At 65.6% G+C, this 114,315-nt stretch carries 104 protein-coding genes (2 of these 104 cut by a window edge); 31 read left to right on the top strand and 73 right to left on the bottom strand.

Annotation, left to right across the window (positions count from 1 at the left end; translation table 11 throughout):
* Window positions 1-696, top strand: the end of a protein-coding gene (locus WKB88_RS05295; RefSeq protein ID WP_445818871.1) for an aminopeptidase P family protein. The gene continues 903 nt to the left of window position 1, outside the view; only the last 696 of its 1,599 coding nucleotides appear in the window; the start codon falls outside the window, past its left edge; its stop codon occupies window positions 694-696.
* Window positions 697-840: 144 nt separating this feature from the next.
* On the opposite strand, the gene WKB88_RS05290 is transcribed toward WKB88_RS05295, so the two are convergent.
* Window positions 841-1,821 (bottom strand): general stress protein, encoded by a 981-nt coding sequence (locus WKB88_RS05290; RefSeq protein WP_341393490.1) that lies wholly within the window; start codon window positions 1,819-1,821, stop codon window positions 841-843.
* Between the two features lie 161 nt (window positions 1,822-1,982).
* Here WKB88_RS05290 and WKB88_RS05285 point away from each other — a divergent pair, with 161 nt between their 5' ends.
* The 3 genes from WKB88_RS05285 to WKB88_RS05275 are packed head-to-tail and all read left to right on the top strand — an operon-like array spanning window position 1,983 to window position 5,012.
* Window positions 1,983-3,266, top strand: coding sequence for a magnesium transporter (locus WKB88_RS05285; protein ID WP_341393489.1), 1,284 nt, complete (start codon window positions 1,983-1,985; stop codon window positions 3,264-3,266).
* Window positions 3,259-3,867: a DUF1003 domain-containing protein gene (locus WKB88_RS05280; RefSeq protein ID WP_341393488.1), complete on the top strand. Its 609-nt coding sequence runs from the start codon at window positions 3,259-3,261 to the stop codon at window positions 3,865-3,867. The genes WKB88_RS05285 and WKB88_RS05280 overlap by 8 nt, the downstream gene beginning before the upstream one ends.
* 2 nt (window positions 3,868-3,869) lie before the next feature.
* The gene (locus tag WKB88_RS05275; protein ID WP_341393487.1) at window positions 3,870-5,012 is read left to right on the top strand and encodes an Mrp/NBP35 family ATP-binding protein; all 1,143 of its coding nucleotides are present in this window, start codon (window positions 3,870-3,872) and stop codon (window positions 5,010-5,012) included.
* 20 nt (window positions 5,013-5,032) lie between these two features.
* On the opposite strand, the gene WKB88_RS05270 is transcribed toward WKB88_RS05275, so the two are convergent.
* From WKB88_RS05270 to sigE, 3 genes are all read right to left on the bottom strand, one after another.
* Window positions 5,033-5,458: a sec-independent translocase gene (locus WKB88_RS05270; RefSeq protein ID WP_341393486.1), complete on the bottom strand. Its 426-nt coding sequence runs from the start codon at window positions 5,456-5,458 to the stop codon at window positions 5,033-5,035.
* A 70-nt stretch (window positions 5,459-5,528) separates the two neighbouring features.
* Window positions 5,529-6,464, bottom strand: coding sequence for a zf-HC2 domain-containing protein (locus tag WKB88_RS05265; RefSeq protein WP_341393485.1), 936 nt, complete (start codon window positions 6,462-6,464; stop codon window positions 5,529-5,531).
* 4 nt (window positions 6,465-6,468) lie between these two features.
* The gene (gene sigE, locus WKB88_RS05260) at window positions 6,469-7,083 is read right to left on the bottom strand and encodes an RNA polymerase sigma factor SigE (RefSeq protein ID WP_341393484.1); all 615 of its coding nucleotides are present in this window, start codon (window positions 7,081-7,083) and stop codon (window positions 6,469-6,471) included.
* A gap of 238 nt (window positions 7,084-7,321) precedes the next feature.
* Here sigE and WKB88_RS05255 point away from each other — a divergent pair, with 238 nt between their 5' ends.
* A complete protein-coding gene (locus tag WKB88_RS05255) occupies window positions 7,322-7,960 on the top strand; it encodes an O-methyltransferase (protein ID WP_341393483.1) in 639 nt (212 codons plus the stop codon).
* Window positions 7,961-7,964: 4 nt separating this feature from the next.
* On the opposite strand, the gene WKB88_RS05250 is transcribed toward WKB88_RS05255, so the two are convergent.
* From WKB88_RS05250 to WKB88_RS05225, 6 genes are all read right to left on the bottom strand, one after another.
* Window positions 7,965-9,536 carry a leucyl aminopeptidase family protein gene (locus tag WKB88_RS05250; protein WP_341393482.1) on the bottom strand — a complete coding sequence of 524 codons (1,572 nt, stop codon included), beginning with the start codon at window positions 9,534-9,536 and terminating at the stop codon, window positions 7,965-7,967.
* A 90-nt stretch (window positions 9,537-9,626) separates the two neighbouring features.
* The gene (locus WKB88_RS05245) at window positions 9,627-9,794 is read right to left on the bottom strand and encodes a DUF3117 domain-containing protein (RefSeq protein ID WP_152219550.1); all 168 of its coding nucleotides are present in this window, start codon (window positions 9,792-9,794) and stop codon (window positions 9,627-9,629) included.
* A gap of 155 nt (window positions 9,795-9,949) precedes the next feature.
* The gene (locus WKB88_RS05240; protein WP_341393481.1) at window positions 9,950-11,206 is read right to left on the bottom strand and encodes a hypothetical protein; all 1,257 of its coding nucleotides are present in this window, start codon (window positions 11,204-11,206) and stop codon (window positions 9,950-9,952) included.
* On the bottom strand, window positions 11,196-11,774 hold the full coding sequence (locus tag WKB88_RS05235) for a DNA-3-methyladenine glycosylase I (protein ID WP_341393480.1): 579 nt from the start codon (window positions 11,772-11,774) through the stop codon (window positions 11,196-11,198). The genes WKB88_RS05240 and WKB88_RS05235 overlap by 11 nt, the downstream gene beginning before the upstream one ends.
* Window positions 11,771-12,157 carry a DivIVA domain-containing protein gene (locus tag WKB88_RS05230; RefSeq protein ID WP_341393479.1) on the bottom strand — a complete coding sequence of 129 codons (387 nt, stop codon included), beginning with the start codon at window positions 12,155-12,157 and terminating at the stop codon, window positions 11,771-11,773. Before WKB88_RS05230 ends, WKB88_RS05235 begins: the two co-directional genes overlap by 4 nt.
* A 38-nt stretch (window positions 12,158-12,195) precedes the next feature.
* Window positions 12,196-12,966, bottom strand: a complete 771-nt coding sequence (locus WKB88_RS05225; RefSeq protein ID WP_341393478.1) for an LOG family protein — start codon at window positions 12,964-12,966, stop codon at window positions 12,196-12,198.
* Between the two features lie 136 nt (window positions 12,967-13,102).
* On the opposite strand from WKB88_RS05225, the gene WKB88_RS05220 reads away from it, so the two are divergent.
* The 4 genes from WKB88_RS05220 (at window position 13,103) to WKB88_RS05205 (ending at window position 16,521) form a co-directional block, all read left to right on the top strand.
* A complete protein-coding gene (locus tag WKB88_RS05220; RefSeq protein WP_341393477.1) occupies window positions 13,103-13,894 on the top strand; it encodes an amino acid ABC transporter ATP-binding protein in 792 nt (263 codons plus the stop codon).
* Between the two features lie 124 nt (window positions 13,895-14,018).
* The gene (locus WKB88_RS05215; RefSeq protein ID WP_341393476.1) at window positions 14,019-14,870 is read left to right on the top strand and encodes a glutamate ABC transporter substrate-binding protein; all 852 of its coding nucleotides are present in this window, start codon (window positions 14,019-14,021) and stop codon (window positions 14,868-14,870) included.
* Between the two features lie 104 nt (window positions 14,871-14,974).
* Window positions 14,975-15,649, top strand: coding sequence for an amino acid ABC transporter permease (locus WKB88_RS05210; RefSeq protein WP_341393475.1), 675 nt, complete (start codon window positions 14,975-14,977; stop codon window positions 15,647-15,649).
* The gene (locus WKB88_RS05205) at window positions 15,646-16,521 is read left to right on the top strand and encodes an amino acid ABC transporter permease (RefSeq protein WP_341393474.1); all 876 of its coding nucleotides are present in this window, start codon (window positions 15,646-15,648) and stop codon (window positions 16,519-16,521) included. Before WKB88_RS05210 ends, WKB88_RS05205 begins: the two co-directional genes overlap by 4 nt.
* 109 nt (window positions 16,522-16,630) lie before the next feature.
* Here WKB88_RS05205 and dapE read toward each other — a convergent pair whose 3' ends face one another.
* The gene (dapE, locus tag WKB88_RS05200; protein ID WP_341393473.1) at window positions 16,631-17,722 is read right to left on the bottom strand and encodes a succinyl-diaminopimelate desuccinylase; all 1,092 of its coding nucleotides are present in this window, start codon (window positions 17,720-17,722) and stop codon (window positions 16,631-16,633) included.
* A gap of 87 nt (window positions 17,723-17,809) precedes the next feature.
* On the opposite strand from dapE, the gene dapD reads away from it, so the two are divergent.
* From dapD to galE, 3 genes are read left to right on the top strand one after another with little or no spacing between them, the layout of a single operon-like run.
* Window positions 17,810-18,790: a 2,3,4,5-tetrahydropyridine-2,6-dicarboxylate N-succinyltransferase gene (gene dapD, locus WKB88_RS05195; RefSeq protein WP_341393472.1), complete on the top strand. Its 981-nt coding sequence runs from the start codon at window positions 17,810-17,812 to the stop codon at window positions 18,788-18,790.
* 18 nt (window positions 18,791-18,808) lie between these two features.
* A complete protein-coding gene (locus tag WKB88_RS05190; RefSeq protein ID WP_341393471.1) occupies window positions 18,809-19,684 on the top strand; it encodes a hypothetical protein in 876 nt (291 codons plus the stop codon).
* Window positions 19,685-19,719: 35 nt separating this feature from the next.
* Entirely contained in the window at window positions 19,720-20,736 is a 1,017-nt protein-coding gene (gene galE / locus WKB88_RS05185) for a UDP-glucose 4-epimerase GalE (RefSeq protein ID WP_341393470.1), read from the top strand.
* Window positions 20,737-20,827: 91 nt separating this feature from the next.
* On the opposite strand, the gene WKB88_RS05180 is transcribed toward galE, so the two are convergent.
* From WKB88_RS05180 to fdxA, 3 genes are all read right to left on the bottom strand, one after another.
* Window positions 20,828-22,120 carry a citrate synthase gene (locus tag WKB88_RS05180; RefSeq protein WP_341393469.1) on the bottom strand — a complete coding sequence of 431 codons (1,293 nt, stop codon included), beginning with the start codon at window positions 22,118-22,120 and terminating at the stop codon, window positions 20,828-20,830.
* A 218-nt stretch (window positions 22,121-22,338) separates the two neighbouring features.
* A complete protein-coding gene (dapC, locus tag WKB88_RS05175) occupies window positions 22,339-23,493 on the bottom strand; it encodes a succinyldiaminopimelate transaminase (protein ID WP_341393468.1) in 1,155 nt (384 codons plus the stop codon).
* Window positions 23,490-23,816: a ferredoxin gene (gene fdxA / locus WKB88_RS05170; RefSeq protein WP_229964965.1), complete on the bottom strand. Its 327-nt coding sequence runs from the start codon at window positions 23,814-23,816 to the stop codon at window positions 23,490-23,492. The genes dapC and fdxA overlap by 4 nt, the downstream gene beginning before the upstream one ends.
* Before the next feature lie 122 nt (window positions 23,817-23,938).
* On the opposite strand from fdxA, the gene WKB88_RS05165 reads away from it, so the two are divergent.
* Entirely contained in the window at window positions 23,939-24,172 is a 234-nt protein-coding gene (locus WKB88_RS05165; RefSeq protein WP_341393467.1) for a putative acetyltransferase, read from the top strand.
* A 219-nt stretch (window positions 24,173-24,391) separates the two neighbouring features.
* Here WKB88_RS05165 and WKB88_RS05160 read toward each other — a convergent pair whose 3' ends face one another.
* The 7 genes from WKB88_RS05160 to WKB88_RS05130 all read right to left on the bottom strand — a co-directional run bounded on the left by WKB88_RS05160 (window position 24,392) and on the right by WKB88_RS05130 (window position 34,669).
* Entirely contained in the window at window positions 24,392-24,817 is a 426-nt protein-coding gene (locus WKB88_RS05160) for a hypothetical protein (protein ID WP_341393466.1), read from the bottom strand.
* 64 nt (window positions 24,818-24,881) lie between these two features.
* Window positions 24,882-26,804, bottom strand: coding sequence for a translational GTPase TypA (typA, locus tag WKB88_RS05155; RefSeq protein ID WP_341393465.1), 1,923 nt, complete (start codon window positions 26,802-26,804; stop codon window positions 24,882-24,884).
* A 325-nt stretch (window positions 26,805-27,129) separates the two neighbouring features.
* Complete coding sequence (locus WKB88_RS05150; protein WP_341393464.1) at window positions 27,130-28,848, bottom strand: ABC transporter ATP-binding protein; 1,719 nt, start codon at window positions 28,846-28,848, stop codon at window positions 27,130-27,132.
* Between the two features lie 14 nt (window positions 28,849-28,862).
* Complete coding sequence (locus tag WKB88_RS05145; RefSeq protein ID WP_341393742.1) at window positions 28,863-29,834, bottom strand: ABC transporter permease; 972 nt, start codon at window positions 29,832-29,834, stop codon at window positions 28,863-28,865.
* A gap of 13 nt (window positions 29,835-29,847) precedes the next feature.
* The gene (locus WKB88_RS05140; RefSeq protein ID WP_341393463.1) at window positions 29,848-30,774 is read right to left on the bottom strand and encodes an ABC transporter permease; all 927 of its coding nucleotides are present in this window, start codon (window positions 30,772-30,774) and stop codon (window positions 29,848-29,850) included.
* A 131-nt stretch (window positions 30,775-30,905) separates the two neighbouring features.
* Entirely contained in the window at window positions 30,906-32,549 is a 1,644-nt protein-coding gene (locus WKB88_RS05135) for a peptide ABC transporter substrate-binding protein (RefSeq protein ID WP_341393462.1), read from the bottom strand.
* Window positions 32,550-32,860: 311 nt separating this feature from the next.
* On the bottom strand, window positions 32,861-34,669 hold the full coding sequence (locus WKB88_RS05130; RefSeq protein ID WP_341393461.1) for an ABC transporter family substrate-binding protein: 1,809 nt from the start codon (window positions 34,667-34,669) through the stop codon (window positions 32,861-32,863).
* A 183-nt stretch (window positions 34,670-34,852) separates the two neighbouring features.
* Between WKB88_RS05130 and WKB88_RS05125 the strand changes: the two genes are divergently transcribed.
* Together WKB88_RS05125 and WKB88_RS05120 are read left to right on the top strand one after the other, a co-directional pair.
* Window positions 34,853-35,464 (top strand): NAD(P)-dependent oxidoreductase, encoded by a 612-nt coding sequence (locus WKB88_RS05125; RefSeq protein ID WP_341393460.1) that lies wholly within the window; start codon window positions 34,853-34,855, stop codon window positions 35,462-35,464.
* Between the two features lie 81 nt (window positions 35,465-35,545).
* Window positions 35,546-35,710 carry a hypothetical protein gene (locus WKB88_RS05120; protein ID WP_341393459.1) on the top strand — a complete coding sequence of 55 codons (165 nt, stop codon included), beginning with the start codon at window positions 35,546-35,548 and terminating at the stop codon, window positions 35,708-35,710.
* A gap of 47 nt (window positions 35,711-35,757) precedes the next feature.
* On the opposite strand, the gene WKB88_RS05115 is transcribed toward WKB88_RS05120, so the two are convergent.
* Window positions 35,758-36,771 (bottom strand): hypothetical protein, encoded by a 1,014-nt coding sequence (locus WKB88_RS05115; protein ID WP_341393458.1) that lies wholly within the window; start codon window positions 36,769-36,771, stop codon window positions 35,758-35,760.
* A 91-nt stretch (window positions 36,772-36,862) separates the two neighbouring features.
* On the opposite strand from WKB88_RS05115, the gene WKB88_RS05110 reads away from it, so the two are divergent.
* Window positions 36,863-37,438 (top strand): TetR/AcrR family transcriptional regulator, encoded by a 576-nt coding sequence (locus WKB88_RS05110; RefSeq protein ID WP_341393457.1) that lies wholly within the window; start codon window positions 36,863-36,865, stop codon window positions 37,436-37,438.
* 59 nt (window positions 37,439-37,497) lie between these two features.
* On the top strand, window positions 37,498-39,747 hold the full coding sequence (locus tag WKB88_RS05105; RefSeq protein WP_341393456.1) for a beta-glucosidase: 2,250 nt from the start codon (window positions 37,498-37,500) through the stop codon (window positions 39,745-39,747).
* Window positions 39,748-39,960: 213 nt separating this feature from the next.
* On the opposite strand, the gene WKB88_RS05100 is transcribed toward WKB88_RS05105, so the two are convergent.
* The 9 genes from WKB88_RS05100 to WKB88_RS05060 all read right to left on the bottom strand — a co-directional run bounded on the left by WKB88_RS05100 (window position 39,961) and on the right by WKB88_RS05060 (window position 52,214).
* Window positions 39,961-41,103: an MGDG synthase family glycosyltransferase gene (locus WKB88_RS05100; protein WP_341393455.1), complete on the bottom strand. Its 1,143-nt coding sequence runs from the start codon at window positions 41,101-41,103 to the stop codon at window positions 39,961-39,963.
* A 64-nt stretch (window positions 41,104-41,167) separates the two neighbouring features.
* Window positions 41,168-41,725, bottom strand: coding sequence for a dihydrofolate reductase family protein (locus WKB88_RS05095; protein WP_341393454.1), 558 nt, complete (start codon window positions 41,723-41,725; stop codon window positions 41,168-41,170).
* A 453-nt stretch (window positions 41,726-42,178) separates the two neighbouring features.
* Window positions 42,179-44,026, bottom strand: coding sequence for a DUF262 domain-containing protein (locus WKB88_RS05090; protein ID WP_341393453.1), 1,848 nt, complete (start codon window positions 44,024-44,026; stop codon window positions 42,179-42,181).
* A gap of 513 nt (window positions 44,027-44,539) precedes the next feature.
* Window positions 44,540-45,943 (bottom strand): hypothetical protein, encoded by a 1,404-nt coding sequence (locus tag WKB88_RS05085; protein WP_341393452.1) that lies wholly within the window; start codon window positions 45,941-45,943, stop codon window positions 44,540-44,542.
* Window positions 45,943-46,821, bottom strand: coding sequence for a GHKL domain-containing protein (locus WKB88_RS05080; protein WP_341393451.1), 879 nt, complete (start codon window positions 46,819-46,821; stop codon window positions 45,943-45,945). Before WKB88_RS05080 ends, WKB88_RS05085 begins: the two co-directional genes overlap by 1 nt.
* Window positions 46,814-48,565, bottom strand: a complete 1,752-nt coding sequence (locus tag WKB88_RS05075) for a hypothetical protein (protein WP_341393450.1) — start codon at window positions 48,563-48,565, stop codon at window positions 46,814-46,816. The genes WKB88_RS05080 and WKB88_RS05075 overlap by 8 nt, the downstream gene beginning before the upstream one ends.
* Window positions 48,566-49,085: 520 nt before the next feature.
* Complete coding sequence (gene ychF / locus WKB88_RS05070) at window positions 49,086-50,171, bottom strand: redox-regulated ATPase YchF (RefSeq protein WP_341393449.1); 1,086 nt, start codon at window positions 50,169-50,171, stop codon at window positions 49,086-49,088.
* 26 nt (window positions 50,172-50,197) lie between these two features.
* Window positions 50,198-51,277: a 4-hydroxy-3-methylbut-2-enyl diphosphate reductase gene (locus WKB88_RS05065; RefSeq protein WP_341393448.1), complete on the bottom strand. Its 1,080-nt coding sequence runs from the start codon at window positions 51,275-51,277 to the stop codon at window positions 50,198-50,200.
* Window positions 51,278-51,389: 112 nt separating this feature from the next.
* On the bottom strand, window positions 51,390-52,214 hold the full coding sequence (locus tag WKB88_RS05060) for a hypothetical protein (protein WP_341393447.1): 825 nt from the start codon (window positions 52,212-52,214) through the stop codon (window positions 51,390-51,392).
* 118 nt (window positions 52,215-52,332) lie between these two features.
* On the opposite strand from WKB88_RS05060, the gene xseA reads away from it, so the two are divergent.
* Window positions 52,333-53,631 carry an exodeoxyribonuclease VII large subunit gene (xseA, locus tag WKB88_RS05055; protein ID WP_341393446.1) on the top strand — a complete coding sequence of 433 codons (1,299 nt, stop codon included), beginning with the start codon at window positions 52,333-52,335 and terminating at the stop codon, window positions 53,629-53,631.
* 47 nt (window positions 53,632-53,678) lie between these two features.
* Entirely contained in the window at window positions 53,679-53,918 is a 240-nt protein-coding gene (locus WKB88_RS05050; protein WP_152219660.1) for an exodeoxyribonuclease VII small subunit, read from the top strand.
* Between the two features lie 16 nt (window positions 53,919-53,934).
* Here the strand turns inward: WKB88_RS05050 and WKB88_RS05045 are convergent, their stop codons facing one another.
* From WKB88_RS05045 to WKB88_RS05010, 8 genes are all read right to left on the bottom strand, one after another.
* On the bottom strand, window positions 53,935-55,152 hold the full coding sequence (locus tag WKB88_RS05045; protein WP_341393445.1) for a pyridoxal phosphate-dependent aminotransferase: 1,218 nt from the start codon (window positions 55,150-55,152) through the stop codon (window positions 53,935-53,937).
* Between the two features lie 79 nt (window positions 55,153-55,231).
* Window positions 55,232-56,206 (bottom strand): ABC transporter substrate-binding protein, encoded by a 975-nt coding sequence (locus WKB88_RS05040; RefSeq protein ID WP_445818870.1) that lies wholly within the window; start codon window positions 56,204-56,206, stop codon window positions 55,232-55,234.
* Window positions 56,203-56,949 (bottom strand): ABC transporter permease, encoded by a 747-nt coding sequence (locus WKB88_RS05035; protein ID WP_341393740.1) that lies wholly within the window; start codon window positions 56,947-56,949, stop codon window positions 56,203-56,205. Before WKB88_RS05035 ends, WKB88_RS05040 begins: the two co-directional genes overlap by 4 nt.
* Before the next feature lie 48 nt (window positions 56,950-56,997).
* Window positions 56,998-57,777 (bottom strand): ABC transporter permease, encoded by a 780-nt coding sequence (locus WKB88_RS05030; RefSeq protein ID WP_341393444.1) that lies wholly within the window; start codon window positions 57,775-57,777, stop codon window positions 56,998-57,000.
* 1 nt (window position 57,778) lies between these two features.
* Entirely contained in the window at window positions 57,779-58,882 is a 1,104-nt protein-coding gene (locus WKB88_RS05025) for an ABC transporter ATP-binding protein (RefSeq protein WP_341393739.1), read from the bottom strand.
* A 136-nt stretch (window positions 58,883-59,018) separates the two neighbouring features.
* The gene (locus tag WKB88_RS05020; protein ID WP_341393443.1) at window positions 59,019-59,468 is read right to left on the bottom strand and encodes an NUDIX hydrolase; all 450 of its coding nucleotides are present in this window, start codon (window positions 59,466-59,468) and stop codon (window positions 59,019-59,021) included.
* Window positions 59,461-60,387 carry an N-acetylglucosamine kinase gene (locus tag WKB88_RS05015; protein WP_341393442.1) on the bottom strand — a complete coding sequence of 309 codons (927 nt, stop codon included), beginning with the start codon at window positions 60,385-60,387 and terminating at the stop codon, window positions 59,461-59,463. The genes WKB88_RS05020 and WKB88_RS05015 overlap by 8 nt, the downstream gene beginning before the upstream one ends.
* A gap of 63 nt (window positions 60,388-60,450) precedes the next feature.
* Window positions 60,451-61,695: an MFS transporter gene (locus tag WKB88_RS05010; protein WP_341393441.1), complete on the bottom strand. Its 1,245-nt coding sequence runs from the start codon at window positions 61,693-61,695 to the stop codon at window positions 60,451-60,453.
* A 205-nt stretch (window positions 61,696-61,900) separates the two neighbouring features.
* On the opposite strand from WKB88_RS05010, the gene WKB88_RS05005 reads away from it, so the two are divergent.
* Window positions 61,901-62,374, top strand: a complete 474-nt coding sequence (locus WKB88_RS05005) for an Lrp/AsnC family transcriptional regulator (protein ID WP_341393440.1) — start codon at window positions 61,901-61,903, stop codon at window positions 62,372-62,374.
* A 10-nt stretch (window positions 62,375-62,384) separates the two neighbouring features.
* Here WKB88_RS05005 and WKB88_RS05000 read toward each other — a convergent pair whose 3' ends face one another.
* From WKB88_RS05000 to galU, 4 genes are all read right to left on the bottom strand, one after another.
* Entirely contained in the window at window positions 62,385-63,644 is a 1,260-nt protein-coding gene (locus tag WKB88_RS05000) for a phosphotransferase family protein (RefSeq protein WP_341393439.1), read from the bottom strand.
* A gap of 12 nt (window positions 63,645-63,656) precedes the next feature.
* The gene (locus WKB88_RS04995; RefSeq protein WP_341393438.1) at window positions 63,657-64,700 is read right to left on the bottom strand and encodes a hypothetical protein; all 1,044 of its coding nucleotides are present in this window, start codon (window positions 64,698-64,700) and stop codon (window positions 63,657-63,659) included.
* A gap of 98 nt (window positions 64,701-64,798) precedes the next feature.
* A complete protein-coding gene (locus tag WKB88_RS04990; protein ID WP_341393437.1) occupies window positions 64,799-65,416 on the bottom strand; it encodes a GNAT family N-acetyltransferase in 618 nt (205 codons plus the stop codon).
* A 4-nt stretch (window positions 65,417-65,420) separates the two neighbouring features.
* Window positions 65,421-66,326, bottom strand: a complete 906-nt coding sequence (gene galU / locus WKB88_RS04985) for a UTP--glucose-1-phosphate uridylyltransferase GalU (RefSeq protein ID WP_341393436.1) — start codon at window positions 66,324-66,326, stop codon at window positions 65,421-65,423.
* A gap of 102 nt (window positions 66,327-66,428) precedes the next feature.
* Here galU and WKB88_RS04980 point away from each other — a divergent pair, with 102 nt between their 5' ends.
* The 3 genes from WKB88_RS04980 (at window position 66,429) to cpaB (ending at window position 68,255) form a co-directional block, all read left to right on the top strand.
* Window positions 66,429-67,070 carry a 5-formyltetrahydrofolate cyclo-ligase gene (locus WKB88_RS04980; protein WP_341393435.1) on the top strand — a complete coding sequence of 214 codons (642 nt, stop codon included), beginning with the start codon at window positions 66,429-66,431 and terminating at the stop codon, window positions 67,068-67,070.
* A 96-nt stretch (window positions 67,071-67,166) separates the two neighbouring features.
* Window positions 67,167-67,478, top strand: coding sequence for an FmdB family zinc ribbon protein (locus WKB88_RS04975; RefSeq protein WP_341393434.1), 312 nt, complete (start codon window positions 67,167-67,169; stop codon window positions 67,476-67,478).
* Window positions 67,479-67,577: 99 nt separating this feature from the next.
* Entirely contained in the window at window positions 67,578-68,255 is a 678-nt protein-coding gene (cpaB, locus tag WKB88_RS04970) for a Flp pilus assembly protein CpaB (protein ID WP_341393433.1), read from the top strand.
* Window positions 68,256-68,266: 11 nt separating this feature from the next.
* On the opposite strand, the gene WKB88_RS04965 is transcribed toward cpaB, so the two are convergent.
* From WKB88_RS04965 to groES, 12 genes are all read right to left on the bottom strand, one after another.
* The gene (locus WKB88_RS04965; RefSeq protein ID WP_341393432.1) at window positions 68,267-68,521 is read right to left on the bottom strand and encodes a hypothetical protein; all 255 of its coding nucleotides are present in this window, start codon (window positions 68,519-68,521) and stop codon (window positions 68,267-68,269) included.
* A complete protein-coding gene (locus tag WKB88_RS04960; RefSeq protein ID WP_341393431.1) occupies window positions 68,518-72,456 on the bottom strand; it encodes a DUF4011 domain-containing protein in 3,939 nt (1,312 codons plus the stop codon). The genes WKB88_RS04965 and WKB88_RS04960 overlap by 4 nt, the downstream gene beginning before the upstream one ends.
* 135 nt (window positions 72,457-72,591) lie before the next feature.
* Window positions 72,592-74,181 (bottom strand): glutamine-hydrolyzing GMP synthase, encoded by a 1,590-nt coding sequence (gene guaA / locus WKB88_RS04955; protein ID WP_341393430.1) that lies wholly within the window; start codon window positions 74,179-74,181, stop codon window positions 72,592-72,594.
* A gap of 71 nt (window positions 74,182-74,252) precedes the next feature.
* Window positions 74,253-74,690: a DUF3817 domain-containing protein gene (locus WKB88_RS04950; protein WP_341393738.1), complete on the bottom strand. Its 438-nt coding sequence runs from the start codon at window positions 74,688-74,690 to the stop codon at window positions 74,253-74,255.
* 71 nt (window positions 74,691-74,761) lie between these two features.
* Window positions 74,762-75,601, bottom strand: coding sequence for an SURF1 family protein (locus tag WKB88_RS04945; protein WP_341393429.1), 840 nt, complete (start codon window positions 75,599-75,601; stop codon window positions 74,762-74,764).
* A gap of 70 nt (window positions 75,602-75,671) precedes the next feature.
* Window positions 75,672-76,112: a PTS sugar transporter subunit IIA gene (locus WKB88_RS04940; protein ID WP_341393737.1), complete on the bottom strand. Its 441-nt coding sequence runs from the start codon at window positions 76,110-76,112 to the stop codon at window positions 75,672-75,674.
* Between the two features lie 55 nt (window positions 76,113-76,167).
* Window positions 76,168-77,892 carry a glycerol-3-phosphate dehydrogenase/oxidase gene (locus WKB88_RS04935; protein WP_445818869.1) on the bottom strand — a complete coding sequence of 575 codons (1,725 nt, stop codon included), beginning with the start codon at window positions 77,890-77,892 and terminating at the stop codon, window positions 76,168-76,170.
* 69 nt (window positions 77,893-77,961) lie between these two features.
* Window positions 77,962-79,101: a GuaB3 family IMP dehydrogenase-related protein gene (locus WKB88_RS04930; RefSeq protein WP_341393427.1), complete on the bottom strand. Its 1,140-nt coding sequence runs from the start codon at window positions 79,099-79,101 to the stop codon at window positions 77,962-77,964.
* A 109-nt stretch (window positions 79,102-79,210) separates the two neighbouring features.
* Window positions 79,211-80,731, bottom strand: coding sequence for an IMP dehydrogenase (gene guaB, locus WKB88_RS04925; RefSeq protein WP_341393426.1), 1,521 nt, complete (start codon window positions 80,729-80,731; stop codon window positions 79,211-79,213).
* 96 nt (window positions 80,732-80,827) lie between these two features.
* On the bottom strand, window positions 80,828-82,888 hold the full coding sequence (locus WKB88_RS04920) for an acyltransferase family protein (protein WP_341393425.1): 2,061 nt from the start codon (window positions 82,886-82,888) through the stop codon (window positions 80,828-80,830).
* A 166-nt stretch (window positions 82,889-83,054) separates the two neighbouring features.
* Entirely contained in the window at window positions 83,055-84,665 is a 1,611-nt protein-coding gene (groL, locus tag WKB88_RS04915) for a chaperonin GroEL (RefSeq protein ID WP_341393424.1), read from the bottom strand.
* A gap of 80 nt (window positions 84,666-84,745) precedes the next feature.
* The gene (gene groES, locus WKB88_RS04910) at window positions 84,746-85,042 is read right to left on the bottom strand and encodes a co-chaperone GroES (protein WP_152219702.1); all 297 of its coding nucleotides are present in this window, start codon (window positions 85,040-85,042) and stop codon (window positions 84,746-84,748) included.
* A gap of 356 nt (window positions 85,043-85,398) precedes the next feature.
* Here groES and WKB88_RS04905 point away from each other — a divergent pair, with 356 nt between their 5' ends.
* From WKB88_RS04905 to WKB88_RS04885, 5 genes are all read left to right on the top strand, one after another.
* Window positions 85,399-86,349: a siderophore ABC transporter substrate-binding protein gene (locus WKB88_RS04905; protein ID WP_445818868.1), complete on the top strand. Its 951-nt coding sequence runs from the start codon at window positions 85,399-85,401 to the stop codon at window positions 86,347-86,349.
* A 65-nt stretch (window positions 86,350-86,414) separates the two neighbouring features.
* A complete protein-coding gene (locus WKB88_RS04900; protein WP_341393422.1) occupies window positions 86,415-87,479 on the top strand; it encodes an ABC transporter permease in 1,065 nt (354 codons plus the stop codon).
* Window positions 87,472-88,560 (top strand): iron chelate uptake ABC transporter family permease subunit, encoded by a 1,089-nt coding sequence (locus WKB88_RS04895; protein WP_341393421.1) that lies wholly within the window; start codon window positions 87,472-87,474, stop codon window positions 88,558-88,560. Before WKB88_RS04900 ends, WKB88_RS04895 begins: the two co-directional genes overlap by 8 nt.
* On the top strand, window positions 88,557-89,315 hold the full coding sequence (locus WKB88_RS04890) for an iron ABC transporter ATP-binding protein (RefSeq protein WP_341393420.1): 759 nt from the start codon (window positions 88,557-88,559) through the stop codon (window positions 89,313-89,315). Before WKB88_RS04895 ends, WKB88_RS04890 begins: the two co-directional genes overlap by 4 nt.
* 117 nt (window positions 89,316-89,432) lie before the next feature.
* Window positions 89,433-89,732 (top strand): hypothetical protein, encoded by a 300-nt coding sequence (locus WKB88_RS04885; protein ID WP_341393419.1) that lies wholly within the window; start codon window positions 89,433-89,435, stop codon window positions 89,730-89,732.
* A gap of 28 nt (window positions 89,733-89,760) precedes the next feature.
* Here the strand turns inward: WKB88_RS04885 and WKB88_RS04880 are convergent, their stop codons facing one another.
* Complete coding sequence (locus WKB88_RS04880) at window positions 89,761-90,909, bottom strand: MalY/PatB family protein (RefSeq protein ID WP_341393418.1); 1,149 nt, start codon at window positions 90,907-90,909, stop codon at window positions 89,761-89,763.
* A gap of 54 nt (window positions 90,910-90,963) precedes the next feature.
* On the opposite strand from WKB88_RS04880, the gene WKB88_RS04875 reads away from it, so the two are divergent.
* Window positions 90,964-92,184: a class I SAM-dependent methyltransferase gene (locus tag WKB88_RS04875; RefSeq protein ID WP_341393417.1), complete on the top strand. Its 1,221-nt coding sequence runs from the start codon at window positions 90,964-90,966 to the stop codon at window positions 92,182-92,184.
* A gap of 6 nt (window positions 92,185-92,190) precedes the next feature.
* On the opposite strand, the gene WKB88_RS04870 is transcribed toward WKB88_RS04875, so the two are convergent.
* Window positions 92,191-93,003 (bottom strand): shikimate 5-dehydrogenase, encoded by an 813-nt coding sequence (locus tag WKB88_RS04870; protein WP_341393416.1) that lies wholly within the window; start codon window positions 93,001-93,003, stop codon window positions 92,191-92,193.
* 152 nt (window positions 93,004-93,155) lie between these two features.
* Between WKB88_RS04870 and WKB88_RS04865 the strand changes: the two genes are divergently transcribed.
* Window positions 93,156-94,304 (top strand): glutamate--cysteine ligase, encoded by a 1,149-nt coding sequence (locus WKB88_RS04865; protein ID WP_341393415.1) that lies wholly within the window; start codon window positions 93,156-93,158, stop codon window positions 94,302-94,304.
* Between the two features lie 414 nt (window positions 94,305-94,718).
* Here WKB88_RS04865 and tsaD read toward each other — a convergent pair whose 3' ends face one another.
* The 12 genes from tsaD to glmS form a co-directional block, all read right to left on the bottom strand.
* A complete protein-coding gene (gene tsaD, locus WKB88_RS04860; protein ID WP_341393414.1) occupies window positions 94,719-95,786 on the bottom strand; it encodes a tRNA (adenosine(37)-N6)-threonylcarbamoyltransferase complex transferase subunit TsaD in 1,068 nt (355 codons plus the stop codon).
* Window positions 95,783-96,253, bottom strand: a complete 471-nt coding sequence (gene rimI / locus WKB88_RS04855) for a ribosomal protein S18-alanine N-acetyltransferase (protein WP_341393413.1) — start codon at window positions 96,251-96,253, stop codon at window positions 95,783-95,785. The genes tsaD and rimI overlap by 4 nt, the downstream gene beginning before the upstream one ends.
* A gap of 20 nt (window positions 96,254-96,273) precedes the next feature.
* On the bottom strand, window positions 96,274-96,942 hold the full coding sequence (gene tsaB, locus WKB88_RS04850; protein WP_341393412.1) for a tRNA (adenosine(37)-N6)-threonylcarbamoyltransferase complex dimerization subunit type 1 TsaB: 669 nt from the start codon (window positions 96,940-96,942) through the stop codon (window positions 96,274-96,276).
* Window positions 96,943-96,952: 10 nt separating this feature from the next.
* Window positions 96,953-97,549 (bottom strand): tRNA (adenosine(37)-N6)-threonylcarbamoyltransferase complex ATPase subunit type 1 TsaE, encoded by a 597-nt coding sequence (gene tsaE / locus WKB88_RS04845; RefSeq protein WP_341393411.1) that lies wholly within the window; start codon window positions 97,547-97,549, stop codon window positions 96,953-96,955.
* The gene (gene alr / locus WKB88_RS04840; protein WP_341393410.1) at window positions 97,546-98,721 is read right to left on the bottom strand and encodes an alanine racemase; all 1,176 of its coding nucleotides are present in this window, start codon (window positions 98,719-98,721) and stop codon (window positions 97,546-97,548) included. Before alr ends, tsaE begins: the two co-directional genes overlap by 4 nt.
* Window positions 98,722-98,811: 90 nt before the next feature.
* On the bottom strand, window positions 98,812-99,858 hold the full coding sequence (mgrA, locus tag WKB88_RS04835; RefSeq protein WP_341393409.1) for an L-glyceraldehyde 3-phosphate reductase: 1,047 nt from the start codon (window positions 99,856-99,858) through the stop codon (window positions 98,812-98,814).
* Window positions 99,859-99,895: 37 nt separating this feature from the next.
* Entirely contained in the window at window positions 99,896-101,641 is a 1,746-nt protein-coding gene (treZ, locus tag WKB88_RS04830) for a malto-oligosyltrehalose trehalohydrolase (RefSeq protein WP_341393408.1), read from the bottom strand.
* Window positions 101,638-103,998 carry a malto-oligosyltrehalose synthase gene (treY, locus tag WKB88_RS04825; RefSeq protein ID WP_341393407.1) on the bottom strand — a complete coding sequence of 787 codons (2,361 nt, stop codon included), beginning with the start codon at window positions 103,996-103,998 and terminating at the stop codon, window positions 101,638-101,640. Before treY ends, treZ begins: the two co-directional genes overlap by 4 nt.
* Window positions 103,995-106,184, bottom strand: a complete 2,190-nt coding sequence (gene glgX / locus WKB88_RS04820; protein WP_341393406.1) for a glycogen debranching protein GlgX — start codon at window positions 106,182-106,184, stop codon at window positions 103,995-103,997. The genes treY and glgX overlap by 4 nt, the downstream gene beginning before the upstream one ends.
* Window positions 106,185-106,261: 77 nt before the next feature.
* Window positions 106,262-107,830, bottom strand: coding sequence for an NAD(P)H-hydrate epimerase (locus WKB88_RS04815; protein WP_341393405.1), 1,569 nt, complete (start codon window positions 107,828-107,830; stop codon window positions 106,262-106,264).
* 9 nt (window positions 107,831-107,839) lie between these two features.
* Window positions 107,840-108,190 carry a holo-ACP synthase gene (locus tag WKB88_RS04810; RefSeq protein WP_341393404.1) on the bottom strand — a complete coding sequence of 117 codons (351 nt, stop codon included), beginning with the start codon at window positions 108,188-108,190 and terminating at the stop codon, window positions 107,840-107,842.
* Window positions 108,191-108,193: 3 nt separating this feature from the next.
* A complete protein-coding gene (glmS, locus tag WKB88_RS04805) occupies window positions 108,194-110,089 on the bottom strand; it encodes a glutamine--fructose-6-phosphate transaminase (isomerizing) (protein WP_341393403.1) in 1,896 nt (631 codons plus the stop codon).
* 123 nt (window positions 110,090-110,212) lie between these two features.
* Between glmS and coaA the strand changes: the two genes are divergently transcribed.
* Window positions 110,213-111,214 carry a type I pantothenate kinase gene (coaA, locus tag WKB88_RS04800; protein WP_341393402.1) on the top strand — a complete coding sequence of 334 codons (1,002 nt, stop codon included), beginning with the start codon at window positions 110,213-110,215 and terminating at the stop codon, window positions 111,212-111,214.
* Between the two features lie 24 nt (window positions 111,215-111,238).
* Here the strand turns inward: coaA and glmM are convergent, their stop codons facing one another.
* The 4 genes from glmM to WKB88_RS04780 all read right to left on the bottom strand — a co-directional run.
* Window positions 111,239-112,600, bottom strand: coding sequence for a phosphoglucosamine mutase (glmM, locus tag WKB88_RS04795; RefSeq protein WP_341393401.1), 1,362 nt, complete (start codon window positions 112,598-112,600; stop codon window positions 111,239-111,241).
* A 392-nt stretch (window positions 112,601-112,992) separates the two neighbouring features.
* On the bottom strand, window positions 112,993-113,490 hold the full coding sequence (gene rpsI / locus WKB88_RS04790) for a 30S ribosomal protein S9 (protein ID WP_341393400.1): 498 nt from the start codon (window positions 113,488-113,490) through the stop codon (window positions 112,993-112,995).
* A 39-nt stretch (window positions 113,491-113,529) separates the two neighbouring features.
* On the bottom strand, window positions 113,530-113,973 hold the full coding sequence (gene rplM / locus WKB88_RS04785; RefSeq protein WP_104052711.1) for a 50S ribosomal protein L13: 444 nt from the start codon (window positions 113,971-113,973) through the stop codon (window positions 113,530-113,532).
* Between the two features lie 242 nt (window positions 113,974-114,215).
* Window positions 114,216-114,315, bottom strand: the final stretch of a protein-coding gene (locus WKB88_RS04780; protein WP_341393399.1) for a tRNA pseudouridine synthase A. The gene runs 842 nt beyond the window's last position; only the last 100 of its 942 coding nucleotides appear in the window; the start codon falls outside the window, past its right edge — the gene reads right to left on this strand; it ends in the stop codon at window positions 114,216-114,218.

The raw sequence follows: 114,315 nt of genomic DNA, 5'->3' as shown, positions 1-114,315 counted from the left end.
TTTGCGCGTGCCCGCGAAGAAGGCAACGACCTCGGCTACGACACCATCGCCGCGGCCGGCAACAACGCCACCGTCCTGCACTGGATCCGCAACAACGGCACCGTCAACGCCGGCGAGCTCCTGCTCCTGGACGCCGGTGTGGAAGCAGACAGCCTCTACACCGCCGACATCACCCGCACAGTGCCGGTCAACGGCAGCTACTCCCCCGTTCAGCGCAAGATCTACCAGGCTGTCCTGGATGCTGCCGATGCAGGCTTCGCCGCTGCCAAGCCGGGCGCCAAGTTCCGTGACGTCCACGCCGCAGCCGTCCGGGTCCTGGCCGAACGGCTCGACAGCTGGGGGCTGCTTCCCGTGCCGCTGGAGGAAGCACTCTCCGACGAGGGCCAGCAGCACCGCCGCTGGATGCCGCACGGCACCAGCCACCACCTCGGCATGGATGTCCACGACTGCGCGCAGGCCCGCAAGGACCTGTACCTGGACGGCGTCATCACCGAGGGCATGGTCTTCACCATTGAACCGGGCCTGTACTTCAAGAACGAGGACATGACCGTTCCGGAGGAGTACCGCGGCATTGGTGTCCGGATTGAGGATGACATCCTCATCACGGCCGACGGACCCGTCAACCTCAGCTCAGCGCTGCCGCGCAACCCGGAGGACGTCGAGAACTGGATGGCCGGCCTGTACGCAGCCGAATAGACTGCCCGCTCCCCCGCCCGTAGAAGCTGCGAGCGGCCGCATAACAAAAGCAGTACATGAAAGAGGCTCCGCACCCTTGGGGTGCGGAGCCTCTTTCATGCTTTTCGGCGGTGGTTCCTGCTGCTAGCGCTTATCGTTGCTCTGCTAGCGCTTGTCGTTGCTGCTGGCACTGCCGGCGGTGTCGTCCCGGGTTCCGGCGCCGGTGTCCTGCTCCGGGGCGGTTCCGGGTGCATGCGCTCCGGCGGATTCAGAGCCGCGCTCCCCGGCAGCGGTGTCTTCAGCGGCCTGCGGAGCCGGAGCCGGAGGAAGCCGCACGCCGTACTGCGGCCGGCCGTCCGGGAGATCGGGGAACTGGCCCCGGGGCACCGTTCCGGTCTGGGCCGGCGATGCCGGGGCACCCTGCGGGCTGCCGGCGGCGTCCTGCCCGGCTCCGTCCTGGCCTGCCGGGGCGGGCTGCTGCGGATTGGTTGCCTGCCCATAGGGGTTGGCCCAGCTTGCCGGACGCTCCGGAGCGGCACCCTGCTGCGGACCCTGCTGCGGGTTCTGTCCCTGGTACGGCCCCTGGCCGCTCTGGTAGGGCGGCGCGCCCTGGTACGGGGGGCGGTTCTGCGGGGGCTGCGGGTGGCCGTGCTGTCCGATCATCGGCAGCTGCTGCAGCAGCCGGCGGGCATCATTGGCGGCCTGCGGCGCAACAATGACGTCGTAGCTGGTGGCGACCACCTGGCTGATGGAGGTGAAATCGCGCCGGCCGCGCTGCAGGGCATAGGCCAGCACCCCGAAGAGCAGCCAGAAAACCGCACCCAGCGCCATGGAGGGAAGCAGGGAGATATAGGACTCTCCGCCGGCAAACAGCATCAGGGCCAGACCGACAAACAATCCGAACCAGGCGCCGGTCGCCGCCGAGGACAGCGCTACCTTCGGGTAGGACAACCTGCCGGTCACCCGCTCCACCGATTTCAGTTCGTTGCCGATGATCGAGACCATCTGAACCGGGAACTTGCTGTCTGCCAGATAGTCCACCGCTTTCTGGGCGTCGAGGTAGGCGGTGTAGCGGCCCACCGTCTCACCCTGGGGCAGGCTGCGGCCTTCATCGCGTGGCGGCTTTGAACCGAAGAGGTTAGACATTCTTCCATTCTGTCCCACTTCCCGCCCCGGCGGTGGCTGTATCGCTTGAAGTGAACGGTCTCCGCGGCAGTTCCCGCAGGCCGGTGGTTCCCTGAACCGTGCTGCCTCCGCTGCCCAGGCCAAATACGGCGGAAGCGCCGGGCACCACGTAGCCTAAGAATGTGAGCAAAAATCCTACCCGTGTCTTCATTGCACGCCTGCTCGGCCTCGACGTCTTTGACCCTTTGGGCGACCGCCTGGGCCGGCTGCGCGACGCCGTCGTGCTGGACCGCGGTCCCGGCCGCCCGCCGCAGGCCGTGGGCATTGTGGTGGAAGTACCCGGGAAGAAACGGGTTTTTGTTCCGATTACGCGCATCACCTCCATGGATCCCAGCCAGATCATCTGCACCGGGCTGGTGAATCTGCGCCGTTTTGAACAGCGCGGGGCGGAGATGCTCGTCGTGGCCGAGCTCTTCGACCGCAAGGTCCTCCTCCGTGACGGGAGCGGCGAAGCAACCATCGAAGACATTGCCATCGAGCAGAACCGTGCCGGCGACTGGCACGTATCCAACCTGTTTGTCCGCCGCGGCGGTTCCCCCTCCCGGCTGCGGTCCCTTCGCCGGCGCGGGGAACCGATCATCATCGACTGGGCGGACATCTTCCACTGGGACGTCAGCGGCCCGCAGGCAGCAACCCAGTTCGTCGCGCAGAATGATGACCTGAAGGCCGCTGACTTCGCCGAGGCCCTGCATGAGATGAGCGGCAAGCGCCGGATCGAAGTGGCCAGCGAGCTCCAGGATGAACGGCTTGCCGACGTGCTGCAGGAACTTCCGGACGATGACCAGGTGCAGATCCTGCAGTCGCTGAACGTGGAGCGTGCCGCTGACGTTCTCGAGGAAATGGATCCCGACGACGCCGCCGACCTCCTGAACGAGCTTCCCGAGGAGCAGAAGGAAGAGCTGCTGCAGCTCATGGAGCCCGAAGACGCCCGCGATGTGCGGCGCCTGATGCAGTATGAGGAGGATACCGCCGGTTCGCTGATGACTCCGGTCCCGGTGATCCTGCCGCCGGAGGCAACCGTGGCGGAAGCACTCGCGCATGTCCGCAGGGAGGAGCTGACACCGGCCCTGGCCTCCTCGATCTATGTGTGCCGGCCGCCGCTGGAGACGCCCACGGGACGGTACCTCGGCGTCGTGCATATCCAGCAGCTGCTGCGGTCGGCTCCGCCCGAAGCGCTGGGCAATATCCTTGATACAGATTTGGAGCCGGTGCGGGACTACGCGAGTATCAGCGAAGTGTCCCGCATGCTGGCCACCTACAACCTCAATTCGCTGCCGGTCGTGAACGACGGCGGCCGCCTTGTGGGAGCAGTGACAGTGGACGATGTCCTTGACCACCTGCTTCCCGACGACTGGCGTGCCTCTGACGATGCACCAACCGCAAAGCAGGGAAGGACACATGGCTGAAAGAGTAAAGTCCCAGACCAGCGGCCTGGACACCCCCCGGACCGCCCGCACGCGCTGGCTGCCCCGGCTCTCTCCCAACCCCGATGCCTTCGGTCATGCCACCGAGAACTTCGCTCGGTTCATGGGAACGCCAACGTTCCTCGTGTACATGACGGTCTTCTGCGCCGTCTGGCTGATCTGGAACACCTGGGGTCCGGAGCCGCTGCGTTTCGACAACGTGGCCCTGGGCTTCACCCTGCTGACCCTGATGCTCTCCCTGCAGGCGTCCTACGCGGCGCCGCTGCTGCTGCTTGCCCAGAACCGGCAGGACGACCGTGACCGGGTCTCGGTGCGCCAGGACCGGGAACGCGCCGAGCGCAACCTGATGGACACCGAATACCTGACGCGGGAGATCGCCGAACTGCGGATTGCCCTGCGCGAGGTTGCCACCCGTGACTACGTGCGCTCCGAGCTCCGAAGCCTGCTCGAGGAACTGCTGGAGGCCAACGAGGCAAACGACGACGGACAGGGGCAGGGACGGCGGACAACACGCCGGCGCCACTCCGAGTCCGGGGCCACGGACAGCATGCCCAAACTCAACCCCGGCGGGAGGGAAGGCTAAGGATGGCGGCAGTACAGCAGACCGCTGACCGGGCCCTCGCCGCGTTGGGCTCCGTCCTGGACCCGGAGCTTCGGCGCCCGATCACTGAGCTGGGCATGGTCACCGGGGTGTCGGTGGACGACGACGGCGCCGCCTCCGTGGGCATCCTGCTGACCATCGCCGGTTGCCCTCTCCACGAGACCATCACCGCCGACGTCGAGCGCGCCCTGGCCGCGGTCGACGGGGTCAGCAGCGTCCGGGTGGACCTGGGCGTGATGAACGCCGAACAGCGTGCGGCGCTGAAGGAAATGCTGCGCGGACCCGGCGGAACAAAGGACATTCCCTTCAACCGCCCGGGTTCCCTGACCCGGGTGTACGCGGTGGCCAGCGGCAAGGGCGGGGTGGGCAAGTCCAGTGTCACGGTCAATCTCGCCGCTGCCATGGCAGCTTCGGGGCTGCGCGTGGGGATTGTCGACGCCGATGTCCACGGGTTCTCCATTCCGGGGCTGCTGGGCATCACCCAGCCGCCCACGCGGGTGGATGAAATGATCCTTCCGCCCGTGGCGTACGGGATCAAGACCATTTCCATCGGCATGTTCGTGTCCGGCAACGCCCCGGTCGCCTGGCGCGGACCCATGCTGCACCGGGCCCTGGAGCAGTTCCTGACGGATGTCTACTTCGGGGACCTGGACGTGCTGTTCCTTGACCTGCCGCCGGGAACCGGGGATATTGCCATTTCGGTGGCGCAGCTCCTGCCGCAGTCGGAGATCCTCGTGATCACGACGCCCCAGGCCGCAGCCGCCGACGTCGCTGAACGCGCCGGATCCGTCGCTTCGCAGACCGGGCAAAGCGTGGCCGGAGTCATTGAAAACATGTCCTGGCTGCAGCTGCCCACCGGGGAGAGGATGGAGCTGTTCGGTTCAGGCGGCGGCAGTATTGTCGCCAAACGCCTCACCGAAGCCCTGGGCAAGGAGATTCCCCTGCTCGGCAGCATCCCGCTGGATGTGGAGCTGCGGACGGGAGGGGATGCCGGATTGCCGGTGGTGCTCACGGAGTCCGCGTCAGCCGAGGGATCGGCGGGGGCTGAACTCCGCCGCATCGCCGCGGCCCTGGCCCGGCGTCCGCGCGGACTGTCCGGCCTGAAGCTGGACGTCACCCCGCGCTGACAGCCGGAGGCCGGGCTGGCCTAGGTGGCTTCGGAATCGAAGGGTGCCCGGTCTCCGGACTTCAGCCGCATCAGCGGTTTGACGGCCGGCGGGGAGGTGGGGGCTGCAGCGCTTTCCGCTCCCGGTGCCCGGGTGCTTCCGCGGGGGGCCGCCGGGGCAGGGCGGGCGCTGACAGGTTTGACGGCGTCCTCGATGTCGTCAAGCAGCGCTTCCTTGATGATTCGGCGCGGATCGTATTGCCGCGGGTCCAGCTTCCGCCAGTCCACTTCGTCGATCTCGGGGCCCACTTCTTCGCGGAGCTGTTCCCTGGCTCCGGTGGCCATCCGCCGCAGTTCACGGATTAGCCGGGCCAGCTGGGAAGCGTACTCGGGCAGGCGTTCCGGCCCCAGCACCACGACAGCGAGAATTCCCAGGACGAGCAGCTCATATCCGTTGATTCCGATCACCTGTGAAGACTACCTTTCCCGCAGTCCTGCAGGCCACTCGCCGGGCGGGGGCATCCGCGGAGCGGCCCGCTCAAGACCCGGTCCCGGTCATGACGGACAGTCCGCGCTGAACCCGGTCCCAGAGGCCCTGCGCGGTGTCGGGGATATGGCGGACCAGCCGGGACGACTCGGTGAGGGAGATCTCGCTGACCGCGTCGTCCAGGACTTTCTCCGCCGGAGTGGCGGCAACGGAGTACGTGACCCGCTGTGAATCCACGACAGCCTGGTGGGGACGCTGCGGATGGAGCCAGACCTTCGGGCGCCCCGGGTAGGTTCCGTCCTTGCGGAGGACAAAGCCCTCCTCCGTGACGGTGTGTCCGCTGATCCCGTCCAGGGCAGGTTCCGGAGTTCCGGTGTCGGACCTTGTTTCGTACACCGTTACCGTGCTTCCGTTCCCCTCAAGGGTCATGATCACGGCAGGTTGCCCGCCAACGCGTCCCGAATGTGCTGCAACCAGCGACATTCCCACCGTCTGCAGTTCCGGACAGGTCCAGCCGTGGCTCCTCAGAACCTCTATCTGATCGGGTGTCAGCAGGTGACCCTCACCGCCGGTGACTTCGCTCCAACCGGCAGCCAGGCTCGGAGCCGAGGCTCTGAGCGCAGTTGCCTGGGACCATCCGCCCAGCAGGTACGCAGTGGACAGGACCAGGCCGACGGCGGCGAGGGCGCCGGCGGCGAATTTGAGGCCCCGGGAACGGCGGCGCTTGCCGGCGGCCGGGGTCGGCACCTCCGCGTACCCCTGGGCTCCGGCACTTTCCGGACGTGCAGTGCGTTCGATATGCTCCCGCAGATCGGGGCCGGGTACCGGAATTTCCGCTGACCGCAGGCGGCTGCGAAGCCGGCGCTCCCGTGCAGCCTCGGCACGGCACGCGCTGCATCGGGACAGGTGAGCCTCAACTGCAGCGGCTCGGGCAGGACTGGCCTCGTTGTCCAGGAACTCCTGCAGCAGACGTTTGGGATGTCGCATGGAATCAGCTGGCGCCCGCCACGCGTGGAAGGGCCAGCCGCGGTCCGGCACCGCGCCGCTGCTGAGGGTCGCGGTGTGCCAGCTTCTCTTTCAGCATGGTCCGGCCCCGGTGAATCCGGGAACGCACAGTGCCGAGTTTCACTCCGAGGGCGCGCGCAACCTCGTCATAGGAGAGCCCCTCAAGGTCACAAAGGACAACGGCGGCACGGAAGTCAGGCGGGAGTTCGTCCAGCGCCCGGGTGATATCGACGTCGAGATTGTTGAATTCAAAGCTGCGCTCGGGCCCGGGCCCGTTGCTGGGCAGGCGGCTCTCGGCTTCCTCGCTCATGCCGTCAAAGCGGATCCGGCTCCGGCGGCGCGCCTGGTCCAGGAAAAGGTTGGTGGTGATGCGGTGCAGCCAGCCGTCGAGGGTGCCGGGCTGGAACTTGTCCAGGGATCGGAAGACCCGCACAAAAACCTCCTGGGTGAGGTCCTCGGCGTCGTGCCGGTTTCCGGTGAGCCGGTAGGCCAGACGGTAGACTTTCGCTGAATGCGCCGTCACGACCTCCTCCCAGGTGGGCCTGACCCACTCGGAGTCTGCCGCTTCGGCTGGCGCTTGGGGCGTCGTCGTCATGGTCATCCCTCCTTCCCTGGTTCCGGCCGTACGCCCGCAGGGCGTACGAATTCCCGGTGCTGTTTCCTGCATAATTATGTTGACGCATCAATCTGGGAATTGCCTGTTAGCACGCACCGCGCGGCCGCACAAGAGCGGTTACCGTCCCGTTTGAGTCGGCGCGCTCCCTCCGGAAGACGGGCGGACAGCCGCGTGGCCCTAAGCTTGACTAAGCATGCTTCCCCTTCCAATGAAAGTGACACGAATGAGCGCCGACAAGCAGACCAGCTGGTCCTACACGGAGGGACTGCCCTTCGAGGACGAAGTTCTGCTGCGCGCGCGGGAGCGCTCCTATGAACTTGGCGTTTCCCCGATCTCCACCGGTGTCGGGGCTGCCCTGACGGTCCTGTCGGCCGCTTCCAAGGCCCAGACCGTGGTGGAAGTGGGAACCGGAGCAGGCGTTTCCGGTGTCTGCCTGCTGCGCGGCCTCGGACCGCAGTCCGTGCTGACGACTATCGATTCCGACGTCGACCATCTGCGGGCCGCGCGCGAAGCCTACCGGGAAGCCGGAGTGCCGGGAAACCGGACCAGGACCATCTCGGGGCGCGCCGCCGAGGTCCTCCCCCGGCTCACCGACAGCGCCTACGACATGGTCTTTATCGACGCGGACAAGCCGTCGTTCCCGCTGTATGTGGGCCAGGCCGTGCGCCTGCTCAAGCGCGGCGGGCTGCTGGTGGTCAACGATGCGCTGGACCACGGCAAGGTGTCCGATCCCGCGGTGCGGGAGGCAACCACCAACACCATGCGCAAGGTGGGCAAAGCCATCCGCGAGAACGAGTCCCTCGTTTCCTCGCTGCTGCCCACCGGCGACGGCCTGCTGCTGGCCGTGAAGACCGGCAGCTAGGCTCTCAGCTGCCCTGCGGAATGTCCCTGAGATAGGAAATCAGCAGGCGGGTACCGAATCCGGTGGCACCCTTGGAAACTTCATGGGTATCTGATCCGGCACGCATGGGGCCGGCAATGTCGATATGGGCCCATGCCGTGCCGTCGACAAACTTCTCCAGGAACAGCGCGGCCACGATCGCACCGGCACCGAACTTGAGCGCGGGCGGCGCCACATGCGCCAGGTCCGCGGTGGCTGAATCCAGTGCGTAGTCATACTCGTGAACCAGCGGCAGCTGCCAGACCCGGTCTCCGGAAGCGCTTCCGGCCTTTTCCAGTGCAGCGAGGAGCTGCGGAGAATTAGCAAACAGTGCTCCGTACTGCTGGCCCAGTCCCAGCGCGGCCGCCCCGGTCAGGGTAGCCACGTCCACCAGGACATCCGGTGCCAGTTCCGCCGCCGCATAGGCAAGTGCGTCGGCCAGGACCATGCGGCCCTCGGCGTCCGTGTTGCCGATTTCCACGGTCGTGCCGTTGTAGGTCTTCACCACGTCTCCCGGGCGGTACGCGGATGCGCCTATCGCGTTTTCGGCCAGCGCCAGCACCGCGGTTACCCGGTGGGGAAGCTTCAGCGCAGCCGCGGCCTCAACCGCGGCCAGCACAACGGCGGCACCGGCCATGTCCATTTTCATGGCCATCATGGCGTCGCGGGGCTTCAGCGAGATTCCCCCCGAGTCAAAGGTGATGCCCTTGCCCGCCAGGACGATGTGCTGGCCTTCTCCGGACTCCGGCCGGTAGGAAAGCTGCACCAGCCGCGGAGGATGGGCGGATCCTGAGCCGACCGCCAGCAGCCCGCCAAAACCCTGCCTGCGGAGTTCATCCTGGTCCAGCACGGACACTTCCAGTCCGGCGCGGGTTGCGGCGGCACTGCTCTGTGCTGCCATCCACTCGGGGGTTGCCCGGTCAGGCGGGAGGTTTGTCAGATCCCGTGCCAGCCAGACGGCGCGGGCGGTGATCTCGGCGATCTTCAGGGCCTCCGGGTCCAGCCCGGTCACTTCCATTTCCTTCGCCACGGGAGGGCCGGCAGGAGTTTTGCCCTCCCGGGGAGCCCGGTACCCGCCCAGGAGGAAGCCCTCCACGAAGGCCTGCTGGGCGGCAGCGTCCAGACCGTCAGCAACAGCGGTGCGGATCCGCCGGGCGCCCCGGGTGGCCCGGGCAAGGGCGGCACCGGCACGGCGCATGCTCAGCACCGATTCATCACCGACGCCAAGGAAAATCAGTTTGGCCGGCACCTGGCCGGTCTTGCCTGCGGGCGGTCCCACCAGGAGAGACTCACCGGCTTTGCCGGTGACTCCCTCAGCGGCGGCACGGGCAGCCACGTCCACCTCGTACCAGAGCGCCGTTTCCACGGCGCCCCGGCGCGGCTGGGGCGTGGGATGCAGCGCCTCCTCCGAATCCTCCCGGAGCGTTGTCTGCGGAGCGGCCGCCATGGCAACAGCCAGGACGTCGACTCCTTCGTCAGGCTCCGGCCGCAGCCCGGAACCGGCGGCGGGAATGCCGGCCCCCGGCTGCAGCGGTTCCGCCGCGGACACAGCGGTCATTGCCGTGCCCTGCGGCTCAAGCCCTGCGGCTGCCCCTGCCGGGGTGGCCCTGGAGGATCCTCTGGGAGGTCGCTGCATCTGTTTGCGTTCCTAGCTCGTGGCGCCCAGCAGGCAGTCTTTCAGCTTGCCGGCTTCCTCTGCGTTCAGCTCAACAACGAGACGGCCGCCGCCGTCGATCGGCACTCGCAGGATGAGGCTCCGCCCTTCCTTGGTGACCTCCATTGGTCCGTCCCCAGTGCGCGGTTTCATTGCAGCCATGTTCCAGTTCCCCTTTCACAGTGCACTGCGGGCAATCCCCCAGTCACATGTAACCCTCTGTCGCACGGCCTCAAACCAGCTCCGGCGGCAATTGTCCTTCATTATTCCGCACAAAGGTGACGCAAACGAAATTTCGTGTGTTCCCCGCCACAGGATCAGGGTGGATAATCCCCTCCGCCGGGAAGCGGTGTCCATCTCCACAGCCACGCCACCCAGACAATCTGGAGAACCAGGAACCCCGCGGCCACCGTCCAGCGGTAGGCACGGGAGGTGCTCAGAAACGCCAGCGCCAGGCCCAGCGGAAACAGCGGCAGCAGCAGCCGAAACGTGCTGGTCAGCGGGTTCAGGAAGGCAAACAGGTACATCAGGTACGCCGCGCACCATACCTGCAGCTCAACGCCCAGCCGGCGCACGGAGCCGGAATTCAGGTACAGGGCAGTCAGGAGCACCAGGAGCAGAAGCGCTGCCGGACCGAGAACCGGGCCGAACAGCCGCTCCGCCTCGTCGAACCAGGGCTTGAACAGCAGCAGGTGATCACCGCGCCAGGCAGTCTCCGTGTCCGTGTAGGCACGCAGATCCCCGGTGACGGCCCAGGCGAGCGCGGGCCACGCGAGGGCGCCGACGCCGGAGGCCAGGCCCAGCACGATCATCCGCCAGGTGTCGGCCAGGGAAAACGGTTCGGTCCGGCGCCGGATCCAGCGGCGGATAAAGAGCACCAGCATCATCAGCGCGAAGGCCACCCCCACCGGGCGGGACAGGCACATCACCAGCACCACCGGCACCGCGGCCAGATAACGGCGCTGCACCAGCAGGTACAGGGCCGCGGCGAGCAGCAGCAGGTTCAGTGACTCCGCATAGGGCACCTGCAGGATCGGCGATACCGGATTGACCGCCACGAACACAACGCCCCAGAGTGCGGTTCCGGCCGAAGCCTTCATTGCAAAGAGCCGGTACACCATCAGAGCCGCACCGAAACCGGCGGCCGTGGCAACCACCGGCCCCAGGACTTCCCATCCCAGTCCCGTTACGGCCGCGAGCGCCCGCACCAGTCCCGGAAAAAGTGCGTAGAACGCCCATTCATTCTCGAGCGCCCGCCCGGTTGCGTCCCGCGGTATTTCGGCGGGGTAACCGCCGCTGAAGATCTTTCCGTACCATTCGCTGTCCCAGGCTCCGATGAACTGCAGGTACGACGGCGTGCCCTCCCACCCCCAGGGGTTCAGCTCCTGCCGGGCGGCCACAGCCAGGAACAGGCCGAAGGAGAACAGGCGGGCAAGGGCCCAGACTGCGAGGACCTTCGCGTACCAGGGCCAGCGGCCAAAGGCCCCGGCCGCCGCAGCGGCTGCGCCGGCCAGGACGCGGTTGGGCCCTGACGCCCGCTGCTGGTCATTGTCCGGGGCAGCCCTACCCTCCATGGCGCACCCAGCAGCTTTCCAAATGATCGTTGACGAAACCGGTGGCCTGCAGCATGGCATAGGCCGTGGTGGGCCCTACAAAGCGGAATCCCCGCTGTTTCAACGCCTTGGCCAGTGCGGTGGATTCGGCGGTTACCGCGGGAACATCCGCAAGGGTTCGCGGTGCCGGACGCGACGGGTCCGGGCGGTGCTCCTGAAGCAGCTTTTCCAGGCTCTCGCCTACGGGCAGCTGCAGCAGTGCCCGGGCATTGGAGATGACGGCGTCGATCTTCGCGCGGTTCCGCACAATTCCGGCGTCGGCCATCAGCCGTTCACGGTCAGCGTCGGTATAGCCGGCGACGACGGCCGGATCGAAACCGGCGAAGGCTGCCCGGAAGGCAGGACGTTTGCGCAGGATCGTGATCCAGCTCAGGCCCGATTGGAAGGCTTCCAGGCTCAACCGTTCAAAAAGGGCATCTTCCCCGGTCACCGGACGGCCCCATTCCTCGTCGTGGTACCGCTGGTAGTCGGGGCTGCTGACGGCCCAGGGGCAGCGCAGCAGTCCGTCGGTGCCGGCTGCAGTACTCAAGGACGCACTTCCGGCTCTTCGGGCCCGCCCGGTTTTTCCGCTTCTTCCGGACCGGAGCTGCGCTGAGGCTTCCGCAGGGCGTCCAGAGCTGCATCCCGCTCGGCGAGCGCAGCCGCCAGCCGGGACAGGACCTCGTCAACCTGGTCCATGCGATAGCCCCGCAGTGCCACGGAGAACCGCAGCCGGCCGATATCGGACGCCTGCACCTTCTCGGGCAGCAGGACCGGGGGCAGCCTGGGATCCGGTTCGGCCAGCCCGGGGTCGCCGCCCGTCCCCGGAGCGCCGGGTCCGGCTGCGGATTTGCGGTGCAGCGGAAGCCCTGTGGCAAGGAGGGCAACGGCTCCTGCGGCAAAGACTGCCAGGAAGACCAGGATTGTTGTCACAGAACCATCGTGCCAGATGAGGCGGCTGCCCCGGGCCGCTACGGGGAGACGTGCCCGGCGCTGTCGGTGATCATCAGCCGTACAGCCTCCGCCGGATCATCCACCACGTGGATCAGGTCGAGGTCTTTGGCCGAGATCATGCCCTCACCCAGCAGGGTTCCCCGGACCCAGTCCATGAGCGGGCTCCAGAATTCGGTGCCGATGAGGACGATCGGGAAGGACGTGACCTTTTGGGTCTGCACCAGGGTCATGGCTTCGAAGAGTTCATCCATGGTGCCGAAGCCTCCCGGAAGGACGATGAATCCCTGGGCGTACTTGACGAACATGGTCTTGCGGACGAAGAAGTACCGGAAGTTGATGCCCAGGTCCACCCAGTCATTCAGCCCGGTTTCAAACGGGAGCTCAATGCCCAGGCCCACCGACAAACCCTCAGCTTCAACCGCACCCCGGTTTGCGGCCTCCATGGAGCCCGGTCCGCCGCCGGTGATGACCGCCAGCCCTTCCTCCGCGAGCAGCCGCCCCACTTCTTCACCGAGTTTGTAATAAGGCGAGCCGGGGAGGCTGCGGGCGGAGCCGAACACGCTGACTGCAGGACCGAGCTCGGACAAAGTGCCGAAGCCCTCCACGAACTCGCTCTGGATGCGCAGCACGCGCCAGGGATCGGTATGCGTGAAATGCGTCTGGTCGCTGCCGTCCAGCAGGTAGCGGTCCGACTGCGGTGCAGCAGCCTGCGCCCGGCGCAGTTCAACGGGTCCCCGCTTCCGGGGAGTGCCGATACGGGGACGGGACGTGTTGTCGCTGAGTTCCATGCTTCAAGGGTAAGCACATGTGTGGCAGCGGTCTCACGCCGGCCGCGGGCCGTGTTTGGTTGCTCTTGCGTCACGATTGCGGAGAAATTGTGGACTATGACACATTGCGGACACAATCATTGGCTATCTTCTTCTTATGACCCGTGACACATCCGAAGGCGCTACGCCTGATTCTGCATTGCCTGATTCTGCTGCTCCTCTTGTCTCGCTCAAGAACGTCAACAAGCACTTTGGGGACCTGCACGTCCTGCAGAACATCAACCTCGACGTAGCCCGCGGCGAAGTGGTCGTGGTGATCGGACCGTCAGGTTCCGGAAAGTCCACGCTCTGCCGTGCCATCAACCGGCTGGAGACCATCGACGACGGCGAAATCGCCGTTGACGGAAAAGTCCTGCCTGCCGAGGGCAAGGCCCTTGCCAAGCTGCGCGCCGACGTCGGCATGGTTTTCCAGTCCTTCAATCTCTTTGCCCACAAGACCATCCTCGACAACGTGTCGCTGGGCCCGGTCAAGGTCAAAGGCATGAAGTCCGCCGAAGCGAAGAAGCTCTCGATGGACCTGCTGGAACGGGTGGGAGTGGCCAACCAGGCGAACAAGCTTCCCGCCCAGCTCTCCGGCGGCCAGCAGCAGCGCGTGGCGATTGCCCGGGCGCTGGCCATGAAACCCAAGGTCATGCTGTTCGACGAACCCACCTCGGCGCTGGACCCCGAGATGATCAACGAAGTCCTGGACACCATGGTCGGTCTGGCCAAGGAGGGCATGACCATGATCGTGGTGACCCACGAGATGGGATTTGCCCGCAAAGCCGCCGACCGCGTGGTGTTCATGGCCGACGGACAGATCGTCGAAGAGGCCACGCCGGAGGAATTCTTCACCAATCCCAAGAGCAGCCGGGCCAAGGACTTCCTGGGCAAGATCCTCGCCCACTAGCCGGGCCGGTCAGCACTTACCGATATACAGATTCACCGATAGACAAGCACAGATTCACACGTTGGGGGCAACCCCTTGAAGCAAGGCCAACCCGTCCGGTTAGGCCGCTAAACAAGGAGAAATCATGCGCAAGACCCGCTACGCAGCAGTGGCATTCGCCGCTGCCGCAGCACTGACCATGTCCGCCTGCGGAGGCGACTCCGGCACCGAAGCCGGCAGCGGCGAGACCGGCTCCGGTTCCGGCGACACCATCCGGATCGGCATTAAGTTCGACCAGCCGGGACTGGGTTTCAAGGAAGGCAACGAGTACACGGGCTTCGACGTCGACGTCGCCAAGTACGTGGCAGAGGACCTGGGCTACACCGAAGATCAGATCAAGTGGGTGGAAACCCCCTCCGCACAGCGCGAAAACGTGCTGGAAAACGGCGAAGTGGACATGATCTTCGCTACCTACTCCATCACTGACGCCCGCAAGGAGCGCGTGGGCTTCGCCGGACCGTACTTCATTGCCGGCCAGGACCTGCTGGTCAACGCCGACAACAGCGACATCAACGGCCCCGAGGACCTCAACGGCAAGACGCTGTGCTCGGTCACCGGTTCCACTTCCGCACAGAAGATCAAGGACACCCTCGCGTCCGACGTGAACCTGCTGGAGCAGGGCGGCTACGCCAACTGCGTCACCGCCATGCAGGGCGGCCAGGTTGACGCCGTCACCACCGACGACATCATCCTCGCCGGCCTCGCCTCCACCGATGCCAACTCCGGCAAGTTCAAGGTGGTCGGCAACCCGTTCACCGAAGAGCAGTACGGTGTGGGCATCTCCAAGGACAGCGACCAGTGTGAAGCCATCAACACGGCCATCCGCACCATGGTCGAAGACGGTTCCTGGGAAGAGGCCATCAAGGCCAACACCGAGGGTGCCGACTACACCTACAACGATGAGCTGAACCCGCCGGAGCCTGCAGCCTGCGCATAGGCACATCAACCGGCGGTGACCCGCCGGCGTAAACCTCGGTGCATGCGAAGGACATTGTTCCCTTCGCATGCACCGGTTTCTTTCTCTCACAGAAGAGGTACATCATGGGTGGTTTCTTCGCCCTCTTCGAGGATTACGACGTCGTCGCCGCGTTCTGGGTCAACATCCAGCTGGCGTTCTGGGCGGCCCTCGCATCCCTGGTGCTCGGCACCATCCTCGCCGTCATGCGGATCTCGCCGATCGCCAGCCTGCGCTGGTTCGGCACTGCCTACGTCAATATCTTCCGCAACACCCCGCTGACCATCATCATGGTGTTCTCGGTGCTGGGCCTGTGGGGCCAGCTCCAGGTGAACTTCGTCAAGGACTTTGACCTCAACTTCTTCCTGCTGGCGGTCCTGTCCCTGAGCATCTATCACGCAGCCTTTGTCTGCGAGGCGATCAGGTCCGGCGTGAACACCGTTCCGCTCGGCCAGGCCGAGGCGGCCCGGTCCATCGGCCTGTCCTTCCTGCCCGCCGCCTGGCTGATCATTCTGCCGCAGGCCTTCCGGGGCGCCGTCGCACCGCTGGGCAACGTGCTGATCGCCCTGGTGAAAAACACCACCGTGGCTGCCGCTGCGAGTGTGGCCGAGGCCTCCGGCCTCATGAAAACCATGATTGAGTTCCGGCCGGACGTTATGACCCAGATCTTCCTGACCTTTGCCATTGGCTTTGTTGTCATCGTGATCCCCATCGGCCTGCTCACCACCTGGGCCTCGAAGAAACTGGCGGTGGCCCGATGAGCACCCAAGCTGTCCTGTTCGACGTTCCCGGGCCCCGGGCGAAGCGCCGGATCCTGGTCTTCAACATCCTCGGCGCACTCTTGGTCCTGGGCATCCTCGCGGTAGCCGTCAACGGGCTGGCCGAAAAGGACCAGTTCGAAGCCGCTAAATGGACGCCGTTCCTGGAATGGAGTACCTGGCGCTTCACGCTGCTGCCCGGCCTGCTTGCAACCCTGAAGGCCGCCGGCGTCGCCGTCGTCACCTCCATCGCCTTTGGCCTGCTCTTCGGCTTCGGCCGGCTCTCCGGGCTGGCCCCGCTGCGCTGGGTATGCGACGTCGTGGTGGAGTTCTTCCGCGCCGTCCCGGTGCTGCTGATGATGATCTTCCTGTACCAGTTCTTCGCCAAGTCCACCCCGATGGAAGCATCCAGTGCTCCGTTCTGGGCGGTTGTGGTGGCGCTGACCCTCTACAACGGATCAGTGATCGCCGAACTGGTACGCTCGGGCGTCTTCGGGCTGCCCAAGGGCCAGCGCGAAGCAGGACTGGCCATCGGGCTGACTCCGGCCCAGTCGCTGCGCAGCATCGAGATTCCGCAGGCCCTCGTGGCTATGCTGCCGGCGCTGCTCGGCCAGTTTGTCGTGATCCTCAAGGACTCGGCACTGGGCTACATCATCGGCTACACCGACCTGCTGGCCAACGCGCAGCGCTTCGGTGCCGGAGCCGGCAACATGCTGCCGTCCCTGCTGGTGGCCGCAGCCATCTTCATTCTGATCAACATGCTGCTGACCTTCACCGCGCAGCGGCTCTCCCGCCTGCTCGGCGCACGCGCCGGCAAGCTGCTGCAGCGCGAAGATGCCATCGACCCTGAAGGCGTGGAAGCGCCGGTCAAGTAGCTTCTGCTCCAGCGGGCGAACCGTCCGCGGCAGTAAAAAAGGGGAGGCCGGCCGGCCTCCCCTTTTTTGCTGCCGCCTTGAGCTAGCTGAGCCAGCTGAACCAACTGCGCTAGCTGAGCCAGCTGCGCAGCGCCGCCAGGCAGGCCCGCACGGCGCCGGCATGCACGTGCTCGTTGTCCGTGTGCGCCAGCAGGGCGTCCCCCGGCCCGAAGTTCACGGCGGGGATTCCCATCTCGCTGAAGCGGGCGACGTCGGTCCAGCCGTACTTGGGTTTGGGTTCGGCACCGACGGCGGCCACAAAGCTGGCTGCGGCCGGCCGGTCCAGGCCGGGCCGGGCGCCCGATGCCGCGTCAGTGCGGACCAGGTCGAACCCGGCGAGCAGGTTCCGCACATAGGCCTCTGCTTCTTCGATGCTCTTGTCCGGAGCAAACCGGTAGTTGATCTCCACGGTGGCTGCATCCGGGATGACGTTTCCCGCGGTTCCGCCCCAGATCTTAACCGCGTTCAGCGACTCCCGGTAGTCCAGGCCTTCCACCGCCACCGTGGCCGGCTCGTGGTCCCGCAGCCGGGTCAGGATCTCCGCCGCCGCGTGGATGGCATTCTCCCCCATCCAGGCGCGGGCGGAATGTGCGGCTTTGCCCGTGGTGGAGGCGTGGAAACGCATGGTGCCGTTGCAGCCGCCCTCCACGGTGCCGTTGGTCGGTTCCAGGAGGACCGCGAAGTCGGCGGCCAGCCAGTCCGGATAGCTGCGCTGCAGCCGGCCCAGCCCGCTCAGCGAGGCTTCGACTTCCTCATGGTCGTAAAAAACGTAGGTCACGTCCCGGTTCGGTGCCGTGAGTTCCGCAGCCAGTGCCAGCTGCACCGCTACGCCGCCCTTCATGTCGGTGGCTCCCCGCCCGTACAGCACATCGCCGTCCCAGGACGACGGCACTGTTCCGCGGGAGCCTTCCACCGTCGGCAGCGGCACGGTGTCCAGATGTCCGGCCAGCAGGACCCGTTCCCCGCGCCCCAGGGACGTGCGCGCAATAATGGAGTCGCCGTCGCGCACCACCTCCAGGTGCGGAAGCTCACGAAGCGCCGCCTCCACGGCGTCGGCCACATTCTTTTCATTGCCGGAGACACTCTCGATGTCCATGAGGTCGGCGGTCAGCAGGGCAACGTCGCGGGTCAGGTCCAGGGTCCGGGATGGCGTGTCAGTCATGTCTCCACCCTACCGAGAGCGGCTGGACGGCCCTGCCGGGTTGCGCCGCACCGGCCGCCCGCATGAGCCGTCGGTAGACTGGAAGGCATGACTTCAAGCACCTCCTCCCCGACCGCCCGCATTGCCTCCGGCCTGGGCCTGGCCACCATCACCAGCGACGGCACCGTCCTGGATGTCTGGTACCCGCAGCCCGTGCTCGCAGCCCTTCCTTCCGCTGACGACGCCCCGGCCGATGCCCTCGAGGCCGAACTCTCAGCAGCAGCCGCCTCGATGACCGACGCCGAGCGCGGCACCCGCGGCGAAGTCCTGCGCACCGAGATCGATCTCGACGCGGCACCCGCCTCCACCGCCGACGCCTACCTGCGCCTGCACCTGCTCTCCGCCCGTCTGGCCGCCCCGAACACCCTGAACGTTGACGGAATCTTCGGGCAGCTGCCCAACGTGGTGTGGACCAACTTCGGCCCGTGCGCCGTCGAAGGCTTCGAGTCCGTCCGCCTGCGGCTGCGTGCCCGCGGCCCGGTGACCGTTTTCGGCGTGGACAAGTTCCCGCGCATGACGGATTATGTCGTCCCCTCCGGTGTCCGGATCGCCGACGCCGGCCGGGTCCGCCTGGGCGCACACCTGGCCGAGGGAACCACGGTCATGCATGAGGGCTTTGTGAACTTCAACGCCGGCACGCTGGGCGTTTCCATGGTGGAAGGCCGCATTTCAGCCGGCGTAGTGGTGGGCAACGGAACCGACGTGGGCGGCGGCGCCTCCATCATGGGCACCCTCTCCGGCGGCGGCCGCGAGAAGATCACCCTGGGCGAGCGTGTCCTTCTGGGCGCCAACTCCGGCGTGGGGATCAGCATCGGCAACGAATCAGTCGTGGAAGCCGGCCTCTACATCACCGCCGGCACACGGGTCTCGGTGCTGGTTCCGGGCGAGGAACCACAGATCGTCAAGGCGGTGGAACTCTCCGGAGTTCCCAACCTGCTGTTCCGCCGCAACTCGGTCACCGGCAGCGTGGAAGCCCTGGCCCGCAGCGGAGCATCCGTGGAGCTCAACGCCGCCCTGCACGCCAACTAGGGCAGCGGCGCTCCGCCCATGCCTGCCACAGGTCCCGCCGCCCGGCGCAGCAGCGGATTCCTTCCGGTGCTGCTGCTGGTGGTGCTCTTCCTGGTCGCCGTCACCGTCTACGCCGTCTCGGCACTCCGTGAGCCGGGCAAAGAGACGGCCGCCCCGCCGTCGTGCACTGCGACGGCCGACGGCGCCGAGTACCACCTGACGCCGGCACGGGCGGAGACGGCAGCCCTCATCGCCGGTATTTCGGTGCGCCGGGGCATGCCGGCGCGGGCCGCTTCCATTGCCGTGGCGACCGCCATCCAGGAGTCCGGGCTGCGGAACCTCGATTACGGGGACGACGCCGGCCCGGACTCCCGCGGCTTATTCCAGCAGCGCCCGTCCCAGGGCTGGGGCAGCGAGGAACAGGTCATGGACCGGGTGTACGCGGCCAATGCCTTTTACGATGCTCTGGAAAAAGTCCCGAACTACGCGGACCTTCCCCTGACCGTGGCCGCCCAAACGGTCCAGCGCAGCGCCTTCCCCGATGCGTATGCGGACCACGAGGACGAGGCCAAGGCGTTTGCGTCCGCCCTGACCGGGCACTCCCCCGCCGCCATGACATGCACGCTCGATCCGCCGTCGGCCTCGGGCAGCCCGGAGGCTGTCCTGGCCGCGCTGACCGCGGTCTACGGCCCGGTGGAAGCCACGGTCGAGGGCTCGCGCATTACCGTGGCGGGCACCGGCAGCTACGGCTGGTCGGTGGCGGAGTGGGCCGTGGCCTCCGCCGACGCGCTTTCCCTTGATTCCGTGGCCTTTGACGAACGCCGGTGGACGCGGGCCACGGGGACCTGGGACCCGGCGCCGGCGGCCGGCGGCGCGGTGGTGCTGACGGTTTTCCGGGCAGCGGAGCAATCCTGATCCGGTGCCCGTGCCGCATCCACTAGTCTGAAGTCATGCGAATACTTGTTACCGGAGGCACGGGATACATCGGTTCCCACACCACGCTGGCCCTGCTGGAAGCAGGCCACGACGTCGTCGTGCTCGACAACCTGGCCAACTCAAGCGAAGAATCCCTGAACCGGGTCCAGGACCTGGCCGGGCGCCGCGCCGAATTCGTCCGCGCGGACCTGCTGGACGAGCCGGCCGTTGACGCTGTCTTCACCGACCATGCGATCGACGCCGTCATTCACTTTGCCGGTCTGAAGGCCGTCGGGGAATCCGTGGCCAAGCCGCTGTACTATTACCACAACAATGTGGGCGGCACCCTGAACCTGCTGCGCATGATGGACAAGCATGATGTCCGCACCCTCGTCTTCAGTTCCTCGGCCACCGTGTACGGAGCCTCCGAAGAGGTTCCCCTTACGGAAAAAACGCCGATGGACGCCGTGAACCCCTACGGCCGCACCAAGGAACAGATCGAAGACATCCTGGCCGATCTGGGCGCTGCCGACGAGCGCTGGAACATTGCGCTGCTGCGCTACTTCAACCCCGCCGGCGCCCACGAATCCGGCCGGATCGGCGAAGATCCCACCGGCGTGCCGAACAACCTGCTGCCGTTTGTGGCCCAGGTGGCCGTTGGCCGCCGCGAAAAGGTCATGGTCTTCGGCGACGACTACCCCACCCCCGACGGCACCGGCGTGCGCGACTACATCCATGTCGTGGACCTCGCTGCAGGGCACCTGGCCGCCCTGGAATACATCACCGCCAAGTCCGGCGTGCACCGCTGGAACCTCGGCACCGGCAACGGCTCCTCGGTGCTGCAGGTGCTGGCTGCCTTCTCCAGGGCCGCCGGCAAGGAGATCCCGTACGAAACCACCGACCGCCGGCCCGGCGACGCCGCCGTCAGCTACGCTGATCCGTCAGCAGCGCTGGCAGAGCTTGGCTGGTCCGCCACGCGGTCGCTGGACGCCATGTGTGAAGACCACTGGCGCTGGCAGAAGAACAACCCGCAGGGCTACGCCGGATCCTGACGCACCTGATCCTGACGGACGCGAAGAAGGCCCCCGGAATCCGATGGGATTCCGGGGGCCTTCCTTTTATGCCGTTGAGCTTGGCCTGGACCTAGCGGGCCGGGTAGTTCCGCTCCGGGGCGCCCGTGTAGAGCTGGCGCGGGCGGCCAATCTTCGTCTGCGGGTCCTGCATCATTTCGCGCCACTGGGCAATCCAGCCCGGCAGGCGTCCAATGGCGAAGAGGACGGTGAACATCTTTTCCGGGAAGCCCATGGCCTTGTAGATCAGGCCGGTGTAGAAGTCCACGTTCGGGTACAGCTTGCGCTCGATGAAGTAATCATCGGCGAGGGCCTTCTCTTCCAGGCGCATGGCGATGTCCAGCAGCTCGTCGTTGCCGCCGAGCTTTGCCAGGATGTCGTGGGCGGTGGCCTTGACGATCTTGGCGCGCGGATCGTAGTTCTTGTAGACGCGGTGCCCGAAGCCCATGAGCTTCACGCCGTCTTCCTTGTTCTTGACCTTCTCCATGAAGGTTTCCGGCGCCATGCCCGTGGACTTGATGTCCCGGAGCATGTTCAGCACGGCCTCGTTGGCCCCGCCGTGCAGCGGGCCGAAGAGGGCGCTGATGCCGGCGGACACGGAAGCGAACATGTTCGCGTTCGAGGAGCCGACCAGGCGCACCGTCGAGGTGGAGCAGTTCTGCTCGTGGTCTGCATGCAGGATCAGCAGCAGGTCCAGCGCCTTGACCAGGTCGGGATCAATTTCATACGGTTCCGCCGGGAAGCCGAAGCTCAGGCGCATGAAGTTCTCCACGAGGTTCATGGAGTTGTCCGGGTACAGCATGGGCTGGCCGATGGACTTCTTGTGCGCGTAAGCGGCGATCACCGGCAGCTTTGCCATCAGACGGACGGTGGAGAGCTCCACCTGCTCTTCATCAAACGGGTCCAGGGAATCCTGGTAGAACGTCGAGAGCGCGCTGACTGCGGAGGACAGCACCGGCATCGGGTGTGCGTCCCGGGGGAAACCGCCGAAGAAGCCCTTGAGGTCTTCATGCAGCAGCGTGTGGCGGCGGATCCGCTGGTCAAAGGCTTCCAGCTCCGTGGGGGTCGGGAGGTTTCCGTAGATCAGCAGATACGAAGTCTCCAGGAAGCTGGAGTGCTTGGCGAGCTGCTCAATCGGATAACCGCGGTACCGCAGGATGCCGGCGTCGCCGTCAATGTAAGTAATGGCGGACTTGGTAGCCGCGGTATTCATAAAGCCGGGGTCAAACGTGACGGTTCCGGTCTGCTTCAGCAGCTTGGAGACGTCAAAGCCGTCGTTGCCCTCCGCCGCTGCAACGCGGGGGAGCTCGAGCCGGTCTTCGGTGTTTTCCCCATAGTGCAGCTGTGCACTGGGACGCTCAGTCATTAAGTCTCCTTCAGGAGTTTGAAGAAACCAGAGCTACGGGCGTCGCGTGGTGTGGGGGGCGCCCATAGTGTCAATTCCGCTAAATCTATTTACGCAAAACGCTACCCTTTGGGCGCCCTTTACGACTAATCGGCGGCCGGGTTGTTGTGGAAGCGAAACATGTCGCTCCTCCGCGTCCGGCGTTATAAGCACGGGCTCCCCCCGCAGGCCGTCCCCGCTTATCCGGCGGCGGCAGTCAGCCGCCGTGCCGCGGCCGCGACCCGTTCATCGGAGCCGGTGAGCGCAATGCGGACAAAGCCCGCACCTTCATTTCCGTAAATGACGCCGGGGCCGGAGACAATACCCAGCTTCGCCAGCCGTTCCACGGTCTGCCAGGTGTCCTCGCCGGCTGTGGCCCAGAGATAGAGCCCTGCCTCGGAGTGGTGGATGGTCAGCCCGAAGGCTTCCAGAGCGGGAACCAGCAGCTCCCGGCGCGCACGGTACTTCTCCTTCTGCGCCGCCACGTGGGCGTCGTCGGAGAGGGCGGCGATCATTGCGGCCTGCACCGGCGCCGGAACGATCATTCCGGCATGTTTGCGGCTGTTGACGAGGTTGGCGATGATCGCCCCGTCACCGGCGACAAACGCGGCACGGTAGCCGGCCATGTTGGACTGCTTGCTCAGCGAGTACACCGACAGCAGCAGGTCATTGCTGCCGCCGCTGACCACAGGGTCCAGGATGCTCGGCACGGGCCGGCCGCCGCGGTCGGGATCCCAGTCGCCCCATCCCAGTTCGGCATAGCATTCGTCCGAGGCGACCACGGCTCCGATTCTCTGCGCGGAGTCCACGAGGGAGCGCAGCGAGTCTGCGGAGCGCACAATGCCGGTCGGGTTTCCCGGGGAGTTGACCCAGACCAGCCGCACGCGGGCACGGACGTCGTCGTCAAGCTCTTCAAGACTGTCGGCGGCCACGGGGGTGGCGCCGGCCAGCAGGGCACCCATGTCATAGGTGGGGTAGGCAACGGTGGGGCGGACGACGACGTCGCCCTCCCCCAGCCCCAGCAGCAGCGGCAGCCACGCCACCAGTTCCTTGGAACCCACGCTGGGCATGATGTCCTCCGGATCCAGTCCCGGGACATTGCGGCGCCGGGCGTACCAGCCGCTGATGGCCTGCCGGAGAGCCGGTGTGCCGTGCGTGGTGGGATAGCCGGGCGCGTCAGCAGCCGCGCTCAGGGCCTCCCGGACAACGGCGGGCGTCGGGTCCACGGGAGTGCCGATGGAGAGGTTGACGGCACCGTCCGGGTGCTCCGCAGCCAGCTTGGCGTAGGGAGCCATGGCTTCCCACGGATACTCCGGCAGGTCCAGCCCGAAGGTGCGCGAAGGGGCGGAACTCATGCCTCTTGGTTCTGCGGGGGAAGGACGGCGATGATCGGGTGGTCCTTGTGCGTATTGCCGATCTTTGCCGCACCGCCCGGTGAACCCAGGTCGTCAAAGAATTCAACGTTGGCCTTGTAGTACTCGGCCCATTCTTCGGGGGTGTCGTCCTCGTAGTAGATCGCTTCAACGGGGCAGACCGGTTCACAGGCACCGCAGTCGACGCACTCGTCGGGGTGAATGTAGAGGGAGCGTTCACCTTCATAGATGCAGTCCACCGGGCATTCCTCAATGCATGCCTTGTCTTTTACATCTACGCATGGCTGCGCAATTACGTACGTCACGATCCCTTGCCTTCCTGATCTGCGGACCGTCCCGGACGGGGAAAATCCACGAAGTGTTGGTTCCACGTTAGTAGCCTGATCCATTATCTCCCAGTCGGAGGTTGCCCGCGTACCATGTAACGGTGAACGTTCCCCCTCCAGCAGCCGTCCTCCATGCCCTGCCCGCCGGTGCCCGCGTGGTGGTCCGCTACCGTCTCGGGGAGGGGTTCACCGATGTGCTGGGCTATCTGGTCGAGGCAGCGGACGCGGAGGTCACGGTTGCCGGCCGCCGCGGAAACGTCACGGTTCCCTACCACCTGGTGACGGCGGCCAAAGAAGTACCTCCGCCGCCGGCTCCGCGCGCGCCGCGGCGCTGAGGCCACCCGGCTCCGCTGACCGCGCCCCACGTCACCTGACTCCTGGAGTGCCGCCCGCTGCACTGGTTCCCACCCTTTGTGGCTGGTGGGGCTGGAGGGACACCTTCCGCCCCGGCAGTGCACAAAGGATGGGAACGGGTGCGCAGCGGCTCTTTGGGGCCAAGAAAAAACCCCGCTGCCGGTAATCCGGAAGCGGGGTTTTGACCAGCGGTCGGCTTTTTAGGCCCGGCCCGCCAGGGGAGGCTCAGGCAACTGCCGGCCGGCAGCACGTTCTGCGTCTGTGCGGCGGGCCTTGGCGAGCACCCGCGAGGTCAGGAACAGCGCAATGATGGTCACCAGCGCCTGCCCGAACAGCCAGATGCGGCCGGCCAGGACGATGCCGGGCTGCACCTCGAGCACGGTTCCGGTGATGATCAGCGGGGTGTCCCAGAGATCGAGCGTGAACAGGCCCAGGATCACGTACGTGACAAGCCCGGCCGCCGCAGTCCACAGTGCCGAACGCGCCCATACTCCGGCGAACACGGCAACAGCGCAGCTGAGGACCAGCGCGCCGGCCGCACCCAGCGGTACGGCGGTGTCCCCCGCGTAGAGAACCTGGGCATGAAGCCCGGTCCCCAGCACGGCGGCCAGCACTCCCCCCAGCACGGCCGCCGCCGGGCCCCGCCAAAGCGGGGCCCGGCGGACGGGGCTCAATGCTTCCGAAATGCTGTTAGCCCTTGGCGCGTGCGCGGGTTACCTTGGCACGCTCCGAAGCGTTCAGGACCAGCTTGCGGATGCGGATAGACTCCGGGGTTACTTCCACGCACTCGTCTTCGCGGGCGAATTCGAGGGACTCTTCCAGAGTCAGCTTGCGCGGCGGGGTCAGGTTCTCGAAGGTGTCCGAGGAAGCGGCACGCATATTGGTGAGCTGCTTTTCCTTCGTGATGTTCACGTCCATGTCATCGGCGCGGGAGTTCTCGCCGACGATCATGCCCTCGTACACCTCGGAGGTGGGCTCCACGAAGAAGGAGCCGCGTTCCTGCAGCTTGATCATCGCGAACGGAGTGACGACGCCGGAGCGGTCAGCGATCAGCGAGCCGTTGGTGCGGTACTCGATCGGACCAACCCAGGGCTCGTAGCCCTCGGCGATGGAGGAGGAGATGCCGGCGCCGTGGGTTTCCGTGAGGAACTTGGTGCGGAAACCGATCAGGCCTCGGGCCGGAACGATGAATTCCATGCGGACCCAGCCGGTGCCGTGGTTGGCCATGTTGACCATGCGGCCCTTGCGGACAGCCATCAGCTGCGTCACGGCGCCGAGGTATTCCTCGGGTACGTCGATGGTCATGTGCTCCATCGGCTCGCACTTCTTGCCGTCGATCTGCTTGGTAACAACCTGGGGCTTGCCCACGGTCAGTTCGAAGCCTTCGCGGCGCATCTGCTCCACGAGGATGGCCAGCGCGAGCTCGCCGCGGCCCTGGACTTCCCAGGCATCCGGACGCTCGGTCGGCAGAACCTTCAGCGAAACGTTACCGATCAGTTCCTTGTCAAGGCGGTCCTTGACCTGGCGGGCGGTAACCTTCGCGCCCTTGACCCGGCCGGCCAGCGGCGAGGTGTTGATACCGATGGTCATGGAGATGGCCGGATCGTCGACCGTGATCAGCGGCAGCGGCATCGGGTTGTCGATGTCGGTGAGGGTTTCACCGATGGTGATGTCCTCGATACCGGCAACAGCAACGATTTCACCGGGGCCGGCGGAATCGGTCGGAACGCGATCCAGGGCCTTGGTGGCCAGCAGCTCGGTGATCTTGACGGACTTCAGGGTGCCGTCGGCACGTGCCCAGGCAACGGTCTGGCCCTTGTGCAGGGTGCCGTTGAAGATGCGCAGCAGGGCCAGGCGGCCCAGGAACGGCGAGGCGTCCAGGTTGGTCACGTGGGCCTGCAGGACGCCGTCCGGGTTGTAGGTCGGCGCCGGGATGTGCTCGATGATTGTCTGGAACAGCGGCTCCAGGTTGTCATTGGCCGGAGCGGAGCCGTCTGCCGGCTGCTCCAGTGAAGCTGCACCGACCCGAGCTGCTGCGTAAACGACCGGAACGTTCAGGACGAGGTCCAGATCGAGGTCCGGAACTTCGTCCGCGAGGTCGGAGGCCAGGCCCAGGAGCAGGTCCATGGCTTCGCTGACAACCTCGTCGATGCGGGAGTCGGGGCGGTCGGTCTTGTTGACCAGCAGGATGACGGGCAGCTTGGCGGCCAGCGCCTTGCGCAGCACGAAGCGGGTCTGCGGCAGCGGGCCCTCGGAAGCGTCAACGAGGAGGACAACGCCGTCAACCATGGACAGACCGCGCTCAACCTCGCCGCCGAAGTCCGCGTGGCCGGGGGTGTCGATGACGTTGATGGTGATCGTTTCGCCCTTGGCAGCCGGGCCGTTGTAGAACACCGTGGTGTTCTTGGCCAGGATGGTGATGCCCTTTTCGCGCTCCAGGTCACCGGAGTCCATCACGCGTTCTTCCACGTTTCCGTGGGCGGCAAACGAGTTCGTCTGCTTCAGCATGGCGTCGACGAGGGTCGTCTTACCGTGGTCAACGTGGGCCACAATCGCAACGTTGCGGAGATCGCTTCGTACTGCGGTATTTACAGCCGTGTTGGTTTCTGACATGCGTGAGGACTCAATTCATAGGAGATAAGTTCGAAGGTGGTGCACGGTAGCCCGGCTAGTATTCCCGGGTCAATCCGGCCGTTCTGTACGAATCCCGCTCTACACGTATGCTCCGTAAGAATGTACCGAAGGCGCCGCCGTCAGCGGGCACGCTACCATTCTAATCCGAAGATCATAAGTTCCCTAATGGACGAACTTGGGCCGCGGCAGGCAGGTGCTCCGGGACATCGCCGATGACCCGGCAAACCGGCGCCGGCACAGCGGAAGGCAGGCAGCCGCGCGGACTGCCTGCCTTCCGAAAGCACTGCTAACGGTAACCGGAACGCTACGCCACTTCGGGCGGAAGCATCAATCCGGCGCCGGGAATGGCTGCCAGCAGGGCCCGCGTGTAGTCCTGCTGCGGGTTCCCGAACACATCATCAGTGGTTCCGGTCTCCACGATCTTGCCCTTCTGCATCACGCAGACCCGGTCGGCGATCTGCCGCACCACCGCGAGGTCATGCGTAATGAAGAGGTAGCTCAGGCCCAGTTCGGACTGCAGGTCGGCCAGGAGGTTCAGGATCTGCGCCTGGACCAGGACATCCAGGGCCGAAACGGCCTCGTCGCAGATCACCACTTCCGGATCCAGGGCAAGCGCCCGGGCAATCGCCACGCGCTGGCGCTGGCCGCCGGAGAGCTCGTTCGGGTAGCGCCGCATCATCGACGCCGGCAGGGAGACCTGCTCCAGCAGTGCGCGGACCTTTTTCTCCCGGCTCTTGGCATCGCCGATGCCGTGGACCCGCAGGGGCTCCTCGATCGTCCGGTAGATGTTGTACATCGGGTCCAGCGAGCCGTAGGGGTCCTGGAAGATGGGCTGGACACGGCGGCGGAAATCGAACATCTTCCGCCGGTTCAGCGTGGTGATGTCCACACCGTCGAACAGGATGTCGCCCTTAGTGGCTGTTTCCAGTCCCAGGACCATGCGGGCCACCGTGGACTTGCCGGAGCCCGATTCGCCCACGACGGCGGTGGTGGTGCCGCGCGGAATGGAGAAGGACACGTCGTCGACGGCGGTGAACTCCGTCGACTTGCCCAGGGCCCCGCGCAGGTTGAACACCTTGCTCAGGTGCTTGACCTCAATGACGTTGTCGGTGCGCGCGGTTTCGGGGCCGGTGGCGAGGACCTCGTCGTTTTCCACGCCGAGGGTCCTCGCTGTTTCGATCCGGCGCGAGGCCAGCGACGGCGCGGACTCCACGAGCTTGCGTGTATACGGATGCTGCGGGTTCCGCAGGATTTCCAGGGCAGGCCCGGACTCCACTACCTGGCCCTTGTACATCACCACTACCTTGTGCGCACGCTCGGCGGCGAGGCCGAGGTCGTGCGTAATCAGCAGGACGGCGGTGCCGAGTTCATCGGTCATCCGGTCCAGGTGGTCCAGGATCTGGCGCTGCACGGTCACGTCCAGGGCCGACGTCGGCTCGTCGGCGATGAGCAGGCGCGGCCGGCAGGACAGACCGATGGCGATCAGGGCCCGCTGGCGCATCCCGCCGGAGAACTCGTGCGGGTACTGGTTGGCCCGCGCCGCGGCGTCCGGCAGCCCGGCCTCGGACAGGACCTGGGCAACGTCCTTGGCATCGTGCGGCAGCCCGTTCGCCCGCAGTGTTTCCTTGACCTGAAAACCGATCTTCCACACCGGGTTCAGGTTGGACATCGGGTCCTGGGGAACCATGCCGATGGAGGAGCCGCGCAGTTCAACAATGCGCTTTTCATTGGCGTGGGTGATGTCTTCGCCGTCAAAGATGATGCTTCCGCCGGTGACTGCACCGTTTCCGGGCAGCAGGCCGATGGCGGCCAGGGCAGTCGTCGACTTGCCGGAGCCGGACTCCCCCACGATGGCCACGGTTTCGCCGGGCATGATCGTCAGGTGCGCATTCCGGACGGCCGGGACGTCTCCGTTATTGGTCTTGAAGGTAATGGCAAGATCCCGGAGTTCAAGCAGCGGTTTGGGCTGCCCGTCCCGGGCCTGTGCCGAGGCAGCGGTGTCCGCCTTGGGGGTCGTGGACATGGTCACATCCTTAGTCATCGCTTGCGCGACTTCGGGTCGAGCGCATCCCGCAGGGCATCACCAAGCATGATGAAGGACAGTACGGTCAGCGACAGCGCGAGGCCCGGCCAGAAGATCGCCGTCGGGTTGGAGCGCAGGGAAGGCTTCGCGGAGAAAATGTCGTTGCCCCAGGACATGACGTCCGGCGGCAGACCAATGCCCAGGAAGGACAGCGTGGATTCGGCCACGATGAACGTGCCGAGCGAGATGGTGGCGATCACGATGACGGGTGCCACGGCATTCGGGATGACGTGCTTGATCAGTGCCGACATGCGGGAAACGCCCAGGGAGCGTGCAGCGGTGACGAAGTCCGCGTTGCGGACTTCGAGGACGGCGCCGCGGGTAATGCGGGCGACCTGCGGCCAGCCAAACGCCACGAGGATCAGCACCATCGTCCACACGTTGCGGTTTTCGCGGAAGAACGGGAGCTGGACGACGACGATTGCGCCGAGGATCAGCGGCAGTGCAAAGAAGATGTCACCCAGGCGGGCCAGGATGGCATCGATCCAGCCGCCGAAGAAACCGGCCAGGGCACCAATGATGCCGCCGATGACGACGACGCCGAGGGTGGCCATCAGGCCGACGAGCAGCGAGGACCGGGTGCCGTAGACGACGCGGGCCAGGATGTCGCAGCCCTGCAGCGTGAAGCCGAGCGGGTGGCCCGGGGCGGGGCCGCCGTCGGAGTTGGCAAGCAGGCAGTTGTCATTGGGCTGCTGACTGGTGAACATGCCCGGGAACAGGGCCACCACAACCACAATGAGCAGAAGAAGGGAACTGATAATGAACAGCGGCTGCTTGCGCAGGCTGCGCCAGGCTTCGCTCCAGAGACTGCGGGGAGCGCCGTCGCTGGTTGCACTGTCCACGGCGGCCACCGGCGTTTCGTCCAGGTCCGCCACGAAGTGCTCAATGGGATAGGGGGAGACTTTGCCGCGGCTAGCGGGGGTCATGGTTTGGTCATTCTCAGGCATATCGAATCCTCGGGTCCAGCCACGCGTACAGCAGGTCTACCAACAGGTTGGCGAGGCAAAAAATCAGGATGAGCACGGTGACGATCGAGACGACAACCGGACCTTCACCGTTGAGCACGGCGCGGTACAGGGTGTTGCCGACGCCGTTGACGTTGAAGATTCCTTCGGTCACGATCGCGCCGCCCATCAGGGCGCCAAGATCCGCACCCAGGAAGGTGGCGACCGGAATCATGGAGTTTCGCAGAATGTGCACTGTCACGACGCGGGGGCGGCTGAGCCCCTTGGCCGTTGCCGTGCGCACATAGTCGGCGTTGGCGTTTTCAATAACGCTGGTGCGGGTCAGGCGCAGCACATAGGCGAAGGACACCAGGCCCAGCACGATCGCGGGCAGCAGCAGTTCGGTGAAGCCTGCGGCGCCGCTGACCGTTGGATTGGTCCAGGCGAGTTTGACGCCAAAGACGAACTGCATGAGGAAACCGAGCACGAAGATCGGGACGGAGATGACCACGAGGGAAACTACCAGGACCGTCGAGTCGAAGAACTTGCCCTTGCGCAGTCCGGCGAACAGGCCGAAGACAATGCCGAAGACAGCTTCGAAGACCAGGGCCATCACGGCCAGCTTGGCGGTGGTCGGGAAAACCTCACCAATGATGGTCGCGATTTCGCGGCCGGCGAAGTTGGTTCCGAGATCGAAGGTCAGCACACCCTTCAGATACAGCAGGTACTGCATAAAGAAGGGCTGGTCCAGGTTGTACTGGGCGCGCAGCGAGGCTTCGACGGCGGGCGTGCAGCCCTTTTCGCCGCAGATGGCGGCAGTGGCGTCGCCGGGAAGGCTGAAGACCAGGAAATACAGGAGCAGCGTTGCGCCGAGGAACACGGGGATTAACTGGAGGAAGCGCCTGAGGACATATCCGGTCATCAGATGTCTCCCTGCCGCGCGGGGCATGCCCGCTGAGGGGGGTTGGTGAAACTCATTCTAAAGAGCACCTTTACTTTGGAACGGCCCAAGGGCCCGGCTGCAACCGCAGCCGGGCCCTTGGGCTGTCGGAATTACTTGCCGGTGATGGCGTGGTACAGCGGCACGCCGTTCCAGCCGAATTCAACGTTGTCTACATTGGTGCTCCAGCCGCCCTGGGCGACCTGGTACCACAGCGGAATGGCGGGCAGGTCTTCCAGAAGCATCTCCTGTGCTTCGTTCATGACCTCGTTGCCTTCTTCGACGGAGGTTGCCGCGAGGCCCGTGCTGAGCAGTTCATCGAACTCGGGGTTCTCGTAACGAGCGTCGTTGGAGCCGGCTCCCGTGGCGTAGATCGGGCCGAGGAAGTTGTACAGCGACGGGTAATCCGCCTGCCAGCCCGAGCGGATGGCGCCGGTCAGGACGCCGTCGGTAGCCTCGGTGCGGGCTTCCTTGAAGGTGGCGTAGGGCTTGCCCGTGATCTCAATGCCGAGGTTGTTCTTGACATTGTTGACCACAGCTTCGACCCAGGTCTTGTGATCGCCCTTGTCAGCGTTGTACGCGATCGTCAGCGGTTCCGAAGCATCGTAGGGAGCAAGCTTCTCGGCTTCTTCCCACAGCTTCTTGGCCTCGTCCGGGTTGAACTCCAGGTTTTCGCTGCCCGGAAGATCGTCCTTGTATCCGTCCAGCACCGGAGCGGTGAAGTCCGCTGCCGGGGTCCGGCCGTTGTTGAAGATCACGCGGGTGATCTCTTCACGGTCGATGGACATGGACAGGGCCTGGCGGCGGAGCTTGCCGGCCTCGCCGCTCCAGTTCTCGAGGTAGTACGGGATGGCGAGGGTCTGGTTCCCGGCGTACGGGGACTCGATGGACCGCTCTTCGCCGAGGTCGTTCTTGAAGTTCTTCACGTCGGAGGTCGGGATGACCTTGAGGACGTCCAGGTTGTCGGAAATGAGGTCCTGGTAGGCCGTGGTGTCGTTCTGGTAGATCTTGAACGTCACGCCCGCGTTCTGGGCTTCCTGAGGGCCTTCGTATGACTCGTTCGGGACCAGCTTGATCTGCTGGTTGTGCTCCCAGGCGCCTTCGCCGTCGAACTTGTACGGGCCGTTGCCCACGGGGTTTTCGCCGTAGGTAGCCGGATCTGCCAGTGCTTCCGCCAGCATCGGGTAGAAGGCGCTGTAACCCAGGCGCAGCTGCCAGTCGGACTCCGGCTGCTTCAGGGCGACGGTGAAGGTCGTGTCATCCACTACCTTCAGGCCGGACATGGTTTCCACGGTGGAGCCTTCGGCGCTGGCTTCGTCATAGCCCTGGATGCTTTCGAAGAAGTAGCTCGAGAGCTGCGCGTTCTTCGCAGCGGCACCGTAGTTCCAGGCATCCACGAAGGTCGCCGCGGTTACGGGCTCACCGTTGCTGAAGGTCTTTCCCTCCTTCAGGGTGATGGTGTAGTTCTGGGCGTCCTCGGTCTCAATCGACTCGGCCATTTCGTTCTGCGGCTTGCCGTCAGCGTCATAGCTGATCAGGCCGGCGAAGAGCAGATCCAGTACCGCGCCGCCGCCCACCTCGTTGGTGTTGGTGGGGATCAGCGGATTCTGGGGCTCTGCGTTGTCCGCAACAATGACACGACTCGTGTCGCCTTCGGCGCCCGCCTCGTTCGAGGTGTCGCCGCCGCCGCAGGCCGTCAGTGCCAGAAGGGCCACGGCTGCAACGCTGAGTAGTTTGGGAGTGCGTGTGAAACGCATTCCGCCTCCTTAGTTTCTGGATCCGAGCGCGTAGCGCCGGCAGTGAGGCTACCTAGTGAGCCCACTCACAAATTCAAAAGCAATTGCCTTTGGCCCATACCGTACTCACTCCGGGACGGCCCAAATGACAGACGCGCCCGTCCGGAGGCCCCCAAAGTGGACAAAACGGCTTATCAGAGGCGGAAATACATAGAAACACATGAAGATGTAACGATTCGATATACGCGCATCACATTACGACGCAATTATAGGTTTGCAGGGTGACCCATGTCATACTCGGCGCCCTCAGGCCCGCGGCTACCGGCTACCGGCTACCGCAGCACTCTCCATTCCCAGACGTTCCACCACAGGCCGGTGGAGTTCGGCATGTATTCCACGCCCTCAACGGTGTCCGCCGAGGCCTGCAGGCCGGGCAGCTGGTACAGCGGCAGCCCGTAGTGCGCTTCCCAGATCAGCCGGTCAATGTCGGCCTGGAGTTCCTCCCGGCCCCGGGTGTCGGTTTCCGCCACCAGATCAGCCATCAGCTCGTCCGCCTCCGGACTGGAAAAACCGTTGTAGTTGGAGGCGGCGCCGGTGGCGAAGATCTGCGGTACACCTGCCACGCCCACGCCGCTGGCAGTCCAGCCGAAAATCACCGCGTCGTAGGTTCCGGTTCCCAGCCGGGCCGCCCACTCCCCCGCCGGCAGGCCGCCGTCGACCACGTCGAAGCCGGCCTCCGCTGCGGAGTCCCGGATCAGCCGGAAGGCTTCGGCACGGTAGGCGTTGTCACGGTCATACAGGACACGCACGGCCGGCGCCTCGCCGTCGAGCAGTTCCCGGGCGCCTTCCACGTCCACGGCGGCAAATTCTTCGGACCCGTTTTCGGCTGCGGATTCCTCGTACCCGGCCTGGTCGGTGAGGAAGATCTGGGAATCCAGGGGCTCCGCTCCCGGCTGCAGACGCTGCACGGTTGCGTCAACGATGGCCTGGCGCGGAACCGTCTTCAGGAAGGCTTCGCGTACGTCGTCGGACTCGAACACTCCGTCGAAGGTCAGGTCCAGATGGTCATAGGCCAGCTGGTTGCCCCAGTGCAGGTTGACGTTGCCCAGGGCTTCCAGAGCTTCCAGGTCCGGAAGAGTGCCGCCGTCGGGCTGCGGGGAAACGATGTCCACCGTTCCGTCCTTCAGGGCTGCGGTCTGAGCTGCGGGGTCCTGCAGAAAGCGAACACTAATTTCGTCCAGTTCCGGCTCAGCGCCCCAGGTGTAGTCCTCGTTCCGGACCAGGGTGAGGGAGACCCCGGGATCGATGGCGGAGACGATGAAGGGTCCGTTGGAGAGGTAGAGGGCGGGGTCCTCGGGAAGCGTTTGAGCGCTGAAGGCCGTGTTCCAGTAGTCGGCCACGGCCCGGAGTTCCGGGTTTACCGGTGCCGGATTCAGGGGATCCCCGCCCGGAGTCTCCCGGATCAGCTCCGTCAGCTCCTTTTCGTCGGCCAGTCCGGCCCCCTGCGCCACGATGTGGGCCGGGACCGCTATTCCGCTGCTGTCGGACAATGATCCGAAGGCTGTCTCCCAGTCGGCGTACGGCTGCGAATACGTGAAGGTGACGGACCGGTTGTCGTCGCCGATTTCGGGCAGCCCGGTCAGGCCCAGCGCTTCAGTGGAACCGGCGTAGTCGAAATAGCGGGTTCCGGAGATGGGGGTTCCGTCCGCGGCGAGGACTTCGTCGTCGAACCGTCCCGACGCCGCTGCCCAGGCCAGCATCATGTCATCGGCACCCACGGGCGCGCCGTCGGACCAGGCGACTCCCTCGTTGACCGTGTACTTGACTGTCAGCGGATCTTCGGAGACCTGCTCGTAGCTGCCAAACTGCTCCAGCGGGACAATCTCGAGGTTGTTGTCCACGTAGTTGAAGCCCGAGTGCGTGGCGTAAGCGAGCTTGCGGTTGATGTCGGTGTTTCCCGCTGCCGTCTGCGGGTTGAAGGAATCAACGACGCCGGCCTCCGCGACGGAAATTTCGCCGCCCGGCACGGGCAGGGCGCCGGCCGACTCCTCGCTGCCCTCGTCGTTTGCGGTACAGGCACCCAGGGCCAGGACGGCTGCAGCGCAGGCAGCAGCCAGCTTGGTCAGGCGGTTCAAACGCATTTCTTGCTCCCCGGGACGATATGGCGTCGATCGCACACCTTGTGATAATTGCACACCGCGCGAATTTCGGGGCGCAACAGGTTTCGGTGCCATCCCGTGCCGGGGCGTCCGCGGACCGGCCCGGATCACCTGCCCGATAAGATGCTCGAAGGCAGGAACGCCCACAACGAAGCAGAGGATTACGTGAAGATCACCATTATCGGCGGCTCGAGCGGCACCGGGGCCGAGCTGGCGTCCCTTGCCCTGGCAGCGGGGCATGACGTAACGGTTCTCTCGCGCAGCGGCCGCGCGCCCGCCGGTGCCCGCGCCGTCACCGGCAATGCGACTGATCCTGCAGCCGCCGCATCTGCAGTGGCCGGGGCGGACGCCGTCGTCGTTACCGTTGGCGGCGCCAAGGGCGTTGCCCGCCAGCGCACGGCAGTCACCCGGGCCGTCATAACCGCCATGCAGAAGGAAGGCGTGCGCCGGCTCGTGGTTCAGTCTTCCCTGGGGGCCGGAGACTCCGGCTCACAGCTGCCCGGCCCGCTGCGGGTGATCATGCGGGTGGTGCTTGCCAAGGCGCTGGCCGATCACAACGGCCAGGAGTCCGCCGTGAAAGCGTCCGGCTTGGACTGGACGATCGTCCGGCCGACCGGCCTCACGAACAAGGAACCGTCCGGCAACTGGAAGGCCCAGGAAACCGGGGACGATGGAACGCTGGGCGGATCAATTCCGCGCCGCGACCTTGCCTCCTGCCTGCTCGGGGTTCTCGCTGACGGTTCCACCATCGGCAAGGCGCTGGGGGTCAGCAGCTAGGCTGCGGGTACACGGCCGCCGTTCGTGGCAGACTCGTGGCTGACGAGTGCCGCACACCGCTAGCAGAGAAGAGTCGTTCCCTTGTCCCAGAAGCTCGTGAAGTTGATTCTGTTCCTCGTCTTTGCTGCTGGCCTGCTGGTGTCCGCGGGGCTTTATACGACGCTCATTTACACCAACTGCGAATCCGGCGGCGTCGCGGATTTGATCGGTGATTTTGGAGATTTCCACAGCCGCGAGGGATGCTGAGCCTCGCTGGGCCGGGGCAGCCCAACTGACGCACTCCAGGCGTGTTCCTAGGCAGCCGGCTGTGCTGCCTCTTTCCTGGCCTTGGCGGCTGTGATGCGCGGGCCGCTAAACCACAGCACAGCCCCCGCCAGAACCCAGACTCCCAGCGTCAGAGCCGCAGCGCCTCCGCCGGCGCCGTCGAAATAGGCCACGGCGCGGACGAGGGTGCCGGCAGCGCCCGGCGGCAGGAGCTGGCCGATCATCGCAACACCGCTTGGAAGCCATTGGGCGCTGGTGGCGATTCCGGCAAAGGGATTGCCTACAAACATCATGGACATAGCGGCGATAGTGAAGCCCTTCGCACCAAAACACTCATTGAGACCGGCCAGCGGAAGCGCAAGCGCTGCAATGCCCAGGGCAACGCTGGCCGCAACCGGGACCAGCGGACCCTCAATGCTGCCGAACAGGTACTTCAGAACCACCGCGACGACGAACCCTCCTGCCACTGCAAAGCCGGTGAGCCCGGCAAAGATCCACCAGCGTTGTCCGGACAGCATGGAACGGAACGCCACAGCCGGCACAATGCCGCCGAACACCAGCGGAAAGGCCAGGCCTCCGATGCCGACACCCGTCGGGTCGTCATCAGGAAGCGGAACCACGTCCACGATCTCCGCCGTCTGCCCCATACTGCCCGCCATTGTGGCGCCGACGTTGCTGACTGTTCCGGACACCGCCGTCGAGCCGGCACTTGCCACGTATACGTGCATGTCGTCCGGACCTGAGAAGTCGAAGCCGCCGACGATTTCCCGGTCCCGGATTCCCTGCTCCAGGTCGTCGGGACCTTCATAGGCCCGGACGATGAAAGCCCCTGGTGACTGGGACTCCAGGGTTTCCGAGACCGATGCTGCATTCTCCTGTGTTCCGACCACGCCCAGGCCCAAGTCCCGCGGCCCGGAAAGGAGGGAGGGAGAGATGAAGAGCATGAGAAGTGCAAGCAGAATGACGGAGAGCCCGATGGTCAGGCCCGCCCAGATGGCTGCGTGCTTTCGATGGGAGCCGGATGCCGGCGCTTGAGTAGTCATGGATCCTTCAAACGTATATGGAGGGATTTCCTCCGATTTACTGGATGATGTTCCTCCGGTTTAGACTGGGAGTCAACTTGAAGGAGCTGGCATGAGGGCTGACGCTGCTCAGCGAAGGGAAGCGATCATCGGTCATGCGAGGCACGTGTTTGCCGAGCGGGGCGGTGATGTGGCTTTGGAGGCAGTGGCTGCTGCGAGCGGCGTCGGTATTGCGACGCTGTACCGCAACTTTCCATCCCGCGATGACCTCATCCGAGCCGTGATCGACGATATGGTGCGGGAGATCCTGGAGCTCGTGGCTGAAGCCCGCGGCGCGGTTGATAAGGACCCGGCGGAGGCGTGGAAGGGATTGTTGGCCGGGCTGATGGACATGGAGCTCGGGGCGTTGACCGATGGTCTTGGCCTGCAGGCGGGTACAGGAACAGGAACAGGTACAGGAGAAGCGCCGCCGCTTGTTCAGGTCCAACAGCCCGCCCTCACCGCCCTGGACGAGCTGCTGACGATTCTGAAGCGCAGGAACGCCGTGCAAAGGAGCATCACGGCTCTCGGGGTTGTTGTTGCGGTGGCCACGATCACGCGCCCGCAGGTGGCGGCCATCCGCGAAGCAGCTCCGGGAGTTCCGGCACAGCTCGCCGAGGCCTACTTTCTCTGGAGCCGTGCCGGCTAGGCTTCGGCGGCTGAGGCGAAGCGCGCGCCGGTACGTACGCAGGGTACAGAATCTTATCCATGGAGATGACGACGGCGGGCGCCTACGGCGAAGCAGTCCGGGCAGTCCGGACCGGCGAGCTGGACGCGGATGAAGCAGCCGAGCAGCTGATCGCCCGGATGACGGGGAGGGAGCTCCTCGGACTGCTCGACGGCGACTCCCCAGCAGTGTTGCTCCCGTTCATCCCGATGCTGCTGCGCCGGCGGCCGTTCGTGGCCGGGGCGGTCCCGCGGCTGGGCGTCCCGGGAGTCCGGTTCAGCGACGGCGGCCGCGGCGTCGTCATCGGCGCCTCCACCGCCTTCCCCGTGACCATGGCGCGGGCCGCGACCTGGGATCCGTCTTTGGAGGAGCGGGTCGGGCTCGCCGTGGGCCTGGAGACCAGGGCGCGGGGAGCCAACTACTCCGCCTCCGTCTGCGTAAACCTGCTTCGCCACCCCGCGTGGGGCCGGGCACAGGAGTGTTACGGGGAGGATCCGGTGCTCACCGGCCGGATGGGATCGGCGATGACCCGGGGTGTGCGCATGCACGCAATGGCGTGCGTGAAGCACTTCGCGCTGAACTCGATGGAGGACGAGCGCTTCGAGGTCGATGTGTCGGTCGACGAGCATGCCCTGCACGAGGTGTACCTGCCGCATTTCAAGGCCGTTGTGGACGCCGGCGCCGACTCGGTGATGAGTTCCTACAACCGGGTGCGGGGCGAGTATATGGATGTCAATCACGCCTTGCTCACCGATGTGCTGCGGCACGAGTGGCGCTTCCCGGGGTTCGTGACAAGCGACTGGGTCTTCGGCACCCACGACGCCCTCGCCAGCCTGCAGGCGGGAATGGACGTGGAGATGCCGCTGCGGCTGCATCGTGCCCGTGATCTGCCGGCCGCACTGCGGAGCGGAAAGCTGGCCCGCGCCACCGTGCTGCAGTCCGCGCGCCGCATCCTGCGCAGCAGCGTGCTCCACGCCGCGACCCGGGAGTTGGCGGAGCCCGGCGTCGCCCTGATCGCCTCCCCGGCGCACCGGGCTCTTGCCCGCCGTGTCGCCGCGGAGTCAATCGTGCTGCTGAAGAATGAAACCCTCGGCGCGGCACCGCTCCTGCCGCTGGCACCCGCCGCCTCGCATCTCGCGGTGATCGGACGCCTGGCGGCCCGGGCAAACCTGGGCGACCACGGCTCCTCACGCGTCCGCCCTCCCTCCACGGTTTCGCCGCTGCAGGGGCTGCGCGAGGCGCTTCCAGGGGTGCGCATCACGACCGCCGCAGGCCGGAACGAGCGCGCCGCCGCCGCGCTGGCGGCCGCTGCGGACACAGCCATCGTCGTCGTCGGCCTGGACCAGCACGACGAGGGCGAGTCCGTGGTCACCGGCGGCGTCGACGTCGGTGTGCTCGGCCGGACCTTTGGCGCGGGTCCCCTCCGTCGGGTCGTCATCGGTCTGGCGCATCTGGCGTCGCGGTTCGTCCGAGGCGGCGACCGCAGCTCCCTTGATCTGCGCCCGTCCGATGTGCGTCTCATCCGCGCCGTCGTGGCCGCGAACCCGCGGACCGTCGTCGTGCTGATTGGCGGCAGCGCGATCCTCACGGAGGAATGGCGGGAGCATGTGCCCGCGCTGGTCATCGCCTGGTACGGCGGCATGGAGGGCGGCCGCGGGCTCGCGGACGTGCTGACCGGCGCTGCGGAGCCCGGCGGGCGGCTGCCGTTTGTGCTGCCGACGGACGCCGCGCATCTGCCGCAGTTTGACCGCGCGGCGAAGTCCGTCGTCTACGACAACAAGTGGGGCCAACGCCGGCTCGACAGCGACGGACACGCGCCGGCGTTCCCGTTCGGGTTCGGTCTGGGCTACACGACGATCGAGCACGGGCTTCTCGGGCATCGCTTCGACGACGCGGGCGGCACCGCGGATGTGCTCGTCACGAACACCGGTAACCGCACGGGCTCCACTGTTGTTCAGGTCTACGCTGCGGATGTATCGGTTCCCAGGCCGGTGGCTCAGCTCCTGGGGTTCCGGAAGGTGACGCTGCAGCCCGGCGCGGAGACAACGGTGCGGGTCGCCCTGGATGCGGGGCCTACACTGAAGCGCGATCCTGCTACCCGGCGCTGGTCCCCCCGCCCCGGGAACTGGGCCCTGCTTGCCGGCCAGCACAGCCCGGTCAGCTGGGCAGGTGCGGTCCGCTTACGGCGCCCTGCGGAACCGGCCGGTGCGGACGGGATCTCTCAACACGGACAGGCAGGGCGTCATCCCCCCGCAGAATGGCGCGGAGCAACCGCCGCTCCTCCCACCTGAGCGACCGCAGCGCCTGGCTGCGCCGCAGCACCAGGCCCCCCTCCGGGGTCCCGTACCGCTTCTGCAAATCCTCCAGTTCCTCGGCCTGCAGCAAAGCGACCGTGCTGCCCGTCGCCGGGTCGATCAACCGGACCAGTGCCGACGGTCCGCTCAGATCGGTCGCGACAACGCGCTCCCCACTGGCGGAGAGGATTGTCTTCTGCGCCGCGCGGGTTATGACCAGCGGACGGGACGGCCCATCCAGCAGCCCGGACAGCACGTCCGCCGCAGCGTCAGGCCGGCCGGTCCTTTGCGCCGCGTCCTGCATCCGCTGCAGGCGGCCCGGCTCGCGCAGTATCTCGTCGACTCCCAGCCGATGGTCGCGGCAGTGTTGCAGCGGACCGCCGCCCCCTGCTCCATCAGGTAGTCGCCGTTGCGGACCTCCTGGCCCGGAATGGGGTTCACCAGCACCATGGGCAGCCCGGCAGCCATGCACTCCGACACTGACAGCCCTCCCGGCTTGCCCACAAACAGGTCTGCGCGGCGCAGCAGCTGTGGCATTTCCGTCGTGAAGCCGAGCACACGGTAGCGCTCTCCTGCGGGCGCCACGAGTTGCTCGATACGCTGCCGCAGCTCATCGTTGCGTCCGCAGACGACCGTTGCTGTGAAGGGCGAGCGCATGTGCAGCGTCTGCCGCACGACCGAAACGGCGTAGTCACCGCCGCTCGCGCCCGCGGAGATCAGCAGCATCGGAGGCTCGGTTGCATTTCGCCCGGCCGGGGCCTTTAGCTGTGGAGCGATCGGGATCCCCGGGGCCGCGACGCGGTCGGAGGGCAGGCCGAGCGCCATCAGCTCTACTCGTCCCTCCTCCCTGGCCAGGAAAAGCGCGTGGAACGCGCCGGTAAGCGACAGCCCCTGGAAGTCATAGTCCGTCGTGACGACGGCGGTTCTCGCGTTGGTCACGCCGCGAAGGAGCAGTGACGCCAGCAGCTGGGCGGGCAGGAAGTGCGTGCACACGATCGCGGTCGGCCGGAATCGCTTAATCGCATCGATGACCGGAACGGAGTTCATCCGTGTCCAGGGGTCTATGGGGCCCCGGCGCCGGAAGGGAAGGTCACTGATGTCGTAGCCCCAGTCGATCAGCCACGGCAAGCCCTCGACCAGGACAAAGTAGCCCTTGTTCAGCAGCGCCCGATACAGCACGCTGCTGACCTGCAGCACGTCCAGTACCTGCACCTCGGCGACGTCGCCACGCGCGGCGCACGCCTGCTGCACCGCCGCCGCGGCACTGTTATGCCCGGAGCCCACCCCTGCGGACAGGATCAGTACGCGCTCCCCTGCAGCGGCCTTGGGGGTTCGTGCCGACGTTTTGCGCATGAAGCGAGGCTAGCAGGGGCCGCATGACCCTCCGGACGGAAGTGCAGCACCTGCACTGCGGATCTCAGGCAGCCCGTCGGTAGTGCGCAGCGATTGCACCGTTGCTGAGCGGAACCGCCGAGATCAACTCGAGCCGGCGCGTGCTGTCGAGCAGACCCTTGTAGAGGGTGGGACCGTGTCCCGTGATTCTGGGCTGGACGAGGAACCTGTACTCGTCAATCAGGTCCATCCGGTCCAGCCCTGCCGCCAGCCTCCCGCTGCCGACGAGTACCCCGTCCGGGGTTCGGTCCTTGAGATCCTGCACGGCAGTGCGCAGGTCGCCTTCCATGGGGTGGCTGTTGTTCCACGGGAAGTCGCTGCGTGTCGCCGACACCACATACTTGGGTTTCGCTTCCAGCTGGAGCGCCCACTCGCGTATCGCCGCCGGCGCTTCGACGTCCCCGCGGGCAACCGCCGGCCAGGCGCTCTCCATCATCTCGTACGTGGTGCGGCCCCAAAGCATGGCACCGGCCTGGTCCAGGAGGGCGGTGAAGTGCGCGTGCGTCTCGTCGTCGGCGATGCCCTCCCGGTGATCGATGCAACCGTCCAGGGTGACGTTGATGCTGAAAGTCAGAGAGCCCATGCGCTGATTCTCTGTGCGCCGGCCCCCATGCGCAATGGGCTGCGGCTTGGTCCTCCGAAGTGTGAAGAACCCTGCTCAGTCGTCGGTGGGCATATCGGGCACAGCGCTTTCCATCCGCTCCGGCGTCCAGTATTCATCGCCGGGCTCGTCCGTGCCGGGACTGTGGGTCACCGAATCGGCAGGAGACGAGGGGACAGCAGAATCGCTACGGCATCCCGCGGTCGGCACGGACACACAGACGAGCACAAGCGCGACGACGATGCTTTTGCGTTGCATAGGGGCAGACTAGCTGACGGGCAGGGCACAAGAAGCTGAACGTAAAAACGCCGCCCTCGTACGTTCACGGAGGGAGGCATTTCTACTGAGTCAGACGAAGAATCTAAACGTTAAACCTAAACTCCACCACGTTCCGAAGCTGAGTAACCCATCGCTGCCCTCACCATGAGAGAAACATCAGTCAGAATCATCCCCTGCGGAGAGCTCCTCGTCAAGGTCAACGAGGAATGTCGCGTCTGTATTTGAGGGGTCTGGGGTTTGAGGCTTGAGCAAACTCTGGATCCGAGCAGCCAGCTTCTCACTTCGCTCGTCGAAGAAATCCATAAACTCCTCTACGGAGAGGGGGAGCGACCGAGGTAAAGCGTTGCGTTCCAGGAAAGCACTGCGATCGTGCGCTGCGGGATACTCCTCCGCCAGCCATTTCTCCGGTAATTTAGCCGACTTTCCGATGTTCTCAAGACCGGGGAGCAACTCCAAGTTCGGCAGACGGTCTCTCCGATCGAGTAGCTCATCGATCTCATCTGGCGTGAACCTCGCCGTACCGTCGTCTTTTTTCTGACGTCGCAGGGCTTTCTTGTCGAGCAGCCCGGCTGGAAAGACGTGGTCTACATGGAACTGGTTGCGTGTGTCGACATGCGGGAATAGCGCTGCGAGTACGGCGAAGGTACGTGCCTTGCCGTACGAGAGACTCAAGATGTCGTCCACAAGGGCGTCAGTAACGGTGAGAGGCTTACCTCGCCGAGACATCGCCCGCTCGATCTCGGCCACGGGGAACGCGGAATCACCATGCTTTTTGATGATCTCGCGGACGTCTCGGAGCAAGGTGTCCAAGCCGGAGCCCCACACGCCCCGCACGATCAGCGATCTCAGAACCCAAGACCGGAGAGACTCTCGGTCCTCGCGAGACTTCGGCGATTCGCGGTAGGAGTGATCGAGCCCACGGTGGTGGATGTAGTAAGCCACCGGGATCAACACGCTGTCTGCGGTGAGCGATCCATCGGATAGACCAAAATCACCGAGTAGGCCGACCGCGACGTGGAGCGATTTGCTCATGACGTCCCAGTCAGCCTCGAGCTTCGCCATGTTCGTCGTAGTGAAGTTCTTGACCTTGAATCCAATATCCCGAACGTCAGCCATCATCAGCCCTGACTTCAGAATCGTGTCTCTGGAAAAGCTGAATCCGTTCCCGGTTTGGTTGAGAGCATCTACCAAACCGTGTACGGCGGCTCGAGCATCACCTTCCCACTGTGCGGTAGCGATAGACAGTAGTAGGTCGCTATACGACAGGACGGTGCCGCCAGAGTTGACCCGCACAAAGATGTCCAGCACGCGTTCGATGTCCTGATCGTTTTCTTCGTAGAAATGCAGGCTGGCGGTTTTGTGGACTGCCTCCCACAGCTTACTGACCAATGCTGAAGCTTCCGGGTCATTACCAACTTCGTACTTGGCCAACAGCTGTATCAAGGTTGCAGTGTCCGATGCGTCGAAAATTTCGGCAACAGGCAACCATTTCTTGCTTTCGTCCTCCGACGCCGCATCAACGTCCTTCTTCGTCAGAAACTGAAAATGGTACTTTAGACCGAGCTCGTTCTCCGGGGCCTCGCTGGCCAGGTTCAGATGCAGACGGCGTTCCGGATAAGACCACGGCTTATTCGCCCAACCGCCGTGATTCTTGTACGCGTAGGTCCCGCGCAGCCCGATATTGAGAGAGGTCAAACGCTGTTGACCATCAAGGATTGCGACCACTTCACGGTCTGTGGGAATATCGATCACCGGGTTATGGCGGTTGTCGAAGGCGTTGTACTCCGTCATAAATCCATAGAACTTAAACTTGCCGACTGTCTCGGGCAACACCTTCCAGGATAGAAAGCTGCCGACGGGGTATCCGCGCATGACAGAGTCGAATACCCGGATGATCTGAGAAGGTTTCCACACATACTCACGTTGAATCGCAGGAAGTATAAGTTGTCGGTTCTGGATCTGCCGCAACGCGCTGGCGATCGTCATCGGTTCTTTATGTCCCATTGCTTTACTCTAAATCAGATCGACAGGGCCTTCGCCCACCATGCTGACACTCAGCAATTCGCGTCGACGCCACCATAAACGAGTGTCGCCGAGCGCCCGTGCTTGGTCGGGCACTATCGTCCCAGCTACGTGGCACCTTCAGACGAGAGAATGATCTCCCAATTTCATATGCAGGCCAATTCGGGATCGCGCATTATCGCCAATGCCACATAGAAAATGCCACACCTCGTAAGTTCACCAGGTGTGGCATTTCTACTGATTCAGGCGCAAACCCTAGACGTTGAAGGGGAACTCCACCACGTTCCGTTACGGAATAACCTCTCCTTAAAGCACATCGGTGTGGTGCATGGAATGCCTGGCCCACCCACGACCGGCCTGCGTGAAGCGTAAGACCCGGGGCTCGCTGAAAAGCGATCTCAAGTTCTGGGGCCGCGAAGAGCCACGTTCTCAAATTCGATAGACATACGCGCCATGCTTACTACGAGAGTGCAGAAACGAAACCTCCGAGGCTTCTCACGTTTCTTCCAAGCGTTTATGAGCTAGGGCGACCAGAGCTGCAACCTTCGCTTTCAATTCGGGTTGCGACCGGACGTTGTCGAACCGAAGCTGACGCACACCATAGGCCATGACCACCGACCAATACTCGCGTGAGGAAGCGCTTCTTGCCTCCATCCAACTCAGTACAGATGCGCACCATGCGGGAGACAACGAACCTCGAGCGAACGCTGGATCTCCAAAGCGCTCTGAGATGTCCTCTACTGAAGGCCAGTCCGAGCCGAGGAGTGGCGAGTCCGGGTGCACCCAACTCGACATCAGCATGACGGCCGGGTCCCGGAGCGCACTGGAGAATTGGTTCTCATCTGAGTCGATAATCACCGGTAGACCGTCACATACGAGTATATTTGCAGCGTGAAGGTCGGTATGGCTCATGACCATCGAAGTTGTAACCCAAAGCTCGGGCGACGGCGTGGTAAGCCCGATCGATGCGAGTTCACACTCAAACTTGTTCCAATCAACAATCTGGCAAACAACGTCGCGGAGCGGAACTGGTCTGGCGGGGTATTGTTCCAGCGTGTCAAGACTCTCACGAAGCGACTTGATGATCTCAGCGGCCATGATGTCTTCTGAACCAATTAAGTTCATCAGTGGGGTCGTCGACGAACCTGCGAGCTGCAAGATGCTAATGATTGAGCCGCCCATGAGGCCCCGTATAACGTCGACACGACGTGCTATGCCTTCCTTGGGAAGCAGGTCCTGCAGCCCTCCGGCCGCTGGAAGCGAGCCACTCACCTTCGCTACTATTACGGCGACAGACCCATTTGGACCTGCAACCTCACAGCGCCAAACGGCTGCGCCTGTCAGTCCACCGGCTAGAGGGACCGCCGCAATCGCTGACGCACCGTAGTGATAGGCGATTCGACGGAGAACTCGCCTATCGCGAGACTCAGTCGCCTCACTCGTCCTAAGCTCAATCAGATCGAAGCGTGCGATGACTTCGCGCAAATCTCGAATGAAACGGTCGAACTTGTCGAACTGGGACTTACGCAGCACGGACACTCGATCAATCCGAACGTCCTCATCTTGGAAGACAAGACCAGCCCCTTCCATGGAGCTTTGCGCATGATCAAAATCCGTGTAGCCGCTGAAGACGATCACGCGTGAATCGGGATGGCGGGCGGTTACGATCTGGAATAGCTCGTCGCCCAACTCATCAACTGCTTTCTCGCCGACACGCATCGGCAACTTTCGATCCAAGACAAAAAGATCAATCAGGTCGTTAGTGCTTTCGACAAGGCTGAGCGCCTCCTCGACCGACTCGAACGTGATTAGCTCGTATCCAGCATCGACGATTGTCGCCGAAGCTTCCGCCAGTTGCTGCGGATCATCATCAACTAGTACGGCACGTGGGTTTGTCATCAGTTTCGCTTTCCCGTGAGTATGAAGGTTGCAACGCCGCTACGTCCCGCAATTTTGAAACCATAACCAAGCTTTTCGGAAGCAGTTTTTATAAGAGCCAACCCAATCCCCTGATGCCCGCTCTTTGTAGAAATTCCCGTTGTTTCGACGTCCTCGACGTCGAACTGCTTTCCTGCAAACGGGTTCGACACCCTCACCCAAAACCTCTCTCCCACTATGCTCCAGCTCACTTCGATGGACCGCCCTTCCTCCATCTCCAGCGACGCGTCTATGGCATTCTGGTAGACGTTAGCTAGTAGAACCTCCAAGAGACCAATGTCGGTGAGGATCATTGCCGGGCGGCCAGCGAGATCCGGCGCAGGCACAAAAGACGGAGTAGCGGTCAGATCAGGCCAACAGTCTCGCAAGGTGTGTTCCAAGCTGCACTCCGTAAGATCCAAATCCGATCCTTCACGGATCAGGGCAACCAGGGCGTCGATTCGGCGTTCCAGCCGATTGATCGCATCATTTGTTGCACTTCGCTTGAAGTCACTGACTTCCCGACTTCCTGCCTTGCGGATCCAACCAACCGGCGGAGAGAGCTCATGTCGAATCAGGCGCGCAAGTTCTGGAACAGACCCACGACTTGAGGGCAATTCCTGGGACACAGAATCTGACTGCGTCGCGTTTGAAAGTGATTCCCGCGCCGCCAAGACGTCATTGAGGACCTGCCGAATTTGAGGCACAGATTCGTTCTGCATAGCCCGTATCAGTACGCGTACCGGAACATCCTCCGGGTTGGCTTTAATCCACGCGGCTGCTCGCAGCCTAGCCGACGGTGAGTCCGAGTTAAGGGAATCGTCGAGCCATTCAGATTGGGAATTAAGCGGATCACTCATGGACTTCATAGAACCTAGCTCGTCGCTCGAAGGCGTCTCGTCCACCCTCCATGATGGTCGTGATTGCTGAGACGACCGCCGGTGAGTCGAATGCTCCGGAGTCGCGGACTTCACCATGCTGTCCATCGCTCGCAAGGACGAACACTCGTCCAGCTGCCCCTAGAACCGGGATGTTCGCGTTATGGGTCGCCACGATTGTCTGGACCTGGTCGCCGGTACGATGACTCATTGCTGACACAACGTGATCCACGAGATAGGCGTTATCCAGGTGGTCCTCTGGCTGATCGAGGATCAGTGTCCGCTCACGCTCGGAGAGAACGATTGGCAGGGTTACGGCGCACTTCTGACCAGCCGACAAATTGTCAACGCTTTTGTCCACTGCACCGTCGCGCAGCAGGAAGTCAACACTATCTTTTAGCCGAACCTTTGCAAGGCGTTCGACCCCCTCCATGGAATCAAAAACACCGATCACCCTAGCCGCCTGCTCCTGAGACAGATCGCCGGCTGAAGCTAGTCCATCGACATCATGTGCCTCCACCATTTCCAAGAGCATCCTAGGTAGAACGCGTGCTGCCAGCGAATCGATGAGTGTAGCTCTGGTGTGTGTACCCTTAAGGCCCTCCGTGAGTACATCGCGTAGTTCGGACGCATCTGCAAGATGCTCGACTACCACGACAATATGGCGGTCAATCTGACGCGACGTGGATTCCGCAACGGTATGCCGCGCACGGTACAGTCGCTCTTCTTCCGCTTCGACAGCGGCGAACGCTGCGTCTCGCTGACTTTTCAAAGACTGGAGCTCTGTTGACAGTGCGACGATCCTCTTGTCGTTGTCGTCGAGTTCTCGCAGTTGAGCATCGACATTTCGGATATGAGCCGTAATTTGCCCCAGCCCTGCCTCTGCTTGCTCTAGATTCTCCCTCAGCGGCGCGGCAGTTTCTCGAAGCTTGGCCTCCTCCGTGGTTGCCGTGGCGATGCGGCCTGAAACACCCTCATCAAGAACGCCAATCGATTTTCGGAGGGACTCAGTTTTAGAGCGAACAGTGCTGAGAGTCCCAGCAAGAGAGATTTCATCCGCCATGAATTCAATATCCAGCACATCAAGCTTCACCAGAATCTGATGAATCGTGTCGACTGCACTACCCATCTGATCTGTTAATTCTCCGGCTGTCCGAAGATTTACGCCCCGTCTGACGATCATGTTCGAACGCGCCTCTACATCACGAAGCATGTCCCTCTGAGCGGCAAGGGGACCTTGCGCATCTCCGACCAGAGATTCCTCTTGCGACCGGTAGATCTGCAGGTCCGCTTCCAAACCTGCACGTTTGAGGGACTCTTCCTCGCACTTTTGCAACTGCCCGCGGAGCTCGAACATCTTTCGGGTCAGCTCTCCGAGCTCGTCTCGGGGCATCGCGGTGGCTTCTTCGCCAGCGCGGAGGTCGAGGAGCTTCAGCCGATTAGCCGCATCAGACGCGATCTCTTCCAACTCACTCTGCCCGAGAACTAGAGCAAAATGCGACAGGTCACGGTCGCGCCCGCGCCCTCTTGCATCAACGATCACCTGCGTTGCACCAAGGTCGTCTTCCAGGTCGACAATCACCTCGCCGACTCCCAGCACCGCGGAAAGGAACTGTTCCCGCTGCTGACGTCGCCGTTTATCGGCATGCTCAGCACCCAGTGCATGCCGCAGAAGTTCGAGCAATGCAGTCTTGCCGACACCGCGAGAACCGATCACAACGTTCAACCCACGAACGAACGAAACATCTAGCCCGTTGAGGAAGCCACCGTTGACACGGAGTCTCGAAACCCACATTCCCTGCGCCCTTCATTAATCCACGACCGTCTTGCTCGAGACTACAGGCCCGCCTCCCCGAACAGGCTGAAGCAAGCAGCCGACTGCGGGCGTGGCTAGCCTGGAAAGGAGCCACTCAGTACCCAAATGCGTCGTGAGTCACCGCGAGAAAACAGTCGACAAACTTCGCCGCTTGTGCTGAGGGCCCAATTCAGACAGAATCGGCCCGCCGCGACACCGTACGGATCGTGACGCTCAAGGTCGCTGTCGAGGGCTCGGCTCGTCCCGATATTCCTTTCGATGGCGGGTTCTAGCCAGCCGGCACGGTTCTAGCACGTAAACTTTGATCACCCACTCAGGTACATCAAAATGCTGGCTTCGTCGTTTTTTGGCTTCGAAATCGGAAGCAAAAGGAAGGGCCGCTAAGAACACGTGTTCTTAGCGGCCCTTCGCAGTTCCCAGAGGTCAGGAACTAGACATTAAATCTAAACTCCACCACGTCGCCGTCGACCATGACGTAGTCCTTGCCTTCAATGCGGACCTTGCCGCGGGACTTGGCCTCAGCCATGGAACCGGCCTCGACGAGGTCATCGAAGGAGACAACCTCGGCCTTGATGAAGCCGCGCTGGAAGTCGGAGTGGATGACGCCGGCAGCCTGCGGGGCGGTGTCGCCCTTGCGGATGGTCCATGCACGGGTTTCCTTGGGACCGGCCGTCAGATAGGTCTGAAGGCCCAGCGTGTGGAAGCCGACGCGGGCCAGCTTGTCCAGGCCGGACTCTTCCTGGCCGCTCATCTCGAGCATTTCGCGGGCTTCTTCTTCGTCCAGCTCCACCAGGTCGGCTTCAAGCTTGGCATCAAGGAAAATGGCGTCGGCCGGTGCCACGAGTTCGCGCAGTTCCGCCTGGCGCTCCGGGTTGCCCAGCACGGCGTCGTCCACGTTGAACACGTAAATGAACGGCTTGGCGGTGAGCAGGCTCAGCTCACGCAGGTGCTCCATGTCCAGCTTGTCCTTCTCCACGGAGGAGAAGATGGTGTCGCCGCGCTCCAGCACGGTCTGTGCCGCCTGCATGGCAGCCAGCTGCGCGGCGTCGCGCTTCTTGATCTTGACTTCCTTCTCCACCCGCGGAATCGCCTTTTCCAGCGTCTGCAGGTCGGCAAGGATCAGCTCGGTGTTGATGGTCTCCATGTCGGAGCGGGGATCCACCTTGCCGTCCACATGGATGACATCGGGGTCATCGAACACGCGGATCACCTGGGCGATCGCCTCGGCTTCACGGATGTTCGCCAGGAACTGGTTGCCCAGGCCTTCGCCTTCGGACGCCCCCTTGACGATGCCGGCAATGTCCACGAAGGACACCGTTGCCGGCAGGATCCGCGCCGAGCCGTGGATTTCAGCCAGCTTGGCCAGCCGCGGATCGGGAAGCGAGACGACGCCGACGTTCGGTTCGATGGTGGCGAACGGATAGTTCGCCGCCAGAACGTTATTGCGGGTCAGCGCATTGAACAGGGTTGATTTGCCGACGTTGGGCAGGCCGACGATGCCAATAGTAAGAGCCACGGTAACCAATCATACCGGTGCCGGAGCTAGGCTCCGGCGCGCCGGCCTCCCAAACCGCGGGAGGTGTCCCCCATGGCCTTGAGCGTGGCGCGGATTTCCTTGGGCAGCGAGAACATGATGTCCTCCTGCGCCGTGACCACTTCCTCGACGTCGCCGTAGCCGTAATCAGCCAGCAGGTTCAGGACCTCCTGCACCAGGCTTTCCGGCACGGAAGCGCCGGAGGTCACGCCCACCGTGCTCACGCCCTCGAACCAGCGCTCGTCCACCTCGTTGGCGAAATCGACGCGGTAGGAGGCTTTGGCTCCGTATTCCAGGGCAACTTCCACCAGGCGGACGGAGTTCGAGGAGTTCGCCGAACCCACTACCAGGACCAGATCCGCTTCAGGCGCGATCTTCTTGATGGCCGTCTGGCGGTTGGAGGTGGCGTAGCAAATGTCATCGCTGGGCGGGTCCTGCAGGGTGGGGAAACGCTTGCGCAGCAGTTCCACGGTATGCATGGCCTCGTCAACGCTCAGCGTGGTCTGGGAGAGCCAGATGACCTTGTCCGGATCCCGGACGGTGACCTTGTCCACGTCTTCGGGACCGTTGACAATCTGGGTGTGCTCCGGCGCTTCGCCGTAGGTGCCTTCAACTTCCTCGTGCCCGGCGTGTCCGATCAGCAGGATGTCGAAGTCATCGCGGGCAAAGCGGACTGCTTCCTTATGGACCTTGGTGACCAGCGGGCAGGTGGCGTCGATGGTCTGCAGGTTCCGGTCCGCTGCTGACTGCACGACGGCGGGTGAAACACCGTGGGCGGAAAAGATCAGCAGCGATCCCTCGGGGACCTCGTCGGTTTCATCGACGAAGATGGCCCCTTTTTCCTCGAGTGTCTGGACGACGTGGAGGTTGTGCACAATCTGCTTGCGGACGTAGACGGGCGGCCCGTAGGCCTCCAGTGCCTTCTCCACGGCGATCACGGCACGGTCAACACCGGCGCAGTAACCGCGCGGTGCGGCTAGCAGGACGCGGCGGGGGCCGCTTACAGGGGCGGCTGCGGCCACTTCCTGGGGGCTGCGGCGCCGGCGGGGCACGGTGGGCATAGGCACGGATACGGCAGTGCTGGTCATGACTCCATGCTATCGGTTGCCCCGGCCTCTAATCGGCGGCAGGGTACGGCGTCCGCTATCGGCGCACTGCGGCGTTGCCCTCCGCTTGCCCGCCGCTGCAGTACCGCGCCGGCTATCGCCGTCGCCCGCGCAGTACTCCGCGCAGTGACCGTGCCAACAGTCCCAGGACCATGAGCACGGCTGCTCCCAGGAGGAAGGGAATTGTCCAGGCCTGCAGGCTGGCTGCGGCTTCGGTGGAAAAAGCCGCTGCAAACGTTTCAGAAACCGCGCTGCCGTAGGTCTGCCGTTCGGCGAGCGCCGGAAGACTGCCGGCACCGATCCACATCAGGCCTCCGGCGAGCAGGGCACCGAGGCCGAGCCAGGCCAGGGCCGCGGTCCGGCTCCGGGCAACCAGCAGGGACAGGACTGCGGCAGCTGCTGCGCCGAGCGCCAGGAACGGCCAGGCTTCGGCCGCAGACACCAGCAATTCCAGGTAGCGGCGCTGGTCCGCCCCGGCAAGCTGGACGGGCGAGGACTCGGGCGGCGCCACCTCTATTCCGGTTTCACTGCCCACACCGTTGATCACCACCCCCACCAGGGGCGCCACGTCCAGCGTGACCCCGCCTTCGCCGTCGAACGTCTGGGCATGCGAGCGGCGGAGCGTCTCATCCCACGCCTGCGGGTATTCGGGCAGCGACTGCACCCCTTGCACTGCGCCGGTGATCAGCGGCGCCACGAACGGTTCGATGGCGGCGGGCACCTGAAGACTGTCGGCAGCCTGCTGGCCGATCGCTTCGGAGAGGCTCTGCTGAAAAGCAGCGTCCGTTCCCAGCGGCTGACCCAGTGAGGTAAAACCGTTGTCCGACACCACATGTTCCGCCAGCCAGGCCGAGCAGAAGGCGGCAACCGCCAGCAGAACGGCCGCCAGGCCCAGAATCGCCGATCCGAATGTTCGCATGGATATTTCCCCGTATCTCCGCCGAATGGTTCATCTGCCCTGACGCCCGGTGTTTCCTGAAGCGGACAGTCCGCGTTCAGGACACGCGTTGTGGGCGGCACCTGATAGACATTAACTTATGCAAGACCCCCTAGACCCAACCGGTCCCGATGAAACCGCTCCCACGAGCCTTCCGAAGACTGCTGCGGAAACAACTCCAGAGAATCCCTGGCCCCTGCAGCTGCTGTCAAAGAACCTCAAGACCTACATCGACCGTGCGCCGGCCACCTGGGTGGAGGGGCAGGTCATTGAGCTGAACAAGCGCGCCAACGCTTCCTACATCACGCTGCGCGACGTCGATGCGGAGATCTCCCTCTCCCTCACCGTCTGGAGCACGGTGATGAACCGCCTGGAGCTTCCCCTGGAGCGCGGTGCCCGGGTGGTGGCACAGGTCAAACCTGACTTTTGGGTCAAGACCGGACGGCTGTCCATGCAGACCCGGGACATCCGCCCGGTCGGAATCGGTGACCTGCTGGCCCGGATCGAACGCCTGCGGCAGTCCCTGGCAGCCGAAGGACTGTTCCGGGAGGACCGGAAACTCCCCCTGCCGCTGCTGCCCGGCCGCATCGGGCTGATCACCGGCCGCAATTCCGACGCCATGAAGGACGTGATGCGCAATGCCGCGCTGCGCTGGCCGGCAGTGGCTTTCGAAGTCCGGGAAGTGGCAGTGCAGGGTGTTAACGCCGTCGCCGAAGTTACCCGGGCGCTGGCGCAGCTGGACGCCATGCCCGAGGTGGACGTGATCGTGATCGCCCGCGGCGGGGGCTCCCTGGAGGACCTGCTGCCGTTCAGCCATGAGGACCTGGTCCGGGCAGTCTCAGCGGCACAGACGCCCGTGGTCAGCGCCATCGGCCACGAAGCTGACCGGCCGCTGCTGGACGAGGTGGCGGACCTGCGCGCCTCCACCCCCACCGATGCCGCCAAGCGGATTGTGCCGGACGTGGGCGAGGAACTGCACCGGATAGCCGCCGCCCGGGCTCAGCTGAGGCGGATCGTGGAGTTGACCGTGGGCCGGGAAACGGAGCGGCTGAACCACATCCGGTCGCGCCCGGTGATGGCGGCGCCGCAGACCATGCTCGACGGGCGGGCCCAGGACGTCTCGCGCCTGCGCGAACGCGCCCTGTCCTGCATGGTCTCCGAAGTCCGGCGGGACACCGACCGCATTTCGCATCTCCGGGCCCAGGTTCGCGCGCTCTCGCCGCAGAATACGCTGGACCGCGGCTACGCCGTCGTTCAGCTTGCCGACGGAGCCGTGGTGCGGGAGGCGGCAGCGGTCCCGGAGGCGGCGCAGCTGCGCATCCGGGTGGCCGTCGGCGAACTCGCCGCCACAGCAGAAACCGCCACTGAAGAAACCGGCCCGGCAGAAGGCGCAGCATGACAGAAGCATCCCCCTCCCCCGAATCCGAACCGAAGGAAGTACCGGCAATGAACCCCGCAGCAAACGAAGCATCAGCAGTTCCGGCCGACATTGAGGCCATGAGCTATGAGCAGGCCCGCGACGAGCTGGTCTCGGTGGTCGGCCGGCTGGAAACCGGCGGCGCCTCGCTGGAAGAATCCCTGGCTCTGTGGGAACGCGGCGAGCAGCTGGCCACCCGCTGCGAATCATGGCTTGAGGGCGCACGGCGGCGCCTCGACGCGGCCCGGGAACAGGCGCGCGCCGAGTGAGCCGTGACCGCGCCGGTTACTGCTTGTAGGTGCTGAGGAACTCCGCCAGCCGGATCATGGCGTCCTCAATGTCCTCCACGTTGGGCAGCGTGACCATCCGGAAGTGATCCGGGCGCACCCAGTTGAACGCCGTGCCGACGGAGATGAGGATCTTCTGCTGCTTGAGCAGGTCCAGGGCAAACAGCTCGTCGCTGGCTATCGGGTACACCTCCGGATCCAGCTTCGGGAACAGGTACAGCGCACCCATGGAGAGCTCGCAGCTCACCCCGGGAATGTCGTTGAGCATCTTGTGGGCCAGATCGCGCTGGGCCTTGAGCCGTCCGCCGGGCAGGATCAGGTCGTTGATGCTCTGGTAGCCGCCCAGCGCAGTCTGGATGGCGTGCTGCGCGGGAACATTGGCGCACAGGCGCATGTTGGCGAGCAGGTTGATGCCTTCGATGTAGTCGGCGGCCTCGTGCTTGGGCCCGGAAATGGCCATCCAGCCGCTGCGGTATCCGGCAATCCGGTAGGCCTTGGACAACCCGCTGAACGTCAGGCAGAGGACGTCCTCGCCGGTGATGGTGGCGGAGTTCACGTGGACGGCGTCGTCGTACAGGATCTTCTCGTAGATCTCGTCCGAGAAGATGATCAGGCCGTGTTTGCGGGCCAGGTCCACGATGGCCTTCACGATGTGTTCCGGATACACCGCCCCGGTGGGGTTGTTCGGGTTGATCAGCACAATGCCCTTGGTCCGGTCGGTGATCTTGGACTCGAGGTCCTCGACGTCCGGCCACCAGTGCTCGTCTTCGTCACACAGGTAATGCACCGCGGTGCCGCCGGCCAGTGAAACCGACGCGGTCCACAGCGGGTAGTCCGGTGCAGGCACCAGGATTTCGTCGCCGTTGTTCAGCAGGGCCTGCAGCGAAAGCGTGATCAGCTCGCTGACCCCGTTGCCCAGGTACACGTCGTCGACGTCGATGTTCTGGATCCCGCGGCCCTGGTAGTACTGGACGACGGCGGTGCGGGCCGAGAAAATGCCGCGGGAGTCGCTGTACCCCTGGGCTTTGGGCAGATGGCGCATCATGTCCACAAGAATGGCTTCGGGCGCTTCGAATCCGAAGGGCGCGGGGTTGCCGATGTTCAGCTTCAGGATCCGCTGGCCGGCCGCTTCCATGCGCTGCGCGTGCTCCAGCAGCGGACCGCGGATGTCGTAGAGAACGTTGTGGAGCTTGTGCGACTGCTTGAATTCTGCCATTCAAACATGGTGCCACAGACGAAGGACCCCCTTCCTCATGTGAAGCGGAAAGGGGTCCTTCGTCACTTGGACGGCGGAGTTACTCGGCCTGGGCGAAGCCCTTTTCCTCCAGCCACATCCGGGCCGCTTCGCTGGGATCCAGTTTCTGGTCTCCGCTTACGGCCTGGTTCAGCTCGATCAGGTCCTCGGTGGTCAGCTGGGCCGAAACCCGGTTCAGCACCTCGGTGGCTTCGTCCGTCAGGGCCTCACCCGATGCCAGCGGGATGACCTGCTGGGCGGGCCAGTTCTGCTTGGGGTCTTCCAGGACCACCAGGTCGTTTTCCTCAATGGCGGGCGTGGTGGTGTAGATGTCGGCCACCTGCACCTCGTCCTTCAGCAGCGCGTCCACGGTGAGCGGACCTCCGCTGTCACCGATGGGGGTGAACTCCTTGAAAACGCAGCCGTACTTCTCCTCGAGGCCGGGCAGGCCCTGGGCGCGTTCGGCGAATTCAGCCGGTGCAGCGAGCGTGAGCTGGTCGCACACCTTGGCGAGGTCCTCGATGCTTTCCAGCTGGTACTTCTCGGCCGTGGCCTGGGTGACCACCATGGCGTCCTTGTTCTCGGCGTCGGAGGGTTCCAGGATGACCAGCCCCTCGGGCAGGGCCGCGGGCAGGGCGTCGTTGATCTCGCCGGCGTCCACCAGTTCGGTGTCCGGGTCCACTCCCACCAGCAGTGCCCCGGTGTATTCGGGAATGAGGTCGATGGAGCCGTCCTCCAGCGCCGGAAGGTAGATCTCCCGCGAGCCGATGTTGAGCTTGGTCTCGGCCTGGATTCCGGCGCCGTTGAGCGCTCCGGCATAGATCTCGGCGAGGGTGCTGGATTCGGGGAAGTCCGCCGAACCCACCACAATGGTCTCCGCGGCGGCGGCAGCGGCTGTTTCCGACGGTTCTTCCGAAGCCAGCGGATCGCCTCCTCCGCCGCCGCTGCAGCCGGCCAGCGCCAGGGCAAGGGTGAAGCCGCCGGCCAGTACCGTGAGGCCCTTCCGCCGGGAGTTCCGGCGCGTGTGCTGCATCATTGTTTTCCTCCTTGTGAGCCGGCGGCGGCAGATCCGCCGCCGGTCGGTATGGGTGCGTTGGGGGCGGCGGCAGCCGCCGGGGATGTTTGGCGGTCCTGAAGGCCGGGCGAAATCACCAGGCGTGCCGCCAGCGCCAGGACGCCGTCGACGGCGAGCGCAAGGACGGCGATGATGACCGCCCCGCCGAAGACCCGCCCGTAGTCCCCCAGGGCCAGCCCGTCGATGAGGTACCGTCCCAGACCGCCGAGGTTGATCACGGCAACCACGGCGGCCGTGGCGACGACCTGCAGGGTGGCGCCGCGCAGCCCGCCGAAGATGACCTTCATCCCGTTGGGGATTTCCACCCGCAGCAGGATCTGCAGCTCGGTCATGCCCATGCTGCGGGCGGAATCCACGATACTGCGGTCCACCGCGGCGATCCCGGAGTACGTGCCCGCCAGCAGCGGCGGGACGGCCAGCAGGACCAGCGACCAGATCGGCGGCATCAGCCCCAGTCCCGCGAGCAGGACAAAGAGGGTCAGCATGCCGAGGGTGGGCAGTGCACGGAGCAAGCCCGAGACGGCGACGACGGCCACCTGGCCGCGGCCCGTGTGGCCGATGTACAGGCCCAGCGGGACGGCGATGGCCACCGCGATCAGCAGGGTCAGCCCGGTGTACTGCAGGTGTTCCAGGCTGCGCACCGGGATTCCGGCTGCTCCGGTCCAGTTGGCCGGGTCGGTGAGCCATTCCCAGCCCTGGCCCATGGCGTTGGTGCTGGTGTAGTCGGTGCGGGGGATGGATACGGGCATTGGTCAGGCCCCCTTCAGCGCGGCGTCGGGTGCCGCGGCCAGAGTGCTGCCGGCCGCCGGGCCGCCGGTGCCGGCTCGGCCGCCGGTGCTTCCAATGCTTCCGCGGCCGGCCGGCTTTCCCTGCCCGGACCCCGCATCAGCTCCGGAGCGGCCCGCCCGCAGCCACGGCGTCAGGACCCGCTGCAGCAGCACAAACGCCAGGTCCATCAGGAAGGCCAGCACCAGGGTGGCGACGATGCCGACCACAATCTCGGTGACGAAATAGCGGCGCAGCCCGTCCCGGAAGAAGAAGCCCAGGTTCTCCACGCCGATCAGGGCGCCCACGCTGACCATGGAGATGTTGCTGACCGACACCACGCGCAGCCCGGCAATCAGCACCGGAACCGACAACGGCAGGTCCACGGTGAGGAACCGGCGAAGCGGCTGGTAGCCCATGGCCACTGCGGCCTGCCGCACGCCGTCGTCAATGGAGTCGAAGGCGTCAACGGCCACGCGCAGCATCAGGGCGACGGCGTAGATGGTCAGCGCGATGATGATGTTGCTGATGTCCAGGATGCGGGTGCCCAGGATGGCCGGCAGCGTGACGAAGAGGGCCAGGGAGGGAATGGTGTACAGCAGCGAGCCGGTGGCCAGCACCGCACCGCGCAGCCGCCTGTTGCTCCGGATCAGGGCCGCGAGCGGCACGGCAATGACGACGCCGAGCACCAGCGGCACGATCGACTGGACCAGGTGGAGTCCGGTCAGCCGGAACACCTGGTCGGTGTGCGCAAGGAACCACTCCATGTCAGCTTCCGCTCCGCTGCAGCCTGGCCTGCTCAATCAGGGCCAGCACCTCATCGGGCCGCACGGTACCGATGACCCGCTGCTCGGCGTCGACTGCCACCCCGAGCCCGGCCGGTGAGGAGAGCGCGGCGTCGAGTGCCTTGCGCAGGTTTTCACCTTCGCGGTACAGCGATCCCCCGGGCACCAGCCGGTCCGCGGAAGTGACGGCAGCCCGGTCCCGCGCCGGAACCCAGCCCAGCGGCCGGCTCTCGTCATCCACTGCCAGCGCCCAGTTTCCGGTCACCGCCACTGAGGGATCTGCCAGCCGGTCCGGATCCAGCAGCTGGACCGGATGCAGCGGAACGTCCCCTCCGGCTTGGAAGGACAGGTGCCGGAAGCCGCGGTCCCGGCCCACGAATCCCGCCACGAAGTCATCCACCGGGGCCCGCAGGATCTCCTCGGGCGCCGCATACTGGGCCAGCCGCCCGCCCACCGCAAACACGGCAACCTTGTCGCCGAGGATGGTTGCTTCGTCAATATCGTGCGTAACGAAAACAATGGTCTTGGCCAGGTCTCGCTGCAGGCGCAGCAGTTCTTCCTGCAGCTCGGCGCGGACCACGGGATCAACCGCGCTGAAGGGTTCGTCCATGAGCAGCACCGGCGGGTCTGCCGCGAGCGCCCGCGCCACGCCCACACGCTGCTGCTGGCCGCCGGAGAGCTGGGCCGGATAGCGTCCGCCCAGCGCCGAGGCGAGCCCGACGACGTCGAGCAGTTCCGCCGCGCGGAGCCGGGCGCTTGCCTTGGACTGCCCCAGGAGCCGGGGAACGGTGGCAACGTTGTCCAGCACCGTGCGGTGCGGCATGAGCCCGGCGGACTGCATGACGTATCCCATGGACCGCCTCAGCTCCGGCGCCTTGACGCCGCTGACGTCGGTGCCGTCAACGGTGATGGACCCGGAGGTGGGCTCCACCATGCGGTTGATCATCCGCAGCGACGTTGTTTTTCCGCAGCCGGACGGACCGACAAAGACAGTAACGGAGCCGCGGCTGATGTCCATGCTCAGGCCGTCCACGGCCGGGGCTGGGGAACCGGCAAAGGACTTGGTCACGCCGCGGAAACTGATCATCGGCTCGGCGGTCCGCTGGGCGGGGTCCGGCGGGGTCATGGGGTGCCTTCCGTTGGAATCATGAGTGGGGCCTGCGGAGCTGGTGTCCTGCCGTGAGTTCAAACGGTAGGACACGCGCTGGTGCCAGTCCAGTTGTTCATTCGGAACGGGCGGCGTTCCGGATGGCCATCTTCAGCCCCACGTGCACCAGTGGTGCGGGGCCCAGGTCAGCCACCCTGTCCAGCGGCACCCAGGCCGCACGGTCCGTGCTGCCGCCGAGCTCGTGGGTCAGCACCCCCGAGGTGACCTTGGCACGGTAGATAATCCGCAGTGCGTGCAGGAGCTTGGGGTTTTCGCCCGGGAAGCGGTGTTCAGGCGGAATGAAGATGCTGTCCACCCCCAGCAGTTCCTCTGTTTCGACGGTGAAGCCGGTTTCCTCACGGACTTCGCGCACCACGGCGGCCGGGGCGTCTTCACGCACTTCCAGCCCGCCTCCGGGCAGGGTCCAGCTGGAATAGCCGTGGTCGTTCCAGTGCGAGAGCAGGATGCTGCCGTCGCGGATGACCACGGCATACGCACCGATCCGGACGTCAAAGGCCTCAGCCACGGGGCACATCCGTCGCCGCGAGGTAGCCGGCACCGTACACCGGGTCCCGGCGCAGGAAGCGGATGTCTTCCAGGCCGGCGCGCTCCAGATCCTGTTTCAGCCGGTCCCGGAGCAGCGGCTGGTGCATGCCCAGGCCGCCGCCAACCACCACGGGACCCGGGATGCCGAGCAGGCGCGCGGTGTCCGAGGCAAGCCCGGCCAGGTGGCGGGAGGCTGCTGCGATGATTTCGCTGCCGGCGGTGCTGCCCTGCAGGGCGGCGTCAAACACGACGCCGGCTTTGGCCGCCCAGTAGCGGCGTCCGGCGGCGGGCGCATGAAACAGGGAGATCAGCTGGACGGGCTCCGTTACGGAGCATGCCCGCATCATGGCCAGGGCCAGCTCGTCCGGCTCCCTGCCGAGGTTGAAGTTGCGCAGGGTATGGCGCACCCCTTCCCGCGCCACCCAGTAACCGCTGCCCTCGTCACCCAGCAGATACCCCCAGCCCCCGCTGCGGGCTTCCCGGCCGTCGGGACCCAGCCCCCAGGCCACCGATCCGGTACCGGCGATCACGGCGATTCCGTGGGGGCTTTCGCCCGCGGCCAGGATCAGGCGGGTGTCATGGATGACGTCCACTGCCGCGCCGGGGACGAAGGGGGCGATCAGCGCGCGGAGGGCGGCGGCGTCGTCGTCGGTGTCAATGCCGCCGGAACCGGCGATCACCCGGGAAACCGGACCGGCGTCCAGCGCGGTGAAAATCTCGGCAAGGTTCGCCGCGGCCTCTTCGGCGCTGACATTCTGCACGTTGGCGCTGCCGGCCACCGTTTCGGCAGCGGGAACACCGCCGCGCAGGAGCAGGCCGTGGGTCTTGGTGCCGCCGATATCGAGCCCGATGACGCTGCGGCCGGAGCCGGCGGTGGTCGTCTCGCGGGAAAGGTGCATTGAACCAGCCTACTTTCCGCGCGGGCCGCTGGGTACGTCAGGGGTCCCTCCGCGGAGCATCCGTCAGGCGCGCCGGCTCCGGAGGGAGCGGAACAGTGCATAAAGGCAGAGCGCGGCACAGCACAGGGCGATGGCGGCGGAGAACCACGCCACAGCTGCAGGCAGGCCCCAGGCGGCACCTGCGGCACCCAGCCCCAGTACCGGGATGGCGCTGCCCAGGTACGTGATCACGTACACCGTGCTGATGATCTGGGCGTGCTGCGCAGCTTCCACCTTTGCCGCGACATCGTTGAAGACGGCGCGGAAGGCCATCCCCTGGCCGAAACCGGCGGCCAGTGAAGCGGCCACCAGGAGAACAACGCTGCCCAGGGCCCCTGCGGCCGGGATCAGGGCCACGCCGGTGCCCATCAGGGCAAGGCCGGCGGGAACCACCAGCCGGCCGCGGATTCCGGTGAGCTGGCTGACGGCAGAAGCCGCAAGTGCCAGCGCTGCCAGCAGGCCGACCACGGGGCGGGAGGACGTCCCGGCGATGCCGGCAAAGTAGGTCGGTGCCAGGGACAGGTAGAAGCCGAAGACGGCAAAGCTCAGGAAGCCGGTCACGGAGGCCATCCAGAACTGGGAGCGGGCCTGGTGCGAGACGGCGAGCCGGCGCGGCCGCAGCGCTGCCAGGGCCCGCCCAAGGGGCGGCGTGGCGATGGCGGGGCGCGCCTTGAGCAGGCACAGCGGCACCAGCAGCCCGGCGAGCACCACGGAGTGGATGAGGAACGGTGTCAGGGTGGGCGCCGGCAGCAGGGACAGCAGGCCTCCGATAACGGGGCCGGCAGCCACACCGCCGGCGGAAACCATCAGAGTGAAGCGGGTGGCCCATTCGGGCCGGTGCGGCAGCAGCTCGCGCAGGGCAGCCGAACTGGCCCCGGTGGCCAGGGCCACGGATGCCCCCTGCAGCGCCCGCCCGGCTATGAGGGCCTCCATGCTGGTGGCGGTCCCGAACAGCACGCCGCCGAGGAGGCTGACGACGCCGGCCAGCACCAGGGCCGCCCGGCGGCCGATGAAGTCGGACCAGTGTCCCACCAGCAGCAGGCCCGCAACCAGAACCACGACGTACGCGGCGAAGGCCACGGTGACGCCGAAGTGGGTCAGCCCCAGGCGCACCCCGAGCAGCGGATAAAGCGGAGTGGCGAGGTTTGCTCCCACCAGCAGGGTGGTCATGACCGCCAGGGTCAGCAGCAGGCGGGGCCGGCGGGCTGCGTCCCATTCGCGGCGTCCAACCGTGGCCGGCCGCATCCGCAGTTCGTTCAGGACTGTCACCGCGTGTGTATTACCCTTCTCAGTTCGCTGAGCCGCCGTTGCCGGACCCGCCGGAGCAGGGTCGCCGGCGCTGGGCGTCCTCATCGAGAATCTTGATTATTTCCCCTATAGGATGGGGCCTGCAGGGTCTTCTAGAGCACAAAACCTCCGAAAATTGACGGTTTCGTTCAATATTCTCCGTTTCCCTTGAGAGGAGATGCGCGCAATGGGCAATCTCGATGCCCTCGATCTGAGGCTGCTGCTGGAGCTGGTGCGGAATCCGCGGGCACAGATCGGTGATCTGAGCGAGACGCTGGGCATCGCCCGGAATACAACGCAGAGCCATCTGAAGCATCTGGACCGGGCCGGCCTCATCCGTCCCGGGGGGCGCGACGTTGATCTGGCGGGGCTGGGCTACGACGTCCTGGCCTTCGTCACCATCGAGGTGTCGCACCGGGAACTGGACACCGTGATTGCCGGGCTCCGCACCCTCCCCCAGATCCTGGAGGTCCATGAGATTTCCGGGCACGGCGATGTCTGGTGCCGGCTGGCCGCCACTGACACGCAGCACCTGCAGCAGGCCCTGCGCTCAGTGCTCCGGATCAAGGGCGTGATCCGCACCGAAACGGTGCTGGCCCTGCACGAGCACATTCCGTACCGCAGCGAGCCGCTGCTTCAGAAGCTGGTGCCGCCCGCGTAGGGGCGCCTGTTCAGCTGGTGCTGCGGGAGAGTGCCAGCAGCTCTTCCGCGGCGGCCAGCGTGCGCTGCGCCGCGTCGGGGCCGCGGCCCGCGGCCCCGGCCACCAGGGTGAGCGCCACGCCGGCGGCACGGCTGTAGAGCGCCGCAGCGCCGGTGCTCCGGATGAAGACGCGCGCGCTGCGCTCGGCCGCGGCACCCAGCGCGGCGTTTTCCGGTGCCAGTGCCGCAAGAACGCGCAGGTGTCCCAGGAAACAGGCCAAATCATCCACCCGGTGTCCGGGCCCGAGCGCGTCAACGTCCAGCAGGCCGGTGATCTGCAGGCCGCCCCCGCCGGCGAGCAGATTACCGCCGTGGAAGTCACCGTGCGAGGGGACCAGCGGGCCCGGGTCGGTGGAGCGGACCATGCCTGCAACACCCTCCGCACAGCGGATGATCCGTTCCGCCCCCTCCGGCAGGGCTGTTGCGGCACCGGCGCCGTAGTCAAGAATGCGCTCCGACCAGGCCGCCCTGCGCGGCAGCGCCATGGCCGCGGCCGGCAGCTGGTCCAGGAGGCGGGTCAGGAGGGCCGGATCCCAGTCCGCGTTACCGGCCGTCCGCAGCTCCCGGTGCAGGGACTGTCCCGGCAGTGCGCCGAGCACCAGGACACCGGCCGCTGCCGGGCCGGCATCTGAGGCCGTTGCCAACAGCGGCGGAACCGGCAGCCCGGCATCAGCGGCCAGGCGCAGCCGCCGCCGCAGCCCGTCGGCCAGCCGGGGCTGGGGAACCTTCAGATAAGCGGAAGACCCTTCGTAGCCGGCGCGGACCACTGCGCGCCGCAGGGGCCGGTAGGCCACCAGTTTCAGCTCGGCGCGGGCTCCCGCGGCGCCGGCACCGAACACCCCGCGGGCCACTGCCCCGGCGTCCGTCGCCCAGGGCAGTCCGGTCAGGACCGGGTCGCGCGGATGCACCCAGAGCCGGACGGCGGTGCTCCCCGCTTCCGCGCGGACCACCGGACCGCCGGCCCCGCCAAGCTCTGCGGTGGTCGCTCCCACGTGAAGGCGCACCTGCTGCCCTTTCCCTGCCGAGCCGGAACGGGGAACGGCCTCAACCCGGTACAGGGCGCTGATACCGGCGCCGGGGCGGTGATGGGACCTCAGATGGACCCAGGAGACCGGCCTGAGACCCAGGGGCCGCACGGCAGCGGCAAGCGGCCCGGACATGCCGGGGCCTTCCAGCACTGCCTTGGAGGCGGCTTCGGCTGCGCCGCGCAGGCCGCCCGGACTGCGGTCCATCAAAAGGGGCTGCTAGGCGCGGCGGCGCTGCAGGACGTCGTCGAGGTTGATCTTGCCGGTGCTGGGAGTTGCAGTCCCGGCGGTGTCGGTGCTGTCGGCAGCCGGAGCACGCAGGGAGGTCCGGGCCGCCGGCTTGGGCGGCTCCGGCAGGACCAGGGGCTCCGGGGCGGGACGCTGGGCAACCGGGGCTTCAACGTAAACGGGTTTGGGAACCTCTACGGGCTCCCAGGGAGTAGTGGAGGTCTTCGGCGGCCCGGCCGGCGCCGTCTTGGCTGCTACTTCGAGGGCTGCAGTGCGCAGTTCCTCCGCTGTGGGCCTGCGGTCTGCCGCTCCGGGTGCGGTGGTGACGGAGGCCGCGGACGGCGCGTCAGGGGCGGCGGACGTTCCGGAACCGGCAGGGCTCTGGGCGTCAAAGAGCGCGGTCTCGCGGTAATGCCGCACGGGCTCTCCGGCGCGGGCCTCAGGGGCACCGTCAACGGGGGCACCGTCGACGGAGGCTGCGGGGCGGGAGGCTGCGGGGCTGGAGGCTGCGAAAACGGGTGATGCCGGCCGGGCCGCGCTCATGGCTGCCCGGAAGGCTGCGTCAACTTTCCGCCTCCGGTCACGCACGGCCAGGGTTCGCAGCGACGCGGTTGCGGCGGCAGCTACCGCCAAGGCTCCCACGGGGATCCACCACGAGGCAGCGCCGAAGACTGCCAGCGGCAAGCCAATGACGACGGCGGCGAGGGCCAGCGCGCCCGCCAGCGCCAGGGCGGTGCGGCCGTAATGAATCCGGAACTCCGGGTGCCGGACGGGCTCCGGTGCGCCGGTTCGCGGCGCGGAGGTTTCGGTGGAGGCATCGGGCCGGGCGGTGGAGGCGTTGTACATAATGTTCCCCTGCTGGGACAGACCATCGGCGGAGATGGAAGAGCGGATGACTGTTGACGAGGAAGCTGGCGCACCGGCGGCCGGCACCGTGGAAAGACCCGGCCGGCGGAAAACGTAAGGAGCAACCCACAGCAGCCACAGACCGACAGTAACGGCCAGGATCAGGGAGCTGTTGAGAGGGAAGTCCACATCTACGACGTTATGAGCTAATGCACACGGGGGCGCGCATTACCGGCGGTGTGTCGGGGTTCAGCCCAAAAAAGGCACAAAAGTCGGCGCCTGCGCCCTCACCGTCGGGCCAGCCAGCGGTTCAGCAGCCCTTCGGGTACGTCCTCCGTGGTCAGCGCAAAGCTGCGGTGGTCCGTCCACCGGCCGCCGATATGCAGATAGCGCTCCCGCAGGCCCTCGTCCCTGAATCCCAGCTTCTCCACCACCCGCAGGCTGGCTGCGTTTTCCGGCCTGATGTTGATTTCCATGCGGTGCAGCCCCAGGACTCGAAAACAGTGGTCGGTGGCCATGGCCACCGCCGTCGGCGCTATTCCGCGGCCGGCCCGTGCTTCGTCCACCCAGTAGCCCAGCGTGGCCATGCGGGCCGATCCCCAGACGATGGTGGATACGGTGAGCTGTCCGGTAATCGCCGGCGGAGTGCGCAGCCCGCCGCGGCGTTCGGTAATGACAAATGGCAGTGCCGCGTCCTGGCGCGCCTGCTGGTTGAGGCTGCGCACCATGGCGGCGTAGGAGGGAAGCTCACCGCCGGGCAGCGGGTTGCTCGCCTCCCACGGGGCCATCCATGTGGCATTGCGCATGCGGAGGTCGGTCCATTCACGCCGGTCGCGGTAGCGGATGGGCCGCAGGCCCACATCACCGCATTCCAGCGTCACCGGCCAGATGGCCGACCCCCACACAGCATCAGCTTTCGAGCGTGCCGGTGAAGTCCTTGAGCCACTCGCGCAGGTCCGGGCCGAGGTCTTCGCGCTCGGAAGCCAGCGTCACGACGGCCTTCAGGTAGCTGAGCTTGTCGCCGGTGTCATACCGGCGGCCGCGGAAGACGACGCCGTAGACTCCGGCACCCTCCCCCTCTTCCTGTGCCGCCAGCGTCTGCAGCGCATCGGTCAGCTGAATTTCGCCGCCGCGGCCGGGGCCGGTTTCTTCCAGCACGCCGAACACGGCCGGGTGCAGCACATAGCGGCCGATCACGGCCAGGTTGGAGGGGGCCTCATCCACTGAGGGCTTTTCCACCAGCTTGTTGACGCGGACGTAGTCTTCGCCCTCGACCACGGAGATGTCGGCGCAGCCGTAAGAACTGATCTGCTCGGGCTCCACCTCAATCAGGGCGATAACCGAGCCGCCGGTCTTCGCCTGGACTTCAACCATCTGCTTCAGCAGCTCATCCCGGGCATCAATGAGGTCATCACCGAGCAGCACGGCGAAGGGCTCGTTGCCCACGTGGAGCTTGGCACGCAGCACTGCGTGCCCCAGACCCTTGGGATCACCCTGGCGCAGGTAGTGGATTTCACCGAGTTCAGAGGCTGCGCGAACCATGGCCAGGCGTTCCAGGTCGCCCTTGTCTTCCAGCGTCTTTTCGATGAACGGAACGCGGTCGAAGTGGTCTTCCAGCGAACGCTTGTTGCGGCCGGTAATCATCAGGATGTCCGACATGCCCGAATTAACGGCTTCTTCCACCACATATTGGATGGCGGGCTTATCCACCACCGGCAGCATTTCCTTCGGCATGGCCTTGGTGGCAGGCAGGAAACGGGTACCGAGCCCGGCGGCGGGAATAACGGCTTTGGTTACGGTGGCGCGTGAAGTCATGTCCGTAAGAGTACATAAGCGCAGCCCGTTTGCACCAAATACCGCCCTTTTGCCGCTGCCCCTTAGAACAATTGCCGGCGGGCAATTTGCAACAATGGATGTATGACGGACTCAGCAGGCCCCGCAATGAAGGAACTGGTCCGGGAAGAATACCGCCGGCTGCGCCGCGAGCTGTCCCCCGCCGCCGTGCTGGCAGCCGGCCCGTCCCTGGCACAGCACGCGCTGGCGGCCGTTCCTGCACTGATTCCGCCCGGCAGCACAGTGGCAGCCTACTTGTCCGCGGGCCGCGAACCCGCCACTGCGCCTCTGCTGGAAGGCCTGCGGGAAAAGGGATACGACGTCGTTGTCCCCGTCTGTCAGCCGGACCGCCGGCTGCTGTGGTGCCGGTGGAGCCCGGGAGCACCGCTGGTGGCGGGTCTTTTCCCGTCCGTTCCGGAGCCCGCGGGTCCGCGGCTGTCCGCAGCGGATCTTCCCGGACTGAACCTCATCCTGGTGCCGGCGCTGGCCGTTGACCGGGCCGGGGTGCGGATGGGGAAGGGCGGCGGCTACTACGACCGGTTCCTGTCCGGGCTGCGGTTGTCCGGAAATCCCGCTCCCGCGGCGGGTGTCGTTTACGACCACGAATTTGCCCCGGCGGGCCGCTGGCAGGCCGATGTCTTCGACCAGCCGATGGACGCTGTCCTGACACCCTCGGGGTGGACGGACCTTCCCCGGCGCCCGGCGCATACGGCACCCGGTGTATAGTTAGCACTCAAGGCCACCGAGTGCCAGCTGCCGTTTTCCAACGGACCAGCGGGGCCAGGGACCTGACATCTTGGTTTTCAGGAGGAGTAAGTAACAGTGCCTACGTATGCCTATGCCTGCAAGGACTGCGGTTCCGCTTTCGACATCCAGCAGTCGTTCACCGACGACACGCTCACCGTGTGCCCGTCCTGCAGCGGAAACCTGCGCAAGAAGTTCAACAGCGTAGGAGTGGTCTTTAAGGGATCAGGCTTCTACCGCACCGATTCCCGGGACGCTAAGAACAGCGTTCCGGCGGCGCCCGCCAAGTCCGAGGGCTCCTCCGGCAGCACCCCGGCAGCCAAGTCCGCTTCATCCTCGGCATCGCAGTCCGCCGGTTCAGCGGCCGGCTCAGGGTCCTCCGCCGAATAGCTCCTCCCCACCGGCGGTGACAACCGCCCGGGACCGCTGGCTGTCCACCGGCTGCGCTGCGCTCCCCCGCCGGGTGCTCCGGACGCCTAGCGTCGGACCGTGCTTCCTTTTTCAGCCCCGCATGCCGGCCCCGCCGCCGCTCTCTCCCTGCGGCTGCGGCGGTTTATCCTCCGCCGCCGGCGGCTGATCGCCGCCCTGTTGTGCTGCGCCGCCGCCGGAACAGCCGTCCAGGCGCTGCTGCCGCCGGACCCGGGAAAGGTCCTGCTGGTGGTTGCGGCAGCTGATCTCCCTGCCGGAGCACTGCTCACGAGCGGGGATCTGCGTACCGTCCCGCTGGCTGCCTCCGGCGTGCCGCCGGACTCCTTTTCGGATGCGGCCGAACTCGCCGGGCGGCGTCTGGCCACTCCCCTGCAGCAGGGCAGTCCGTTGATGCAGACGTCGCTGGTGGGCACCGGGCTGTTGACCGGAGCTCCGCCGGGCTCCGTTGCCGTTTCAGTCCGTCCCGCGGATCCTGCCCTGGTCCAGCTGATTTCGCCCGGCCAACTCGTGGACGTTGTTCTCGGGAGTTCCGAGAACGACGTTCAGGGAACAGGTGCCCCCGCCGTGCTCGCAGCCGACGCCCCGGTTCTGTGGACGGCGTCGGACGGCGCCGATTCCTGGCCCGGCTCCGGGGAAAGCGGTGCGGTCGTGGTGCTGGCAGCTGCTCCGGAGGAGGCGGCGGCGCTGGCTGCAGCCTCCGGGTCCGGCCGGATCCATCTGGTCCTCACAGGAGGCTGATGCCGCTTTTCTCAGTCCCAGTGCGGCGGGCGCTGTTCCAGCAGCCAGGAATCGCGGTCCTCGGGACCGTCACCCCAGACCCGCGGATCGTCGTCCGCGGCCCGCTCTTTCAGCACTGAGGGCTCGGCCGGCACGGCGGGCTCCACCACCACGGAAGGCTCTGCCGCCGCTGAGCGCTCCCCCGCCGGCCCGGAGCCCGGTTTCTTCTCCGGATCCGGGGCCGTACCTCCGCTGCTGGCCCGCCGGTGCGGCTTCCGGGGGCTCACGGCCGCCGTGCCTCCGCACCGGGGGCCCCGGCGTCGGGAGCCTCCGTACCGGGAATTCGCGGATCCGTCTCTTTGTCGCCGGAGACGGTTCCGCGTTCCCGGATGCGGCTGCTGCCGTGGGGGACAACGGGCTGGCTGCCGCGCCGCGCCATTGATCCCCGGACCGCCGCGGCGGAGCGGGCTGCCGTTTCCTCGCCGTCCTTAGGCGCCGGCAGGTTCAGGTAACGTCCCACCAAATCGGCGCACGCGGACGGGTCGCTGAAGACTTCGATGGTCCACAGCGGCATGTAGCGCCACCCCAGCCGTTCCAGAAGCTGCGGCCGCAGACGGCTGCGCTCCCGGACGCTCATGGTGCGGTACCGCTCGGTGCCGTCGGACTCGATGGCCATCGGCACAGTCGGATCGTTCTCGGCGCTGCTGCGGTCCACTGTGGCAACGATGTCGATCGCACCCTGGTAGTGGTCCCAGACCTTCGCACCGCGGGCCCGCAGCCGGTTCACCAGGTCCGCCACCAGCGGGTCTTCGTCCATGATTCCGCCGGCAGTTCCGTCATGTCCTGCGGAACCGCCGAAGGTAATTCCCTCGTCCATGCGCCGGACGGCACCGGAACCGGCGGCCGGGGACAGCTCGCGGCTGATCAGGTCGTAGAAGTCGAGGGCACCGTAGCCGAGCCTCGACTTGTCCAGGTCTTCCGGGCGGAAGCAGGTGAGGACATGAAGCTTGCTGCGTGCGCGGGTCATGGCGGTCAAGAACTTCCCCCGGCCGTCGGGGGCAGACAGGGAGCCGAAGGTGTGCAGTGCGCGCCCGTGCGGGGTGCGGCCGAAGCCGAGCGAGAAGATCACGCAGTCCCGGACCAGTCCGGCAGCGCGGTCCACGGGAACCACCCGGAAGGATTCCTTGCCCGGAGTGAAGAAGTCGGAGGCCCAGGGGAAGTTGGCCATCTGCACCCGGATGGCTTCAGCCACGCGCACGGCGTGCCGCGGGCTGGCCGTGACCACCGCGAGGGACTGGTGCGGCCGGCGGCGGATGTGCTCGAAGACCAGGTCCACTACCCGGTTGACCTCGGCGGCGACGCTTTCGACGCCCTCGTGGTCGGCACTGGGCATGCCCGTTCCGTCGGCAAGGTACTCCACAACCAGCGCCCGCTCGTCCGAGGACACATCGGTGCCGCGCGGCACCGTGGTGAGCCGGTCCTCGTAGAAGCTGCGGCTCAGCTGATGCAGCAGCTCGCGGTCGGTTCCGCGGTACACCGTGGACAGGGTCCGAGTCGGCAAGACCTGGGACAGGGCTTCGAAGGCGCTGACGAGGTCATGCTGCTCCCCCGCCGGCCGCACCGGCTCGACGCCGATGGTAAAGGGCCGGGGTCCGCCCAGCTGGCCGTCGCCGAAGGCAACAACCTGCGCGGCACGGGCCAGCGCCGGAACCGCGGACTGCAGGGAGGTGGACTCGGCGTCGAGCACAATGACGGTGTCGAAGCTGCGGTCACCGGGCAGGACCATGGGCAGAACCAGGGGGCTCGCAGCCCAGACCGGCAGCAGAGCGGAAACGAGTTCCTTCGGCTGGCTGCACAGTTCCTGCAGGTTCAGCGGTCCGTTCTTGATGGCGTCGCGCAGCGTCGCCGCGTCGGCGGCCGAAGCCTTGACTCCGCGCCGCCAGCGGTCTGCCAGGGCAAACCGCACCCGGGAACTGCCCGAGGCAATATGGGCGTTGTCGGCCAGCCGGTACTCGGCCTCCAGCCGGCGCAGGCTGTCGCCGTCACTCATCGCCAGGTAATCGTCGCCGCTGATCATCGCTTCCAGGGCGGACTGCCACCAGGCCAGTTCCAGCTCGTAGCCCACCTGGCGGGGCTGGACTTCCCGGGCTTCCAGGTCATCCAGCAGCTCGCCCAGGCCCTGGCCGCGCATCTCGTCGAGGAGCAGGGTACGCTCGGGCAGGGTCTCGAGGGTTTCCCGGTCTCCGGCCAGGGCATCGAGCTGTTTCTCCAGCTCATCCAGCGTCAGCTCGGCAAGGTTCGGCTTGCCCGGCGTGCCGTCGAGGATTGAGGTGAGGGTGTCCAGCTGTTCCTTGACCGTGATGTAGGACCGGTTGATATCAGCCAGCCCCGTGGCCACCGAGGGGTGCCGCTGGGTGGTGGCGTAGCGTGCCCAGGTGGCGCGCTGCTGCTGAACCTCGACGAGCGAGGAGTGCAGATCCGAAATGTGCACGCCGGGCCGAATGTATTCCTTGGCCACCCGGCGGAGCCGGGAACGGGTCATGGAGCTCATATCCACGGCGCGCTCACGGCGCCAGGAGGAGGAAGCCGTGGCGGAAATCAGGTCGCTCACCGGGCGGTCGAAGATGTCCGGGGTGAACTTGTCGAGGCTCTCCCGCACGGCGACCAGCAGCTCCAGCTGCTCGCCCCACTGCGCAAAGGTCTCACCGAGGCGGATCTGGGAGTGCTCGGCAACGGCCTGGACCTTGGCCCGCAGCTCCGGCAGATCCCGGGCCAGGCTCTGGGTCAGTTCGTAGGCTTCTTCGGTTTCCTTGCGGTTGAGCAGTTTCGCGCCGAACCAGGGACTGGTGGTGGCGGCGCGGCTGAAACTGCCCAGTTCGGCTGCCCGGCGCAGCCGGCCGGTCAGCTCGGTGCGGTCGGTGATGCTGTCCAGGACGCTGCGCTTGAGCCGGACGGTGGTCGCCGGTGCGGGAGTCATGGAGGTCAGCTCGGCCAGGGACTGCATGGCCTGGTACGGCGAGCAGCCCCAGCGGCGGCGTACGTTGTGCAGCGACTTCACGTGGTCGCGCAGCTGGTGGCGGTTGGCCACGAGGACCTTGTGCAGGCTCTCGAGATCCGGGGCGGCTGCCTTCTCGTTCCGCACGATGGCGCGGACCAGCTGGTCCTTCAGCTGCTGTTCCGTGAGTCCGGCATTGAGCTGCAGCACGGCGGAGCCCAGGTGCAGGGCGTCCAGTTCGGAAACAAACTGGTTCAGGGTGCCGCGGCGCTCAGCTACCACCAGGACCGATTTGCCGGCGTGGACCAGTGCCGCGGCCGCATTGAGCGCGGTCTGCGTCTGCCCGGTCCCGGGCGGTGAAGAAACGACCAGGGACTGCCCGTCCAGGATCAGGTCCAGGACGTCCTGCTGCTCGCGGTCGGCGTCCAGCACCAGGAGCTCGTCGGCCGGCAGGCGGTCATCCAGCGAAGGAAGGCCCGGATCCTTGGCGGCGGGAGCAGCAGCGCTCTTGCCCCGGGCGGCGTCCATCAGGCCCCGAAGAATCGGATGGGCCGGGTCCAGCGCACTGTCTTCGGCGAGGTCGGACAGGTCGGCGAAGGTGGAGACAAGCAGCCGGTGTTCAATGTTGATACCGCGGACGCCTTCAGTGACGGCCCGCAGTTTTTCCAGCACCGGGTGGGGATCAAAGCGTGCGGTCCCGTACGCCAGCCGGGCGAGGGACTCCACATCGATATCCAGGCCCTGTTCGTGCTGCAGGTGCCGGACGAAGGCGGGGTTCAGGGCGGCCTTGTCGGTCAGCTGAAGCTCGTAGTCGTCCTGTGAGGGATGCACGGTCAGCGACACCGGGGTCAGCAGGACCGGAGCGGTGAGCGATTCCGGGCGCACGGCGTCGTCGTCGGCGTAGCGCCAGGAAGCGGTCCCGGCGGCGAGGTAGCCGACGTCGATCCCGCGGTCGGTGCCCAGTTCGTAGATCTTGGCGCGCAGGAGGCGCCCGGCCTTCATAGCTGCGCCGTACTGCTCCGAGTCACGCAGCAGCGTGGACAGCCGGGTCCGGCGTCCTGCGAGCAGCTGCGCGAGGCCGGAAGGATGCGCGTGGGTGAGGTCGATGCTGTTGGAGGCTGAAGGGGTGAAATGCAGCAGCGTGTCCGATCCGGCATGCTGTCCCAGTTGTCCCAGCCAGGGCAGCAGGAAGTCCGAGGCGTTGTCCCCGGGATTCTGCTCAGACACTGGTGCCCTCTTTTCTGCACTTCCGCGCGGCGTTCTTGACCAAATTGGCATACCTTCCAAACTATCGCTTCTTGCCCGGTTTGCCCGGCATAGCAACGCGGGGGACAGCCTGTTAGGCTGTCCCCCGCGATTAATCTACTCCCACTCGATGGTTCCCGGCGGCTTGGACGTGACGTCCAGGACCACTCGGTTGATTCCATCAACTTCGTTGGTGATGCGGTTGGAGATGCGTGCCAGCAGGTCATACGGCAGGCGCGACCAGTCAGCGGTCATTGCGTCCTCGCTGGAGACCGGGCGCAGCACAATCGGGTGCCCGTAGGTCCGCCCGTCACCCTGGACGCCGACACTGCGGACGTCGGCCAGCAGAACCACCGGCATCTGCCAGACGTCGTTGTCCAGGCCGGCTGCGGTGAGCTCGGCGCGGGCAATGGCGTCGGCGCGGCGCAGCAGGTCCAGGCGTTCCTGGTTGACTTCCCCGATGATGCGGATGCCCAGGCCGGGGCCGGGGAACGGCTGGCGTCCGACGATTTCCGCCGGCAGGCCAAGCTCGGCACCCACGGCACGGACTTCGTCCTTGAACAGGGCCCGCAGCGGCTCAACGAGCTCAAACTTCAGGTCCTCGGGAAGCCCGCCCACGTTGTGGTGGCTCTTGATGTTGGCTGCGCCTTCTCCGCCGCCGGACTCGACGACGTCCGGGTACAGGGTGCCCTGGACCAGGAAACGGATGGGTTCACCGGCGGCAGCCGCTTCGGCCATAATGGCGCGCTCGGCTTCTTCAAAGGCGCGGATGAACTCACGGCCAATGATCTTGCGCTTCGTTTCGGGATCGGTGACGCCGGCAAGGGCATCGAGGAAGCGCTTCTGCTCGTTGGCGACGTAGAGGTTGACGCCGGTGGAGGCCACGAAGTCGCGCTCCACCTGCTCTGCTTCGCCTTCACGCAGCAGTCCGTGGTCCACGAAGACGCAGGTCAGCTGGTCGCCGACGGCGCGCTGCACCAGGGCGGCTGCGACGGCGGAATCGACGCCGCCGGACAGCCCGCAGATGACGCGGGAGTTGCCCACCTGCTCGCGGATGCGCTCAACCTGTTCTTCCACGATGTTTCCGGTGGTCCAGCTGCGGTCCAGCCGCGCGCCCTTGAAGAGGAAGTTTTCCAGCACGGCCTGGCCGTGGGCGGAATGCTTGACCTCGGGGTGCCACTGAACGCCGTAGAGGCGCTTCTCTTCGTTGGCAATGGCGGCAACCGGAGCGCCGGCGGTGGTGGCCAGGACATCGAACCCGGGAGGGGCTTCCTGGACGCTGTCGCCGTGGCTCATCCAGGTGTTCTGGTGCTCGGGCGTGCCTTCGAGGATGGAGCGGGCGCCGCCCACCACGGTGGCGTCGGTGGAGCCGTACTCGCGCAGGCCGGTCTCGGCGACCTTGCCGCCGAGGGCGCTGGCCATCGCCTGGAAGCCGTAGCAAATGCCCAGGACCGGCACGCCGGCTTCAAACAGGCCTTCGCTGACGGCGGGAGCACCTTCCGCGTAAACGCTGGAGGGGCCGCCGGAAAGAATGATGGCTGCCGGGTTCTTGGCCATGATCTGTTCGGTGGTCCAGGTGTGGGGAACCACTTCGGAATAAACATCTGCATCGCGCACCCGGCGGGCAATGAGCTGGGCGTATTGGGCGCCGAAGTCCACAACGAGGACAGGGCGCTCTTCAATGGGAGGGGTCGCGGAATTAGTCACGGTTCAAGGATAGTCGCCGGAACAACCGCGCCGCACATCGGTTCGCTGCATGAGCTGCCGCAGGCGATCCCTTAGTAGCGCTTTGCAGCTTCCGGATGGGCAGCCAGTTCCGCCAGGACCTGCTTGTGGGTGCGGCTTTCCACGATAAATGAGAGGAAGGGAACAACGCCGCCCAGGGCAATCAGGATGAACTTGGAGAAGGGCCAGCGCATCAGCTGCCACAGCCGGAAGTCAGCCAGCAGGTACACCACGTACAGCCAGCCGTGGGCGATGAGGACTCCGGTGAACAGGTTCAGCGGGCCAACGGTGATCTCTTCGATCTTCATGCCGTACTTCAGGATCATCTCGATGCACAGCAGCAGCAGGAACACACCGGTGACATAGGAGGACACCTTGTAGAACGTCAGGGCCGAGCGGATCTGGGCGTGGGTGCCGCCAAACCGGCGCTTCTTCCGGCGGGGCTTCTTCGTTGCCGCGGGTGCCGGGCCGTTCGCTGCTGAACCGTTCACTGCTGAATCGCTCACTGCTGAATCGTTCACTGCCGGGTCGTTCACTGCCGGATCGTTCACTGCCGGGTCATTCACTGCTGGACCTCACTGTTCGGGACCGGACGGCCGGACAGGCCGCCGTCGTCGTCATCGTCGTCGTCATCGTCGTCGTCATCGTCGTCGTAGTACTCGTCGTCGTAGTCCTCAAGGGAACGGCGGTGGGCATCGGCGACCAGTCGCCACCACAGGAACACGGAGAACCCGGCGAAGACAACCCATTCGATGGCGTAGAAGATATTCATCCAGTTCACGGATGTTTCCTGCGGCTGGGCCTGCACGTCAACCACCTGCATGTTCCCGGCGTCGGCGGCTTCGCCGTTCACGGTGATCTCATTGGCGGTCACGAAGGCGGAATAGCCGGGGGTGTCCCAGACATTGATCAGCTCCGCACTGGCCAGGCTGGGCAGGATGCCGTCCTCTATGGGTTCCGGGATCGGCGCTTCCGGGGGCAGCAGGCGGCCCGTGACGGAGGCTTCGCCCTCGGGCGCGGGAACGGCATCGCCGGGCTCGGCCACCCACCCGCGGACCACGGGGATCACGGCGTCGTTGGGGGCTCCGTCAACGGTAAAGGCGGTGACCACCCAGTAGCCCTTGTCGCCGTCGTACAGCCGGTTGTCGATCAGCACGGTGTCGTCGGTGCGGAAGGATCCGGTCATCGACACCATCTGGTCGGCGGTTGTTCCGTAGAGTTCCACCCCGGGGGTGAAAATCTCGGTCAGCGGCCGCACCGTTTCGGTGCGGTCGGTCGACGGCGGAAGTTCACTTTCCGCAGTGGAAAACTGCCACTGGCTCAGGAGAACAAAGACCGTGGAGATCGCAAGGGCAAGGAGCAGCGCGGCGATCCAGCGGAGTTGCAGGGCAGTTTTCAGCACGCCTTAACCGTACTTCGTACCCGTGTAGAAAACCCAATGCCTGCCTGCCCGGACGATGGCGGGGGCGGAGTCAGTGGTCAAAGAAGACCAGCGAGGAATTGATCAGTTCGGCAATCACTTCTGCGTCGTTGGCGCGGCGGAGCGACTCCCGGAAGGCCGGCCGGAACAGCGAACGGGCCAGGGTGGCCAGGACCTCCAGGTGTTCCGAGAAGGCTCCGGCCGGGGTGGCAATGAGCAGGATCACTGTCGCCGGTCCGTCGGATGCTCCGAAGTCGATGCTGTATCCGTAGCGCGTAATGCCCACCGCGATCGAGGTTTGCGCAACGTACTCGCTGCGGGCATGGGGCATCCCGATTCCACCGGGCAGGCCGGTGGCCATCTGGTGTTCCCGGGCGTTGACCTGTTCCAGGAACGCTTCGAGGTTGCTGATCCGCCCGTGCCGGTACATCCGCTCCGCGAGCTGCGCGGCGGCGTCGCTGCGGTCGGCGGCTTCCATCTCGAGAATGACCATGCCGGGCTCTGTCAGCACGGCGCCCTTCTCGTTCAGGGAGAGTTCAGGTGCCACCTCAGGCGAGGGGCGCAATGTCGTGCGCCTTCAGCCGTGCGGCGTCCGCCGATACGTCGTCCGGCTGCTCCTGGCTGAGCCGTTCGGCCTCCACACGCGCCAGATAATGGGCTACTTCCTTTTCCACCCGGTCCAGGTCCCAGTTCAGGATCGGTGCCATCAGCTCGGCAGCCACGGGTGCGGCGGATACGCCGCGGTCCCAGGATTCGATGGAGATGCGGGTGCGCCGGGCCAGCACGTCCTCCACGTGGCGGGCGCCTTCCGCGGTGGTTGCGTAAACCACTTCCGCCTTCAGATAGTCGTCCGCTCCGGGCAGGGCCTCCCCCAGCTCCGGATCCCGGCGGATCAGCTCCAGCACTTCGGTGGCCAGTGAACCGTAGCGGTTCAGCAGGTGCTCCACCCGGGCAACGTGCACGCCGTACTCCTCGGCGGTGCGGTGCCTGCGGTTCCAGTCCGCCTTGTAACCCACCGCGCCCAGCAGCGGGATGGTGGAGGTGCAGCTTTCCGGCACCTTCTCGTCCAGGGCCCGGGCAGCCTCGTCCACGGCGTCCTTCGCCATCACGCGGTAGGTGGTCCATTTGCCGCCGGCAACCACTACCAGTCCCGGCACCGGGTGGGCCACCACATGTTCGCGGGACAGCTTGGCCGTGGAGTCGTTTTCCCCGGCCAGCAGCGGACGCAGCCCGGCGTACACGCCTTCGACATCCTCGCGGGTCAGCGGGGTCTTGAGCACCTTGTTCACGTGGTCCAGGATGTAGTCGATGTCCGCCGACGTGGCGGCCGGATGTGCCTTGTCCAGGTTCCAGTCCGTGTCGGTGGTGCCGACGATCCAGTGCCGGCCCCAGGGAATGACGAAGAGAACCGACTTTTCGGTGCGCAGGATCATGCCCACGGTGGACTGGATCCGGTCCCGGGGCACCACCAGGTGCACGCCCTTGGAGGCACGGACCTTCAACTGGCCGCGGTCGGTGACCATAGCCTGGGTCTCATCGGTCCAGACCCCGGTGGCGTTGACCACCTGGCGGGCAAAGACATCGAATTCCCGGCCGGATTCGGAATCCTTGACCCGGGCGCCAACCACGCGTTCGCCTTCGCGGAGGAAGTCCACCACCGCAACGCGGTTGGCAACGGCGGCACCGTAATGCGCGGCGGTGCGGGCCATGGTGGCCACATACCGGGCGTCGTCCACCTGCGCGTCGTAGTAGCGGATGGAGCCGATCATGGCGTCATCCTTGAGGCTGGGGGCTGCCCGCAGCGTCGCCTTCCGGCTGAGGTGCTTGTGCATGGGCACGCCGCGGGAGTTTCCTGAGGTCAGGCCCATGGTGTCGTAGAGCAGGATCCCGGCGCCCACGTAGGGGCGCTCGTAGAAGCGGTGCGTCAGCGGGTACAGGAACGGAACCGGCTTCACCAGGTGCGGGGCAATCCGCTGGATCAGCAGGCCGCGTTCCTTGAGGGCTTCGGCAACCAGTGCGAAGTCCAGCATTTCCAAGTAGCGCAGGCCGCCGTGGATCAGCTTGGAGGAACGGGAGGACGTGCCGGAGGCCCAGTCGCGGGCCTCCACCATGCCCACTTTCAACCCGCGGGTCACGGCATCCAGAGCAGCACCGGCACCCACTACCCCGCCGCCAACGATCAGGATGTCCAGTTCTTCGCCGGGTTCGGCCGTGGCCCGCAGGGCGGCCAGGGCTTCTTCACGGTACTGGGGACTGAGTGCGTCTTTGCTCATCGTCGACATTCCTCTCTGGATCCTGCCGGTGCTGCATTTCCTGCAGCCGCTCCCTGTAACTCTAAGTAACTACATGGAGGATAGGTAGGGCGATACCAGGACCTCAATGCGCTGGAATGCCTTCACATCCGAATAACCCGTGGTGGCCATGGCGCGGCGCAGGGCACCCATGAGGTTGGAGGTCCCGTTGGTGTGGTGCGAGGGGCCCCAGAGGACCTCCTGCAGCGGACCCACGGTGTCCAGCCGAACCCTGTCCCCGCGCGGCAGTTCGCTGTGGTGGGCTTCCTGGCCCCAGTGCCAGCCCTGGCCCGGGGCTTCCTCGGCGCGGGCCAGCGCGGAGCCGAGCATCACGGCGTCGGCTCCCATGGCAATGGCCTTGACGATGTCCCCGCTGGTGCCCATGCCGCCGTCGGCAATGACGTGCACGTAGCGGCCGCCCGATTCATCCATGTAGTCCCGGCGCGCTTCGGCAATGTCGGCGATGGCGGTGGCCATCGGCGCGTGGATGCCCAGTGCGCGGCGGGTGGTGGTGGTCGCTCCGCCGCCGAAACCAACCAGCACGCCGGCGGCGCCGGTGCGCATCAGGTGCAGCGCCGGGGTGTAGCCGGCTGCTCCGCCGACAATCACGGGCACGTCCAGTTCATAGATGAACTGCTTCAGGTTCAGCGGCTCGACCGTCTTGGAGACGTGCTCGGCCGAAACAGTGGTGCCGCGGATGACGAAGATGTCCACGCCGGCGGCCAGAACGGTCTTGTAGAACTCCTGGGTGCGCTGCGGGGTGAGGGAACCGGCCACGGTCACACCGGCTTCGCGGACCTCGGCCAGGCGGGAGGTGATCAGCTCGGCCTGAATCGGGGCCTCGTAGATTTCCTGCAGCCGGCGGGTGGCCGCAGGATTGAAGTTGTCTTCGCTCAGGACGGCAATTTCGTCCAGCAGCGGCTGCGGATCCTCGTAGCGGGTCCAGAGCCCCTCCAGGTTCAGCACGCCCAGGCCGCCCAGCCGGCCCATCGCGATGGCGGTGGCGGGAGACATGACCGAGTCCATCGGTGCGCCCATCACCGGCATTTCGAACTGGTAGGCATCTATCTGCCAGTTGATTGAAACGTCCTGCGGGTCCCGGGTACGCCGGGACGGCACAATCGCCACATCATCGAGGGAGTAGGCTCGGCGCCCACGCTTGCCACGGCCAATTTCAATCTCGTTACTCACACCCCTAGGTTATCCCAGCCACGCCCCGGTGCTTAAAGCGGCAGCGGCCGCCTCCCCTTCGGGCGGCGGCCGCTGCGCAGCGCGGTCTTGCGGGTCCGGTGCCGGAACCTTAGCGGCGGGTGCCGTAGTTCGGTGCTTCCGCCGTCATCATGATGTCGTGCGGGTGGGATTCCTTCAGCCCGGCCGGAGTAATCCGGACAAACTTTCCCTTGGCTTTCAGCTCGGGGATGGTGCGGGCTCCGGTGTAGAACATGGTCTGCCGCAGGCCGCCCACCAGCTGGTGCGCGACGGCGGACAGCGGGCCGCGGTACGGCACCTGGCCTTCGATGCCCTCGGGGATCAGTTTCTCGTCCGAGGGAACGTCGGCCTGGAAGTAGCGGTCCTTGGAGTAGGACGTGTTCTTGCCGCGGCTCTGCATGGCGCCCAGGGAGCCCATGCCCCGGTAGGACTTGAACTGCTTGCCGTTGACGAAGACCAGGTCCCCGGGGCTTTCGGCGGAACCGGCCAGGAGGCTGCCGAGCATCACGGTGTCGGCGCCGGCCACGATGGCCTTGCCGATATCGCCGGAGTACTGCAGTCCGCCGTCCGCGATCAGCGGCACGCCGGCCGGAATCGCAGCCTTGGAGGCCTCGTAAATAGCGGTAACCTGCGGAACGCCCACACCAGCCACTACGCGGGTGGTGCAGATGGAGCCGGGGCCCACGCCCACCTTGATGGCGTCGGCACCGGCGTCGATCAGTGCCTGCGCTCCCTCACGGGTTGCCGCCTGGCCGCCGATGATGTCCACGTGCGCGACGGCGGGGTCCTTCTTCAGGCGCGAGATCATGTCCAGCACTCCGGCGCTGTGGCCGTTGGCGGTGTCGACAACCAGAATGTCCACGCCGGCTTCGACAAGGGTCATGGCGCGCTCGTAGCCGTCGCCGAAGAAGCCGATGGCCGCACCGACGCGCAGCCGGCCCTCATCGTCCTTGGTGGCCAGCGGGTACTGCTCGGCCTTGTCGAAATCCTTGACCGTAATCAGGCCCTGCAGGCGGCCGTCAGCGTCAACCAGGGGAAGCTTTTCAATGCGGTGCTTGCCCAGGAGCTCCATGGTTTCCTCGGCGCTGATGCCCACGCGGCCGGTGATCAGCGGCATGCGGGTCATCACCTCGTTGACCAGCCGGCGGGGGTAGTCCGCACGCGGGATGAAGCGCGTGTCGCGGTTGGTGACGATGCCCAGCAGCTTGTTGTCCGCGTCAACGACAGGCAGGCCGGAGACACGGAAGTGGGCGCAGAGGTCGTCCAGTTCCTGGAGGGTGGCGTCCGGGGAGATAGTCACCGGGTTGGTGATCATGCCGGATTCGCTGCGCTTGACGCGGTCCACGTGCTCGGCCTGGTCAGGGATGGACAGGTTGCGGTGAATGACGCCAAGACCGCCCTGGCGGGCCATAGCGATGGCCATGCGGGATTCGGTGACCGTGTCCATGGCCGCGGAAAGCAGCGGGGTGTGCACGGTGATCCGCTTGGACAGGCGGGAAGACGTATCTGCCTCGGACGGGATGACATCCGTCGGGCCGGGCAGCAGCAGGACGTCGTCGTAGGTCAGGCCGATGAAGCCGAACGGATCATGCTCTGGGGACTGCTGGCTCAAAACTACGCCTCTTTCGCGGGGGACCGGAGGGATGGAGGAGAACCGGGAAAGGACCGGTTGGCTTCCTTACATCCTAAAACGAAAGCCACCGCGTCCCTATTCCAAAAGCTGGCGCGTGGTATCGGTCACAGCGGTTCCCTCCCAGCCCAGGGACAGCAGGATCCGCCGGGCAAGTTCGGGCGCGGTGGTCTCCAGGTACGTCCGCCCCAAGTGGTCATAGTCCATGTAGACAAACATGTTGCCGATAATCCCGGGGCACTCATCCGCAGTGCAGAGCTGGTCCGTCATGTCGACGGCATGGACTCCGGGCAGGCCGTCCAGTTCCGTCAGCGGTGACACGGGGGCCAGCAGCTGGCTGCGCGGCAGGGTGCACGCCTGCGTGGAGAGGTCATTGGCAGCCAGGCACTTCACCATGTCGAAGTCGAAACGGGGATTGTCGCGCATGGCCAGCACATGGGTTCCGGCAGCAGCGAAACCGGCGATGCCCGCTTCGTATCCGTCGGCGAGGACCTCGTCCTGGGAACTGGGCGCCGTCACCGAGGCGACGGTGAAGACGGCGTCAGGCGCGGTTTCCAGCACGTAGTTCCGGGACGCGGCGTTGAAGGCATTGCACTCGGGGGTGCGGCTTTCGGACTCGGCGCCGTAGCGGCAGCCCGGCTTCAGCAGTGCGATCAGGTGCCAGTTGTTGGCCCTGGCCACGGGGCCGAGGGCGGAAAGCCACTGCTGGGCGTGCGAGTCCCCCAGCACGACGACGGTCCGGGCCGCCCCCTCCCCCGTTCCGACGCGAAGGCAGCCGTCCAGCAGCGGATCCGCGGGCATGTACGTTTCTTCGCAGGCTCCGTCGGTGCGTGCCCATTCAGCACCCATCCCCGTGGAGGAAGGCTTGACCGCGGCCTCCCGGGAGCCGGCGAATTCGAAGCCCGGGTCCAGCGCCAGGGCACCGGGGTTGTCCACAACCGACTGCCGGTTGGCTGCCTGTTCCTGGCTGCGGACCGAGGCCTGCCAGCCGGTCAGCGGCGCCGCCACCAGCGCCAGGCTGGCGGCAACGACGACGGCGGTGCGCCAGAGCCGGTTGTGGGGCCGGGCCCAGGCGGCCAAAGGTGTTTCCACCAGCCGGGTGGTCAGCACCGCCAGGGCACATGACGCGGCAATGACCGCAGCCCCGTCCAGCAGCCCGGCGTTTTCCTTATCGGCGGCCACCAGCCAGAACACGAGGACCGGCCAGTGCCAGAGGTACAGCGCGTAGGAGGTGTTCCCCATGGCGACCAGCGGTTTGGCGGACAGGAAGCGGTCGGCTCCGGCGGCGCTGCCGGTGTCGCCGGCGATGATGATCAGGGCTGCAGCCAGGGTGGGCCACAGCGCCATGTACCCGGGGAACTGCTGCTGGACCTGCAGCACCAGGCCGCAGCTGAGCATCGCTGCCACACCGGCCCAGCCCATGACGATGCGCGGCACCCGGCCGAAGCGCAGGTACGGCAGAACCAGGGCAAGCAGTGAGCCCAGCGCGAATTCCCAGAGCCTGGTCCGGGTGTCGAAGTAGGCGTAGCCCTGGTTGGCGGCCGTCTGCCAGATGGAAAAAGCCAGCGAGCAGGCAAAGACAGCTCCGAAGACGCCCGTCAGGACGTGCCGGTAGCGCAGCCCCAGCCGGCGGGCGGCGACTGCCGCTCCGGCGAAGATCAGCGGCCACAGGAGGAAAACCTGTCCCTGGACGGAAAGGGACCAGAAGTGCTGGAGGGCGCTGGCCGAGCTGTTGTCCCGGGCGTAGTAGTCCACGGAGCTGTTGGCCAGGGTCCAGTTCTGGACGTAAAAGAGCGACGACCAGGCCTGCGTGAAGACCGCGTTCCATTCGCTCTTGGGCAGGAGCCAGGCGGAGGCGGCGAGCACTGCGGCCAGCACGACGGCGGCCGCGGGCAGCAGTCCCTTGAACCGGCGCAGCCAGTAGCGGCCCAATTCCAGCGGCCGGCCGGACTCGACCGTGCGGACAAAAGAGCCGGTGAGGAGGAACGCCGAGATCAGGAGGAAAATGTCCACTCCCCCGGACACCCGGCCCAGCCACACGTGGTAAACCACCACGAGCACCACGGCCAGCGCGCGCAGGCCCTGCACTTCGGGCCGGTAGCGCCGGTCCTGTGCGGCCGGTGCCGCGTCTAGACTCACGATAAAAAACTTCCTCTGATCCGAAACAACCGGTGAAGTTTACCGTCCGGACCACCGCGTTCCCTGACCGTTTTGGGCGTCATCCGGCTCTGCGTCCGGGCCGGAACAGACAAAAGCCCCGGTACGGCCGCGGAAATCCGCTGCTGTACCGGGGCTTTTACGGTGCCTAGTGCTGGTGACCGTGATCTTCGTCGTCGTCGGCCGGCTTCTCGACCACAAGAGCTTCTGTGGTGAGGACCAGCGCGGCGATGGACGCAGCGTTGCGCAGTGCTGAGCGCGTGACCTTGACGGGATCGATGATGCCCGCTTCGATCAGGTTTTCGTACTCGCCGGTTACGGCGTTGAAGCCGTTGTTGACCTCGAGGTCGGTGACCTTGGCGACAACAACCATGCCTTCGGCGCCGGCGTTCTCGGCGATCCAGCGAAGCGGCTGCGCCAGGGCGCGGCGGACCAGGCCCACGGCGGTGGCGGCGTCGCCTTCGAGCTTGGCAACCTCCGGGTCCGTGTCCAGGGCCTTGGCAGCGTGGACCAGTGCGGAACCGCCGCCGGCCACAATGCCCTCTTCCAGGGCTGCACGCGTCGAGGACACGGCGTCTTCGATGCGGTGCTTCTTTTCCTTCAGCTCCACCTCGGTGGCTGCGCCAACCTTGATGACGCCAATGCCGCCGGAAAGCTTGGCCAGGCGTTCCTGCAGCTTCTCGCGGTCCCAGTCGGAATCCGTGCGCTCAATCTCCGCGCGGATCTGGGCAACACGGTCCGCGACGTCGGCTTCGGAGCCCGACCCGTCAACAATGGTGGTGCTGTCCTTCGTCACGGTGATGCGGCGGGCGGAACCCAGCACCTCCAGTCCAACCTGGTCCAGCTTCAGGCCCAGGTCAGGCGAGACAACCTGCGCACCCGTGAGGGTGGCGATGTCCTGCATCATGGCCTTGCGGCGGTCGCCGAAGCCCGGAGCCTTGACGGCTACGACGTTCAGGGTGCCGCGGATCTTGTTGACCACCAGCGTGGACAGGGCTTCGCCCTCAATGTCCTCGGCGATGATGAACAGCGGCTTGGAGGCCTGCAGAGCCTTTTCCAGCAGCGGCAGGAACTCGGCAACCGAGGAAATCTTGCCGGAGTTGATCAGGATGAGCGCGTCTTCGAGGACGGCTTCTTGGCGCTCCGGATCAGTCACAAAGTACGGGGACAGGTAGCCCTTGTCGAACTGCATGCCTTCGGTGATGACCAGCTCGGTCTGCGTCGAGGAGGATTCCTCGATGGTGATGACGCCGTCCTTGCCGACGGTGTCAAAGGCCTTGGCCAGCAGTTCGCCGATCTCCATGCTCTGGGCGGAGATGGCAGCGACGTGCGCAACCTGGTTGCCTTCAACTTCCTTGGCGTTTTCCAGCAGCCGTGCGGCCACTGCCTCCACTGCGATCTCCATGCCGCGCTTGAGCTGGCCCGGAGCTGCGCCGGCAGCAACGTTGCGCAGGCCTTCCTTGACCAGTGCCTGCGCGAGGACTGTTGCGGTGGTGGTGCCGTCACCGGCAACATCGTTGGTCTTTGTGGCTACTTCCTTGGCCAGCTGTGCGCCAAGGTTCTCGTACGGGTCATCCAGCTCCACCTCGCGGGCGATGGTGACGCCGTCGTTGGTGATGGTGGGAGCGCCCCAGGTCTTGGCGAGCACTACGTTGCGGCCGCGCGGGCCGAGGGTCACCTTAACGGTGTTGGCCAGCTTGTCGACGCCGGCTTCCAGCGAGCGGCGGGCGGAGTCGTTGAACTCCAATTGCTTTGCCATGTGTGTGTCCTTTCCGACAGCTACATCTGCACCTGCATCAGAAAACCCCGGCCAGATTGGCCGGGGTTTTCCTTTTTCAACTACTTAACGACGATGGCCAGTACGTCGCGGGCGGACAGCACCAGGTATTCCTGGCCGCCGTGCTTGACTTCGGTTCCGCCGTACTTCGAGTAGATGACAACGTCACCCTCGGAAACGTCAACGGGAACGCGGTTGCCGTTGTCATCAACGCGGCCGGGGCCTACTGCGACAACTTCACCCTCCTGGGGCTTTTCCTTGGCGGTGTCCGGGATAACGAGGCCGGAAGCAGTGGTCTGCTCGGCTTCGAGGGGGCGGACAACAATACGATCCTCAAGGGGCTTAATCGAGACCGACACTCGGGCTCTCCTTTGCGTAGTTACTAACGGATGTGGACCGTCGGTGGGCGCTGGCCGTCGTCGCGGTGCCGGTTGGCGCTTCCCTCAGGAATTAGCACCCTCACTGGGAGAGTGCTAGCTCCGACTTTATGCAACGGTTAGCACTCGGTCAAGGCGAGTGCCAATACTGGCGTGCCGGGGGCCTCCGCCCGGAGCTTCATCTCGCGTCATCCGGTCCTCCAACTTGCCTTAGCCTTACCTAACCGATAGTTTTCAGGTGCGTTCTATTAGCAAACATTTCTGTGACCTATTGGTTTTTCTGCGTCCGCTTCAGGAGTATCCCGCCGGACCGGACCCAAGCAACTGGAGCTCCCCAAGTGAAAAGTATCGTGAAGTCCCGCCTTGTCGCCGGCACCGCCCTGGCATCCCTCCTCGCGCTGAGCGCCTGCGGAGCGGAGACTGCCGCCACTGCGGATTCAGCCCCCGAACAGACCAACATCACGGTGGAGCATGCCCAGGGCAGCACCGAGGTCCCGGTTAACCCGGAAACCGTGTACACCTTCGACCTTGGCGCCCTCGACACCATGGACGCCCTCGACATTGACGTCGACGGCGTTCCGGCTGCCAATTTCCCCGAAAGCCTCTCCAAGTACGCCGGCGACGACTACGCCAAGATCGGCTCCATGAAGGAACCGGACTTCGAAGCCATCAGCGAGGGCGCCCCCGACCTGATCATCATCTCCGGCCGCGTAGCCGCCTCCTACGAGGAACTGAGCAAGATCGCCCCCACCATCGACCTCAGTGTCGACCAGACGGATTCCATGGCGTCCTTCAAGGAAGTGACCGGCACCCTGGGCCGCATCTTCGACAAGGAAGACGCAGCCGACGAGAAGCTCGCCGCCATCGACAAGCGCATCGAAGAGACCAAGACCGCTGCCGCGGATGCCGGCACCGGGCTGATTGTCATGACGAGCGGCGGAGAAATGACCGCCTACGGCGCCGGCTCCCGCTTCGGCATCATCCACGACGTCCTCGGCGTCTCCCCGGTTGCGGAGATCAAAGCCGACGGCAAGCACGGCGAATCCATCACCGCCGAGTACATCGCGGACAAAAACCCCGACAACCTGTTCGTGATCGACCGCGACACCGCGGTTGGCGAGAGCGGCGAGGCAGCACTGGCCGTCATGGACAACGAGCTGGTCAACGGCACCAACGCCGCCAAAAATGACCGCATCACCGCCCTGGACGCTTCCAGCTGGTACCTCGTGGGCTACGGCCTGAGCAACGTGGACAGCATGGTGACCGAAGTCCAGAACGGCATTTCCTAACAACCCCTCGACGCCTTGGGTTCCGGCATCACCGCCGGAACCCAAGGCAAGACCGGATTTCTCCTATGAGCGCCACCGCCGCCCGTGTACCGGGCACCGCTTCCGCCCCCGATGCACCGCCGTCTCCCCGGGCCGCTGCCGTCGCTGCCCGACGACGGCGGTTTCCGCGTACCGCGGTCAGCCTGGTCCTGGGCGCAGCAGCGGTCCTGGCACTGGCCGTGGCGAGCATGTTCATCGGGGTCAGCGATGTTTCGCTGCCCCTGCTGCTGGCCGGAGATCCCGGGGCCTGGCAGGTCTTCTGGGTCAGCCGCCTTCCCCGCACCCTGAGCATCATCCTGGCCGGCATGGCCGTCAGCGTTGCCGGCCTGATCATGCAGCTGATGGCGCGCAACAAATTCGTGGAACCGGGCACCATCGGCACCGTGGAATCCGCCTCGCTGGGCATCCTGGTGGTCACCGTCCTGCTTCCGGGTGCCTCCATGATGATGAAGATGTCCACGGCCACGGTCTTCGCAGCCGCCGGAACAGCACTGTTCCTGCTGATCCTGCGCCGCCTGCCGCTGCGCAACACGCTCATTGTCCCCCTGGTGGGCATCATGCTCGGCGGCGTCATCTCCGCCGTCACCACCTTCTTTGCGTACCGCACCGATCTCCTGCAGACCCTGAACAGCTGGATGGTCGGAGATTTCTCCGGTGTCCTGCGGGGCCGCTATGAGCTCCTGTGGATTGTCGGCATCCTCACCGTCATCGGCTACCTCGCCGCAGACCGCTTCACGGTGGCCGGCATGGGATCAGACTTCACCACCAACCTGGGCCTGAACTACAACCGCGTGATGACCCTGGGGCTGGTCATCGTGTCCCTGATCAGCGCCGTCGTCGTGGTCAGCGTGGGATCCATTCCGTTCCTTGGACTGATCGTGCCGAACCTGGTGTCCCTGATGATCGGAGACAACGTCCGCAGGGCTGTGCCCTGGGTGGCCGTGTTCGGCGCCGGCTTTGTCCTGGCCTGCGACATCATCGGCCGCACCATCCGCTATCCGTACGAGATTCCGGTGGGCGTGATTGTCTCCGCCATCGGCAGCGTCCTCTTCCTCTACCTGCTCCTGCGAAAGCGTGCCTCCCGTGGCTAAGCCCGGCCCCATCCCTTCCGGCCCGGCCCCTTCCGGCTCCAGCCATTTCAACGCCGCCGAACCCGGCCTCGAAGCACCGGCCAGCCCGCTTCCGACGGCGCTCGTCTCGCACCGCCGGCGTCCGATCCGTTCGGTTCCGCCCAAGTTCTGGATCATCACGCTGGGAATTGCGGCTGCCGCCCTCGTGGCCGTCTTCATGACCATCGATCTGCGCGGGAACATCGAGTACATCCTGCCCCGCCGCGCCATCAAGGTGGCGTCAATGATCCTGGTGGCCTACGCCGTCGGAGTCTCCACGGTGCTGTTCCAGACCGTGACCTGCAACCGCATCCTCACCCCTTCGATCATGGGTTTTGACGCCCTGTACGTGCTCCTGCAGACCGTACTGGTCTTCGTGATCGGAGGGCAGGCCGTTCTCACCATGTCCGGACCGGCACTGTTCGTCATCGAACTCGTGCTGATGGTGGGCTTCTCGTTCCTGCTGTACCGGTGGCTGTTTACCGGCGGCGGCAAATCCCTGCACCTGATGCTGCTCGTGGGGATCATCTTCGGCACCATGTTCCGGGGATTCTCCTCCCTGCTTCAGCGCCTGATCGATCCCAGCGAGTTCATCATCCTGCAGGACCTCTTTTTTGCTTCCTTCAACAACGTTGACGGCGCCCTGCTGGGTTACTCCGCCGTCGCCGTTGCCGCCGTCAGCATCCTGGCCTGGCGGATGCGCAGCTCCTTCGACGTCCTGGCCCTGGGCCGGGACACCGCCGTCAACCTGGGCGTGGACCACAGGAAAGCCGTGACGGCCACGCTGATCATCTGCTCCGTCCTGGTTGCCGTATCCACCGCCCTTGTGGGGCCCGTGACGTTCTTTGGCCTGCTGGTGGCTTCGCTGGCCTACCAGCTGTGCTCGCATTTCCGGCACACCGCGGTGCTGCCCATCGCCGTCCTGCTCGGAATCATTGCCCTGGTGGGCGGCCAGCTGGTCCTGGAACGGATCTTCGCGTTCGACACCGCCCTGAGCATCGTCATTGAATTTGTCGGCGGCATCGTCTTCCTTATCCTGCTGCTGAGAGGCAACGTCAAATGATCTCCGTAACCGGCGTCTCCAAGTCCTATGGCCATCAACTCGTCGTCGACGGCGTCAGCGCCGACATCAAAGAGGGCGGCATCACCTCGATCATCGGGCCGAACGGGGCGGGGAAATCCACTCTGCTGTCGATCATTTCCCGGCTGCTGCGCATGGACGCCGGCACGGTCAGCGTGGACGGCCTGGACGTTAATGCCACGCCGGGCAAGGAGCTGGCCCGCAAAATGGCCATCCTGCGGCAGGACAACCAGCTGACGGTCCGCCTGACCGTGCGCGACCTGGTGGGCTTTGGCCGGTACCCGCACAACGGCGGCCGCCCCACCATCGAAGACAAGGCCTACATCGACGAGGCCATGGCCTACCTGGACCTCACCGCGCTGGCGGACCGCTTCGTGGACGAGCTTTCGGGCGGCCAGCGCCAGCGGGCCTTCATCGCGATGGTGCTGGCCCAGGGCACCGATTACCTGCTGCTGGATGAGCCGCTGAACAACCTGGATATGAAGCACTCGGTGGAAATGATGCGGCTGCTGCGCCGGCTCACGGACGACTTCGGCAAGACCGTGGTGCTGGTCATCCACGACATCAACTTTGCCTCCTGCTACTCCGACGACATCATTGCCATGCGCGACGGGCGGCTGATCCACCAGGGGCCTCCGGCGCGGATCATGCAGCCTGAGGTACTCCGCGACATTTATGACATTGATATCCGCATCGAAGAGATCGACGGCAACCGGATCGGCGTCTACTTCGCCTGACGAGGCTGCACTTTGGAAGGTTTTGCCCGGATTTTCGCCCGCCCCATTGCGGCGGTCGGCCCCGGCTCCTAGCGTGGGATCCGGTCAACCGGCCGCCACCTGAGGGGAAAATCTTCCATGGAGCCCAAGCTGCGCGTTGTGATCCAGCTCGACATCGACCTCGGGCAGGTCCGTCTGCTCGTCCGGGGCCGCGTCACCGAGCAGAACAGCAGGGCACTGTATGTACTGGCCCGGCGCGCAAACACCGCTCTGCCGGGGCTGGACGTGATGCTTGACCTCGGCGAAGCCGCTGTCACCCCGGAAGCGCTGGCCGGACTTCGCCGCAGTTCGGAGACGGGGATGTTCCCCGTTCTGACCGGCCGGGCCGAGCAGTCGCTGGCACCCCGGCAGCTGCAGGTTCTTGCCCCGGCGGCATAAGCTCCTGCACCGTGCAGGGACCGGAGCATCACAAGGCGGCGGCAGCTGCCAGCCGGTCCACAGCCTCAGCCAGGACGTCCGGGGAACAGGCGAAGTTCAACCGGGCAAAGCCGCTGCCCTGCCGGCCGAACCGCTGCCCCGGCTCCAGCGCCACCCGTGCCCGCTCCAGCGCCACCGCCGCAGGGTCCTCCCAGCCGAGTCCGCGGAAGTCGAGCCAGGCGAGGTACCCGGCCAGCGGCGGACGGTAAACAACAGCGGGCAGCCTGGCTGCGAGCAGCTCCCCCAGCAGGCTGCGGTTCGCTGCCAGTGACTCCAGGACGCCCCCGAGCCACGGTCCGCCGTCGTTATAGGCGGCGGCTGTTCCGTGCAGCCCCAGAATGGAGGTGCGGGCCGACACTTCCGCCGGCATGGAATCCAGCTGCAGTCTCGTGCGGTCGCTCTGGGCCACCATCACGGCGCACTTGGTGCCGGCAATATTCCAGGCTTTGCTGGCCGCGGTAACGCAGATGCCGTACTCCCGCGCGTTGTCGGAGACGGAAAGGTACGGCGTGAACGCAGCCGCTTCATAGGCCAGCGGGGCATGGATTTCGTCACTGATCACGGCCACGCCGTACTTCACGGACAGATCCGCGACTGCCCGCAGGGACTCAACCGAATGGACCAGCCCCAGCGGGTTGTGCGGACTGCACAGCAGCAGGGCATCGGCGCCGCGGGCGAAGGCCCGTTCCAGTTGGGGCAGGTCCAGCTTCCACCCCGTCCCGGTGAGCAGCAGGGGCACTTCCACCACCGAGGCGTCGGCTTCAGGCGGCAGCTCAAAAAACGGCGGATAGACCGGCGGCGTGATCACCACGCTGCCGTCCACCGGGACGGTCTGCCGCAGGCATTCAACGATGCCCACGCTGACATCGGTGGTGGTCCGCACATCCGAGGCGGCCACGTCCCAGCCCCAGGTCCGGCCGGCATATCCCGAAAATGCAGCCGCCACCGGTTCCGGGCCCGCGATGTAGCCCGTATCCGATGCCAGCACCCGGGCGATGATCGCCTGCTGGACCGGCTCGGCCAGCGGATAATCCATTTCGGCCACGAACAGCGGCAGGACATCCGCAGGATAGGTCTGCCATTTGTAGCTGGTCCGGGCGCGCAGTGCTGCCAGCGGCTCGGCGGCGATCTTCGTCATGCCGCCCAACCTACAGCTAACGTGCCCGGCGGCAGAAGAACTAGGCTGGTAGGCATGCCGGATACTTCCCTTGCCCATGTTCTGACGTCCGAAGGCTGGGAACTGCTGAACTCCCTCGGCCCGTATCTGGAGTCCGAGTCCTTCAAGCTCAACACCGACCTGCGCAAAGCCGGACACTCCCCCGAAGTTGTTGCCGCCGTCCTGACGCAGGCGAAGCTGCGCATGAAGGCCCGGGGAAAGTTCGGGCCCTTTGCCGATCACATGGTTTTCACCGCTCCGGGCCTGGAGCAGGCCACCCGCCTGAATGTTGCCGCGCTGCATGCCCGGCGGTTCGTCGAGGCAGGCCTGGAAAAGATCGCCGACCTTGGCTGCGGGATCGGAGCTGATTCCCTGGCGCTGGCCACGCTGGACCGGCAGGTCACCGCCGTCGAACTCGACGAAATAACCGCGGCGGCCGCCACCATCAATCTGATGCCCTGGCCCAATGCCAAGGTGGTTCAGGGAACCGCCGAAGACTTCGACCTCACCGGGTTCGACGGCGTGTGGCTGGATCCGGCGCGGCGGACAACCTCGACTTCCGGGACCACCCGCATCTTTGATCCGGAGGCCTTCTCCCCGCCGCTGTCCTTCGTTGAGTCGCTGGCTGACGCGGGTCTGCCCGTGGGCGTGAAGATGGGTCCCGGAATACCGCACGAGGCGCTTCCGGAGAACTGCGAGGCGCAGTGGGTGTCAGTGGACGGCGACGTCACCGAGGCAACCCTGTGGTTCAACGCACTGCGTCGCGACGGCGTCCGCCGCGCTGCCCTGGTGATCGGCCCCAACGGCGCCGCCGAGCTGACCTCCGCCCTGGACTACGCCCCCGGCAGCGAGGACGTCGCCGTCGGCTCCGTGGACGCCTACCTGTATGAGCCCGACGGCGCGGTCATCCGCGCAGGTCTGGTGGCCGACGTCGCGCGTTCCCTCGGCGGCCACCTGCTGGATGAACACATTGCCTACATCGGCGCTCCCGAGCTGATGGAAACGCCGTTTGCGCGGGCCTACCGGGTACTGGAAGTCCGCCCGTACAACGTCAAGGCGCTCAAGGCCTGGGTGAAGGCCAATGGCATCGGGGTCCTGGACATCAAGAAGCGCGGCATGTCGGTGACTCCGGAGGAGCTGCGCAAGCAGCTGCTCACGGGCTCCGGAAAGGGCCCGAACAAGGCCACGCTCGTCCTGACCCGGCTCGGCGAAGACCGGGTTGCCATTGTGGTGGAACCGGTGGCTCCGTCAGCCTAACCCCGCTCAGGCGCGGGAGAATTCGCTGGCGGCCCGGACCTGTTCCGGGGTCGGCCGGACCCCGGTGTACAGCACAAACTGCTCCTCCGCCTGAATGGCGATGACTTCCGCACCGGTGATCACGCTTTTGCCGGCGGCGCGGGCAGCTGTGACCAGCGGTGTTTCGGCCGGCAGGGCAACGACGTCGAACACCATGCGCGCTGCGGCCACGGCCGCATCATCGAAGGACCGGACCGCCTCATGTTCCCCGGTCATGCCCAGCGGCGTGACGTTGATGATGAGGTCCGCCCGGGCACCCGGGGCCGCTGCCAGCCAGTTGAAGTCGTATCGGTCCGCGAGGGCCCGGCCGGTTCCTTCATTGCGGGCAATGATGGTGACATCCGAGAATCCGGCGTCACTCAGGGCTGCGGCAACGGCCTTCGCCATGCCGCCGGAGCCCTGCAGCAGCACGGACCAGGTGGCCGGGACATGGTTATCGGCCAGGAGCCGGGCGATTGCGAGGTAGTCGGTGTTGTAGGCGGTGAGGACGCCGTCGTCGTTCACTATCGTGTTGACCGAGTCGATGGCCCGGGCCGAGGCATCCATCCGGTCCACCAGCGCTATGACGTCTTCCTTGTACGGCATGGACACGGCGCAGCCGCGGATTGGAAGCCCGCGCACGCCCGCTATTGCCTGGGCGAGGTCGGTCGGAGCAAAAGCCTTGTACACGTAGTTCAGGTCAAGCAGGTCATACAGATAGTTGTGGAAGCGCGTTCCGATATTGGACGGCCACGCGGCAAGGGAGATGCACAGGGTCATGTCTTTATTCAGGATGGGCACGTTCCCATTATGTCGGTTGCCGGCCGGGGCGGCGAGGAAATGAAGGTGAACGGTTTGCCGCCCCTGCACAGCTAGGATTGAACCGGGTTCTCAAGCGCGATGATGCGGGTCGGGGTTCCTTTTGGACATTACGCATTTAAGCAGGAGACAGTTTGGAAATCGGTTTCGCCCAGTCAGCTCAGTCAACACTCGGCGTTGAATGGGAGCTGGCACTTGTCGATCGGACCACGGGAGAACTCGTGTCCGTGGCCGACGAAGTCCTGCGCGGCGTCAGCGCCGCCCACCCGGGCATTACCGAAGATGACGAGCACCCGCACATCAAGCAGGAGCTGCTCGAGAACACTGTCGAGCTGGTGACCGGCGTCTGCAACACCGTCGCCGAGGCCAAGGCGGATCTGACCCGCTCCCTGAACGCCTTGCGCAAGGTCACCGATCCCATGGGCGTAGAGCTGTTCTGCTCGGGCTCGCATCCGTTCAGCGCTCCGCGGTCCCAGCCGATCACCGACAAGGAACGCTATGCCAAGCTGATTGACCGCACGCAGTGGTGGGGCCAGCAGATGCTGATCTACGGGGTGCACGTCCATGTGGGCCTGGACTCCAGGGAAAAGGCGCTGCCGGTCCTGGACGGGCTGGTCAACTACTTCCCGCACTTCCAGGCGCTGTCCGCCTCCTCCCCGTACTGGTCCGGTGAGGACACCGGCTATGCCTCTCAGCGGGCACTGATGTTCCAGCAGCTGCCGACGGCGGGGCTGCCGTTCCAGTTCGGTTCCTGGGCGGAGTACGAGGCCTATGTCCAGGACATGTTCACCACCGGAGTGATCGATTCCATCAGCGAAATTCGCTGGGACATCCGGCCCGTTCCCAACCTGGGCACCGTGGAAATGCGCGTCTGCGACGGCATGGCCACCATTGAAGACGTCGGAGCCGTTGCCGCTTTGACCCAGTGCCTGGTGGAGGAGTTCTCCACCATCCTGGACAACGGCGGCACCATCCCCACCATGCCGCCGTGGCATGTGCAGGAGAATAAGTGGCGCGCTGCCCGCTACGGCCTGGATGCCATCATCATTCTGGACGCGGCCGGCAACGAGAAGCTGGTCACGGACCATCTCCTCGAGGATGTCCTGCCGCGGCTGGCACCGGTAGCGGAGAAACTGGGCTGCACTGCAGAGCTCGCCGACGTCCGCGCCATCATCGAGCGCGGAGCCGGATACCAGCGGCAGCGGCGCGTTGCAGCAGAAAACGGCGGCGACCTGCGGGCCGTCGTCCAGGATGGCATCCGCCAGCTGCGCGGCGAAGGGTAAGCAGCGGGCTCTAGTGAGCCTGAAGCTGGAGTGAGCCGGCGACTGCATGCTGACCTGTTGCGCCTGCAGGACACAAACCGCTCCGAGACCGCATGCGCTGCCCGTTTCACGACTGCATGGGGGTCCATTGAATAGGAGAGGGTTTTGATCTTCGCGATCAGCTGCCGGTCCCCGAGCTGCTCCACCTCACCCGGATTCCCGGCCACCAGCTCATCAACGCACTGCCGGTCGGCCAGGGACAGGCAGGCAGTCTCCCGGACCAGGATCGTGGCCCGGTATTCACTGAGAGGGCCGGCCGCGGGAGGCACAACGTTGAAACGGTGACGCCCACCGGACACCGCTACACCTCGGCCGCTCCGGAGCCCCCGGGAGCCGGGATGCCGGCGCGTCCGCTAACAGATCCTCCGGGACGTATTAGAGATGGATGCTGGTGACGGGCATGGACGGATCCGGAGCAAAATCGATGCCGGAAGGCTCGGCACCGGCCATCACCACCTGCGCACCAAGCGCTGCAACCATGGCCCCGTTGTCCGTGCAGAGAGATATGGGCGGCACCCGCAGTGAGATGCCTTTGGCCGCACAGCGCTGTGCTGTCAGCTCCCGGAGCCGGGAGTTGGCAGCCACTCCCCCGCCGAGCAGCAGGTTGGTGATGCCGTGTTCGGTGCAGGCCAGAACGGCCTTGGCTGTGATGACGTCCACCACTGCTTCCTGGAAAGACGCAGCAATGTCGGCTACCGGGAGTTCTTCGCCTGCGGCCTCGTACTGCTCCACGCACCGGGCCACGGCAGTCTTGAGCCCGGAGAAGGACCAGTCGTAGCGGTGGGGCCCGGGTTCATCGGCACTGCCCATGTATTTGGACTGGGTCAGGCCGCGGGGAAACCGAATCGCCTTCGGGTTCCCTTCCCGGGCGAGCTTGTCGATGGCAGGACCTCCCGGGTAGCCCAGCCCGAGAATGCGGGCCACCTTGTCGTAGGCTTCACCGGCGGCGTCGTCAATGGTCGAACCCAGCAGCTGCACATCACCGGTCAGGGACTTCACCCGCAGGATCTCGGTGTGACCGCCGGACACAAGCAGCGCTCCCAGGTTCTCCGGCAGGTCGCCGCCGTCAAGCACGCCCACCCCCACATGCGCTACAAGGTGGTTGATTGCGTACAGCGGCTTGCCGGTGGCTACTGCGAGCGCCTTTGCAGCGCACACCCCAACCATCAGGGCGCCGGCCAGGCCCGGACCGGACGTCACGGCAATGGCGTCAACTTCGTCAAGCGTTACTCCGGCTTCATCCAGTGCCTGCCGGAGGGTGGGAACAAAGGCGTCCAGGTGCGCACGGGAGGCAATCTCGGGAATCACCCCGCCAAAGCGGACGTGTTCCTCCATGGAAGAAGACACGGTGTTGGTCAGGAGCTTGCCGCCGCGGACAATGCCGACGCCGGTTTCGTCACAGGAAGATTCGATGCCAAGCACCAGGGGGTCGGTGCGGTTCATTCAGTGTCCTTCGTTGTTGCTCGCGGAGACCCGTTCCAGGCGGAAAGGGGCAGCCGCATAATGAGTGCGTCGGCTCCGTCGCGGTAGTAGCGCGGCCGGACGTGGATCTGCTCGAACCCGAACCAGCGGTAGAGCCGCTGCGCGCGGGGGTTGTCGGCGCGCACTTCCAGCAGTACGTCGTCGGCGCCGCGCTGCTTGGCCTCGTCAATGAGGGTGGCCAGGAGTGCCGACCCGATGCCTGCACCTTCGGCCTCCGGCGCCACGGCGATGGTCTGCACATCGGCAATCGGCAGCACGCACATCAGCCCGGCATAGCCGACGACATGTCCGCCGGAGCCCTCGGCAACGTAGTAGGAGCGGGTATCGGCCTGGTTCAGCTCGTCGTAGAACATTTGCAGCGGCCAGGCATCCACCGGGAACAGCGCACGTTCGAGCTCGTCCACGGCGGCTATGTCGTCAAAGCTCATCGGCCGGATCACCGCGCCCGTCACAGTGCGCGCTTCCGGGGGCCGGGAACCTTGGCGTCGGATTCGCGCAGGTAGAGCGGAGTGGTATCCAGCAGCGGAAGCCCGCGGGTCAGGCGCACGACGGCGGTGCGGCCCAGAGCGGACGCCGTAGGCTGTGTATCCGTAAACCCGGTGACGCCGTGCAGAACGTCGGGGTAGAGGCCTGCGCCCGCGCCGTAGACGGGCAGCGCCGGAACCTCGGCCGGGTCGCTGACAAACGGACCGGCCATGAGTTCCGCTGTGCCTCCGGTACTGCGGTAATGGGCCCAGTACACTTCCTTGCGCCGCGCGTCGGTGGCCACGGCAAACTCGTCAATACCCAGCCGCCACGCATCCAAAGCGGCATCCACGGCGATGGCGTCCAGGCTCATGACTCCGTGCACCGGCTTGTTCCAGGCGAACCCGAGGGTGCGGGCCGTGGCTATGCCGGAGCGCAGCCCGGTGAAGGGCCCCGGCCCCACACCCACCACAACGGCGTCCAGGTCGGCGGCGGCAACGCCGGCGGAGTCCATCAGGTTCTTGATGCCCGGAGCCAGCACTTCGGCGTGGGAACGGGTGTCTTCCGTGGCAAAGGCGGCCAGGATCTCCCCTTCCCCGGTCAACAGTGCCGCGCTGGCGATGGCGGAGGTGTCAATGGAGAGAATAAGCACGGTGCCTATTTTACGTCTCCTTTGGCCCGGCCCCATCCGCAGGCTCTTCGGGCCGCAGGTTCGTTCGTTCCCACCGCGGACCGTAGGCAGCCATCCGGATCACCCGCTCCTCATCCGGGTCATCGTCAAAATCGAAGGCGAGGTGGCCGGCATCACGGATTTGGGCGGCATCGGCCCCGGTCGGCCGGACCAGGGTGATCTCCAGCCGGCTTTCGGTGAGGTGCTCAACGAGCCCCCGGCCCCACTCCACCACGGTGACTGAGCTGTCCATCGTGTTTTCGAGGTCGATGTCGTCAATCTCGCCGCTGGAACCGAGCCGGTAGGCATCCACGTGCACCAGATCAGGCCCGTCCGAAAGGCTGGGATGGATGCGGACCAGCACAAAGGTGGGCGAAATGATGCCGGGACGGACTCCCAGCCCGCGCCCCAGGCCCTGGGTGAAGGTCGTTTTCCCGGCTCCCAGCTCGCCGGTCAGCAGGATCAGGTCACCGGCCGCCAGTTCACGGCCGATCCTTTCGGCCGCAGCCTGGGTATCTTCCGGGCCTGTCGTGCGGATCTCGTCCTCCCAGACCGGCAGGCTCGCGCCGTCGTTCTGCGGCGCGCTCATGATTCCGCTCCCTCGGCTGCCTCGGAGTCCGTGTATTTGCGCTCCACCCGCGAACTGATGCGGGTGATGACTTCATAGTTGATGCTGCCGCAGGCGTCCGCCCACTCATCCACGGAGGGCATTCCGATGCCGCCGAACAGCACCGCTTCCCGGCCCACCAGGTCCTTTCCGGTGCCCGCGATGCCGGTGGTTTTGAGATCAATGACCATCTGGTCCATCGCGATGCGGCCAACCACAGGGTAAACAGTTCCATCCACCCAGACGGGACCGCCGGTACCCACGCGGGGAACGCCGTCGGCGTAGCCCAGGGGCACCAGTGCCAGCGTGGTGGCCTCCGACGTGGAGTAGCGCAGCCCGTAGGACACACCCTGGCCGGCGGGGACCTCCTTGCAGTTGGCGACGGTGGTCTTGAGGGTCATGGCCGGGCGCAGGCCCAGTTCAGCCGGAGACTGCCCCGGGAACGGGGAAAGGCCGTAAAGTCCCAGTCCCACCCGCACCATGTCGAAGTGGGCGTCGGGGCGGGACAGCGCTGCCGGCGTATTGGCAATGTGCCTCACCTCGTGGTCCACTCCGGCGTCCTCGGCGACGGCGACGGCGGTGCGGAACCGTTCAAGCTGGTCATCGGTTTCGGTGCGGTCCGGTTCATCGGCTACGGAGAAGTGGGAGAAGATCCCGACGACGCGCAGGAGTCCTTCTTCCTGGTAGGCCAGGGCACGGCCGACGAAGGCTTCCCACTGGTCGGGCGGGCATCCGTTCCGGCCGAGGCCGGTGTCGATCTTCAGGTGCACGCGGGCCGGGATCTGGAGTTCCCGGGCGGCCGCCACGACGTTTTCCAGTTCCCAGCCTGACAGGCCAAGGTCGACGTTCGCTGCAACTGCCGCGCTGAAGGGGCTGTCCACGGTGTGCAGCCAGGCCAGGACCGGAGCGGAGATGCCGGCGCCGCGCAGGGCCAGTGCCTCGGAGATATGCGCGACGCCGAGCCAGGAGGCGCCGGCTTCCAAGGCAGTGCGTGCCACCTGCTCGGCACCGTGGCCGTAGGCATCGGCTTTGACGACTGCCATCACCCGGGCCGGGCTCACCAGCCGGACGAGGTGACGGACGTTGTGCCGCACGGCGGCCAAATCTATGAGTGCTTGGCGTTCGGCGGCGGGAGGAGCTTGTTGGTCATTCACACTGACCATTCTTTCACTCACGGGACTTGCCCGGTGATTCGCCCACCTGCTGCGGCCGCAACCGGAGGAAACCGGTTGCGGCCGCGTCCGTCAGGCCTTAAGCGCCGAAGCCCACAGGTTGATGTCGGAATCGACGGCAAAGGTGTCGATGGCTTCCAGTTCCTCGGAGCTGAACTCCAGGTTGGTTACCGCTGCCAGGCTGTCTTCGAGCTGCTTCACGCTCGACGCGCCCACCAGTGCCGACGTGATGGCTCCGCCCCCGGCCTGCGGGCGCAGCACCCAGGCGATGGCCATCTGCGCAAGGCTCTGGCCGCGGGACTGGGCCAGTTCGTTCAGTCCCCGCACCCGCCGGAGGTTGTCCTCGGACAGCTGGGACTGTTCCAGGGACTTTCCGGCTGCGGCCCGGGAGTCTTCCGGAATGCCGTTGAGATACTTGCTGGTGAGCAGGCCCTGGGCCAGCGGGGAGAAGGCAATCGAACCGGCTCCGGCCTCGTCCAGTGCAGCGAACAGGTTCGGATCCCCCTGCTCGACCCAGCGGTTCAGCATGGAATAGGAGGGCTGGTGGATCAGCAGCGGAGTGCCCATCTCACGCAGGATGCGGGCCGCCTCAAGCGTCTTTTCCGGCGAGTACGAGGAAATACCGGCGTAGAGGGCGCGGCCGGAGCGTACGGCTGTGTCCAGGGCGCCCATGGTCTCTTCCAGCGGAGTCTCCGGATCGGGACGGTGGCTGTAGAAGATATCCACATAGTCCAGGCCCATGCGTTCCAGAGACTGGTCCAGGCTCGCCAGCAGGTACTTGCGGGATCCCCAGTTTCCGTAGGGACCGGGCCACATGTCGTAGCCGGCCTTGGAGGAGATGACGAGTTCGTCCCGGTAGGGCCGGAAATCGTCCTTGAAGTGGCGGCCAAAGTTGGTTTCCGCTGAGCCGTAGGGCGGGCCGTAGTTGTTCGCGAGGTCGAAGTGGGTGACGCCCAGGTCGAAGGCGCGGCGGAGGATGGCGCGCTGGGTCTCGAAATTCTTGTCGTCGCCGAAGTTGTGCCACAGGCCGAGCGACACGGCGGGCAGGTGCAGCCCGCTGCGGCCGACACGGCGGTAGGGCATGGAATCGTAGCGGTTGTCCGCGGCAATGTATGTCATGGGTTACATCTTGCCACTGCCGCGGACAACGCGCCGCCTATCCTGCTGCCAGGACAGCTGCCCCGTAGGCGGGCAGCTGGAGGGCATCGCCGTAGAGTTCGGCCGGGACTGTTTCCAGCAGTACCTTGGAGCTGCCGTTGAAGGGAACCGGCACTTCCCGGGGCGCGTCGGCAAAGTTCAGTGCCACGGCGGTGTCCCCGCGGTGCAGGACGAGCCAGCGCCCCACCTCATCGAAGTCCACGTTCACGCTGCGCAGGTCCTGGTCGGTCAGATCGGGACGGTCCGCCCGCAGCTGCAGGAGCCTGCGGTACAGATCAAGCAGCTTGGCATGCCCGTCCTGATCCACCTCGGACCAGTCCAGCTTGGAGTTCGCGAACGTCGCGGGATCCTGCGGGTTGGGCACCGTCGCCGGATCCCAGCCCATCCGTTCAAACTCCCGCAGCCTGCCCTCCGCCGTCGCCTTACCCAGCTCCGGTTCGGGGTGGGAAGTGAAGAACTGCCAAGGGGTGGAGGCCCCGAATTCCTCGCCCATGAAAATCATGGGCGTGAACGGCACGGTCAGGTTGAGTACGGCCCCCAGCGCCAAGCGGGGATAGTCCAGGGAAGCACTGAGCCGGTCCCCTGCCGCACGGTTCCCGATCTGGTCGTGGTTTTGGATGCAGGTCACCAGCTGGCGGGCTTCCACGACCTCCTTGTTGATCGGACGGCCGTGCGTGCGGCCCCGGAAGGAGGAGAAGGAACCGTCGTGGAAGAAACCGTCCTTCAGCACCTTGGCCAGGGCTGCCAGGGAATCGAAGTCCTCGTAGTAGCCGCCGTTTTCACCGGTGAGGTTCGTGTGTGCCGCGTGGTGGAAGTCATCGGACCACTGGCCGCTGAGACCGTAGCCGTTCAGCTCCCGAGGAGTTATCAGGCGCGGGTCATTGAGATCGGACTCCGCGACAAGGAACAGCGGCTTGCCCAGTTCCTGTGCGCAGTTCTCGGTTTCAACGGCCATTTCCTCCAGGATATGGACCGCCCGCTCGTCATGCAGCGCATGGACCGCGTCCAGCCGCAGTCCATCGACGTGGAAGTCGCGGAACCACATCCGGACGTTGTCCAGGATGTACCGGCGGACGACGTCGGACAGCGGGCCGTCCAGGTTCAGCGAGTCACCCCAGGTGTTGCCCTTTCCCTCGGAGAGGTAGGGACCAAACATGGGAAGGTAGTTTCCGCTGGGTCCGAGGTGGTTGTACACCACATCCTGGATGACTCCGAGCCCGGCCTGGTGCGCTGCGTCCACGAACCGCTGGTAGCCCTCCGGGCCCCCGTAGGTTTCCTGCACGGCGTACCACAGCACGCCGTCGTACCCCCAGTTGTGCGTTCCGTTGAACGCGTTCACCGGAAGCAGCTCCACGTAGCGGACGCCGAGGTCCACGAGGTAGTCCAGCTTGCCGATCGCGGCGTCAAACGTTCCCTCCGGCGTGAAGGTGCCGATGTGCAGCTCGTAGATCGCACCGCCGTCGAGGCCCGGGGAGACCCAGTCCCCGTCGTGCCACTCATGGAGCCCTGGGTCGAAAGTGCGCGAGAGCGCATGGACGCCGTCGGGCTGCCGGCGGGAGCGGGGATCCGGTACCGGGGTATCGGCGTCGTCGATGAGGTAGCCGTAGTCGATGTCTCCGGGCAGCTCTGCGTGCTGGACGTGCCACCAGCCGTTGTCCCCCCGGCTCATCGACAGCTTTCTGCCGTCGGCCAGGAGGGTCATGGTGTTGGCTTTGGGCGCCCACACATCGAAATCGGTCTTCATTCGCCGTCCTTCCGTACCAGCAGCACCGCCGGATAGATGCCAAACAGATCTGCAGCCGGCACGGTGCCGCTGCTTTCGTGGGTCCGCCCGGTCATCGCGTCCGAGTAGGTCCCCTGCGGCAGGACGACGGCGGTGTCCTGCCATCCGCCCGAGCGCTGGAGTCCCAGCGGCAGCCGCGTCACAAGAGTCACGGCGCCGCCGCGGTCAAAACCGAAAACGTGCTCCGCAGCGGGACCGGTTGCCGTTACCGGCAGGTAGTCCGTGAACAGCTCGGGACGGGACCGTTTAAGCCGCAGGGCGCGCGAAACCAGCAGCAGCTTGGCCGCCGCGTCCTCGTCAATCTTCGGAGCATCACCGGCGGGGGTGCTGCCGGTCTCCGTGAAGGACGCCAGCACCTCGCGGCGGCGGCTGAAATCCACGTCCCGGCGGTTGTCCGGGTCCACCAGGGAACGGTCCCAGAACTCGGTTCCCTGATAAACGTCCGGTACGCCGGGCATGGTCAGCTGCAGGAGCTTCGCCGAGAGGGAGTTCGAATATCCTGCGGCACGGATGCGCTCCACCAGGGAGGTCACCAGCGAGTTCACTGCCGGGTCATCGAAGGCCGCGTCAACCGCTGCATGCATCCGGGCCTCGAACTCGGCGTTCGGAGCGGTCCAGGTGGTGCTGGCAGATGCTTCCCGCGATGCTTTCTCCGCGTAGGCATGGGCCCGTTCCCGGCTCAGCGGCCAGGCTCCGACAATGGCCTGCCACAGCAGGTTCTCCATGGCCGGATCCCCCATCGGCGCCAGCGAGGAAAGCTGTGTGAAGGCCTCCCGCCACTCGTCCGGGATTTCCGAGAGGACGGAAATCCGGGCACGGGTGTCTTCGCTGCGCTTGGTGTCGTGGGTGGTCAGGGCTGTCATGGCGGCAGGCTGCTCCTGCTGACGGCGGACAAGCCGGGTGTGAAGTTCAAACGGTTCCACGGCAAAGTGCGCCGGGTCCGCCCCAACTTCGTTCAGCGATGTCAGCCGGGAGTACCGGTAAAACGCGGTGTCTTCCACGCCCTTGGCCATCACCATGCCGGACGTCTGCTGGAACCTGGTGGCCAGCTCGCCCAGGCCGCCGCGGTCAGCCCCGCCGGCGCTGCCGGCCTGCGCAGTGAGCAGAGGGTTCAGCAGCGGGTGCAGGGCATCAAGCGCGCCGGCCAGGTCCGGGCGCCGGACCTTCGCCGCGATCACGGCGTCGGCCAGGTATTCCGCTCCCTCCGGGAGGTAGCTGCGGTACACCGGGAAGCAGGCGAGCAGTTCGGCCAGGGCGTCCGCAGCGGTCTGCGCGTCCAGGCCGCTGTCGCCGGGAAGGAGCCGGACCAGCCGCTGCACTTCCGAATGGAGCAGCTGATCGGCGATGTTCCGCTTGGTGCCGTGGATCATGTGGCCAAACGGCTCCGTGGGCACCAGATCGGTGAGCGGCTTCATTCCGGCCGGATCGACGAAGAGCCGGTCGATGTCGGCGAGCGCGTCATACCCGGTGGTGCCTTCGGTTTCCCAGTCCGCGGGGAGCTTCTCCCCCGGTTCCAGGATTTTCTCCACCAGGATGTACGCGCCCCGGGTCAGTTCGCGCAGCCGGGCCAGGTACCCCTTGGGATCGGCCAGTCCGTCAGGATGGTCAATCCGCAGCCCGTCCACGAGCCCTTCATCGAACCAGCGCTTGATCTCAGCGTGTGATTCGTCGAAGACCCACGGCTCCTCAACCCGGACGCCGGCGAGGGTATTGACGCCGAAAAAACGCCGGTAGTTCAACTCGTTGTCAGCGCGCCGCCAGTTCACCAGCTCATAGTGCTGGCGGGCGTGGACGTCCTGCGCGGAGTCGCCGTCGCCGGCCGTGCCTTGGGCCACCGGGAAGCGGTGGTCGTAGTAGTGCAGCTCGCCCCCGGCCAGCTTCAGCTCGGCAAGCTCGTTGTCCCCGTCTCCCAGGACCGGCAGGCGGAGCTTGCCGTTGGCGGCGTCCCAGTCGATGTCGAACGCTTCGGCATACCGCGATTCCCGGCCCTGCGCCAGGACTGACCACCACCACGGATTGGAATGCGGCGTCGCGATGCCCATGTGGTTGGGCACAATGTCCACCAGCACTCCCATGCCGGCGGCGTGCGCGGCGTCGGAGAGGGCTTTGAGCCCCTCGGCGCCGCCGCGAGCCGGGTCCACGGCAGAGGGGTCGACGACGTCGTAGCCGTGGTCGGACCCCTCCTCCGCGGTGAGGATGGGTGAGAGATACACCCAGTCCACCCCCAGGTCCGCCAGGTACGGAACGAGGTCCGCGGCGTCAAAGAGGGTGAAGGACGGGCGGATCTGCAGCCGGTACGTGGAGCGGGGCGTCCTCATCCCCCAACCTCCGGGCTCTGGGCCTTGGACCCGGCCATAGCGGCGAGGGAAGCGGCCACTGAGTGGTCGTGCTCCTCTTCCTCCTCATGGGCGCGCAGCACCACCATGGACTTGGCAGCCACGGTGATCTGGCCGTCAGCGGGAATGGGCGCTGAGTCGGCGTACTCCCCGGCAGTATCGATGACCTCGTCCCACATCGGCGCGTATTCCTTCGACGGAATCGTCACCTTGACGGACTCGTCGTGGGCGTTGAAGTAGAGCAGGAAGTTCAGGTCGGTGATCCGCTGTCCGCGCGCGTCCTTGCCGGAAATGCCCTGGCCGTTCAGGAAAACGCCCAGCGAGCGGCTGACCGGTGTATCCCAGTCGTCGGGGGTCATCGGCGTGCCGTCCTCGGTCAGCCAGACGATGTCGGGCAGCGCCTCGCCCTCGCCCCGGCGCACCGGGCGGCCGTCAAAGAAGCGGCGGCGGCGGAAGGTGGGGTGTTCGGCCCGCAGCGTGTTCACCGCTGCGGTGAATTCCATCAGCGGCGCATCCATGTGCTCCCAGTTGATCCAGCTGATTTCGGAGTCCTGGGCATAGGTGTTGTTGTTGCCCTGCTGGGTGCGGCCCAGTTCGTCGCCGTGGGCGATCATCGGCACGCCCTGCGAGAGCAGCAGGGTGGCCAGGAAGTTCCGCTGCTGCCGGGCGCGAAGCGAGAGCACCGTCGGGTCGTCCGTGGGGCCCTCCACTCCGCAGTTCCAGGAACGGTTGTGGGATTCGCCGTCGTTGTTGTCTTCGCCGTTGGCTTCGTTGTGCTTCTCGTTGTAGGACACCAGGTCATGCAGCGTGAAGCCGTCATGGGCGGTGACAAAGTTGATCGAGGCCACCGGCCGGCGGGCCGAGGACTCGTACAGGTCTGCCGATCCCGTGATGCGGGAGGCGAACTCGCCCAGGGTGGAGGGCTCTCCGCGCCAGAAGTCGCGCACCGTGTCGCGGTACTTGCCGTTCCATTCGGTCCACTGCGGCGGGAAATTGCCCACCTGGTAGCCGCCCGGGCCAATGTCCCAAGGCTCGGCGATCAGTTTGACCTGGGAGACTACGGGGTCCTGCTGCACCAGTTCGAAGAAGGTGGAGAGCCGGTCGACGTCGTAGAACTCGCGGGCCAGCGTGGAGGCGAGGTCAAACCGGAACCCGTCCACGTGCATTTCGGTGACCCAGTAGCGCAGCGAGTCCATCAGCAGCTGCAGCGAGTGCGGGTTCCCCACGTTCAGTGAGTTTCCGGTACCCGTGTAGTCCATGTAGTACCGCTTGTCGTCATCCATCAGCCGGTAGTAGGCCTGGTTGTCGATGCCGCGGAAGGAAAGCGTTGGGCCCAGGTGGTTGCCTTCGGCCGTGTGGTTGTAGACCACGTCGAGGATCACTTCGATCCCGGCCAGGTGCAGCGCGCGCACCATGGCTTTGAACTCCTGGACCTGCTGGCCCTCGTCACCGGTGGCGCTGTAGGTGTTCTGGGGCGCGAAGAAGCCAATGGTGTTGTAGCCCCAGTAGTTGGAAAGCCCCTTGTCCTGAAGCGTGGAGTCGTTGACGAACTGGTGCACCGGCATCAGCTCGATGGCGGTGATCCCCAGCTTTTGCAGGTGAGCAATCACGGCGGGGTGGGCAACGCCGGCGTAGGTGCCGCGCTGTTCCTCGGGGATTTCCGGGTGCAGCTGCGTCAGGCCCTTGACGTGGGCCTCGTAAATAACGGAGCGGTGGTAGGGAATCTTGGGCTTGCGGTCGCCGTCCCAGTCGAAGAAGGGGTTGATGACAACGCCCATCATCATGTGCGACGCGGAATCCTCGTCATTGCGCGAGTTCTCGTCGCCGAAGTTGTAGCCAAACAGCGACTGGTCCCAGTCGATTTCGCCGGCCACGGCCTTGGCATAGGGATCCAGCAGGAGCTTGTTCGGATTGCAGCGGTTGCCGTTCTCCGGATCGTACGGGCCGTCCACCCGGTACCCGTACTTCTGTCCGGGCTGGACGTGGGGCAGATAGCAGTGCCAGACGTAGCCGTCCACCTCGGTCAGGCGGACACACTCTTCGGCGCCGTCGTCGTCAAACAGGCACAGCGTGACCGAATCGGCCACCTCGCTGTACAGCGCAAAATTGGTGCCGTTTCCGTCGTAGGTCGCGCCCAGCGGATAGGCATCTCCCGGCCAAACTTCCATGTAGAGCTCCTGACTAGTCCAGATGACAACAAAGAATAGTATGTCTACTTACTTTCTACCGCAGACTGCGCCCAGCATTAAACGGCCCGTTTTACTACTTTTCCTTCCACACGCGCCCGCGGGCGTTCCGGCGCCGTTTCCGAGGGGGCATTAAGGCGTGCGACGACGGTGCGGACGGCGGCCGGCAGCGCGGAGGGTTCCACCGGCCCTGCAGCGGCGGCCAGGGTGCCGGCCCGGCCGTGAATGCTCGCGGCAGCGGCGGCCAGGGCCGCATAGTGTCCCGGCGGGGCCGCGGGATTCCCGTCCCTGCCGTACCGGTCCGTTGCGAGCAGCGACCCGAGGATGCCGGACAGCGTATCGCCGCTGCCGGCTGCCGCCAGCCACGGCGTTGCCTCCGCCTGGCTGAACGTTTCGCCGGTGGGCGCGGCGGTAATGGTCGCCCAGCCCTTGAGCAGGACGGTAGCTCCCGTCAATCCTGCGGCGCGGCGGGCATAGTGCAGCGGATCCGCCTCGATCTGCTCCCGGGTGGCGGTTTCGCCGAGCCGGTTCAGGAGGGCGGTCAGCTCGCCGGCGTGCGGGGTGAGGATTACCTGGGGCCCCAGGCCCGGCTGTGCGTAGCCCACGGCATCGGCGTCGACGACGGCGGGAAGCCCCGAAGCCACGGCGTCCAGGGCGCGCCGGCGCTGGTCTTCGTCCGCTCCGGCTCCCGGACCGGTGAGCCAGGCCTGCACGTGGGTGTCCGGAACGGCACCGGCCGCGCAGACCGCTTCGGGATGTGCGGCGTTGATCAGCCGGCAGACTGTCTCGGGGCCCAGATAGCGGACCATGCCGACGCCGGCGGCCAGCGCTGCCCCGGTGGCCAGGACGGCGGCACCGGGATAGGTGGCCGAACCGGCGGCGATGCCGAGCACGCCGCGGGTGTATTTGTGGTCCGTCTTCTCCGGAGCGGACAGCAGACCGGCTATATCTGCGGTTTCCAGCCGGCGCACGTCAGGAGGGGACGGAAACGGCAGGCCGATGTCCACGGATTCAATCCGCCCGGCGGCCACAGCCCCCGGGCCGGCCAGCAGGCCGGTCTTGACGGCTCCGAAGGTGACGGTAAGGTCCGCCGCGAGATGGGCACCGCCTGCTTCCCCGGTGTCTGCGTCCACTCCGCTGGGCAGGTCGCAGGCAATGATCAGCGGTGAAGCCTCCGGCGGAAGCTGCCGCACCAGTGCTGCTGCGTCCCCCCGCAGCCCGCCCCTGCCGCCGGTTCCGAGAATGCCGTCAATCAGCAGGTCCGCTGCCGTGCAGGCAGCCGCGGCCGGGCCGAGCCCGGCGGACAGCTGCACCGTGCGGCCGCCCTGCCGCCGGAATTCGGCGAGGGCTTCGGGATGTGCCGCGGGCGCTGTCAGGACCGCTGTGATGCCCGCGCCGCGCCGTGCCAGCCGGGCGGCAGCGTACAGGGCGTCGCCGCCGTTGTTCCCGGCGCCGGCAAGTACCGTCACTCTGGACCCGTACAGGGAACCCCGGGCCCCCAGCAGTTCACGGACGCAGGCGGCGTACAGTCCGTACGCGGCACGCTGCATCAGAGCAGGACCCTGGCCGGCGTCGAGCAACGGCTTTTCCGCGGCCCGCACAGCGGTGCCGGAGTACGCACTGATCATGTGTCCAGATTAGCCCTCGGCTACCACCATGGCAGTGGCGACATCGCCGTCATGGCTGAGTGAGAGGTGCCAGGTGCGGACACCCTTGGCTTCGGCAGCCGCTGCCACCGTGCCCCGCACGCTGACGCGGGGAGCCCCCGCGGCGTCGAGATCCACCTGGCAGTCCTGCCAGTTCATGCCGGCCGGGGCGCCGAGCGCCTTGGCAACAGCTTCCTTGGCGGCAAACCGTGCCGCCAGGGAACGCAGGTTAAGCTCCCGTTCGGCCGGAACAAACAGCCGGGCCCGCAGGCCCGGCGTCCGTTCCAGCTGGCGTCCGAACCGCGGTACGTCCACCACGTCGACGCCAATGCCGATGATCACCGCTTATTCCACCGTGACTGACTTGGCCAGGTTGCGCGGCTGGTCGACGTCGAAACCCTTGGCGGTGGCCAGGGCGCAGGCGAAGATCTGCAGCGGAACCGTGGTCAGCAGCGGCGCCAGCAGGGTGGGGGTTTCGGGCACGTAGAAGACGTGCTCGGCGTAGGCCTTCACGGCGTCGTCGCCCTCTTCGGCAATAACGATGGTCTTGGCGCCGCGGGCACGGATCTCCTGGATGTTGGAGACCACCTTGGCGTGCAGCGAATCCCGGCCGCGCGGTGAGGGGACCACCACGAAGACGGGCTGGCCCTCTTCGATGAGCGCAATCGGTCCGTGCTTGAGCTCGCCGGCGGCGAAGCCTTCGGCGTGGATGTAGGCCAGTTCCTTCAGCTTCAGGGCACCTTCCATGGCCACCGGGAAGCCGACGTGGCGGCCGAGGAAGAGGACGGACTTGGCATCGGCCATCAGCTCGGCCAGTTCCTTGATCTGCCCGGAGTTATCCAGGACCTGCTGGATCTTGGCGGGAACCTTCGCGAGGTCCGTCAGCAGGTCCTTGATCTCGCCCTGGAACTTGTCGCCGCGCAGCTGGGCCAGGTAGAGGCCGAGCAGGTAGGCGGCGGTGATCTGTGCCAGGAAGGCCTTCGTGGAGGCCACGGCAATCTCAGGACCGGCATGCGTGTAAAGCACGGCGTCGGACTCGCGCGGGATGGTGGAGCCGTTGGTGTTGCAGATCGCCAGCACCTTGGCGCCCTGCTCCTTCGCGTAGCGGACGGCCATAAGCGTGTCCATGGTCTCGCCCGACTGGGAGATGGCGACGATCAGCGTGTTGCCGTCCACGATCGGGTCGCGGTAACGGAACTCGTGGCTGAGCTCCACCTCAACCGGGATCCGGCACCAGTGCTCAATGGCGTACTTGGCGACCTGGCCGGCGTAGGCGGAAGTGCCGCAGGCCAGGACCATGATCTTGTTGATCGACTTCAGGTCTTCCGGGTCGATGCGCAGCTCGTCCAGGGTCAGGCGGCCCTCAATGTCGGAGCGCCCCAGCAGGGTGTCGCCCACGGCCTGCGGCTGGTCGTTGATTTCCTTCTCCATGAAGGAGGGATAACCACCCTTTTCCGCGGCGGCAGCGTCCCAATCGACCTTGAACTCCGTACCCTCGGCAGGGTTGCCGTAGAAGTCGGTGATCTCGACGAGCTCCGGGGTGATCGTGACGATCTGGTCCTGGCCCAGTTCAACGGCCCGGCGGGTGAAGTCGATGAACCCGGAGACATCGGAGCCCAGGAAGTTCTCTCCGTCGCCCAGGCCAACCACGAGCGGGGAGTTGCGGCGTGCGGCCACAACGACGTCGGGTGAATCGGCGTGGATGGCCAGGAGGGTAAACGCACCTTCAAGCCGGCGGCAGGCCAGCTGCATGGACAGGGCCAGGTCTCCCCCGCCTTCGCCGCGGTAGACCGAAGCCAGCAGGGCGGCGGCAACCTCGGTGTCCGTTTCCGAGATGAACTCGGCGCCGGCGGCGAGCAGCTCGGCCTTAAGCTCTGCAAAGTTCTCGATGATCCCGTTGTGGATCAGGGCCAGGCGGCCCTCATCGGCCAGATGCGGGTGGGCGTTCTCGTCCGTGGGCCCGCCGTGGGTCGCCCAGCGGGTGTGGCCGATTCCGGTGGTTGCTTCCGGCAGCGGGGCTGCAGCCAGTTCGGCCGTCAGGTTGGCCAGCTTGCCCGACTTCTTGCGGGAGTCAATGCCGGCTTCGGTCAGCACGGCCACGCCGGCCGAGTCGTACCCGCGGTATTCCAGCCTGCGCAGGCCCTCCATGACGACGTCGAGCGCCCCATGGTCATGACTCTTGAGCTCCCCTGCGGCGGCGGCACTGGGGCGGCGACCGGCATATCCAACGATTCCACACATACGGATAAGACTACCGGCAGGAGCACGTACATCGCCAAAGCACGCTGCGGCGGGCAACACGCCGGATTCAGGGCTGTGACACGGCCGTTTTGGATTGACTGCGCGGCAGGGCAGAATCGTAAAGTGACAGACCGTACATCAAAGGCAGCCCCTAATCCAGCCAAGGCCTCCTCCGGGAACGCAACGGACAGCGGGTTTTCGCCGTTTGTCGAGCTGGACCGGCAGACCTGGTCCCGGCTTTCCAACGAAATCCGGTCGCCCCTGAACCAGGACGACATCCTGCGGCTTCGGGGCCTGGGCGAGAAGCTGAACCTGGACGAGGTACGGGAGGTTTACCTTCCGCTGTCACGCCTGCTGAATCTCTACGTTGCCGCGGCCGGGCGACTGCACAGTGCCACCACCACCTTCCTCGGCGAGAAAACCACCCGGACACCGTTCGTGATCGGGGTGGCCGGTTCGGTCGCCGTGGGGAAGTCGACGACGGCGCGCGTGCTGCGGGAGATGCTGCGCCGCTGGCCGGAAACGCCGAATGTGGAACTGATTACCACCGACGGCTTCCTCTACCCCAATGCCGAGCTCAAGAGGCGGGGACTGATGGACCGCAAGGGATTCCCCGAGTCCTATGACCGGCGTGCCCTGCTGCGCTTCGTCAGCGCCGTCAAGAGCGGAGCAGAGGAAGTGCGGGCCCCGCGCTACTCGCATCTCACCTACGACATCGTGCCCCATGAGGAGATTGTCGTCCGCCGCCCCGACGTGCTGATCGTCGAGGGACTCAATGTCCTCGCCCCTGCCCGCACCCGGGCCGACGGCCGGGCAGGCCTCGCACTGAGCGATTTCTTCGACTTCTCCATCTATGTGGATGCCCGGACCTCCTACATCGAGGAATGGTACGTCCAGCGGTTCATGTCACTGCGCGGCGGAGCCTTCGCCGACCCGGAATCCTATTTCCACCGCTACGCCGGGCTGACGGACGAAGAAGCCCGGGCAACGGCGCTGGACATCTGGAAGCGCATCAATGAACCAAACCTCGTCACCAACGTCCTGCCCACACGCGGCCGCGCCCAGCTGGTGCTGACCAAGGACGCGGACCATTCAGTGACCCGGATGCTGCTGCGCAAGACGTAGGACTGCGGAGCGGGCTCCGGCCGCTCAGGCTTCTGTGGGCTCCAGAGCCAGGTTGTCCTCCACGGTTTCGGCCAGCTTCGCAGCCACCGAGGCGGCTGTTTCCATGTCCGCCGCTTCGACCATGACCCGGACGAGGGCTTCGGTGCCCGAGGGGCGGAGCAGGACCCGGCCTGATTCGCCGAGGGTGCTTTGCGCGTTCAGCACGGCCCGGAGAACCGCTTCATTGGTGCTGACCGCAGCCTTGTCGACGCCCTTGACGTTGATGAGGACCTGCGGGAGCTTGTTCATGACCTGGGCAAGCTCCTTGAGCGTCCGTCCGGTGCGCTTCACCTGCGCGGCAAGCTGCAGGCCGGTCAGGACGCCGTCGCCGGTGGTTGCGTACTCGGAGAAAATGACGTGTCCGGACTGCTCGCCGCCGAGGCTGTAGCCGCCTTCACGCATACCTTCGAGTACGTACCGGTCCCCCACTCCGGTCTCCCGGAGGCTGATCCCTGCTTCGCGCAGTGCGAGCTTCAGGCCCAGGTTGCTCATGACCGTCGCCACGAGGGTGTCGTCCTTGAGCTTGCCGGCTGCCTTCAGCGCCACCGCCATGATGGCCATGATCTGGTCTCCGTCCACGACGGTTCCTTCATGGTCCACGGCGAGACAGCGGTCAGCATCGCCGTCGTGGGCCACGCCCATGTCGGCACCGTGCTTGAGCACAGCGGCCTGCAGCTTTTCCAGATGGGTGGAGCCGTAACCGTCGTTGATGTTCACGCCGTCGGGATCCGCGCCGATGACCACCACTTCGGCGCCTGCGTCAGCAAAGACCTGGGGCGAGCAGCCGCTGGCGGCACCGTGGGCGCAGTCCAGGACGACTTTCAGCCCCTCAAGCCGGTTGGGCAGTGTCTGGAGCAGGTGGATGACGTAGCGGTCTTCAGCGTCCGCAAACCGGTGGATGCGTCCCACGTCCGCACCGGTGGGGCGGGGGCTGGGCTTCGCCATTTCGAATTCAATGTCGTCTTCGGCGGTATCGTCGAGCTTCTGGCCGCCGCGGGCGAGGAACTTGATGCCGTTGTCCGGGGCGGCATTGTGGGAAGCGGAAATCATGACGCCGAAGTCCGCGTTCAGGTCCGCCACCAGGAAGGCCGCTGCGGGGGTCGGCAGGACGCCGGCGTCGAAGACGTCAACGCCGGAGCTCGCGAGCCCTGCTTCCACTGCCGCGGAGATGAAGTGCCCGCTGATTCGGGGATCGCGTGCAACGACTGCAACAGGCCGCCGGCCGCCTTCCACACGCCGGTGTCCCAGAACGACGGCGGCCGCCTGCGCCAGGCCCAAGGCCACTTCGGCGGTGATCAGGCCATTGGCCAATCCACGGACGCCATCGGTTCCAAACAGTCTAGTCATCGCACGTTATCCTCAAACAGGGGGTAGGGCTGCAGGCGCCTCAGCGGGCAGCCCACTGGGCTATTGTGCCACTCCCTTGCCGCAGCCGACTAAGCGCCGGCGGGCAGGCAGGTGATTTCAGTGACCAAGAACACGTGCTGCGCCGGGGCAGGGACGGGATCACGGCCTTCTTCCACAACGCAGAAAGTGCGCCTCCAATGCTGGAAGACGCACTTTCTGTGAACCCAGGACGCTGTAAGCGCATGAATCCAAGCGCCGATTTAGCGCGTGGAGCCAAGTGCCCGTAAGCGCATGAATCCAAGCGCCGCAAGAGCGCGTGGAGCCAAGCGCCAAAAAGCGCCGAGGGCCCCAAAGGCCATCCGCTTTGCGGATGGCCTTTGGGTAGGCGCTTTTTAGCGCTTGGAGTACTGAGGTGCCTTGCGTGCCTTCTTGAGACCGGCCTTCTTGCGCTCGATGACGCGGGCGTCACGAGTCAGGTAGCCGGCCTTCTTCAGGGTCGGGCGGTTGTTCTCGCGGTCGATCTCGTTCAGCGAGCGGGCAACGCCCAGACGCAGCGCACCGGCCTGGCCGGAGGGGCCACCGCCGTGGATGCGGGCAATGACGTCGTAGGCGCCGTCGAGGTCGAGGACCTTGAACGGCTCGTTGACGTCCTGCTGGTGCAGCTTGTTCGGGAAGTACGCAGCCAGGTCGCGGCCGTTTACCAGCCACTTGCCGGTGCCCGGGACAACGCGCACGCGGGCGATGGCCTGCTTGCGGCGGCCAACAGCCGAACCGGCAACGGTCAGTGCGGGGCGTTCCTTGACGGCAGCCTCGGCTGCATCAGGGGTTTCCGAGGTGTAGCTCGAAAGCTCCTCGGTTGTTTCATTGAGCTCTTCAGTGTTCTGAGCCACGATTCTCCTTGAATTAATTCTTTAGTTGGCGGGCCAGAACTACTGGGCGACCTGGGTGATTTCGAAGGTCTTGGGCTGCTGGGCTCCATGCGGGTGCTCTGCACCGCGGTAGACCTTAAGCTTGCTGATCTGCTGTGCAGCCAGGGAGTTCTTGGGCAGCATGCCGCGGATGGCCTTCTCAACTGCACGTACCGGATTGGACTCCAGCAGTTCTGCGTAGTTGACGGAGGACAGACCGCCCGGGTAACCCGAGTGGCGGTAGGCACGCTTCTGTTCGAGCTTGGCGCCGGTGAGGGCAACCTTCTCGGCGTTGATGATGATGACGAAATCGCCCATGTCCATGTGGGGAGCGAAGGTCGGCTTGTGCTTTCCGCGCAGCAGTGTTGCGGTCTGGCTGGCAAGACGGCCTAGGACAACGTCGGTGGCGTCAATGACGTGCCACTGGCGGTTGATGTCGCCGGGCTTCGGGGTGTACGTACGCACGGTTTTTGCCTTCGTTTCTTCTTCTTAGGTGGCGCGGCTCATATGGATGCCACATGGTCCGCAGCTTCTCTATGCGTTTACCGGATGGTCAGGTGAGGACTGATGTAACCAGTGGTCCTGATGTACTCGGCTATTTCCCCGGGGCCAGGTGGCTCTGCAACCGAGCCGCTCCCGTGGGCATAGACCTATCGAGGTAGGACACGCACAACGACTATAAACAATAGCCTGCTTGCGGGTCGAGGTCAAAAGCCGGACAGGGAGCGCCTGGCGCGCGTGCTCTCTGCCCTCTGCAGCATTTGGGCATCGGCCGGATACCTTACTTCTTCGAGGATCAGGGGGTGG

The sequence above is a fragment of the Arthrobacter sp. G119Y2 genome (assembly GCF_038069765.1).
Taxonomy (GTDB): domain Bacteria; phylum Actinomycetota; class Actinomycetes; order Actinomycetales; family Micrococcaceae; genus Arthrobacter_B.
Note: the sequence above shows the minus strand (reverse complement) of the source record. Positions and strands in the feature narration are given on the sequence as shown.

Coding starts and splice junctions, on each gene's coding strand:
- WKB88_RS05040 (WP_445818870.1), bottom strand. CDS start 56,206: ATGATGCAGCACACGCGCCGGAACTCCCGGCGGAAGGGCCTCACGGTA.
- WKB88_RS05215 (WP_341393476.1), top strand. CDS start 14,019: ATGCGCAAGACCCGCTACGCAGCAGTGGCATTCGCCGCTGCCGCAGCA.
- WKB88_RS05105 (WP_341393456.1), top strand. CDS start 37,498: ATGGAGATGACGACGGCGGGCGCCTACGGCGAAGCAGTCCGGGCAGTC.
- WKB88_RS05205 (WP_341393474.1), top strand. CDS start 15,646: ATGAGCACCCAAGCTGTCCTGTTCGACGTTCCCGGGCCCCGGGCGAAG.
- sigE (WP_341393484.1), bottom strand. CDS start 7,083: ATGACCATGACGACGACGCCCCAAGCGCCAGCCGAAGCGGCAGACTCC.
- WKB88_RS05135 (WP_341393462.1), bottom strand. CDS start 32,549: ATGCGTTTCACACGCACTCCCAAACTACTCAGCGTTGCAGCCGTGGCC.
- WKB88_RS04875 (WP_341393417.1), top strand. CDS start 90,964: ATGCCGGATACTTCCCTTGCCCATGTTCTGACGTCCGAAGGCTGGGAA.
- WKB88_RS05210 (WP_341393475.1), top strand. CDS start 14,975: ATGGGTGGTTTCTTCGCCCTCTTCGAGGATTACGACGTCGTCGCCGCG.
- WKB88_RS05290 (WP_341393490.1), bottom strand. CDS start 1,821: ATGTCTAACCTCTTCGGTTCAAAGCCGCCACGCGATGAAGGCCGCAGC.
- WKB88_RS05220 (WP_341393477.1), top strand. CDS start 13,103: ATGACCCGTGACACATCCGAAGGCGCTACGCCTGATTCTGCATTGCCT.
- WKB88_RS05190 (WP_341393471.1), top strand. CDS start 18,809: ATGCCTGCCACAGGTCCCGCCGCCCGGCGCAGCAGCGGATTCCTTCCG.
- WKB88_RS05045 (WP_341393445.1), bottom strand. CDS start 55,152: ATGGCAGAATTCAAGCAGTCGCACAAGCTCCACAACGTTCTCTACGAC.
- WKB88_RS05080 (WP_341393451.1), bottom strand. CDS start 46,821: ATGAGTGATCCGCTTAATTCCCAATCTGAATGGCTCGACGATTCCCTT.
- WKB88_RS05085 (WP_341393452.1), bottom strand. CDS start 45,943: ATGACAAACCCACGTGCCGTACTAGTTGATGATGATCCGCAGCAACTG.
- glmS (WP_341393403.1), bottom strand. CDS start 110,089: ATGTGTGGAATCGTTGGATATGCCGGTCGCCGCCCCAGTGCCGCCGCC.
- WKB88_RS05115 (WP_341393458.1), bottom strand. CDS start 36,771: ATGACTACTCAAGCGCCGGCATCCGGCTCCCATCGAAAGCACGCAGCC.
- dapD (WP_341393472.1), top strand. CDS start 17,810: ATGACTTCAAGCACCTCCTCCCCGACCGCCCGCATTGCCTCCGGCCTG.
- WKB88_RS04880 (WP_341393418.1), bottom strand. CDS start 90,909: ATGACGAAGATCGCCGCCGAGCCGCTGGCAGCACTGCGCGCCCGGACC.
- WKB88_RS05240 (WP_341393481.1), bottom strand. CDS start 11,206: ATGGAGGGTAGGGCTGCCCCGGACAATGACCAGCAGCGGGCGTCAGGG.
- treY (WP_341393407.1), bottom strand. CDS start 103,998: ATGAGGACGCCCCGCTCCACGTACCGGCTGCAGATCCGCCCGTCCTTC.
- xseA (WP_341393446.1), top strand. CDS start 52,333: ATGCAAGACCCCCTAGACCCAACCGGTCCCGATGAAACCGCTCCCACG.
- treZ (WP_341393408.1), bottom strand. CDS start 101,641: ATGAAGACCGATTTCGATGTGTGGGCGCCCAAAGCCAACACCATGACC.
- WKB88_RS05025 (WP_341393739.1), bottom strand. CDS start 58,882: ATGATCAGTTTCCGCGGCGTGACCAAGTCCTTTGCCGGTTCCCCAGCC.
- WKB88_RS05280 (WP_341393488.1), top strand. CDS start 3,259: ATGGCTGAAAGAGTAAAGTCCCAGACCAGCGGCCTGGACACCCCCCGG.
- WKB88_RS05110 (WP_341393457.1), top strand. CDS start 36,863: ATGAGGGCTGACGCTGCTCAGCGAAGGGAAGCGATCATCGGTCATGCG.
- WKB88_RS05250 (WP_341393482.1), bottom strand. CDS start 9,536: ATGACCGCTGTGTCCGCGGCGGAACCGCTGCAGCCGGGGGCCGGCATT.
- WKB88_RS05100 (WP_341393455.1), bottom strand. CDS start 41,103: ATGCGCAAAACGTCGGCACGAACCCCCAAGGCCGCTGCAGGGGAGCGC.
- WKB88_RS05000 (WP_341393439.1), bottom strand. CDS start 63,644: ATGGACCGCAGTCCGGGCGGCCTGCGCGGCGCAGCCGAAGCCGCCTCC.
- galU (WP_341393436.1), bottom strand. CDS start 66,326: ATGACTTCACGCGCCACCGTAACCAAAGCCGTTATTCCCGCCGCCGGG.
- WKB88_RS04940 (WP_341393737.1), bottom strand. CDS start 76,112: ATGGTCATTCTCGAGATGGAAGCCGCCGACCGCAGCGACGCCGCCGCG.
- glmM (WP_341393401.1), bottom strand. CDS start 112,600: ATGACTAGACTGTTTGGAACCGATGGCGTCCGTGGATTGGCCAATGGC.
- WKB88_RS05005 (WP_341393440.1), top strand. CDS start 61,901: ATGGGCAATCTCGATGCCCTCGATCTGAGGCTGCTGCTGGAGCTGGTG.
- WKB88_RS05015 (WP_341393442.1), bottom strand. CDS start 60,387: ATGCACCTTTCCCGCGAGACGACCACCGCCGGCTCCGGCCGCAGCGTC.
- WKB88_RS05035 (WP_341393740.1), bottom strand. CDS start 56,949: ATGGGCCAGGGCTGGGAATGGCTCACCGACCCGGCCAACTGGACCGGA.
- WKB88_RS05225 (WP_341393478.1), bottom strand. CDS start 12,966: ATGGAACTCAGCGACAACACGTCCCGTCCCCGTATCGGCACTCCCCGG.
- WKB88_RS05030 (WP_341393444.1), bottom strand. CDS start 57,777: ATGGAGTGGTTCCTTGCGCACACCGACCAGGTGTTCCGGCTGACCGGA.
- WKB88_RS05145 (WP_341393742.1), bottom strand. CDS start 29,834: ATGACCCCCGCTAGCCGCGGCAAAGTCTCCCCCTATCCCATTGAGCAC.
- glgX (WP_341393406.1), bottom strand. CDS start 106,184: ATGGAAGTTTGGCCGGGAGATGCCTATCCGCTGGGCGCGACCTACGAC.
- WKB88_RS05050 (WP_152219660.1), top strand. CDS start 53,679: ATGAACCCCGCAGCAAACGAAGCATCAGCAGTTCCGGCCGACATTGAG.
- WKB88_RS04935 (WP_445818869.1), bottom strand. CDS start 77,892: ATGAGCAAAGACGCACTCAGTCCCCAGTACCGTGAAGAAGCCCTGGCC.
- tsaD (WP_341393414.1), bottom strand. CDS start 95,786: ATGAACCGCACCGACCCCCTGGTGCTTGGCATCGAATCTTCCTGTGAC.
- tsaE (WP_341393411.1), bottom strand. CDS start 97,549: ATGAGCGCGCCGCAGAACGACGGCGCGAGCCTGCCGGTCTGGGAGGAC.
- WKB88_RS05150 (WP_341393464.1), bottom strand. CDS start 28,848: ATGTCCACGACCCCCAAGGCGGACACCGCTGCCTCGGCACAGGCCCGG.
- dapC (WP_341393468.1), bottom strand. CDS start 23,493: ATGAGTTCCGCCCCTTCGCGCACCTTCGGGCTGGACCTGCCGGAGTAT.
- WKB88_RS04980 (WP_341393435.1), top strand. CDS start 66,429: ATGACGGACTCAGCAGGCCCCGCAATGAAGGAACTGGTCCGGGAAGAA.
- dapE (WP_341393473.1), bottom strand. CDS start 17,722: ATGACTGACACGCCATCCCGGACCCTGGACCTGACCCGCGACGTTGCC.
- WKB88_RS05095 (WP_341393454.1), bottom strand. CDS start 41,725: ATGGGCTCTCTGACTTTCAGCATCAACGTCACCCTGGACGGTTGCATC.
- rimI (WP_341393413.1), bottom strand. CDS start 96,253: ATGAGCTTTGACGACATAGCCGCCGTGGACGAGCTCGAACGTGCGCTG.
- WKB88_RS05090 (WP_341393453.1), bottom strand. CDS start 44,026: ATGGGACATAAAGAACCGATGACGATCGCCAGCGCGTTGCGGCAGATC.
- mgrA (WP_341393409.1), bottom strand. CDS start 99,858: ATGACATACATTGCCGCGGACAACCGCTACGATTCCATGCCCTACCGC.
- WKB88_RS05255 (WP_341393483.1), top strand. CDS start 7,322: ATGAGCGCCGACAAGCAGACCAGCTGGTCCTACACGGAGGGACTGCCC.
- WKB88_RS05060 (WP_341393447.1), bottom strand. CDS start 52,214: ATGCGAACATTCGGATCGGCGATTCTGGGCCTGGCGGCCGTTCTGCTG.
- WKB88_RS05130 (WP_341393461.1), bottom strand. CDS start 34,669: ATGCGTTTGAACCGCCTGACCAAGCTGGCTGCTGCCTGCGCTGCAGCC.
- WKB88_RS05245 (WP_152219550.1), bottom strand. CDS start 9,794: ATGGCTGCAATGAAACCGCGCACTGGGGACGGACCAATGGAGGTCACC.
- groL (WP_341393424.1), bottom strand. CDS start 84,665: ATGGCAAAGCAATTGGAGTTCAACGACTCCGCCCGCCGCTCGCTGGAA.
- galE (WP_341393470.1), top strand. CDS start 19,720: ATGCGAATACTTGTTACCGGAGGCACGGGATACATCGGTTCCCACACC.
- WKB88_RS04815 (WP_341393405.1), bottom strand. CDS start 107,830: ATGATCAGTGCGTACTCCGGCACCGCTGTGCGGGCCGCGGAAAAGCCG.
- WKB88_RS04890 (WP_341393420.1), top strand. CDS start 88,557: ATGATCTCCGTAACCGGCGTCTCCAAGTCCTATGGCCATCAACTCGTC.
- WKB88_RS05265 (WP_341393485.1), bottom strand. CDS start 6,464: ATGCGACATCCCAAACGTCTGCTGCAGGAGTTCCTGGACAACGAGGCC.
- WKB88_RS05180 (WP_341393469.1), bottom strand. CDS start 22,120: ATGACTGAGCGTCCCAGTGCACAGCTGCACTATGGGGAAAACACCGAA.
- WKB88_RS04885 (WP_341393419.1), top strand. CDS start 89,433: ATGGAGCCCAAGCTGCGCGTTGTGATCCAGCTCGACATCGACCTCGGG.
- WKB88_RS05065 (WP_341393448.1), bottom strand. CDS start 51,277: ATGACCAGCACTGCCGTATCCGTGCCTATGCCCACCGTGCCCCGCCGG.
- WKB88_RS05140 (WP_341393463.1), bottom strand. CDS start 30,774: ATGACCGGATATGTCCTCAGGCGCTTCCTCCAGTTAATCCCCGTGTTC.
- WKB88_RS04900 (WP_341393422.1), top strand. CDS start 86,415: ATGAGCGCCACCGCCGCCCGTGTACCGGGCACCGCTTCCGCCCCCGAT.
- typA (WP_341393465.1), bottom strand. CDS start 26,804: ATGTCAGAAACCAACACGGCTGTAAATACCGCAGTACGAAGCGATCTC.
- WKB88_RS05275 (WP_341393487.1), top strand. CDS start 3,870: ATGGCGGCAGTACAGCAGACCGCTGACCGGGCCCTCGCCGCGTTGGGC.